Annotated in this window: 112 protein-coding genes (2 of these 112 cut by a window edge); 22 read left to right on the plus strand and 90 right to left on the minus strand. The window is 63.4% G+C overall.

The window, feature by feature from the left end:
• The 7 genes from K3F49_RS22650 to K3F49_RS22680 all read right to left on the minus strand — a co-directional run.
• Positions 1-352, minus strand: partial view of a DUF3095 domain-containing protein gene (locus K3F49_RS22650; RefSeq protein ID WP_234683163.1) — the start only. It extends 866 nt beyond the left edge of the window; the window shows 352 of its 1218 coding nt (coding positions 1-352); it begins with the start codon at positions 350-352; its stop codon lies beyond the left edge, outside the window.
• 175 nt (positions 353-527) lie between these two features.
• Positions 528-1043, minus strand: a complete 516-nt coding sequence (locus K3F49_RS22655) for a Dps family protein (RefSeq protein ID WP_234683164.1) — start codon at positions 1041-1043, stop codon at positions 528-530.
• A gap of 35 nt (positions 1044-1078) precedes the next feature.
• On the minus strand, positions 1079-2692 hold the full coding sequence (locus tag K3F49_RS22660; protein ID WP_234683165.1) for a GMC family oxidoreductase: 1614 nt from the start codon (positions 2690-2692) through the stop codon (positions 1079-1081).
• Between the two features lie 429 nt (positions 2693-3121).
• On the minus strand, positions 3122-3700 hold the full coding sequence (locus K3F49_RS22665; protein ID WP_234683166.1) for a hypothetical protein: 579 nt from the start codon (positions 3698-3700) through the stop codon (positions 3122-3124).
• Between the two features lie 38 nt (positions 3701-3738).
• Entirely contained in the window at positions 3739-4140 is a 402-nt protein-coding gene (locus K3F49_RS22670; protein WP_234683167.1) for a hypothetical protein, read from the minus strand.
• A gap of 308 nt (positions 4141-4448) precedes the next feature.
• Positions 4449-5339, minus strand: a complete 891-nt coding sequence (locus K3F49_RS22675; RefSeq protein ID WP_234683168.1) for a LysR family transcriptional regulator — start codon at positions 5337-5339, stop codon at positions 4449-4451.
• A 379-nt stretch (positions 5340-5718) separates the two neighbouring features.
• Positions 5719-6354: a response regulator transcription factor gene (locus tag K3F49_RS22680; RefSeq protein WP_234683169.1), complete on the minus strand. Its 636-nt coding sequence runs from the start codon at positions 6352-6354 to the stop codon at positions 5719-5721.
• 223 nt (positions 6355-6577) lie between these two features.
• On the opposite strand from K3F49_RS22680, the gene K3F49_RS22685 reads away from it, so the two are divergent.
• Complete coding sequence (locus K3F49_RS22685; protein WP_234683170.1) at positions 6578-6970, plus strand: response regulator transcription factor; 393 nt, start codon at positions 6578-6580, stop codon at positions 6968-6970.
• Here the strand turns inward: K3F49_RS22685 and K3F49_RS22690 are convergent.
• From K3F49_RS22690 to K3F49_RS22705, 4 genes are all read right to left on the minus strand, one after another.
• Positions 6965-12844, minus strand: a complete 5880-nt coding sequence (locus K3F49_RS22690; RefSeq protein ID WP_234683171.1) for an ATP-binding sensor histidine kinase — start codon at positions 12842-12844, stop codon at positions 6965-6967. The two genes, K3F49_RS22685 and K3F49_RS22690, sit on opposite strands and share 6 nt — an antisense overlap.
• A gap of 514 nt (positions 12845-13358) precedes the next feature.
• Positions 13359-16532, minus strand: a complete 3174-nt coding sequence (locus tag K3F49_RS22695) for an efflux RND transporter permease subunit (protein ID WP_234683172.1) — start codon at positions 16530-16532, stop codon at positions 13359-13361.
• Positions 16529-17797, minus strand: coding sequence for an efflux RND transporter periplasmic adaptor subunit (locus K3F49_RS22700; protein ID WP_234683173.1), 1269 nt, complete (start codon positions 17795-17797; stop codon positions 16529-16531). Before K3F49_RS22700 ends, K3F49_RS22695 begins: the two co-directional genes overlap by 4 nt.
• A 382-nt stretch (positions 17798-18179) precedes the next feature.
• Positions 18180-18719, minus strand: a complete 540-nt coding sequence (locus K3F49_RS22705) for a peroxiredoxin-like family protein (protein ID WP_234683174.1) — start codon at positions 18717-18719, stop codon at positions 18180-18182.
• Positions 18720-19256: 537 nt separating this feature from the next.
• Between K3F49_RS22705 and K3F49_RS22710 the strand changes: the two genes are divergently transcribed.
• The 4 genes from K3F49_RS22710 to K3F49_RS22725 all read left to right on the plus strand — a co-directional run bounded on the left by K3F49_RS22710 (position 19257) and on the right by K3F49_RS22725 (position 22310).
• Complete coding sequence (locus K3F49_RS22710; RefSeq protein WP_234683175.1) at positions 19257-19748, plus strand: OsmC family protein; 492 nt, start codon at positions 19257-19259, stop codon at positions 19746-19748.
• Positions 19749-20004: 256 nt separating this feature from the next.
• On the plus strand, positions 20005-20922 hold the full coding sequence (locus K3F49_RS22715) for an NADP-dependent oxidoreductase (protein ID WP_234683176.1): 918 nt from the start codon (positions 20005-20007) through the stop codon (positions 20920-20922).
• A 196-nt stretch (positions 20923-21118) separates the two neighbouring features.
• The gene (locus K3F49_RS22720) at positions 21119-21736 is read left to right on the plus strand and encodes a nitroreductase family protein (protein WP_234683177.1); all 618 of its coding nucleotides are present in this window, start codon (positions 21119-21121) and stop codon (positions 21734-21736) included.
• Between the two features lie 28 nt (positions 21737-21764).
• The gene (locus tag K3F49_RS22725) at positions 21765-22310 is read left to right on the plus strand and encodes a carboxymuconolactone decarboxylase family protein (protein ID WP_234683178.1); all 546 of its coding nucleotides are present in this window, start codon (positions 21765-21767) and stop codon (positions 22308-22310) included.
• A 42-nt stretch (positions 22311-22352) separates the two neighbouring features.
• Here K3F49_RS22725 and K3F49_RS22730 read toward each other — a convergent pair whose 3' ends face one another.
• The 8 genes from K3F49_RS22730 to K3F49_RS22765 all read right to left on the minus strand — a co-directional run bounded on the left by K3F49_RS22730 (position 22353) and on the right by K3F49_RS22765 (position 28154).
• Positions 22353-22583 carry a hypothetical protein gene (locus K3F49_RS22730; RefSeq protein WP_234683179.1) on the minus strand — a complete coding sequence of 77 codons (231 nt, stop codon included), beginning with the start codon at positions 22581-22583 and terminating at the stop codon, positions 22353-22355.
• 29 nt (positions 22584-22612) lie between these two features.
• Positions 22613-23566, minus strand: a complete 954-nt coding sequence (gene egtD / locus K3F49_RS22735; RefSeq protein WP_234683180.1) for an L-histidine N(alpha)-methyltransferase — start codon at positions 23564-23566, stop codon at positions 22613-22615.
• A gap of 93 nt (positions 23567-23659) precedes the next feature.
• Positions 23660-24079 (minus strand): cupin domain-containing protein, encoded by a 420-nt coding sequence (locus K3F49_RS22740; protein ID WP_234683181.1) that lies wholly within the window; start codon positions 24077-24079, stop codon positions 23660-23662.
• A gap of 55 nt (positions 24080-24134) precedes the next feature.
• Positions 24135-25571 carry an MFS transporter gene (locus K3F49_RS22745; protein WP_234683182.1) on the minus strand — a complete coding sequence of 479 codons (1437 nt, stop codon included), beginning with the start codon at positions 25569-25571 and terminating at the stop codon, positions 24135-24137.
• 12 nt (positions 25572-25583) lie between these two features.
• Positions 25584-25787 carry a hypothetical protein gene (locus K3F49_RS22750; protein ID WP_234683183.1) on the minus strand — a complete coding sequence of 68 codons (204 nt, stop codon included), beginning with the start codon at positions 25785-25787 and terminating at the stop codon, positions 25584-25586.
• A 36-nt stretch (positions 25788-25823) separates the two neighbouring features.
• Positions 25824-26741 (minus strand): NADP-dependent oxidoreductase, encoded by a 918-nt coding sequence (locus K3F49_RS22755; protein ID WP_234683184.1) that lies wholly within the window; start codon positions 26739-26741, stop codon positions 25824-25826.
• Positions 26738-27418 (minus strand): FMN-dependent NADH-azoreductase, encoded by a 681-nt coding sequence (locus K3F49_RS22760; protein WP_234683185.1) that lies wholly within the window; start codon positions 27416-27418, stop codon positions 26738-26740. The genes K3F49_RS22755 and K3F49_RS22760 overlap by 4 nt, the downstream gene beginning before the upstream one ends.
• A gap of 118 nt (positions 27419-27536) precedes the next feature.
• A complete protein-coding gene (locus K3F49_RS22765; protein WP_234683186.1) occupies positions 27537-28154 on the minus strand; it encodes a cytochrome P460 family protein in 618 nt (205 codons plus the stop codon).
• Between the two features lie 369 nt (positions 28155-28523).
• Here K3F49_RS22765 and K3F49_RS22770 point away from each other — a divergent pair, with 369 nt between their 5' ends.
• On the plus strand, positions 28524-29000 hold the full coding sequence (locus tag K3F49_RS22770) for a redoxin domain-containing protein (protein WP_232993626.1): 477 nt from the start codon (positions 28524-28526) through the stop codon (positions 28998-29000).
• A gap of 33 nt (positions 29001-29033) precedes the next feature.
• Positions 29034-30497 (plus strand): MFS transporter, encoded by a 1464-nt coding sequence (locus K3F49_RS22775; RefSeq protein ID WP_234683187.1) that lies wholly within the window; start codon positions 29034-29036, stop codon positions 30495-30497.
• Positions 30498-30573: 76 nt separating this feature from the next.
• Here K3F49_RS22775 and K3F49_RS22780 read toward each other — a convergent pair whose 3' ends face one another.
• The 10 genes from K3F49_RS22780 to K3F49_RS22825 all read right to left on the minus strand — a co-directional run bounded on the left by K3F49_RS22780 (position 30574) and on the right by K3F49_RS22825 (position 38657).
• Positions 30574-31914 carry an MFS transporter gene (locus K3F49_RS22780; protein ID WP_234683188.1) on the minus strand — a complete coding sequence of 447 codons (1341 nt, stop codon included), beginning with the start codon at positions 31912-31914 and terminating at the stop codon, positions 30574-30576.
• An 88-nt stretch (positions 31915-32002) separates the two neighbouring features.
• Entirely contained in the window at positions 32003-32548 is a 546-nt protein-coding gene (locus K3F49_RS22785; protein ID WP_234683189.1) for a DUF1993 domain-containing protein, read from the minus strand.
• A 164-nt stretch (positions 32549-32712) separates the two neighbouring features.
• The gene (locus tag K3F49_RS22790) at positions 32713-33288 is read right to left on the minus strand and encodes a cytochrome P460 family protein (protein WP_234683190.1); all 576 of its coding nucleotides are present in this window, start codon (positions 33286-33288) and stop codon (positions 32713-32715) included.
• Positions 33289-33344: 56 nt separating this feature from the next.
• Positions 33345-33764 carry a GNAT family N-acetyltransferase gene (locus K3F49_RS22795; RefSeq protein ID WP_234683191.1) on the minus strand — a complete coding sequence of 140 codons (420 nt, stop codon included), beginning with the start codon at positions 33762-33764 and terminating at the stop codon, positions 33345-33347.
• On the minus strand, positions 33751-34542 hold the full coding sequence (locus tag K3F49_RS22800) for a peroxiredoxin-like family protein (RefSeq protein ID WP_234683192.1): 792 nt from the start codon (positions 34540-34542) through the stop codon (positions 33751-33753). The genes K3F49_RS22795 and K3F49_RS22800 overlap by 14 nt, the downstream gene beginning before the upstream one ends.
• Positions 34539-35546 carry a LysR family transcriptional regulator gene (locus tag K3F49_RS22805; RefSeq protein WP_234683193.1) on the minus strand — a complete coding sequence of 336 codons (1008 nt, stop codon included), beginning with the start codon at positions 35544-35546 and terminating at the stop codon, positions 34539-34541. Before K3F49_RS22805 ends, K3F49_RS22800 begins: the two co-directional genes overlap by 4 nt.
• 237 nt (positions 35547-35783) lie before the next feature.
• Positions 35784-36470, minus strand: coding sequence for an antibiotic biosynthesis monooxygenase family protein (locus K3F49_RS22810; protein WP_234683194.1), 687 nt, complete (start codon positions 36468-36470; stop codon positions 35784-35786).
• Positions 36471-36695: 225 nt separating this feature from the next.
• Positions 36696-37439, minus strand: a complete 744-nt coding sequence (locus tag K3F49_RS22815) for a ferredoxin reductase (protein WP_234683195.1) — start codon at positions 37437-37439, stop codon at positions 36696-36698.
• Positions 37432-38037 carry a sulfite oxidase-like oxidoreductase gene (locus tag K3F49_RS22820; RefSeq protein WP_234683196.1) on the minus strand — a complete coding sequence of 202 codons (606 nt, stop codon included), beginning with the start codon at positions 38035-38037 and terminating at the stop codon, positions 37432-37434. Before K3F49_RS22820 ends, K3F49_RS22815 begins: the two co-directional genes overlap by 8 nt.
• A 206-nt stretch (positions 38038-38243) precedes the next feature.
• The gene (locus K3F49_RS22825) at positions 38244-38657 is read right to left on the minus strand and encodes a cupin domain-containing protein (RefSeq protein ID WP_234683197.1); all 414 of its coding nucleotides are present in this window, start codon (positions 38655-38657) and stop codon (positions 38244-38246) included.
• 1048 nt (positions 38658-39705) lie between these two features.
• Between K3F49_RS22825 and K3F49_RS22830 the strand changes: the two genes are divergently transcribed.
• On the plus strand, positions 39706-40062 hold the full coding sequence (locus K3F49_RS22830; RefSeq protein ID WP_232993638.1) for a baeRF12 domain-containing protein: 357 nt from the start codon (positions 39706-39708) through the stop codon (positions 40060-40062).
• Positions 40063-41284: 1222 nt separating this feature from the next.
• On the opposite strand, the gene K3F49_RS22835 is transcribed toward K3F49_RS22830, so the two are convergent.
• The 23 genes from K3F49_RS22835 to K3F49_RS22945 form a co-directional block, all read right to left on the minus strand.
• The gene (locus K3F49_RS22835) at positions 41285-42004 is read right to left on the minus strand and encodes an RraA family protein (RefSeq protein WP_234683198.1); all 720 of its coding nucleotides are present in this window, start codon (positions 42002-42004) and stop codon (positions 41285-41287) included.
• A 29-nt stretch (positions 42005-42033) separates the two neighbouring features.
• Positions 42034-42999 (minus strand): flavin reductase, encoded by a 966-nt coding sequence (locus K3F49_RS22840; protein WP_234683199.1) that lies wholly within the window; start codon positions 42997-42999, stop codon positions 42034-42036.
• 56 nt (positions 43000-43055) lie between these two features.
• Positions 43056-44012 (minus strand): LysR family transcriptional regulator, encoded by a 957-nt coding sequence (locus K3F49_RS22845; protein WP_234683200.1) that lies wholly within the window; start codon positions 44010-44012, stop codon positions 43056-43058.
• 191 nt (positions 44013-44203) lie between these two features.
• On the minus strand, positions 44204-45055 hold the full coding sequence (locus tag K3F49_RS22850) for an amidohydrolase family protein (protein WP_234683201.1): 852 nt from the start codon (positions 45053-45055) through the stop codon (positions 44204-44206).
• A gap of 36 nt (positions 45056-45091) precedes the next feature.
• Positions 45092-46399 (minus strand): NtaA/DmoA family FMN-dependent monooxygenase, encoded by a 1308-nt coding sequence (locus tag K3F49_RS22855; protein ID WP_234683202.1) that lies wholly within the window; start codon positions 46397-46399, stop codon positions 45092-45094.
• Positions 46400-46440: 41 nt separating this feature from the next.
• Entirely contained in the window at positions 46441-47616 is a 1176-nt protein-coding gene (locus tag K3F49_RS22860) for an alpha-hydroxy acid oxidase (protein WP_234683203.1), read from the minus strand.
• A 205-nt stretch (positions 47617-47821) separates the two neighbouring features.
• Positions 47822-49120 carry a TRAP transporter large permease gene (locus K3F49_RS22865; protein WP_234683204.1) on the minus strand — a complete coding sequence of 433 codons (1299 nt, stop codon included), beginning with the start codon at positions 49118-49120 and terminating at the stop codon, positions 47822-47824.
• A complete protein-coding gene (locus K3F49_RS22870) occupies positions 49117-49683 on the minus strand; it encodes a TRAP transporter small permease (protein WP_234683205.1) in 567 nt (188 codons plus the stop codon). Before K3F49_RS22870 ends, K3F49_RS22865 begins: the two co-directional genes overlap by 4 nt.
• 4 nt (positions 49684-49687) lie before the next feature.
• The gene (gene dctP, locus K3F49_RS22875; protein ID WP_234683206.1) at positions 49688-50623 is read right to left on the minus strand and encodes a TRAP transporter substrate-binding protein DctP; all 936 of its coding nucleotides are present in this window, start codon (positions 50621-50623) and stop codon (positions 49688-49690) included.
• A gap of 435 nt (positions 50624-51058) precedes the next feature.
• Positions 51059-51991 carry an acyl-CoA dehydrogenase family protein gene (locus K3F49_RS22880; protein ID WP_234683207.1) on the minus strand — a complete coding sequence of 311 codons (933 nt, stop codon included), beginning with the start codon at positions 51989-51991 and terminating at the stop codon, positions 51059-51061.
• The gene (locus tag K3F49_RS22885; RefSeq protein WP_234683208.1) at positions 51952-53139 is read right to left on the minus strand and encodes an acyl-CoA dehydrogenase family protein; all 1188 of its coding nucleotides are present in this window, start codon (positions 53137-53139) and stop codon (positions 51952-51954) included. The genes K3F49_RS22880 and K3F49_RS22885 overlap by 40 nt, the downstream gene beginning before the upstream one ends.
• Before the next feature lie 31 nt (positions 53140-53170).
• Positions 53171-53983 (minus strand): SDR family NAD(P)-dependent oxidoreductase, encoded by an 813-nt coding sequence (locus tag K3F49_RS22890; protein WP_234683209.1) that lies wholly within the window; start codon positions 53981-53983, stop codon positions 53171-53173.
• A gap of 30 nt (positions 53984-54013) precedes the next feature.
• Positions 54014-55222 carry an ABC transporter substrate-binding protein gene (locus K3F49_RS22895; protein WP_234683210.1) on the minus strand — a complete coding sequence of 403 codons (1209 nt, stop codon included), beginning with the start codon at positions 55220-55222 and terminating at the stop codon, positions 54014-54016.
• A 170-nt stretch (positions 55223-55392) separates the two neighbouring features.
• Positions 55393-56112, minus strand: a complete 720-nt coding sequence (locus K3F49_RS22900; protein WP_234683211.1) for a TetR/AcrR family transcriptional regulator — start codon at positions 56110-56112, stop codon at positions 55393-55395.
• An 81-nt stretch (positions 56113-56193) separates the two neighbouring features.
• Complete coding sequence (locus K3F49_RS22905; protein ID WP_234683212.1) at positions 56194-57132, minus strand: SMP-30/gluconolactonase/LRE family protein; 939 nt, start codon at positions 57130-57132, stop codon at positions 56194-56196.
• Positions 57133-57144: 12 nt separating this feature from the next.
• Positions 57145-57882, minus strand: a complete 738-nt coding sequence (locus tag K3F49_RS22910) for an ABC transporter ATP-binding protein (protein WP_234683213.1) — start codon at positions 57880-57882, stop codon at positions 57145-57147.
• On the minus strand, positions 57875-58660 hold the full coding sequence (locus tag K3F49_RS22915) for an ABC transporter ATP-binding protein (RefSeq protein ID WP_234683214.1): 786 nt from the start codon (positions 58658-58660) through the stop codon (positions 57875-57877). The genes K3F49_RS22910 and K3F49_RS22915 overlap by 8 nt, the downstream gene beginning before the upstream one ends.
• The gene (locus K3F49_RS22920) at positions 58657-59637 is read right to left on the minus strand and encodes a branched-chain amino acid ABC transporter permease (protein ID WP_234683215.1); all 981 of its coding nucleotides are present in this window, start codon (positions 59635-59637) and stop codon (positions 58657-58659) included. Before K3F49_RS22920 ends, K3F49_RS22915 begins: the two co-directional genes overlap by 4 nt.
• Positions 59624-60520 carry a branched-chain amino acid ABC transporter permease gene (locus K3F49_RS22925; RefSeq protein ID WP_234683216.1) on the minus strand — a complete coding sequence of 299 codons (897 nt, stop codon included), beginning with the start codon at positions 60518-60520 and terminating at the stop codon, positions 59624-59626. The genes K3F49_RS22920 and K3F49_RS22925 overlap by 14 nt, the downstream gene beginning before the upstream one ends.
• On the minus strand, positions 60517-61416 hold the full coding sequence (locus K3F49_RS22930; RefSeq protein WP_234683217.1) for an NAD(P)-dependent oxidoreductase: 900 nt from the start codon (positions 61414-61416) through the stop codon (positions 60517-60519). The genes K3F49_RS22925 and K3F49_RS22930 overlap by 4 nt, the downstream gene beginning before the upstream one ends.
• A gap of 4 nt (positions 61417-61420) precedes the next feature.
• Complete coding sequence (locus K3F49_RS22935) at positions 61421-62170, minus strand: SDR family NAD(P)-dependent oxidoreductase (RefSeq protein WP_234683218.1); 750 nt, start codon at positions 62168-62170, stop codon at positions 61421-61423.
• Positions 62171-62270: 100 nt separating this feature from the next.
• Entirely contained in the window at positions 62271-63476 is a 1206-nt protein-coding gene (locus K3F49_RS22940) for an ABC transporter substrate-binding protein (protein ID WP_234683219.1), read from the minus strand.
• 83 nt (positions 63477-63559) lie between these two features.
• A complete protein-coding gene (locus tag K3F49_RS22945) occupies positions 63560-64396 on the minus strand; it encodes an HpcH/HpaI aldolase/citrate lyase family protein (RefSeq protein ID WP_346657340.1) in 837 nt (278 codons plus the stop codon).
• Between the two features lie 87 nt (positions 64397-64483).
• On the opposite strand from K3F49_RS22945, the gene K3F49_RS22950 reads away from it, so the two are divergent.
• Positions 64484-65182: a GntR family transcriptional regulator gene (locus tag K3F49_RS22950; protein WP_234683220.1), complete on the plus strand. Its 699-nt coding sequence runs from the start codon at positions 64484-64486 to the stop codon at positions 65180-65182.
• Complete coding sequence (locus tag K3F49_RS22955; protein WP_234683221.1) at positions 65179-65754, plus strand: cysteine hydrolase family protein; 576 nt, start codon at positions 65179-65181, stop codon at positions 65752-65754. The genes K3F49_RS22950 and K3F49_RS22955 overlap by 4 nt, the downstream gene beginning before the upstream one ends.
• 42 nt (positions 65755-65796) lie before the next feature.
• On the opposite strand, the gene K3F49_RS22960 is transcribed toward K3F49_RS22955, so the two are convergent.
• The 21 genes from K3F49_RS22960 to K3F49_RS23060 all read right to left on the minus strand — a co-directional run bounded on the left by K3F49_RS22960 (position 65797) and on the right by K3F49_RS23060 (position 87859).
• On the minus strand, positions 65797-66813 hold the full coding sequence (locus tag K3F49_RS22960; protein ID WP_234683222.1) for an ABC transporter substrate-binding protein: 1017 nt from the start codon (positions 66811-66813) through the stop codon (positions 65797-65799).
• A gap of 37 nt (positions 66814-66850) precedes the next feature.
• Positions 66851-67642, minus strand: a complete 792-nt coding sequence (locus K3F49_RS22965; RefSeq protein WP_234683223.1) for an ABC transporter permease — start codon at positions 67640-67642, stop codon at positions 66851-66853.
• Positions 67639-68466: an ABC transporter ATP-binding protein gene (locus K3F49_RS22970; RefSeq protein ID WP_234683224.1), complete on the minus strand. Its 828-nt coding sequence runs from the start codon at positions 68464-68466 to the stop codon at positions 67639-67641. The genes K3F49_RS22965 and K3F49_RS22970 overlap by 4 nt, the downstream gene beginning before the upstream one ends.
• 46 nt (positions 68467-68512) lie before the next feature.
• On the minus strand, positions 68513-69364 hold the full coding sequence (locus K3F49_RS22975) for an FAS1-like dehydratase domain-containing protein (RefSeq protein ID WP_234683225.1): 852 nt from the start codon (positions 69362-69364) through the stop codon (positions 68513-68515).
• 23 nt (positions 69365-69387) lie between these two features.
• Entirely contained in the window at positions 69388-70578 is a 1191-nt protein-coding gene (locus K3F49_RS22980) for a CaiB/BaiF CoA transferase family protein (RefSeq protein WP_234683226.1), read from the minus strand.
• Entirely contained in the window at positions 70575-71774 is a 1200-nt protein-coding gene (locus tag K3F49_RS22985; protein WP_234683227.1) for a CaiB/BaiF CoA transferase family protein, read from the minus strand. The genes K3F49_RS22980 and K3F49_RS22985 overlap by 4 nt, the downstream gene beginning before the upstream one ends.
• An 83-nt stretch (positions 71775-71857) precedes the next feature.
• On the minus strand, positions 71858-73069 hold the full coding sequence (locus tag K3F49_RS22990) for an FAS1-like dehydratase domain-containing protein (protein WP_234683228.1): 1212 nt from the start codon (positions 73067-73069) through the stop codon (positions 71858-71860).
• A 34-nt stretch (positions 73070-73103) separates the two neighbouring features.
• Complete coding sequence (locus K3F49_RS22995; RefSeq protein WP_234683229.1) at positions 73104-73994, minus strand: succinate--CoA ligase subunit alpha; 891 nt, start codon at positions 73992-73994, stop codon at positions 73104-73106.
• Positions 73991-75118: an ATP-grasp domain-containing protein gene (locus tag K3F49_RS23000; RefSeq protein WP_234683230.1), complete on the minus strand. Its 1128-nt coding sequence runs from the start codon at positions 75116-75118 to the stop codon at positions 73991-73993. Before K3F49_RS23000 ends, K3F49_RS22995 begins: the two co-directional genes overlap by 4 nt.
• Before the next feature lie 427 nt (positions 75119-75545).
• Entirely contained in the window at positions 75546-77024 is a 1479-nt protein-coding gene (locus K3F49_RS23005) for an aldehyde dehydrogenase (RefSeq protein ID WP_234683231.1), read from the minus strand.
• A gap of 60 nt (positions 77025-77084) precedes the next feature.
• On the minus strand, positions 77085-77888 hold the full coding sequence (locus tag K3F49_RS23010; protein WP_234683232.1) for an N-acyl homoserine lactonase family protein: 804 nt from the start codon (positions 77886-77888) through the stop codon (positions 77085-77087).
• An 8-nt stretch (positions 77889-77896) separates the two neighbouring features.
• A complete protein-coding gene (locus K3F49_RS23015) occupies positions 77897-78853 on the minus strand; it encodes a Bug family tripartite tricarboxylate transporter substrate binding protein (protein ID WP_234683233.1) in 957 nt (318 codons plus the stop codon).
• 59 nt (positions 78854-78912) lie between these two features.
• Positions 78913-79800 carry an NAD(P)-dependent oxidoreductase gene (locus K3F49_RS23020; RefSeq protein WP_234683234.1) on the minus strand — a complete coding sequence of 296 codons (888 nt, stop codon included), beginning with the start codon at positions 79798-79800 and terminating at the stop codon, positions 78913-78915.
• Positions 79801-79835: 35 nt separating this feature from the next.
• On the minus strand, positions 79836-80543 hold the full coding sequence (locus tag K3F49_RS23025) for an ABC transporter ATP-binding protein (protein WP_234683235.1): 708 nt from the start codon (positions 80541-80543) through the stop codon (positions 79836-79838).
• Positions 80536-81297, minus strand: coding sequence for an ABC transporter ATP-binding protein (locus tag K3F49_RS23030; protein WP_234683236.1), 762 nt, complete (start codon positions 81295-81297; stop codon positions 80536-80538). Before K3F49_RS23030 ends, K3F49_RS23025 begins: the two co-directional genes overlap by 8 nt.
• A complete protein-coding gene (locus K3F49_RS23035; protein ID WP_234683237.1) occupies positions 81294-82280 on the minus strand; it encodes a branched-chain amino acid ABC transporter permease in 987 nt (328 codons plus the stop codon). Before K3F49_RS23035 ends, K3F49_RS23030 begins: the two co-directional genes overlap by 4 nt.
• Entirely contained in the window at positions 82277-83146 is an 870-nt protein-coding gene (locus K3F49_RS23040) for a branched-chain amino acid ABC transporter permease (protein ID WP_234683462.1), read from the minus strand. Before K3F49_RS23040 ends, K3F49_RS23035 begins: the two co-directional genes overlap by 4 nt.
• 69 nt (positions 83147-83215) lie before the next feature.
• Positions 83216-84376, minus strand: coding sequence for an ABC transporter substrate-binding protein (locus K3F49_RS23045; RefSeq protein WP_234683238.1), 1161 nt, complete (start codon positions 84374-84376; stop codon positions 83216-83218).
• A 124-nt stretch (positions 84377-84500) separates the two neighbouring features.
• On the minus strand, positions 84501-85448 hold the full coding sequence (locus tag K3F49_RS23050; protein ID WP_234683239.1) for an MmgE/PrpD family protein: 948 nt from the start codon (positions 85446-85448) through the stop codon (positions 84501-84503).
• Positions 85445-86965: an FAD-dependent tricarballylate dehydrogenase TcuA gene (tcuA, locus tag K3F49_RS23055; protein ID WP_234683240.1), complete on the minus strand. Its 1521-nt coding sequence runs from the start codon at positions 86963-86965 to the stop codon at positions 85445-85447. The genes K3F49_RS23050 and tcuA overlap by 4 nt, the downstream gene beginning before the upstream one ends.
• 189 nt (positions 86966-87154) lie before the next feature.
• Complete coding sequence (locus K3F49_RS23060) at positions 87155-87859, minus strand: GntR family transcriptional regulator (protein ID WP_234683241.1); 705 nt, start codon at positions 87857-87859, stop codon at positions 87155-87157.
• Positions 87860-88045: 186 nt separating this feature from the next.
• Between K3F49_RS23060 and K3F49_RS23065 the strand changes: the two genes are divergently transcribed.
• The 3 genes from K3F49_RS23065 to K3F49_RS23075 all read left to right on the plus strand — a co-directional run bounded on the left by K3F49_RS23065 (position 88046) and on the right by K3F49_RS23075 (position 91125).
• Positions 88046-89224 (plus strand): 2-methylaconitate cis-trans isomerase PrpF family protein, encoded by a 1179-nt coding sequence (locus K3F49_RS23065; protein ID WP_234683242.1) that lies wholly within the window; start codon positions 88046-88048, stop codon positions 89222-89224.
• 21 nt (positions 89225-89245) lie between these two features.
• Positions 89246-90169, plus strand: coding sequence for a methylisocitrate lyase (gene prpB / locus K3F49_RS23070; RefSeq protein WP_234683243.1), 924 nt, complete (start codon positions 89246-89248; stop codon positions 90167-90169).
• Between the two features lie 653 nt (positions 90170-90822).
• Positions 90823-91125 carry a hypothetical protein gene (locus tag K3F49_RS23075; protein ID WP_234683244.1) on the plus strand — a complete coding sequence of 101 codons (303 nt, stop codon included), beginning with the start codon at positions 90823-90825 and terminating at the stop codon, positions 91123-91125.
• Between the two features lie 21 nt (positions 91126-91146).
• Here the strand turns inward: K3F49_RS23075 and K3F49_RS23080 are convergent, their stop codons facing one another.
• Complete coding sequence (locus tag K3F49_RS23080) at positions 91147-91608, minus strand: DUF6314 family protein (protein ID WP_234683245.1); 462 nt, start codon at positions 91606-91608, stop codon at positions 91147-91149.
• A gap of 122 nt (positions 91609-91730) precedes the next feature.
• Here K3F49_RS23080 and K3F49_RS23085 point away from each other — a divergent pair, with 122 nt between their 5' ends.
• Positions 91731-91964 (plus strand): hypothetical protein, encoded by a 234-nt coding sequence (locus tag K3F49_RS23085; RefSeq protein ID WP_234683246.1) that lies wholly within the window; start codon positions 91731-91733, stop codon positions 91962-91964.
• An 8-nt stretch (positions 91965-91972) separates the two neighbouring features.
• On the opposite strand, the gene K3F49_RS23090 is transcribed toward K3F49_RS23085, so the two are convergent.
• The gene (locus K3F49_RS23090; RefSeq protein ID WP_234683247.1) at positions 91973-92932 is read right to left on the minus strand and encodes an AraC family transcriptional regulator; all 960 of its coding nucleotides are present in this window, start codon (positions 92930-92932) and stop codon (positions 91973-91975) included.
• 296 nt (positions 92933-93228) lie between these two features.
• Here K3F49_RS23090 and K3F49_RS23095 point away from each other — a divergent pair, with 296 nt between their 5' ends.
• The 5 genes from K3F49_RS23095 (at position 93229) to K3F49_RS23115 (ending at position 99346) form a co-directional block, all read left to right on the plus strand.
• Positions 93229-93471, plus strand: a complete 243-nt coding sequence (locus K3F49_RS23095) for a hypothetical protein (RefSeq protein WP_148755338.1) — start codon at positions 93229-93231, stop codon at positions 93469-93471.
• A 25-nt stretch (positions 93472-93496) separates the two neighbouring features.
• The gene (locus K3F49_RS23100) at positions 93497-93748 is read left to right on the plus strand and encodes a GCG_CRPN prefix-to-repeats domain-containing protein (protein WP_234683248.1); all 252 of its coding nucleotides are present in this window, start codon (positions 93497-93499) and stop codon (positions 93746-93748) included.
• A gap of 259 nt (positions 93749-94007) precedes the next feature.
• Complete coding sequence (locus K3F49_RS23105) at positions 94008-96683, plus strand: DUF2235 domain-containing protein (RefSeq protein WP_234683249.1); 2676 nt, start codon at positions 94008-94010, stop codon at positions 96681-96683.
• A gap of 78 nt (positions 96684-96761) precedes the next feature.
• Positions 96762-97433, plus strand: a complete 672-nt coding sequence (locus tag K3F49_RS23110; protein ID WP_234683250.1) for a response regulator — start codon at positions 96762-96764, stop codon at positions 97431-97433.
• Positions 97430-99346 (plus strand): sensor histidine kinase, encoded by a 1917-nt coding sequence (locus K3F49_RS23115; RefSeq protein WP_234683251.1) that lies wholly within the window; start codon positions 97430-97432, stop codon positions 99344-99346. Before K3F49_RS23110 ends, K3F49_RS23115 begins: the two co-directional genes overlap by 4 nt.
• Positions 99347-99493: 147 nt before the next feature.
• Here K3F49_RS23115 and K3F49_RS23120 read toward each other — a convergent pair whose 3' ends face one another.
• A complete protein-coding gene (locus K3F49_RS23120) occupies positions 99494-99784 on the minus strand; it encodes a hypothetical protein (protein WP_234683252.1) in 291 nt (96 codons plus the stop codon).
• A gap of 234 nt (positions 99785-100018) precedes the next feature.
• On the opposite strand from K3F49_RS23120, the gene K3F49_RS23125 reads away from it, so the two are divergent.
• Positions 100019-100243 carry a cysteine rich repeat-containing protein gene (locus K3F49_RS23125; RefSeq protein WP_234683253.1) on the plus strand — a complete coding sequence of 75 codons (225 nt, stop codon included), beginning with the start codon at positions 100019-100021 and terminating at the stop codon, positions 100241-100243.
• Positions 100244-100383: 140 nt separating this feature from the next.
• Here the strand turns inward: K3F49_RS23125 and K3F49_RS23130 are convergent, their stop codons facing one another.
• The 7 genes from K3F49_RS23130 to K3F49_RS23160 all read right to left on the minus strand — a co-directional run bounded on the left by K3F49_RS23130 (position 100384) and on the right by K3F49_RS23160 (position 106220).
• On the minus strand, positions 100384-102276 hold the full coding sequence (locus K3F49_RS23130; RefSeq protein ID WP_234683254.1) for a PQQ-like beta-propeller repeat protein: 1893 nt from the start codon (positions 102274-102276) through the stop codon (positions 100384-100386).
• A gap of 2 nt (positions 102277-102278) precedes the next feature.
• Positions 102279-102746, minus strand: a complete 468-nt coding sequence (locus tag K3F49_RS23135; protein ID WP_234683255.1) for a hypothetical protein — start codon at positions 102744-102746, stop codon at positions 102279-102281.
• Positions 102747-102755: 9 nt separating this feature from the next.
• On the minus strand, positions 102756-103085 hold the full coding sequence (locus K3F49_RS23140) for a hypothetical protein (protein WP_234683256.1): 330 nt from the start codon (positions 103083-103085) through the stop codon (positions 102756-102758).
• 182 nt (positions 103086-103267) lie between these two features.
• On the minus strand, positions 103268-103951 hold the full coding sequence (locus K3F49_RS23145) for a hypothetical protein (protein WP_234683257.1): 684 nt from the start codon (positions 103949-103951) through the stop codon (positions 103268-103270).
• Positions 103952-104039: 88 nt separating this feature from the next.
• Complete coding sequence (locus K3F49_RS23150) at positions 104040-104750, minus strand: hypothetical protein (RefSeq protein WP_234683258.1); 711 nt, start codon at positions 104748-104750, stop codon at positions 104040-104042.
• A gap of 133 nt (positions 104751-104883) precedes the next feature.
• A complete protein-coding gene (locus K3F49_RS23155; RefSeq protein ID WP_234683259.1) occupies positions 104884-105132 on the minus strand; it encodes a hypothetical protein in 249 nt (82 codons plus the stop codon).
• Between the two features lie 122 nt (positions 105133-105254).
• A complete protein-coding gene (locus K3F49_RS23160; protein ID WP_234683260.1) occupies positions 105255-106220 on the minus strand; it encodes an NAD(P)H-dependent flavin oxidoreductase in 966 nt (321 codons plus the stop codon).
• 108 nt (positions 106221-106328) lie between these two features.
• Between K3F49_RS23160 and K3F49_RS23165 the strand changes: the two genes are divergently transcribed.
• Positions 106329-107891 carry an AMP-binding protein gene (locus tag K3F49_RS23165; RefSeq protein ID WP_234683261.1) on the plus strand — a complete coding sequence of 521 codons (1563 nt, stop codon included), beginning with the start codon at positions 106329-106331 and terminating at the stop codon, positions 107889-107891.
• A 409-nt stretch (positions 107892-108300) separates the two neighbouring features.
• Here the strand turns inward: K3F49_RS23165 and K3F49_RS23170 are convergent, their stop codons facing one another.
• The 7 genes from K3F49_RS23170 to K3F49_RS23200 all read right to left on the minus strand — a co-directional run bounded on the left by K3F49_RS23170 (position 108301) and on the right by K3F49_RS23200 (position 113850).
• Positions 108301-109074 (minus strand): thioesterase family protein, encoded by a 774-nt coding sequence (locus K3F49_RS23170; protein ID WP_234683262.1) that lies wholly within the window; start codon positions 109072-109074, stop codon positions 108301-108303.
• Between the two features lie 11 nt (positions 109075-109085).
• Positions 109086-110054 carry an NAD(P)H-dependent flavin oxidoreductase gene (locus K3F49_RS23175; protein WP_234683263.1) on the minus strand — a complete coding sequence of 323 codons (969 nt, stop codon included), beginning with the start codon at positions 110052-110054 and terminating at the stop codon, positions 109086-109088.
• 271 nt (positions 110055-110325) lie between these two features.
• Entirely contained in the window at positions 110326-111726 is a 1401-nt protein-coding gene (locus tag K3F49_RS23180; RefSeq protein ID WP_234683264.1) for an aspartate ammonia-lyase, read from the minus strand.
• A 30-nt stretch (positions 111727-111756) separates the two neighbouring features.
• Positions 111757-112278 (minus strand): hypothetical protein, encoded by a 522-nt coding sequence (locus K3F49_RS23185; protein ID WP_234683265.1) that lies wholly within the window; start codon positions 112276-112278, stop codon positions 111757-111759.
• A gap of 44 nt (positions 112279-112322) precedes the next feature.
• Complete coding sequence (locus tag K3F49_RS23190) at positions 112323-112925, minus strand: YqaA family protein (protein ID WP_234683266.1); 603 nt, start codon at positions 112923-112925, stop codon at positions 112323-112325.
• Between the two features lie 35 nt (positions 112926-112960).
• Positions 112961-113365, minus strand: coding sequence for a phosphoribosyl-ATP diphosphatase (gene hisE / locus K3F49_RS23195; protein WP_234683267.1), 405 nt, complete (start codon positions 113363-113365; stop codon positions 112961-112963).
• Between the two features lie 107 nt (positions 113366-113472).
• Positions 113473-113850 carry a hypothetical protein gene (locus K3F49_RS23200; protein ID WP_234683268.1) on the minus strand — a complete coding sequence of 126 codons (378 nt, stop codon included), beginning with the start codon at positions 113848-113850 and terminating at the stop codon, positions 113473-113475.
• 227 nt (positions 113851-114077) lie between these two features.
• On the opposite strand from K3F49_RS23200, the gene K3F49_RS23205 reads away from it, so the two are divergent.
• A protein-coding gene (locus K3F49_RS23205; RefSeq protein WP_234683269.1) for an ABC transporter substrate-binding protein crosses the window boundary here: on the plus strand, positions 114078-115003 show its 5' portion. 115 nt of this gene lie beyond the right edge of the window; 926 of the gene's 1041 nt are visible here — the first part of the coding sequence; its start codon is at positions 114078-114080; its stop codon lies beyond the right edge, outside the window.

The raw sequence follows: 115003 nt of genomic DNA on the forward strand, positions 1-115003 counted from the left end.
TGATAATGGGCGAATAGGCGCCGGGCGCGGCGAAACTCGCGCCGTCTCCTCCGAACGTCGACGGAAACTGCAGGTCGGGCAGTGCATTGCTGACGGCAGCAAGAACCGCCGCACCGGCTGTATTCACCTCACGGTACCGTCCTTGTTCAATAGCTTCGGTCGAATGGCTGACGTCCGTAACGGCGATGATCCAATTACTAGGTAGAGGGCGATATCGATCTCGCTGCACGACCTCATCAAAACAGTCGAACGGCACAAGCGCCTGATAGAAGCGGTCGTCTTCGGCCTGTCGGTCAACCTTGATCTGGAAGCGACCCGCCTCGAAGGCTGGCTCTGATCTATACACCATCATTTGCGCACCCTTCGGTCGTCGTCGGGGTTTAGAGGGGCGCCGAGACCTCATAGAGGGTCAGCGATCGCCAAAATGGCCAAACCACGCGAACGAGCCTAACGTCAAAGCCCATGACGAGATTTTTTGCGGAAGTGTAGGCAGTCACCGCGCTTCGCGGATGGGCGTGCGCTCGGGGTTAAGCTGTCCTGGTTGCCTCGAACAGGAACCATGTGCGGCTTTCCGCCTCGTCGATCCAGTTTTCGATCAGGCTGGTCGTGGCGACATCGCCATGCTCGTCGCAGACATTGTGGGTCTGCCGCATACGCTGGCTAAGCGCCAGGTTATCCTCCTTCAGCTCGGCCAGCATGTCCTCGGGTGTGACGAAACCCGCATCATTGTCCTCGATATGCTTCAATCTGGCGATGTGGCCGATCGAGCGGATCGTTGTGCCCCCGATCTTGCGGGCTCTTTCCGCGATGTCGTCCGTCATCGCGAAAATCTGCGTGGCCTGCTCATCAAGGAGGAGGTGATAATCGCGAAAATGCGGGCCTGATATATGCCAATGGAAGTTCTTGGTCTTGACATAGAGCGCGAAGGCGTCCGCCAGAAGCACAGTGAGCGCCGCCGAAATATCCTTGGTGGCATCGGAGCCGAGATTGCTCGGCGTGTCGAGTGGTGCCTCGCGGCGCTTTCGCGCGTCTTCCACACTCATTTTGATCTCTCTGTCAGGATTCTACCTTAGGCCACCTAGGCTCGCGCAGGAGCTCCGGCCCGCTTCAGATCCTCGACCAGCATCGCCACAGCGTGACGTGCAAGCGCCTGAGTCGGGGCGTTGGTATTGCCGCTGGTGATATTCGGCATGATCGAGGCATCGATCACACGGAGGCTGTCGACCCCGCGGACCCTAAGCCTTGCGTCGACCACCGCTCGGCCATCCTGACCCATCCTGCACGTTCCGACCGGATGCCACATTGTCGTCACGACACGCTTCACCCATTCGCCGATCTCCGCGTCGGACCGGATATGCGGGCCGGGATCCATCTCTTCCTCGATCACAGACGCCAATGACTCCTGGGCCATAACCTCGCGGATCGCATTCACCGATTCCACGGCCGCCCTCAAGTCTTCCTCCTCGCCGATGAAGTTCGGGTTGATGAGGGGCATCGACGTCGGGTCGCTATCGGCCAGCCGCACCCAGCCACGGCTCTTGGGCTGAAGCACCACCAGTTCGAAGGTGACGCCCGATCGGTCACCCGTCGGGCCGAGTTGCTCGTTCAGGATGATAGGAGCGTGATAGCATTGGATCGTGGGTTCGGCGGCGAAGTCCGACGGATTCCAGTGGCTAACCGTCTCGATACCGTTGCCCGCCGCCGGGCCATCCTTGGTGACGAGATAACGCAGGCCCGCCTTCACGGTGCCGAGTCCCTGCGCGGCCGCCTGGTAACCGAGATCGCCCTTCACATAAGCACGGACCGGTACCATCGGGTGGTCGTGGAGATTTTCGCCCACTCCCGGAGAATCGACGAGCACGGCGATGCCGTGCTCGCGAAGGTGCTCGGCCGGTCCAATGCCCGAGTGCATGAGGATCTTCGGGCTATGGACGGCCCCGGCCGACAGCACGACCTCGCTGGCCATGATCCTCTCGAGGCTGTTGTCCTTGAGCTCAATGCCGACAGCCCGCTTGTTTTCGATGAGAATCCGAACGACGGTCCTGCCGGTAAGAAGAGTGACGCGGCCTGAGGCTAGGTGCGGGCGCAGATAAGCGTCGACCGCGCTGCACCGGCGCTGATTTCCGACCGTCGACTGCACCGGCGAGACGCCGATCTGGCTCTCGCCGTTATAGTCGGGATTATAGGGAATCCCATATTCCTGGAAGGCCTTGAGGCAATATTGGTTCAGCTCGTTGATGCCCTTGGGCAACTGGACCGCCAGTCCACCATTGATGCCGTGATATTCGTCGTGGAAGGTGTCATTGCGTTCCTGCGCCATGAAGACGGGAAGCAGGTCTTCATACGACCATTTGCCGGTGTCGCCGACCGCATTCTGCCAGGCGGCGAAGTCGCGTATCTGACCACGGACGTAGCACATCGCGTTGATCGAGGAACCGCCACCGAGCACCTTGCCTGAGCGATATGCTCGCTTGGTGCCGTGCTGGGGTATCGTCTCGTATTTCCAGACATGCCGGTCGTGGACCAGTATATTGGCGAAGCCGGCGGGAATGTGGATGAACGGATCGCGATCCATGTCGCCCGCTTCGATCAGCGCGATCGACGCATCGGCGTGTTCGGCGAGATAACTCGCAACGACGCAGCCGGCCGCGCCCGCTCCAACAATGACAATGTCGTACCTCTCCCGGGACATCAGCGCCTTTCTCTTTTACCATTCTTATCGTTCAATCAACGCCCGTAGCCGGCGCCTCGCGATCGAGGCGCCTGATCCAGAGACTGATTGGACCTTGCTGTTGGAGAGTGACCTTGCAACGCTGGCGAGGGAAATCACCTCTCGCCATAGAGTCGATAGACGATCGTTATTGTCGCTCGCCGCGCCGCACGATGCCGTAGCGAGGAACGCCACCAGCCGCATCGCACCGCGAAACCGAGTTTTATTCGCTTCAATTGTCTGACACGAGGTGGCGATCAGCGAACCTCCACGCGCCTCGATCCAGATTCGGCCGAGAAGCTGCAGGTCGGCGTGAACTGCGTCGCCACAACAAGATTACCGGAAGCGCGCCAACCTTTACGTCAAGTGAGGTCACGGGCCGCGTGCGCCCGCGCCGGCCGCCGCCGTCGCCTAGCTGATCCGAACCCCGCACATACCGGCGATGATCGCTGCCGAGATAACGGTGCTTATTGCGACGCCCGCGCCCCAAAGACGATTTGCGGCGAGTCGATCGACCCCATGCGCGATCAACACCACCCGCAATCCCGACGCGAGGTGGCTTAGGACCAAAAACGCGCCCAGCGCGTAGTGAGGCAACAGGCGGATATTCCATGCGTCATGAATGAGCCCGGTCGGGGCGCCGATCGCGAAATTCCAATCGGTCGGTATGCCGAGAAAGCTTCGAGCGTAGATGAAAACCGAGTTCATGTGCCCAAGGATGAACAGCGAGAGGTATGCCCCCGAGGCAACCTGAAATGTCCGATGGAAGCCCTGCGGGGCGGCACTCCAATGCCATGCGAGAAACAGGCCGGTGCCGATCTGGGAGAGCATGGCCGCGACCAACAGCGGTTCACCCACGCCAGAGCGGTAGACAACGCGGCCGATCTTCATGACGGCCGCATGTGCGTCGGGGCCGATCAACCCAAACACGTGATTGGCCAGATGGAGGCGCTCCGCGCGGGCTCGCGACGGACGGCTGCAGACGAACATCTGCAACGCCTCGACGCTAGACGACGGAGTCGCCGCCTTCAGGCCACTGTACGCCCGCCCAATCCCGAACGCGCCGCGACCGGATCCTCAGGCGCGTTGAAGACTGACGTCGTGAGCAGGACAGCGGCAGCGAGGACCCAATAGTACCATGCGTCGAGCCCGGTGAATTTGAAGGCAAACGGTGCGATGACAAACACCAGCCGGACGGCGCGATCGACCCAGAGGTGCAGCCAGTAGGGAATGACGCGTACGACCCCGGTGGGATGGTCGGTCAGGGCGGCCAAGAGCAGCGCGGCCACACCGACGACAACCGAAAGCTCCGTTGCGACCGGTCTACTCTGGCCGAGATTCAGCACGAACGGCTCTGCGATCAGAACGATTGCGACAGGATAATCGATCAAGCAGGCGTGGATAGACTTGGTGACGAAGCGGAACGACATCTGTGACTCCTCTGCTTGGCAGCTCGAGCGGGTCATTGCGACGCGGAGAGTGCAGTCACTCAAGCGGATGAGTACGCGGTCATATGCTGGCAAGCACTCCGTTGCGGATCGACCCGGTTAGACGAACAGTAAGGTACGCCGGCACGCCAACCATTAGAAATGCCCGGTCGTTATCGTTTCCATTCCACTCGCCCGGCGCCATGGAAGCACATTGATTTGGCGCGTCGACCGCCAGTCCAAGGGCAGTACGTCAGCGTCCGGCCGTATGCGCCGCATGCTCTCTTCGGACGCCGGACACATTCCACGATTCACGCCGTACGAACGGCGACCGACCAGTCGCGAAGCCGCGCGACCTTGACGAAAGCGTCCAGTGCCGGGGAGTAGCGGCGTCCCTGTACAGCCAGTAGCCGCACTTCGCGCGAAACAGGATCGCCTTCGAGCGGAATGGTCTTGAGCGTCGGAAGGCGCGGCATGTGCTCGGGCGCGAGTATCACGCCGAATCCAGCCGCGGCCATGTACTGCAGGTGTATGTCGTGACCGCTACGGTGGCCGAGTTGAGGCGGTTCGTCGGGGAAATACGACTGCTGGATCTTCACGGCGACGTCGCAGTCGGCGCGTTCTAGCAAAATGGTCTCACGGAGGTCGTCGATGCCGATCGAGGGACGGTTTGCGAGCCGATGTGTCGGCGCGAGTACTGCGACGTAGCGCTCCTCGAACAGCGACCAGTCGTCGATGCGCGCGGGCACGTCCTGCACGTCGCCGACCATTGCAGCGTTGATCTCGCCCTCAAGCAAGAGATCGACGAGCTTCTTCGCCGCGCCCTCGCGCAGCTCGACGTGAAGTCCAGGGACGAACTTTGCGATCTCCGCGATTGGATCGAGGACGAGCGACGCCGAGATGGATGGGGCGAGGCCAATCTTCAGAGGCGCGACGTCCTTGCGTTGGAACTCCTGGGCCCGGCGACGCACCGCCTCTGCCGAGGCCAGTGTGCGCTCCAGCATCGGGAGGACTTCCTTTCCAAGATCGGTGAGCTGCGTCAGCTGGCGTTCGCGGTAGATCAACTGCCCGCCGAGTTCCTGCTCGAGCTTCTGCACCCCCTTGGTCAGGGCGGGCTGCGTGACATTGCACTGCTCGGCCGCGCGGGTGAAGTTGAGCGTGGACGCGACGGCGAGAAAGTAGCGAACTTGATGAAGCTCCATGGTTGTTCTCCGTCAAGTTGCCGCGAGCCGGGGGATGTTGACGAACCGATGCCCGTTGCGACCGGGATGCGCCGAGCGACCGATTAATGAGCGCATTATAACCTCGCGTGCCTGGAAAGACGGTTTTCCGAGGAGAGCCTTGTTGGGTGCATTTTGATGGCTTGGAGGGCTGCGGTCGATTGCGCGGACGTACTCTAAAGTTCGCTTGTCGCTGCCTGTACTAAGCGATCGCTTAGAAATGAGGGGTAAACCTCGCGCCCCGAATCCGTTAGCCGGATCGGCACCTAGGAGAGGGAGTCAGCGGCGCAGCAAAGGTAGACCCAAATTTGCGAGTAGATCTCGCCCTCGCACGAAACGACTGAGGACATGCCTTTCGGGCTCAGCAGTTCTGCGGCAACTGTAGTCTTATGTTGAGGCGGTCCGCCATTCGGCTGAGTTCGGGAAGCGAACGTGCCTTCATCTTCCGCATCAGATTCACGCGATGCACCTTGACCGTGGATTCGGAGATGCCGATATCGTTGGCAACCTGTTTGTTTAGACGTCCGGCCACGACGCCGAGCATGACTTCACGCTCGCGAGAGCTGAGCGTGTCGAAACGCTCCTTGAGCGCAGCCAATGCACTATCACTCTCTCGATGGGCACGATCGCGAGCGAGGCCGGCCTCGATGGCGTCAAGCAGATCCTGATCACGGAATGGCTTTGTAAGAAACTCTATCGCGCCGCCCTTCATCGCTTGCACCGTCATCGGCACGTCGGCATGCGCTGTGATGAAGATGATCGGCACTTGCCTGTTTGCGGCAACAAGGTCGCGCTGAAGCTCAAGACCGCTTCTCCCCGGCATTCTCACGTCGAGCACCAGGCAAGTGGGACCCTCCGGCAGATCGGCCTTTAGAAAATCGGGAACAGACGAAAATTGTCGGGCGGGTAACCCGACTGTCCGCAACAGCCGCACGACCGAGTCGCGAAACTCGGGATCGTCATCGATAACCAAGACACTGGGACTTTCCTCACCCATTCTCGGCATCCTGGATTGCGGAAGCGCATTTTTCCTGTTTCGGCACCAGTCTACGCCCGATCCGTCGAGATGAACAATATCTGTTTCCTAAGCGGATAGTCGAACGCCTAAGCCATAGCTTAGGAACGGCGACCTTGCGCCATTGCGGAATGTCCGCGACATTAAGTTGCATTGCTGCGCGAGGCGTTGCCTTGCCGGTCGGCGGTCGAGCCTGGAACCCGCGATGTTGAACCGCACATTGATATGTATCGTCGATGATGATCAGCCCTATCGTGAGTCAATGCAAAAACTCATAATGTTTCTGGGCTACACTGTCGAAGCGTTTCCGTCAGCGGCCGATTTCCTGGCATCGCCTGTCTTGCCTGAAACCGCCTGTTTGATCAGCGACGTTAGCATGCCCGGAATGACCGGAGTCGAACTGCACAGGTATTTGGTCGGTGCCGGGCACGCGATTCCGACGATCCTCGTTACCGCCTACCCCGATGAGGTCGTCAGGGATCAGGCTCTAAATGACGGGGTTGTCTGCTACCTCAGCAAGCCAGTGGACGAGGACTATCTCGAGCTATGCCTGCGTTCGGCCCTGCAGCCGGGTACGCCCATTGGAGACACTTCATGAATCTTCGTTCGCAGGCAAGGTGAATTGAAATACGGCGCCGCGAGGTTGGTGCGCTTCTACCCACAACTTGCCCCCATGAGCGCGGACGATAGAGCGGCATATCGACAACCCCATCCCTGTTCCGCTGGACTTTGTGGTGTAAAAGGCGTCGAAGACTCGATCGAGATGCTGCGCACCAATGCCGGGCCCAGAATCGTGCACGGCTACGAGGGCGCCAGCCTGATCCTGCTCGATACTGATCAATAGCTCTCTTGCGCCTTCATCAACCGACTCCATTGCTTCAGCCGCGTTCAGAATCAAGTTCAGCATGACCTGTTGCAGCTGCACGCGATCCCCAATAACCGGAAGCAGTCCATCTGCAAGCCGAGTTTGGACCGAGATGCCATTCCTGCGAGTCACGCTTTGTGCCAACACAAGCACTTCGTTGATCGCCGTATTAAGATCAAAGCTTTCCTTTCGCAGAGGCGCCTTCTTGATGTGATCACGCATCCGTCCGACGATATCCTTGGCTCGGTCCGTGTCCCTGACAACGCAAGCGAGCGCTTCCCTGGTCTCATCCAAATTTGGCGGTTTCATCTCCAAAAAGCGCATCCCTGCACGGGCGTTGTTACGAGCAGTAGCGATCGGATGCAGAATTTCGTGAGACAGCGAGGCGGCCAATTCTCCCATCATGCTCACGCGGTTCATGTGGGCGAAATCCAACTCGAGCTGGCGCAGCTTTTCACGTTCGTCCTGTGCCCGCCTTCGTTCCGTCACATCGACGGTTGTGGTGATAACCTCAGCCAGCGCACCTTGGGGGGAAAACACATGATGGCTGGTTCCTTCGACCCATTTTAATGTTCCATCAGGTAGAAGGATTCTGAACTCGGCCATGAAATCTCTTTTCTGGTGCACGGCCTCCTGAATAGCTCCCCACACTCTGTCCCGGTCCTCTGGGTGAATGCGTTCCCACATACTTTGTCGACTTGGAAGGCCCTGCAGCGGATCAAACCCCCAGATCCTGTAACTCTCGTCCGACCAATAGAGGTAACGCATCGCTGTCGCGTTGTAGACCCAATTGCCGGTGCGGCTGAGTCTCTGTGCTTGGCTAAGCGCTTCCTCGACGCGCTTGCGCTCTGTCAAATCGAGCACGAAGGCAAGGCCCTCGTCGCCTCCTTCTTTGAACAGAGCGGCGCCAATAAGCACAGGAACGCGACTGCCGTCTTTCCGAATGTACTCCTTCTCGAACGGCCCAACGATCCCCGTTGAGTTCAGTTCTGCTTGAGTCAATATGTCACGCTCGCGCCATTCAGGCGGGGACAGCTCGGTCCAGCGCACGCGGCCTGAAACCAAGTCCTCACGGACATATCCCAAGATACGCAGAAACGCGTCATTAGCTTCGAGAATTCGACCTTCGCGGTCGGCAATGAGGATCCCAATGATGTTGGCGTCGACCAAACGCCTAATCTTCCCTTCCCGATCCGCGAGGTCGTCATAAAGCCGAGAATTTTCGAGCGAAATTGCCGCCTGCGACGCAAGCACATTCAACACCGTGACGCGGTCGGGTGTGAAAACGTGGGCCGCCAAGTTGTTTTCGAGGTAGAGTACACCGGCCAGTCTTCCGTGTTTGAGCAACGGCAGGCAGAGAATAGAACGGGCGTGATGCTGATGAATGTACTTGTCGGCAGAAAACGGGTTCGCGGCTGCGGCATCGTGGAGAAGAACGCTCTCTTTCGTCCGGATCACGTAATGCAGGATGGACTGCGGCAGATCTGCAGCGGTTACACTTGCTTGTCGCTGACAGACGGTCACCGTATTGTTGCTGGCCGTGACTTCCGCCTCAATCCGATACCCGTCACCTACCGCAAGTATCAACAGACCTCGTCCGGCACCGGCGTGCTCAATCGCCGTGCGCATCAGCGTGTCGATCAGATTCTCTAGAACGATCTCGCCCGACACAGCTTGCGAGACTTTGATAATAGTAGCTAGATCCAGCTGCTCGACCGGTGCCCCGATCGTGCTTGTGGGGCCGGCAACCGGCTTTTCCTCCCTGAGGTGCGGATACAACTCGTCGAGTTGACGCACCTTGCCGAAGGCTCCCCAACGGATGTATCCGTGCCGCGCATCCTGCAGATAGGCATGTGCGATTCTCTCGAACCCGCGTGCGGCATAAAAGCGTGCGGCGACTTCGTTGGCGAGCGCCTCGTTGTGGACCAAGCCATGCGTGTGTGCCGAGTGGATAGCGCGCTCGTAAAGATGTTCGGCATCGAGCGCACGGCCTTCGATCCGGGCGATCTCCGCCCCGACAAGTGCGGCGCGGTTCTCGAAGTTGTCCGGGCAAGCCGTCGCCCAGACCTCGAGTTGTCGGTGGTGCGCGGCGACTGCGTCGACATGCGGCTGACCGGCCGCTGCGAACTCGCAGGATGCCGCTTGGGAGAGTGCGCTGTAGAAGTGATACTCTGCCGTTTCGAACATTGACGGCGACGTCCACAGCAGCCCTTGCGCGCGCGACGAGGCCTCAATGGCCGACGCATAGTCGCCGGCGAAGAAGCGCGCCTGCAGCTTGCGGACCCAGTACCAGCCCTCGGCTAGCGCCAGATCAGGATTCGTGCAGAAACGGGACTCCAGTAGAAGTTCGTCAAACTGCCCATCGTCAAAGCGACCGAAAATCGGCGTCAAACCGCGGAGTGCCCGAATCAGCCCAAGCTGGCCGACGATGGAGTCAATCAAAAGACCGAAACGCATCTTCTCCGCAAACGCGAGACCACGCTCGGCTTCGTCTTGCACCTCATCGAGTGGATCGCCCGCCGCAAGAAGGTTCGTGTTCAGGTGGCTGCAGCAGTACGCCGCAAAAGTGAGGTCACCCCTCTGGTTCGCCGTCCCAAACGCACGCCGCAGCAGATCACGACCTTCCCGGACATGTCTCGTCCAGGGTGTGACTAAACTTCCGAAGTTCAGATAGATCCTGGCCTGGAAGCGCTTTAGCCCGCGCTGTTCGACCAGTTCGTAGCCGAGACGGCAGAATAGAAGTCCCGCCTGGTAGTCGCCGAATTTCGGTCCAGCAACCCTGCCAAGCACCGCATAGGCGTAGCATGAGCCGTCACAATTGCCCCCCTCCAGGCTGAGGTTGACTGCTCGACAGATGACCAGGGAAGCTAGGTTCGGATCCGTATGCCAGGCCGGTGGCCCGAGTTTCGTCAGGACATCGAGCGTCGCGAGCGATTCGGCATTGCTCATCAAAGGCAGATCAATGAGGCTTTCTACCGTGCGGGAACCGAGTTGAGACCAGATCCTCTCATACTCGCGCCGAACCTCGTCTTCCGTCGGGTGCGGCGACCAGTCAATGGCGAGTTGTCGGAGATAGTCAAGACCGACTGGGATCGCGCGACTGGCCTGATCCAGGGTCAAGTAAAGATCCACCTGCAGGCATGTAACGCGGGCTCGTTCGATCGTCGTTGCAGCACGGGCCGACAGTACCCGCAGACGCTGCTCGGCTTCCGCCAGTGCACCAGTGAGGAACTCACATTCGGCGCGGTGCAGTTCCAGCTCAAAAATCAGGTCGTGCTGGCGCTCCCACGAGTCCCCTGGCAGCAGTGCTACGCCGGAGACCAGATAATTCAGCGCCGAGGCATACGCTGTCGAGGTCTTGGCGCGTTTACCTGCAATCAAATTCAACTCTGCGCCCCGCTCAAGCTCCTCAATTGACGTGATGAGATGCGAGCCGCGGTTGAGCTGATTGACAATTTCGAAGATCATCTCCTCAAGGTTCTCTGGAGGGGTCTTCGCTGCGAGCAGCATCCCTATTCGGAGATGGGCTTCTGCACGCGATTCCTCCGGAATCAAGGAGTAGGCGGCTTCCTGGACACGGTCGTGGAGAAACGTGTAGGAATCTTCCGAACGAAAGATCAGCCCTGCTCGGACTGCTTCCCAAAGCTGACCATGCATCTCCTCCACGGAGTCCTGGTAGACGATCCGCAACGTGATGAACCCTGCATCGTTGCCCAGGCAGGCGAGCTTCTGCAATGCGTTCCGGGTTTCGGCGGGCAGGCGCTTCAGCTTCCCTACCATAAGGTCCACCACATTGTCGGTGTAACCTTTGGCGTGGATGCGATTCAGGTCCCAACACCATCGCGCCTCGCCATAGTCGAAAGTGAGCAATGCTTCGTCGGCGAGAGCAGAAATGAACTGAATGGCGAAAAGCGGATTACCGGTTGTCTTCTCGTGGATCAGCCGTGCTAGCGGCGCGATTCTCTCTGGTTCGCCCCGAACAGAATCGGCGATTAGTTGGCCCAAGTCTTCACAGGTTAGTGGTGCCAATACGATGGCTTGCAACATCGCTCCAGCTTGGCGCATCGCTTCGAGCTTGCGCATCAGCGGGTGGATGGGATCGACTTCGTTGTCGCGGTAAGCCCCTAACAACAACAGGCTCTGCACATTCGGCCGGGTCAACAGATCTTCGAGCAAATCCAGCGTTGCTGCATCGAGCCATTGGAGGTCGTCGAGGAATAGCGCGAGCGGATGTTCCGGCCGCGCGAATACGCTGATGAATCGTCGGAACACAAGTTGAAAGCGAGCCTTCGCATCCTGTGGCGGCAGTTCGGGGACCGGTGGCTGCTCGCCGATGATAAGCTTCAACTCCGGGACGAGATCAATAATGAGCCGACCGTTCGGTTCGAGCGCCTCCAGCAGTGCCTCCCGCCATTGTCTCAGCTCCGCTTCGGTCTTGCTCAAAAGCGAGCGGATCAGACTCTGAAAGGCCTGCGCAAGGGTGTCGTAGGGGATGTCGCGCTTGTATTGGTCGACTTTGCCCGATGCAAAAAGACCGCGGGGCGGAACAAGTGTCTTATGAAGCTCGTTGACGACCGCGGACTTGCCGATGCCGGAGTATCCGGAAACCAGCACCAACTCCGGCCTGCCGCCGGCGACGATACGGTCGAAGGAGGCAAGCAGGGTATCGATCTGGGCTGTCCGACCATACAATTTCTCAGGGATCAGCAGCCGGTCCGGAGTGTCGTGTTCCCCGAGCGGGAAGTCGTCGATATCGCCTCGGGCTTCCCATTCGGCTAGGCAACGCAGTAGATCGCTCTCGGCGCCTGCAGCCGTCTGGTAGCGCTCCTCGGCAGTCTTGGCGAGCAACTTCATAATGATTGCAGAGATGGAGCCTGGGAGGTTTTTTAACCGCTGGCTGGGCGGCGCCGGCCGCCTTGCAATGTGACAGTGAACCCATTCCATCGGGTCGGAAGCTGTAAAGGGCAAAGCGCCGGTGAGCATCTGGTAAAGCGTGACGCCGAGGGCGTAGAGATCGCTGCGGGCGTCGACCGAGCGGTTCATCCGCCCGGTTTGCTCGGGTGCCATGTAGGCAAGCGTACCGGCGATGGTCTCGGGCCGTTGGGGCGCCCGCCGCTCGCGGGACAGTCGCAATGCGATGCCAAATCCGGTGAGACGCACGCGTCCATCCGCACAGTCCACCAAGATATTTGCTGGCTTGATGTCTTTGTGGATGATCCCCCGCTGATGAAGCTTACCCAGAGCCGAGGTAACAGCGACAGCCTGACGCAAGAAACGGCCTATCTCCATGGGCCCAGCGAGCAAACAGTCGAGCGGCACGCCGCCCGGATCATCGAGCACCAGCACGATCCGACCGCCGTCGCGTATGAGGGCGAGTGGCCGCGCCGCCCACGCCTCGTCGAGTTCATCTTTCAGCTCGTATTCATGCGTGAGGCGATCGAGTCTCGTCCGGGACGGTTGGTCGTTGGCAGGGGCTACAAGCAGCACGGCGAGGCGGTTGCCATTGCCGTCCAGTCGCCAACCACGGCTGAACACGCTCTCGCCGTTCTCCCACAATACCTGAGAGCTATCGTCCGAGTACGCGACGTTCAGCGGCTGCTGCACCACCTGTCAGACTCCGGCGTCAGGCTTCGGCTTTGCTGATCAAACTCTTCGGCGACCACACGCGCGGCCTCTCTTCGCCTGAAGAGAACGTACTCCTTCGGCCGAGAAATGTCAGTCTCCTTGGTTTTGCCGGCTACTGCGGACGCGGACCATCCTTCCTTCAGCAGCGGTTCGGAGCGATTTGCCCGGCGTTTCTCGGAAGGGCGGCACACGCGGGTCAATAAGCGCCAAGCCCGCTGGTCCCAAAGGAAACTCGTGGGGGCGGCAGCACCTAGAAGGAAGGATGGGCGACGAATAGAGCTTTAAGTTCGCCGCTTTCTCGCCTTGGCGTCGACGCTCAACTTCACCCGTGCAACCGAGTAGTACAATGTCACGCTGGCCGCCCTGACCAAAGGGCTGCAGAAGCTCGACTAGGCGTTTCGGCTGCCCACGAACGTCGGTTGATGCAGCTTATAGGCCTTGGGCCAGCGTGACGGAGATCGCGTTCCGGCGCATCGCGCATCGTCGCGACAGCGGCTCATCCCGCCGCTGCCGCGATCGTCTGGGTCGGCTTGCCCTCGTTCTTTCCTTCCGCGAGGTTGCGCACCACCATGTAGAAGATCGGCGTGAACACCAGGCCGAACAGCGTGACGCCGAGCATGCCGAAGAACACGGCGACGCCGACCGCCTGGCGCATCTCCGAGCCCGAGCCGGTCGACACCACCAGCGGCAGCACGCCGAGGATGAAGGCGAACGAGGTCATCAGGATCGGCCGCAGCCGCAGCCGGCAGGCCTCGATCACGGCCTCGAGCCGCGATTTGCCCTCCAGTTCGATGTCGCGCGCGAACTCGACGATCAGAATCGCGTTCTTGGCGGCGAGCCCTACCAGCACCACGAAGCCGATCTGGGTCAGGATATTGACGTCCTGTCCCATAATGCGCACGCCGATGGTGGCCGCAAACAGGCACATCGGCACGATCAGGATCACCGCGAACGGCAGCGTCCAGCTGCCATATTGCGCGGCCAGCACCAGATAGACGAACAGCACGCAGATCGGAAACACGTAGAGGCCGGCATTGCCACCGGTCACCTGCTGATAGGACAGATCGGTCCATTCGAACGAGAAGCCGCTGGGCAAGGTTTCGTCGGCGAGCTTCTTGATGGTGTTCAGCGCCGTCGTCGAGCTGACGCCCGGTGCCGGTTCACCCTGCAACTCGGACGCCGAGTAGAGATTGTAGCGCGCGACGCGGTCGGGTCCCGAGACGTCCTTGAAGTCGACGATGCTGCCGAGCATCACCATGTCGCCGGCGACGTTCCGGGTGCGCAGCCGTGCGAGATCGGGGCTGTCTTTCCGGAATGGCTGATCGGCCTGCGCGGTGACGTGATAGGTGCGGCCGAACAGGTTGAAGTCGTTGACATAGGTCGAGCCGAAATAGGTCTCGATCGTGTCATTGATGTTGGCGATCGGCACGCCGAGCTTCTGCGCCTTGACCCGATCGACATCGACGAACAGCTGCGGCGTGTTCGCCGAGAACGGCGAGAACACCGAGGTCAGGTTTGGCGACTTCCGCGCGGCGGCGACCAGCTCGTCGGTCGCGGCTGCGAGCAGCTCGGGACCGCGCCCTTGCCGGTCCTGGATACGGATAGCGAAGCCGCCGCCGGTGCCGATGCCCGGCACCGCGGGCGGAGGGATGACGATGATGAAGGCGCCCTGGATCGCTGACAGCCGCTTGCGCAGATCGGCCGTGATCGCATTCGCCGTCAGCCCCTTTTTCTGCCGTGCTTCCGGCTCGTCGAACACCGGGAACAAGGCCGCGGCATTGCCCGCCTGCGTGCGCGTCGCGCCGGAGAAGCCGGCAAAGGCCCCGACACGGACGATACCCGGCGTATCTAGCGCAACCCGCTCGATCTCCCGCACCACCGCAGCGGTCCGCGCGAGCGACGCGGCGCCCGGCAATTGCACCGAGATGATGAGGTAACCGCGATCCTGAGCCGGGATGAAGCCCTGCGAGGTGGTGGCGAGCAGCCAGCCGGCGCTGCCGATCAACGCGACATAGAGCAACAGCATCGGCGTCGAATGCCGGATTACGAACGATGCCAAAGCCGCATAGCCATTAGACAGCCGGTCGAACACGCGGTTGAAGACACCAGTAAAGGCCGACCAGCCGCGTGCGATCAGGTTCCAACGCGCTGCCGACCGCTTCTCCTCATGCGGGACCAGGATCTGCGAGGCCAGCGCCGGCGACAGCGTCAGCGAGCAGAAGCAGGAGATCGCGGTCGCGACCGCAATCGTGACCGCGAATTGCTGGAAGAACTGTCCGGAGATGCCGCCGAGGAAAGCCGTCGGCACGAACACCGCGCACAGCACCAGCGCGATCGAGACCAGCGCGCCACCGACCTCCTCCATCGTCTTGAGCGCCGCCTCGCGCCGACTCATACCGTCCCGGAGATGCCGCTCGACATTCTCGACCACCACGATCGCGTCGTCGACCACGATGCCGACCGCGAGCACCAGACCGAACAGCGTCAAATTATTGATCGAGAATCCGAGCGCGGCCATCACCGCAAAGGTGCCGACCAGCGACACCGGAATCGCAATGATCGGGATGATCGCGGGCCGCCAGCCCTGCAGGAACGCCAGCACGACGATGACGACGAGCGACATCGCCTCATAGACCGTCTTGATCAGCTCGTGGACCGACTGCGCGATGAACTCGGTGGGGTTGTAGCCGATATTGTAGTCGAGCCCCTTTGGAAAATTCTCCTTCAGCTTGGCCATGGTGGTAGAGATTGCCTTCGCTGTAGCGAGCGCGTTCGATCCAGGCCGTTGGGTCACCACCATTGCGACCGCTGACTTGCGCAGTATGCGGCTGCTGGTAGCATAGGACAGCGCACCGAGCTCGACGCGAGCGACGTCGCGCAGCCGCACGGTGCGGCCGTCCGAGCCGGCCTTCACCAAGATATCCTCGAATTGCCTGATGTCCTTGAGGCGGCCGGTGAAGACGAGGTTCGGCTGGAATGCGCGATCGGCGATCGGCGGCTCCGCGATCTGGCCGCCCGCGATCTGCAGGTTCTGCGCGCGTATCGCCGCCAGCACCTCGGTCGAGGTCAGGCCGAGATTGGCGATCCGGTCGGGATCGAGCCACAGCCGCATCGAATAATCGCGCGCGCCGAACATCTGGATGTCGCCGACACCGTCGATCCGCAGCAGCTGATCGCGGACCTGCAGCAGCGTGTAGTTGGAGATGTAGAGCTGATCGAAACTGTCGTCGGGCGACAGCACGAACACAGCCATCAAGATATCAGGCGAATTCTTGCGGGTGACGACGCCGTTGCGCTGTACCTCCTCGGGCAAGCGCGGCTGCGCGATCGCGACGCGGTTCTGCACCAGCACCTGGGCCTTGTCGAGATCGGTGCCGAGCTTGAAGGTGACGGTGATGGTGAGCTGGCCGTTCGAGGTCGCCTGGCTGTAGAGGTACAGCATGTCCTCGACGCCGTTGATTTCCTGCTCGATCGGCGCTGCGACGGTGTCGGATACGGTCTGAGCCGAGGCGCCCGGATATTGCGTGGTGACGGTAACGGTCGGCGGCACCGCCTGCGGATATTCCGAGACCGGCAGCGTCTGATAGGCAATCGTGCCGACGATCAACAGCACGATCGACAGCACCATCGCGAGGATGGGCTGGTTGATGGAAAGCCTTCCGAGATTCATGGCTTCGCACCTGTCGCCGGCTTGGCGCCTGCCGGAGCTTTATCTCCCGCGGGAGCTTGTGCCATTTTCGGCGTCACCTTGGCGCCGACGCGGGCGCGCTGCAGCCCGTCGACGATCACGTGGTCCTCCGCCTTGAGGCCCTCGCGGATCACGCGCAGGCCGTCATCAAGCGGACCGAGCACGACCGCCCTCGCTTCCACCGTGTTGTCGTCCTTGACCACGAACACGATCTTGCGCGACTGGTCGGTCGCGATGGCGGTGTCGGGGATCAGCAGCGCCTCATAGGGCGAGGAGCCGATGATGCGGACCCGGCCGAATTGCCCGGGCAGGATCGAAAGATCTTTGTTTGGGATGATGGCGCGGCTGCGAAGCGTCGCGGTGGAGATGTCGAGCCGGTTGTCGAGGAAGTCCATCTTGCCTTCATGCGAGGGCTTGGTCTCGCCGGTCAGCGTCACCTGCACCGGGTTCGCGGTGTCGCGCGAGCTCGGCCGCCTGCCTTCGAACCACAGCTTGCTGTTGCGCTGATAGGTCGCCTCGTCGACGTCGAAATAGATGTAGATCGGATCGAGCGACACGATCGAGGTCAGCAACGTGGAGCCGCCCTCGCTGCCCTGCACCAGGTTGCCCGGAGTGACGAGATGCCGGCTGACGCGGCCGGTGATCGGCGCCAGCACATGCGTAAATTCGACGTTGAGCTGCGCGGCCTTCAGCGTACCCTCGGCCTGCGTCTCAGCCGCTTGAGCGGCCTGCAATGCCTGACGACGCTGGTCGACGACCTGTTCGGAAACTGCGCTAGTCCGAACCAAGGTCAGTCCACGTTCGAGCTCTCGCTTCGCAAGTTCTTCCTTGGCCCGCGCGTCGTCGAGCTGTCCCTCGGCTTGCAGCTTGACCGCCTCGAACGGGCGCGGATCGATGATGTAAAGCAGATCGCCGGCATGGACGATCGCACCGTCCTTGAACTCGACGCTGTTGACGAAGCCGCCGACGCGCGCGCGGACCTGAACCTCCTCGATCGCCTCGAAGCGGCCGATGAACTCATCCCAGTCAGTGACCGATCGTTTGACCGGTTGCGCGACCGTCACCGACGGCGGCGGAGACGGTGCCGCCCGAGATTGCGCCTTCTCGTCGCACCCAGCGAGCGCCAACGCGAACAGCAGACCGATCGGCGCGCCGGCGTATCGAAGGTGACGAAATACACCGCGCGCCTCAGCCGGAAGCTCCGCTGCCGCTAAAGTCCCGCCGGCTCGCAGTGTCAGCGTACCCATGGTACGACGATTTCGATGACATCGTTGCTTTGCATATCGACCCACTGCCTTGCCAATCTTCCATCGTGTTACGTCTCTCTCGCGCGAACCGCTTGTTTCGGCTCGACGATGCTTTGGAGCGTGACCTTGCACCGCTTGCGAGGGAAATCACCTATCGCCATGGAGTCGATAAACGGTCGTTATTGCGGCTCGCCGGGTGGCGTGAGGCCGGAGCGACTTGGTGCAGCGAGATTCGCGTGGCGAGCCCGAGAGGAGCTCGTAAGTGGCGCGCGAGAATGGCAAAAAGCGCGCGCGGGTACTGTGCGTCGTTTATGACCCGCGTGAATGTTTGCACACTGCGCGGCGTCACCGTTGGGCCGGGCGCCGCCACGTCGATGGACGCTCAGACAGGGCCGTCATACTCGCCACGCGCCGGATAGTCTTTCGCGACGGCGAAGTCGATCGCCTGAAGCAATTCCGAGAACAGCGGACGTGCAAACGGCATTGTTTGAACCGCGCCGTAGTACAAAGTACCGTCCGGTCGGACGAGGAATACGCCCGGCTCCGAAAAAAGTGGCGGCTCTTCGATGTTAATCGATGAATGTCCACGCGACGACGAAATATAGAGCCCCCATTCGCGAGCAACCGCGAGCGGCAGCGAATATCCGAATCGTAAGTTGGAACCGACCTTGCTTGCCATTGCCTGAGCACGCTCGCGAACGTCAGAGCTGATCGCGATAACCTCTGTACCGCGGCGCTCATATTCAGGGATCAGCGCTTCCAGGTCACGCAGATACTTGAGGCAGACAGGGCAATGGAGCCCGCGATAAAAGGATATCAATGTAAATTGCCTCGGCGCGGCGACCATTGCGGCAAGATCAAAGTCGCCATGAGCAAGTGTCGGCACGCGCAGTTCGGGAACCGGTCGACGGGGCAGCAGCATTCTCTTCTCCGCGATTATCGCCTAGGCGTATCAGCAATTCCAGCACCCGGTGGATGACACGCAGCACCGGTCGTCGATTTCGACCTCGGTTTACACCCGGTCACGACGCCCGACGTATGCAAGCGTCAACGCGCCATCCGCTCCGAAGCTGAGCACCTTCCGAGTGAGACTACGTCGGTGACTTTATTATTGGGAAATGCCAGACCGTTATGATTTCTATTCCCGCGCGTTGTCCCTCGGACTGGAGCTTCGGCTTGATAGAAGTCGATGCATGGTTCGTGAGCGGAAAGACCATCAAGCTCGGCGCGTGTCACGGATTTCCCGTCCACCGAGCTTCGACATGGACTTCTCTGAGCATTCCTGTCCGTTATGGACATGATAGCTTTACCTGAATGGTCGCCGGATTTACTTGGTGAACGCACCGGTTCGAGCGGGCGCAGCGCTGAGATCGCACGAACTCCAAGGTTCGTTCCGCGTAGCTGACGTGCACACTCGTTGAAGCCGGGGATCAATCACTCGGACGATCGGGACCTAATCATGACCAAGATCCGCGAAGTTGTCGTCGCAAGCGATCCCACCAATCATGGCGCGCTGGTTGGCCATGTCGGCGACTCTCGGTTTCCTGTCGGCGGCCCGGATGGCGTCGGCCACATGTCTTCTGGACCCAATCCTTACGACCTTCTCAGCGCGTCTCTTGCCGCATGCACTGCCATGAGCGTTCGTTTTCAAGCCCGGCGCGAGAAACTTCCGCTGGAGCGATTGGAAGTGGGTGTCAGCTTCCACCACGGCGCCCAGGGCGAAAGAGATTCGTTCGAGCGCACCCTCGTGCTCGGGGGAGAACTCGACGCACAGCAGCGCGCATTCCTGCTGGAAGCAGCAAACCTCTGTCCCGTTGGTAAAATTCTCGGCATTGGAGCGGATATCAGCACTCGCTTGGACGTTACTATTTCCGGCCGCAACGCAAGCACTCAGGCCAGCTACGAGGACGATCTGGCTCTGCTCCCGATCCCGAATATCACGCCGGATTGAGCATCTCTCGCGCGGTCGATCCTGCGCCGGGGCATCGCGGCCTATCATACCCGCAGCGTCTCCGGTTCGGCGAACCCGCCACGCCTCGCGGGCATTCGCTCCGCGGCTCACCGCAGGCGTGCTTTGATCTCTCGGGCCGATGGCATCGATTCCATAGCCACAGGTCATTGGACCATCGATTCTCACGATCGTAGTTTTGCTCGTCTGCAAAAGAAGCTCGAAAGATGACGACACACCACACACAGGGAGGTGGATGATGAAGGCAATCGTCGTAAGAGACCAGGCTGCGGGAACTGCCGGGATGAAGCTCGTGGAGCGGCCCGAGCCACAAGCGGCGATCAACGACGTCGTCGTTCAAATTCATGCGTCGGGATTCGTCCCTACCGAGCTGACATGGCCCTCGACATGGACCGACCGCCTCGATCATGACCGAACACCGTCGATTCCCGGCCATGAACTGGCCGGAGTGATCACCGCACTCGGCTATGGCACGACGGGGCTCTCAGTGGGACAGCGAGTGTTCGGCCTCGCCGACTGGCATCGCGACGGCACCCTGGCGGAGTTTGTAGCAATGGAGGCGCGAAACCTTGCGCCGCTCCCGGGCGACGTAGACTTCACGGTGGGCGCGAGTCTGCCAATCTCAGGCCTCACCGCGTGGCAAGGACTGTTCCAGCACGGCCGCCTTCAGACAGGGCAGAGCATCCTCGTGCACGGCGCGGCCGGCGCAGTCGGGTCGATGGTGACACAACTCGCACGATTGGCTGGCGCCTACGTCGTCGGCACCGGGCGCGCCGCCGATCGTCAGAAGGCGCTCGAGTTCGGCGCGCAGGAGTTCGTGGACCTCGAGAACGACGTCCTCGAAGACATCGGCGGAGTCGATCTGGTGTTCGATGTCATCGGCGGCGACATCGGGAAGCGGTCCGCGCGCCTGATTCGCGCTGGCGGAACTCTGGTGTCCATCGTCGGACCCAGCGAGGAGCGGCCCCGCGATGGCCTGGCGGTCGACTTCGTTGTCGAGTCCGATCGTGCCCAACTGAGCGAGATCGTCCAGCGCGTGCGGGACGGACGACTGCGGATGAACATCGGCAACATCGCGACTCTCGACGATGCCGTCGCCGCTTTCAATCCGACCAAGCGGATCAGCGGGAAGACGATCATCCGCGTCCGTCCGTGAACGACACGCATTCGATGCTCGCAGCCGGCCGCGTTCTTTTGGACACGCCGGGGGCACTGGGACACCACCCATGCCCCCGGGCATGAGATGTCGAACGAGTTCCATCCCCGCAGCATTTCCAGCAACGAGAGCGAAAGCACTCGCTGTCTCGACCTATCCCTTCACGCAAGGAAACACCATGACTAACGGAATCACCATGACCAACGCCGTCATCGAATGTATCGTGAGCCGCAGCGCCGCTAAGTACTACGACCCCACCGCCACTCTGAGCGACGAACAGATCCGCGAGCTGGTGCGAATCGGCACTACCGCGCCGACATCCTTCCACTTGCAGAACTGGCGCTTCATCGCCGTACGCACGCCGGAAGCCAAAGCTCGGCTCAGTCCGATCGCTTGGAGTCAGCCCGCAATCACCGAAGCGGCCGTTACCTTCATCGTCTGCGGCCAGCTGGCCGATTCCAGCGTCGTCCCGGAGCGTCTAGCACCGCTGGTGGAAGCGGGCATCATGCCGGCAAAGATGGTGCCGGAATGGGAAATCCCCGCACGCGATCTGTACATGGAGTACCCGCAGCGCCAGCGGGACGAGGCAGTGCGCACCGGCACCTTCGGCGCTGCGGCGATGATCTATGCGGCCCTGTCGCTAGGCTTGGGCTCGACGCCGATGATCGGTTTCGATGCCGAAGCGGTGCACCGCGAGTTCGGACTGACCAAGGACGAAGTACCCGTCATGCTGTTGTCCATAGGGGCTCTGCGTCCGGGAAACTGGGCGCAGAAGCCGCGCCGGCCGCTGACCGATGTGTTGAATCTCGTTTGATTGAAACCAGCAACCTACAGAGAATGTGATGCCAAGGATTGCAGCTCTAAAGCCGGAACAGGTGCCGGCCGATTCGAAACCGACTCTCGATATGTTCACCAAGAACATCGGGTTCACCCCGAACATGATGACGACCTTCGCAGCAAGCCCGATCGCGTTCAACTCATGGGCTGCCCTGCTCGGCTCCCTGAGCAAGGCACTCGACGTGAAGACGCGTGATAGCATCGGCCTCGCTGTCTCCGAAGTGAATGGCTGCGATTACTGCCTGACGGTTCACAGCTTTACGGCCGATCATATGGCCAGGCTGCCGGCCAATGAAATCATTCTCGCTCGGATGGGCCATGCCAGCGACCCGAAGCGCGACGCCGCGATCCAGTTTGCGCGCAAGGTCATCGAGACCCGCGGCAAGGTCAGCGACGCCGATCTGAAGGCCGTCCGCGATGCCGGCTACACGGATGCGAACGTCATCGAGATTGTTGCGCTGGTGGCCATGTACTCCCTGACGAACTTTTTCAATAACGTGTTCGATCCCGAGAAGGACTTTCCCGCCGTTGCGCCGGCCGGTTCGATCTGAACTCGATCCATCGCATCGAGCATCTCCGAGGTGCTCGAGCTTTCATGTGATGCGAGCGTAACGCCCGAGCCATCTATGCACTTTATTCGCCGGCGCAGCGACGAGCATGTGCAAGATGAGCTCGAACGCCGCTTCGCCGTCGATGATGGCCGTCGGCAGCTTGCCTCCATCGATGTGGAGGCTGGCTCCAACGGCGAACAGGCACTCGGACAACCAGGCCAACGTTGCTTCAATGGGCCCCATCAGTTTGTCGAGATATGATCGCGATGCCATGAATGGGCAGCCATTCGACGATCAGCCGCTCAGTAGCGAATGAGTCCGAACAGGCCGAATAGGCCGTCCGCATCCTGCCAAGCCTCGGCAACCCTCCATCCGCCGGAGCGGGCGAGCCGCGCGAAGCTCTCCGCCGTATATTTTCGGGAGCTCTCAGTGTGGATGGTTTCCGACGTTCTGAAATTGAACGTCCGCCCACAGATTGTAACGCGTTGATCGCATAAGCTGACCAGGTGCATCTCTACGGCCTTCTCGATCTCGTTCCAGCGCGCCGCGTGCTCGAACTGCTCCAAACAGAAGTCGCAACCCAGTTCGGTGTTGATCCGCTCAAGGAGGTTGAGATTAAAAGCGGCCGTCACGCCCGCGCTGTCGTCGTAAGCACGGAGAAGCACATCTACGTTTTTCTGGAGATCGACACCGATGATGGCGCGTCCGTCGTCGCCCAGGTGTCGCCCCATCTGCGTAAGCAGGGTCTTCGCCTCGACCGCGTCCAGATTCCCCATCGTCGAGCCCGGAAAAAATCCAGTCCTGCCGCCATGGGAGCTGTCAAACGGGACCTCGAATACATCCAGGAAATTGCGCTCGATGGGGCGGACCCAGAGCGATGGGAAGCGCGACGCGATCCTCTTCGACGTTTCTGCAAGGAAGGGGGCGGCGATATCGATGGGCACGTAGCCTCGCGGGTTACGCAACCCTGCCAGCACAAGCTCAGTCTTAACGCCGGCTCCCGCACCATATTCGATGAGGATCGCGCCAGACTCTACGAAATCGGCGATGTGACGCTGCCGCTCTCGCAAGATCGACGTTTCGGCTCGAGTCAAGTAATACTCATCCTGCCTCGTTATCTCTTCAAAAAGTGCAGATCCACGCTCGTCGTATAACCAACGGCTCGGCATTGTCTTCACATCAGCGGATAACCCGCCGATGACGTCTCGAGCGAATGCATTTTCAACAGGGTCGATGCTGTTAGTTGCTTGAAGCATATTTTCCGCTTTCGGTGGCACGGCAGATATCGGTCGCGATAAGTTCGCGGCCGATATCATCACCGTGGATTCTTGCCTGGCGCAGCGAGTGGGTTATTTAACGGGCGTCGTCAGCGGGTTGTCATTGGCATCGAGGACGAAGACAGCGAGCAGCTTTGCGGGGTCTGTCTTGCTCACGTTGCGGCTGATCGAATGGGTCGCTCCCGGTGGTTCCGACCAGCCCTCGCCTGCCCGATAAATGCGCGTCTCACCGTCGTTCACCTTCGATTCGATCGCACCCGAGATCACGTAGGCGTAGATGAAGGCCGACTTCGCGTGTGTGTGGGGCGGAGAGGCCGCGCCCGGCGCATAATCGACCTCCACGGCGAGCAGCGCCTTGCCAGAGATATTGGGAATGGCCGCCTCAAATTTCTTCGTGACGATTTGCGCTTCGCCACCATGGGCGCGGACGGGGCCGGCCATCGAGAAGGCGAAGGCGGCGCAGGTGGCGGCGATAATGGTTCGGATATTCATGGGCATTCTCCTTCTGCCTATAGGTGTCTGTTTCCTCTCGGACTCGCTGGCCAGCTCAATCTCGCGGAATGAAGTCAACGTGAGGTCCCGGCTCGATAACGAACACCGCGAGCGCGGCGAAAACGCTGGCGACCGCGGCGACAGCCATCGCCATGTGGAATCCTGAGAACAACTGAGGACCCCCCTGCTGCAGGACGCCGCCGAGCAGGGCGATGGCGAAGAGCGAGCCGGCGCGCGAGACCGCACTGTTGACGCCAGACGCGGTTCCGGCGCGATCAGGTTCGACGGAGGTGAGGACGAGGGTCGTCAACGGCGCGATCGCCAGGCTCATGCCCAGCGCCAGCAGGAGGACGCTGGGGAAGATGTCCGCCCAATAGGTCGCATTCGGACCGACTCGGAGCGCCATGGTGCATGCCAAGGCGACGACGGCACCGCCGGCGAACAATGGCAAGCGCCGGCCGAACCGGCGGCAGAGCATACCGGCGAGGGGCGAGACGACCGTAATTAGCACTTGCAAGGGAATGAAGGCCAAGCCTGCCACCAGCGTCGGCAGGTGCGCGCCCCGGATCATCACGAACGGGATCAAGGTTAGCATCACCGTGAATGGCCCGTAGAGGAGCGCGGTGAACAAGTTCGCGCCGACGACCGACCGCGAGGCGAAGAAAGACGGGGGCAGCATGCCGTTGTCGCCTAACCGCCGTTGGATCACGATGAGGCCGGTTAAGCCTCCCAGACCGACGATCAAGGTGACGAGCACCCAAAGGCTCGGACCGGAACCGTTGGTCAGGCTGGTCAGCCCCGCGCCCAGCCCGCCGATCCCGACTGTTGAAAGGACCGCACCACCGACGTCGACCCGGGCGCGGCTGGTCGGGGCATCCTTGGGTATCCACACGACGCCGACGGCGAGCGCGCTGGCGACGAAGGGCAGGAGCATCAGAAAGGTCGTCCGCCAGGACCCGTGATCGAGGATCGCGCCGGCGATCGCGGGCGCGACGCCGCTGGCGATCGCGGCGGCAGCGGACCAGATGCCGACCGCACGGGCTTTTTTGTCAGCGGAAAAGCCCCGCCCAAGCACCGAAAGGCCGTTGGGCAAGATCACGGCCTCGCCCACGCCCTGCATGAAGCGGCCGACGATGAGCGGCGCGAAACTCGGCGCGAAACCAACCGCGGCCGCGCCAAGACCGTAGAGACCGATCCCCGCGAGGAAGATCCGCTTCTGCCCGAACCGGTCACCTAGAGCGCCGGCGACTAAGGTCAAGGCTGCGAGCGGCAGGAACTCGGCATTCATCACCCACTGCAGGTCGAGCGGCGACAGGTGCATGTCCCGGCCGATCGCAGCAAGCGCGACCGTGACGACGGCGCTGCTGACGAACACGAGGCAGCCGCCCAGGCTTGACGCGGCGAGCACCTTGGTGCTGCCCTGCGCGCCGATGGCCTTAGGCTCGCAGAGCGCCAGGCCGCGGTCAGTCAGGATCAGGGATGCGCTGCTCACGAACCTAGTCCCTCAGGTTAGGTCGCGCGGCTCGCGGAGCGCGAACTCATTGGCCAGCAGCCCGAGGCCGAGCCATCGTTTCCGTTCACGGATCACTCCTCGCAACATCAATTCAACCTCAAGCAGACCGCTCGACACCGCCATCACTTCCAGCCCGCGCTGCACCGCCGGACACGCGAGGCCGAGGCGCTCGCCACGAAAGCGACGTCGATCCACGAAGGGAACAGAATCGCTCGCCCTGTCCCAAGTTCATTACGGACGAACGCGGATGATCGTCTTCCCGCTGATCCGCTTGGTTGGATTGAAAGCAGCGACGGCATCGTCGAGGGTCGCGATGTTGCCGATGTTCGTCCGCAGTCGTCCGTCCCGCACCCGCTGGACGATCTCACCCAGTTGGGCGCGATCGAACACGAGAACAAAGTCGATCGTCAGGCCGTCGGCGGGCCGCGCCTCGGTCGGCCCGGCGATGGTCACCAGTGTTCCTCCGGGCCGGATCACGCCAGCAGACCGCTTCGTGATGTCGCCGCCGATGACATCGAACACCAGATCGACTCCGCGGACGTCTTCGAAAACGTCGTTCTCGATGTCGACGAATTCCTGCGCACCGAAGTCGAGCGCCTTCTGACGATCGGCTACGCGTCCGGTGCCGATGACATAGGCGCCCGCCTCACGTGCGAACTGCGTCACCATCGACCCGACTGCACCGGCCGCGCCATGCACGAGTACACTCTGCCCCGCCTGAAGGCGGCCGTGCACGAACAGTCCCTGCCACGCGGTCAGACCCGGCATCGCCACGCTCGCACCCACTGTGAAGTCGACGTCGCCCGGCAGTGGTGCGAGGTTGCGTGCCTCGACGGCCGCATACTCCGCCAGCGTGCCGCCGCGATACGAGTCCGAGAGACCGAATACGCGCTGTCCCACCGATAGCCCGGTCGTGCCGTAGCCGAGAGCAGTGACCACTCCCGCCAACTCCTGCCCGGGAATCGACGGCGTTCGGTCACGGGCGAGGCGATCGGTCCACGTCGAGGGCCACGTCAGCTCACCCGAAGTGAAGCCCGACGCATGAACCTGAACGACGACGTCGTTGATCGCTGCCTGCGGCTCGGGCCGCTCCACGAGCCTCATTCCCGCGGTTCCCGCAGCCTGGTCCGTGACGACGATCGCCTTCATACGACTTGTCTCCTCGGTTCATTCGCCTCGGATGCGGCAACACCCGTTACGCGATCAGGCATGGGAACCTCTCGCATGACCGTCAGGTCGAGCGCCGCGAGCGCTTTCTCCCTTGCTAATGTGGCCCGGTCCCCAGCGAGAAATGCGGTGGCCTGCACGGGAAAGAATTGCAGGCTTTTCAGCCCGATGCCGCCCAGTACAGCCGACAGATACGGTGTGAGAAAATCAGGCTGGTTGGCTTTCTCGCCGGTAAAGACCCCACCAGAAGCGATGCCGACAAACACCGGACGATCCCGGAGCAATCCGACCTTCCCTGCCGGCGTCGACATGAAGGTGCGACCGGCGCGCAGGACTTGGTCGATCCACGCCTTGAGGACCGAGGGAACGGTTAAGTTGTGCATGGGCGTTCCGATGACAACCACATCGGCCGCGTCGACTTCCCGAATAAGCGCTTCGGAAAGATCTAGCGCGCCGCTCGGCGGAGCCGCCAACGTGGCCGGCGACGACAGGGCGGTCGCGTAGTCGGGCGCCGCGTGTGGCAGGGGGTCTGCGCCAAAATCTCGCCGGCTAATGATTGCGGGGGGCGCAGCCTCAAGGAGCTTTTTGACGATCGCCGCCGAAAGCTGGCGGCTGTGCGATTCTGGACGCGGGCTGCAATCAATATGGAGGATGTTCATGCGAACGATCCCCATGGCGTTACGAACCCAGCCGCGGCGCCAACCAGCCCGCTGAGTTCGTTCAAACGCCGCGCGCGCGAGTTCGTTGCCTCGGTGAACCGGTAGCGTGTTGACGATTTCATTTGTCCAGCAGCGGATAAAATTGGGTCCAGACGTCGTCTTTCTTGGCGCTCGCCATATGGCAGAACGCGCATTCGGACTTTGGCTGCAGCTTCGCTGTCGGCGCCTTCGGCTCGTGATGATTGAAGTTGTAGTAACCCCAGCCTCCGGTGTCGGCGTAGCGCTTGCTATCCTTGACCGTAGCGTCCGCACCGTTCAGCTTTCCGGGGAAGAAGCCTCGCCCGGAGGCCTCGGTGCGCGATCCATCCGGGTTCTCGGCTGGGAGTGTTAGCTGTAGTTCCTTGAAGAAGATCGTTCCCTCCGGAAACTCACCTGTCTTCTTGTAGATCTCGTACGAGCCCGGCTCGATATAGACGTTGTGAAATTCGGGAAAATTGGCCTTCCCGCCGTTGAGCGCATTCGGAGTGAGCGGTGAGCCGACGAACACCCACTCATTGAAGTTCTTCGGCAGGATCAAGTCGCCCGATGCGGTATATTCGGGGAAATAGCGCTTCCTCGTCGGTGCGCCGCCGTTATTGGATTCCGACTGCGCGAATACACCTGTTATAGCAACTGCGCTAAAAACCGCTCCGGCGATCGGCAGGGTAACGCGCCTACCTTTTTTCTCCATAACCATACTTTTTCCCACGCAATTGAGTAATGTTCGTTCCAGGTCGGCCTGGGTGTTACTCGATGGAACCTGCGGCATCGGTACCCGTTGATCGCAGCGTGGGACGAAATTTTCCAATAGCCGGCATGTATAGTTTCCATAGCAGCGGGGAATGCTGCTGCGGCCGTCCGCTCCACCATTCGTAATCAAGACCAGTTATGCAGGCCGCGCCGCGCAGCGAGCGGCAATAACGATCGTCTATCGACTCTATGGCAAGACGTGATTTCCCTCACCGGGGGGCGACCGCCATGGTGTAAGACGTTTTTCTGTCAGAAGCGGTGAGGGATCATTCGGCGCTTTGAGCGCCAGACATTTCAAACGAGGAGCGCAATTGTGATGCTGCAGAATAACGACGTCTTTCCCTCTCTTACCTTTGCTCGCGTCGGTGGCGGCGAACTCCATTTGCCTGCCGATCTCGCTGGTTGGTTCGGTGTGGTCCTATTCCACCGCGGTTCCTGGTGTCCGTACTGCAATGCCCAGCTTGCCGCTTTTGCGAGAGCGGCGGACAGATTCGCTGGGGAAGGCATCAAGGTCGTCTCTGTGTCGGTGGACGATCGGGAAAAGTCGGAGATGCTCGTCGAAAAGCACAAGCTCAATTTCCCGGTCGCTTACGGCGCCAACGCGCGAGCGGTTTCCGCAGTCACCGGCGCCTTCGTCAATGACGATCCCGTCTGTCTCCAGGCAACCGGCTTCGTCCTCAATCCCGAAGGCCGCGTGGTGACGGCCGTGTATTCGACCCGCGCGATCGGCCGTCTGATGCCCGACGATGTGCTCGGATTTGTCCGCCACCTCAAATCTTTGGCAAAGAACTGAAGACCAGCGACAGACTAGCGGGGAGGTCGATGAATGGCACAGCCGCTTGTTGAGCCGTGCAGCCGCGGCGTTATCGATGCAGCACCCTGCCCGCGAGAGTTCGGGCGGGAAGCGTCGCCTCAGTGCCGGCGCATGGTGCTCACGGCCTGTGTGCTCGCGTCCTCGATGGCGTTCATCGATGGGACAGCGCTGCCCGTTGCGTTACCGAGATTGCGCGCTGATTTCGGAGCGGACCTCGCCTCCGTTCAGTGGGTTCTCAACGGGTATATGCTGGCGCTCGCCTCGCTGACATTGATTGGCGGCGCACTCGCGGATGTTTATGGCAAGGCGCGCACGCTCGGGCTCGGTTGCGTCCTGTTCGGTCTGGCGTCCGCAGCTTGCGCGCTGGCGCCTTCGCCCGCCTGGCTGATCGCCGCCCGCGTCGCGCAGGGAGTGGCCGCAGCGATCGTCACCCCCGCCAGCCTCGCCCTGATCGGTGCCACCTATCCGCGCGCGGAGCGAAACCGGGCGATCGGCATATGGGCCGCGGCATCGGCTCTCACCACAGCCGGAGGTCCCGTCCTGGGCGGCTGGCTGACCGAGACGTTTGGCTGGCCATCCGTGTTCTGGATCAACCCGCCACTCGCGCTCGTCGCAGTGGGAGTCCTGCTGGCCTTCGCGCCGAAAGATGGCCGCATCCAGCGCAGGTTCGACGTGATTGGCGCCGCGATCCTCGCTTCGGCGATCGGGGCGCTCACCTGGGCGCTCAGCCAGATCGGCCCCAGTGAAGCTCACGCGGCTGCGGACACTCCAGCCCGGCCGGGCACGGTGCTCACAATCGTCGCCGGGCTCGGCATTGTCGGGCTCGCCATCTACGCGTTCTGGGAGCTCAGAAGCGAACACCCGATGACCCCACCTCGCCTAGTGGAGAACCGCGCCTTCCTCGGGCTGAACGTGGCTACCCTCCTGGTCTATGCGGGGGTTTCGATCATGTTCTTTCTGCTACCCTTTGACCTCATCGATCGCCGCGCCCTGTCGCCGACCGATGCCGGGCTGGCATTCCTGCCCTTCACGCTCGGCGTGGGGTTCTTGTCGAATTTCTTCGGCGGGTTGGCGGACAAGATTGGCGCGCGGGCCATGCTCATCGCGGGGCCGGCAGGTGCGGCACTCGCGTATATCTTGATGGCGCTCGGCCGGGAACAATCCCTGATGCTCGGCGTGATCGGACCCATGACCCTGCTGGGCCTGTCCTTCGCTGTGCTCGTGGCGCCGCTCACCGCGTCGGTCATGTCGAGTGTGGATCAGGCCGACGAAGGGCTCGCCTCCGGCATCAACAATGCGGCAAGCCGGATTGCACAGCTTGCCGGGGTGGCACTGGCCGCCGGCGTCGCGTCTTTCGCGTCCGGCTACGAAATCGGCCTCGCCTTAGCCGCTGCGACCTCGATCGGAGGCGCTCTTACGGCCGCGATGACCCTGACACCGATCGCGGCGAAAGGGAGCGGCTCGGCAGAGGCTTAGACTGCATCAGCGAGCGCATAGCGCCCAGTCTCGCCACGCAACATTCGACGAGGTGCCGGAATTCCGCATATGGACGCTATCTGAACTGACCAGCGCCGCTGGTAGCGGCTCCTATCAGTGCGAAGGTCATTCCGGCGACCAAACAAAAGTCCGCGCCATGATCTCCGCCCAGGCCGAAGATCAGTGAGACCAAGGCGGAACCAAGTGACCATCCGACGTAGCGAGCAGCAGCGTTCATCCCGCTTGCGGCCCCGCTACGCCCTATGGGTCCAGCCGTCATCATCGCGGTGTTGTTCGGGGTCTGGAAGAGACCAAAGCCGATACCGCAAAGGGCTAGCCGCCATACAACATCCCACTTCGTTGGAGTTGTCGGCAAGAAGACCATCAAAAGCAAACCGGCCGCCAACAACGCCAAACCAATGCTGCAAATCGCCGCAGCGGGGTAGCGGATTGTCAGGCGACCGGCGATTGGAGCTGTGACAGCAGTCATGAACGGCCAGGGCGTCAAGAGAAAACCTGTCGCCACAGCCGAAAGATGCATCCCCGTCTCAAACAAAAACGGCAAGGAGACGTAAGCCAGAATTTGTGCTGCATAGGAACAGACAGATGTCCACACCGATAGGGTAAACAGAGGTACACGGAAGAGATCGAATGGCAGCATCGGCATAGGGTGCTGGAGCTGTTGTCGAACGAAGAGGCCGAAACAGAAAAGACCCGCTACGATCTCTCCCATCGCAATGCGCCCATCGCCAATACCCAGCGTGCCGACGCCGACGACGAAAAGCCCGAACGCCAACGCATTGAGAGCGGTCCCGATCAGATCGAGAGGGCGAGCAACACGAACGTCTGGTGGTGCAGCGGCAATAAAAAGCGGTACCGCGACGCCGAATGGCACGTTCACGAGAAACAACCAGGGCCATTTTGCCACGGCAAGTATGGTCGCCGCGATGGTAGGCCCCACGGCTCCGGGTATCGCCACCGCTAATGCCACCAACGCGAGGCCCTTGCTGACCCTGCGGTGCGGATAGATCACGCGTACAAATGCGACGCCGGCCACAGAAACGCCGGCCGCCCCAGCTCCCTGAATCAAACGCGCACTCACCAGCATCGGCAATGTTGGAGCGAAAGCGCAACCCAGCGACGCGAGGACAAACGTGGCTAGGCCGACGGCATAAACACGCTTCAGACCGAGTGATTCGATCAGACTTGCAATAGGCAACAAGCAGACCGTTGCCGAAAGCTGATAGGCATTCACGACCCAAACGGTTGCTGCGTCACTACTTGCGAATGAACGCGAGATATTTGGCAAGGCGATATTCACGATCGCGCTTCCAAGGGAACTTAGACCAAGTCCAAGCAGGATGCAGAGCATCGCCCAGCGGCGCTTCGACGCCGTTAAGCATTCGACGGTACCCATCAGGATGCGATCTCCGGCGCGAACTTCGGGCGGCCGGCTTTGCGCATGCTTTCAGTAGACCGGTACTTGATGTTGAGCGAACAGTTTCTCACGAGTAGTCACCGCCGCTTTGCTGACTGAGATTGCCGAGGTAGTCGCGCTTCCCGATGTTCGCTCCGAGGTGCCGAAGGATCGCGTGCGCAATCGAAATGTGGAAGAAGAAGTCGGGTAACACCAGGTGCCGAATATAGTCGTCGCCGCCGAACCACCCGCGCACGATAAGCGGTGTTAGCTCGTATGTGTGGGACTGCGCTCCGGAAATCTTGTCCGGCTGCACGTTTTGCAGAAAGCCGCGCGTCTCGAGGAGCCGCCCCTTCAATGCCGGGTACATCATCGGGGTGTTGTGGGGTGCCGGCGGGTCGTGCTGCATCAGCTTCGCCATGTGCGCGTCGACCTTGTTGCAGCTTACGGAGAACTGTTCTCCGAAAGTCAGCATGTCGGACGCGAGCCGCTCGCGAAGGATCGTTCCAGGCTCAAATCCTCTGGTCCGCTCGAGCGCCTGGGCGTGGTCGAGATAGTCGTCCATCACGTTCAGTCCGTGCAGCATGACAGGGACCGTGATGTCATAGACCGAGAGGGACACGTCGAACTCCATGCACTCGTTTGTACTGTGAACGTCGGTCGGCCCCGAAGGGCCGACAACCGACACGAATGGTCACAATAGGCTCTTCAATCTTCCGGCTTGCCGCACCAGCTTGCGGGATTCGAGATGACCTCCGCGAAATTGCGGCAAGACGAGAGCCCCACGCATACGATCGCCTAGTGACGCAGAACGGGATATCCATTCACATAAATCCAGTCCGTGGCCTGGGCCGGCACGTGGCACCCTTGGCAATCGGAATGATAGTCCGTCGAGGTGGTCTTGAGCGGCTTGTCCGCGTCGAACCACGACCATCCCCATCCGTCGCCCCACAACGGGTTGCCAGGGTGCGTTCCCTTGCTGTCTCTCACCATGACGAACCAGCCCTTGAGCTTGTCGGCGTGGCTCACCGTGCCGGTAGTCATCTCGTTCGTCGAGGTCGCGAAGACCTCTTTCACCAGAACGGCACCGTCTGGGAAGTGGCCCGTTTTCCGGTAGGCGTCGATCGCCCCCGGGGATGCGTAGACGGCGTGCATTTCTTTCGAGCCTTGGCCGCTGTCGGCGGCAATCGCCCAGTTGCCGAGCGCTTGGTAGAGGGTTCGGTAGTCCGCGGGCACGCGCAGGTGCCCGGCGGCATCCACCACGTTCGCGGTCGGGCTGGCAGGAGTCGCTCCGCTGATCTGCGCGAGCGCTGCCACGGTGCCGGCGACCAGCGAGACGGCGACAGCCAGGCCGACAGTCCTCGATAATTTCATGGGGGTCTCCTTAGCTGCTCGCGCGCGGAATGGTCACTCGGCGCAACGGCTTCAAATCACTGTTTCAATCGCTGTGGAGCCGACCGCGTGTGCTCGGTCGGCCTAGCGACCCCAAGATCGGACGCAGCCGACGAGATTAGAAATTCCCTTTGGATATGCATTCGATAGGCGTGAGGTATCGTCGTCCAAAGGCGCTGTGCGCGCCGGCGTCCGGTCCGTCGGCGATCAGCCGTCGAGGAATGCGCCTTACTCGGGTGCCGGGCGGCGTAGCAGGACATGAAGGGGCACTTCGCGATTACTCTTTTCCGGTCGCGTCGCAACGCTTCGAGAACGCCATGCGCCAGCCTCGATCCGTACCCTAGGTCGGATAGCTCTTGTGGTACCTCCGTGTGGAGCAGGACGACGCGACCGTCTTCGACCTTGTAGTAGGCGACTGCGAGCGCGCTATCGCCGAGGGGAATTTCAAACCGGCTCATTGCCGGATTGTCCGGGTGTCGCTTTCCAGCTTCCGCCTCCCTCACTAGACGTGCAAGCGGCCTGGCGCAGCAAGGCCAAGATTTGCGCCGGCTCCTCGCGTATCGTGAAGTCGGGCTCGACGAACGCGCTGCGGATCCGGCCTTCTGCGTCGATCACATAGGTCGCGGGAATGGGCAGCATCCACACCGGTGACCCGTGCCGGGCGCCGAAGTCGAAGCCTCGCCCGGAATAGTGCGCTCTGGTCTCGTCAGGCACCCGGAACAGCACGCCATACGACATAGCAACGCCGTAGTCTACGTCGGAGAGCACCTTCAGGTCCAAGCCTAGGCCCCGCTTGAGCTGCCGCGGGAAGTCCCTCGTTTCGGGTGTCACGACTGCGAGGGTCGCGCCGACGCTCTCGAACTCATCCTTCGCGGCCTGGAGGGCGCGGAGTTCAGCGGTGCAGAACGGACACCAGCCGCCTCTGAAGAAGCTCAGGACGAGGGGGCCGTTGCGGCGCAGCTGTTCGGAGGAGTGGAGACGGCCTTCGGCGTCGGGCAGGAGGAAGTCAGGCGCGTCGTCTCCGACCTTTAACGCATGCGATGCCACGTCTGTATCGCGGAGCCAGCCCACGAGGTGGTTGTATGACTCCCAGTCCGCGGCGCTGAACATCGTCAGCAGCTCGGTGCGAATCCGGGCGAGTGTCTTATCGGTTTGGCTTAGCATCGGTGAGGAGTCATCAGGCTGATGGTCGATTGGCTGGAAGCGGTTGGCCGCCGATGTGCGTGTCGCGGTCATGTGGGCGCCCTCACCACCTCCGGAACCGCTGCGTGCGGCACGCCTCGATCGGGGACTTCGACCGACCAGTCGCGAAGCCGCGCGACCTTGACGAAAGCGTCCAGTGCCGGGGAGTAGCGGCGCCCCTGTACAGCCAGTAGCCGCACTTCGCGCGAAACCGGATCGCCTTCGAGCGGAATGGTCTTGAGCGTCGGAAGGCGCGGCATGTGCTCGGGCACGAGTATCACGCCGAAGCCGGCGGCGGCCATGTACTGCAGGTGTATGTCGTGACCGCTGCGGTGGCCGAGTTGAGGCGGTTCGTCGGGGAAATAGGACTGCTGGATCTTCACGGCGACGTCGCAGTCGGCGCGTTCTAGCAAAATGGTCTCACGGAGGTCGTCGATGCCGATCGAGGGACGGTTTGCGAGCCGATGTGTCGGCGCGAGTACTGCGACGTAGCGCTCCTCGAACAGCGACCAGTCGTCGATGCGCGCGGGCACGTCCTGCACGTCGCCGACCATTGCAGCGTTGATCTCGCCCTCAAGCAAGAGATCGACGAGCTTCTTCGCCGCGCCCTCGCGCAGCTCGACGTGAAGTCCAGGGACGAACTTTGCGATTTCCGCGATTGGATCGAGGACGAGCGACGCCGAGATGGATGGGGCGAGGCCAATCTTCAGAGGCGCGACGTCCTTGCGTTGGAACTCCTGGGCCCGGCGACGCACCGCCTCTGCCGAGGCCAGTGTGCGCTCCAGCATCGGGAGGACTTCCTTTCCAAGATCGGTGAGCTGCGTCAGCTGGCGTTCGCGGTAGATCAACTGCCCGCCGAGTTCCTGCTCGAGCTTCTGCACCCCCTTGGTCAGGGCGGGCTGCGTGACATTGCACTGCTCGGCCGCGCGGGTGAAGTTGAGCGTGGACGCGACGGCGAGGAAGTAGCGAACTTGATGAAGCTCCATGGGTAGTTGTTCTCCGTCAAGGTGCGGCTGTCGATACTGACGAGCCTTTGCACTCGACGACGTGACGGGCACGTCGCAATCATGGAGCGTAGATGCGACTTGCGTGCGCACGTTGTAACGGCTCGGCCTATTGATTTGGACCCACGGACACGCTTTCAGGAACTTCTGAGAGCCGGGCTGGTGCGCTGCGACGCGGGCGAGAACCGGACGGGACTGGCGAGCCATAGTCCGAAGTACCTACGCTCGGCGAGTTGGCGCCATCCGGTGCCAGCGACCACGATTTGGCTGGCCCTTCCCGACGGAACGGCGTCAGGCGTGAAGGGTCTCGCCGCCCTTCGCATCTGCGTAGTATTGAGGCGCCTCACGACGGTCGTACTTCCCGTAGTCGCGCACGATCCGCATTCTCCGGATCCTAGTCCTGTCATTCGGCGCGAAAGCGTCCTCGTAGGCCTGCGCCGCAGCGACGTCCTTCCAGGATATGAGCAGGATAAGGTCACCGGGCGTGAGCACTGCGTCGAAGATGTCCCAGGACGTGCAGTCGGCGGCCCAAGGGTTCAATCCGAGCCACTCGGCGCAGTCGTACGGGTTGTCAGTCTGCTTCCACTCCGCGGGGCGCGTCGCGTTGATCAACGTGACCGTCGTTCCCTCACCCACTTCGGTCTCGTCGAGCCGTTGCTCCGCAAGGGCGTACCCCGCAGGCACCTGATTGTCGGCAGTGATCTGGCCTACGCGGAGGTGGTAGTCTGCGAGGATTTCGTCGCGGCCCTTCCGCTGGACCTCGTGGTGGCGCATGCGAGTGCGCCAGCGGACGAGCGACTTCTCGTCCCGCCAGTTCGAAAGCGAAAGGATCCAGCTCTCGCGGGTCAGGCTCCTGTAGCGGATGTTATCGACGAAGCCTTCGACCTGTTCCAGATCGGGTCGCAACATTTTGGCGTTGTCGAGGTAGTCATCCCAGTTACCCTTATGGGGGAGGACTTCGAAAATCACTGAAAACATGGTTGCATCCCGCTTCTAGAATGCTGAGACGATTTCGATGTCGGAGTGCCCCCGCCATGGGCGGCACCTCCGCAGCAGAAGACCTTCGAGCCGTCGACATCGATCGTCTTGGATAGCATTCGGATGGCTCCCATTTCGTTACTGCTGCGTATCCTTGGATCCAGCGCGACCGCGATCGCCGCAGGCCGCGCGGAGAATCTGGCGTTTGCGAAAACTATCCGTCTCTCAAGCGCCGTAGCGTTCGGTCTTGATCGCCCCGACTTCCAGTCCCAAAGCGAGCGCGGCGTCCGCCGCGATGTCGACGAAGGCGTTCGACCCGCACACGAAGGCGCAGCCGGGGGACACAGGCAGCCGCCCCGCGACGTCAGCGACCATCCTGTAGTCGATCCGCCTGCTGAAGTCGGTGCGGCGCGTCGCCGGCTCGCGTGTCAGAGCCAAGGCGAATGCGAAATCGGGAAGCGACCTCTCGAGCTCGAGGAGTTCGTCCCTGAACGGCACGTCATCCCAGGTCCTGGAGGAGAGCAACAGCGCGACAGGCACTGGCTCTCCGCTGGCCTTCCGATACCGGATCATCGCCATGAGCGGCACGACGCCGGAGCCGGCGCCGATCAAGAGCACTGGTTTGTTGGAAGGCCCCGGCCAGAGAAAGTGTCCGCCAAGGGGCCCGCGAAGCTCGATCGTGTCCCCTACTTGGGCGACGTCGTGGAAGAACGGGGAGACCTCACCGTCCGGGAGGCGCTCGATCGCCAGCTCGATCACCTTGGAACTCGGGGCCGATGCGATCGAGTAGCTGCGCATGGCAGCGTAGCCGTTGGGCGCGGTCAGCCGCACGTCGACGTGCTGCCCGGCCGTATAGTCGAACGGTTCGGAGAGGCGGAGAAAAAAGCTCTTGATAGCCGACGTTCTCGTCCCGACCTCGACAATCGCACAGCTCTGCCATCGCGTGGTTGCGGCAATAGCGTCAGTCATTCGTGTATCGCTGCTCATTCCACGGATCGCCGTACATGTGGTACCCGCGCAGCTCCCAGAAGCCGGCCTCGTCGCGCTCCGTGAACTGAAGCCCGTTCACCCACTTCGCCGACTTCCAGAAGTAGAGATGCGGCACGAGCAGGCGCGCCGGCCCCCCATGGTCGCGCGGCAGCGGCTGGCCTTCATACTTGAGCGCGACCATCGCCTTCCCCATTGCAAGGTCGGCGAGTGGCACGTTGGTTGAGTATCCGTCGTAGCAATGTGCGAGTGCAAACGGAGTGGGTGCGCTAAGGCCAGCGTCGGCGAGGATGTCGTCGACGGCCACGCCCTCCCAGGCGGTGTTGAGCTTCGACCACGAGGTCACACAGTGGATGTCTCGCGTCATCTTGGTTCGTGGGAGCGCGTTGAACTCCGACCAGTTCCAAGCTTTGACCGGACGAGGCCCGACCTTGAGCGTGAAAGTCCAGTCCGCGGGCTCGATTCGCGGCGTGGGACCGGCTGTAAGCACCGGGAAATTGTCGACGAGGTGCTGTCCCGGGGGAATCCGTTCCGATGATTCTGATCCGGATTGGCGGCCTGTGAAACCGCGAGTGACCATAGCGGATTTCCTCCGTCGGCGGTGAAAGGAGCTTAGGTTGGCGCACCCACCACTACCGCAGCGGTGCGCTAGTTGGTCTGAAGCCGGGAGACGTTAAGAGCGCCCGGCCTGCGCATGGAATCAATCATCTGGCGCGGTCGCACGCGGCCGGCACCCGGGCCCGAGCGGGCGCACGTTCGCGAACGCCGCCCCTCCGGTCCCCGGCCCTAGGGGAACGTCAGGCCGAAAGCGGCCGGATCGGGCTTCTCGCCTTTCCGGGGCACCAAGAAGCGCTCCAGCCCACCCGGCACGAAGCTGAGCAGCAGGGTCGCCTGGTCGCCGACAACCTCGATCGTATGCGGCACCCCGCGGGGAAGAGCCGCGTAGGCGCCCGGCCCCACCTCGACGCGGGTATCGCCGACCCGCGCGATTAGCTGTCCCTGCACCACGTAGAGCAGTTCGTCCTCGCGCGAGTGGGTGTGCAGCGGCGGCTCCTCGCCGGCCCGCACCGTCCACAGGACAGTGCCATATTCGCCTCCGGTCTGGCTGCTCTCCACTTTCATCTCGACGTTCGAACCCCCGCTCGAGGTCACCGTCTCGCCGCCTTGAGGCGGCGTAAGAACCGGTTGCTTCACTGACATTAGTAGCCTCCTGATTGTGGACCCTTGTTCGGGTGTCGGAGTGGTGGCGCAAGGTTGCCGCTCACACTCGTCAGAATGGGATTGCGCGCGGCGAATGGGAAATGACGTCACGCCATGAAGTCGATAGCCGCGCGTTATGATGGGCCGTAGGCACCTGAACATCTCTTCTCGATCGCCGAGAGTTCCGCTCGGGCGAGTGCTTGCAGACCGAAGCACCGCACGGCTCCGCAGCGGTGCCAAGCCTCTCTCAGCCATTCCCGATAACGGTCGGCTATCGACTCCATGGCGAGAGGTGATTTTCCTTTCGACCGTCATGGACTCAATCTTCGACCTATGTCGCCCGCTCTCGTGCCCAGACCGAAGCCGGCGTTCCGTTGATCGCAGGTGAGGAGGCCCGATATGCAGATCAAAGAGACAATCGGCGTTTCATTACCCGGCTCTGTCGGAGGTCCGCCAGCCTCGGGCTCCCCCAGGTCCAGCGCTTTGCTGAAGGGCGAGGCGGCGCGGTCCTTATAGAGAGTGAGCGGGGTACCGGCACGCTAGTGCGCCTCTTCCTCCCGCGCGCGCACGCGGCTGGGCTCACCAGCAGTATCGTCGACACGGAGATCGCGTACACGCGGTCACACGACGGCGGCGTATTCCACATCGTAAGCCGGCGCCGATGTTGTAGCCGGCGCAAACAACTGGAGACCGGTTCAGCGATGGAGCTCATGATCCCGCCCGGCCGCCTCGACCGTCCGGTCGACCACGAGACAGACCACGTGCTCGGCCGATGCCGAGATCACGCTCGTCGAGTACGGGGGCTACGTTCCAAGCGCCGCCGACTTCTCAGCCGCCAAGATCGACGTGTTCGCGGCGTCGATTCTTTCGGCCGTCGTTGGGGCTGCTCTGCTCTGGGCAGCTTCGCGCCACGAACTGATCGAAGAGGCGCCGCAGAGCGCCGGCATGCAAGTATCATAGCCCGCCGGTGTTTATGCGGATCGAGAACGGAGGGCTTTCGATGATTCTACCTACTGGTACGACAGTAGCAGTCGCTGACGGCGAGACGATGCGCCTGTTCCACAATACAGGCGTGAAGCCTGGGGTGCACTTGGTCGAGATCACGGCGGCTCCGCCGGCGCCCGCCCACTCAGGCTCGGGTGCGCGCCATCACACCGGCTCTGCCAACCCCGATGGCAGGCGGCTCGTCGAGGACGACTTCGCGGCAGCGACGGCCGCGTTTCTGAACAAGCTCAGCCTGGACGGGACTATAGAACACCTGGTCGTTGTGTCCGATCCCAGAACCCTGGGTGAGATGCGCAAGCACTACCATCGCGACCTGAGAGGCAAGCTCATAGCCGAACTCGCGAAGGACTTCAGCCGGCGTCCGCTCGAGGACATCGCCTCACTGATCGCCGACGCCTGACGCTCCTCTGACGGCGGCCGGCGCAAGCCTGTTTAGTCATAACCTGCGCGAATAGCTGCTGCGACCGACTGAAGACGGCCCCTGAAAGAACCGACCGTTAGAGCCGCGTGGCCTTTCGCCAGGCATGGCCGCGTCCGCGGATAAGAAGGCGGCAACGTTGGGAGCTTCATGAGTTCATTCGGGTGCGCCGACTCAGACGACAGTGAGTGGCTTCGTCCTCCCATGGAGCACCGACAATCCCGACTTGGTCGAGAGTTGATCTGCTTTTTGGCGGGCATCGTTGCCTTCTTCGAAGGTTGCATCGAGACGTCCGAGCCGTTGTGACGGAATATGGAAGGCGAGCATTGCCAACGGTACGAGCTCCTGGCCCAAGCACGTCCCGCATCCGAGGCATCTCCCTCGCGCGAGAAGCGAACGAGCCGATCGTTGCTCATTCGCGACCCGCACGACAACGGCAACCAGCAAACGCACGAAATCGTAGAAAATCGTAGTTTGGCGCACAAAATCGCGCAAGTGGCGGAGAGAGTGGGAGTCAAACTCACAATCTTTAATCACTCTTCTTGAAGAAAACTGAAAGCTGCTGAGTAAGCGCTCGCCCGCCTCCCTAAAGATTTCGAGTCTGAGCCGGGTTCGACTCCGGCCGGCGGTTATGAAGACAAGAACCGCAAGACTGTGCGTGCTGCAGAGCGCTCGCAAATTTATTTTTTGCGAACGCCTCCCGTCCATCATCTTGTCGGTATTCCTGTCGGTATCTGAGGCAATCGACGACTAAAAGTATCGCAAATTCAATTTGTTATGCGACTAGTTGATTATCGGCCAGGGGCACCAAGATGAAAACATCAATAATAACAATAGCTTAGGACGATGGTTCGATTCCATATTTTCGGGAAAATTCTCAACGCACATTGAAAACACGCGCAAAAATTCGCTCCAGCCGTGCGTGTTGTCGGTATTTTTTGTCGGTAGTTGGGAGAATAACCGTTTGCGGAGAATTTCGTTATTCCGAACGAATTGAGCAGATGACTCGCAAGAACGATGGCGCGTGCGCTAACCCCCAAGCAGCGACGGCAAGTTCAATTTCGGAATCTCTGAACCGCGGTATTCGCGCTCGGTGTGACCTACCTAGGCGGCTTTCAGCTTATCGACGAGTAGCCTAACTTGCCTGGCTCCATCCTCATAGCCCGCCGAAAGCCACCGTTCCTGCACGCGATCTACGCCTCGTTCAGCTGGCGTCGGCCCGATCGTTCCAGACGGCATCGATCTCGACGATGCCGGCAGCCTCGAACAGGCCTTTCATGGCGCCGACATCGTACAGCGTCTCTCCGCCGTCGAGCCGCCGCTTGATCTCCGCTTCCTTGGCCATCCGCGCCTCGGCGTTGCGAACGGCGGTCTCGACGCGCGACGGCGGGATCGCCATGACGCCATCGGCGTCGCCGACAATGAGATCGCCGGGATTGACTGTCACCCCGGCCAGGACGACGGGGACGTTGACCGCGCCGGGTCCGCGCTTGCCGGGATAGGACACCGAGACATGGGAGGCGAACACCGGGAACCCCATTTCGGTGATCTGCACGGTATCGCGCGTCGCGCCATCGATCACGGCGCCGCCGAGCTTCCTGATCCGGCTGTAATGGCTCGCGATCTCTCCCCACAGCGCGCCTTGCGGCGAACCGCCATTGGTCAGGACCAGGACATCGCCGGGCTCCGCGACGCGGAAGGCGGCATGCAGCATGAGATTGTCGCCGGGAAAATTGAAGGACGTGATGGCCTGGCCGCAGACCCGTGCCGCCGGAAACAGCGCGCGCATTTGCGGCTGCATCAGGCACTGCCGGCCAACCACCGGCCCCAGGCCTTCGTGAAGATCGGCGACGTGGATGCTTCGCGCTCGTTCGACGAGGGCCGGATCGAGACGGGGAATTCGCGTGTAGACGACGGATTGCAAGGTGATGTCCTTTCCGAGCGACTGAGGCTTTAGGCGGTGCGAAGCTGCTTTGCGACCATGGTGTTGAGGACACGCCGGACCGTTGCGAGATCCGTGTCCGCGATACCTTTGAAGAGAATGTCCTCGCTGGCGCGCGCATGTGCCACGATCGCCTTGAGTCGTAACTCGCCGTCGGCGGTGAGCCGAACCTGTCCGCGATCGTCGACGGCGACGAGACCGAGCGACACCAACGATTCCAGGAGGTTGCGACTGGCCGCGAAATCAAGAAACAGCTCGGGCATCAGTTCGTCGAGCGTCCGGCCAGGCGAGGTCGCGGCGGCGCGTAACAGGCGCGCCTGCAACAATGTGAGCCCAAGCCCCTCGGTCTGCCGCGCGCGCTCCAGCCGCGATGCAATGGCGCTGTAGGCGCGGATCATCAGGTTGGACAGAACGCGCTCCTCGCTATCGTCCGGGCGTTGCGCAATTGCGCCGGTAGCGAACGTACGCATATCGGGATGTTCGGCCGCGACAGCATAACCTCCCTTCACGAACAGCAGCGGCCGACGTTCGTAACGGCTGTAGCGCAGGACCTCGCCGATCAGAATGACATGATCGCCGCCGTCATGGGTCTGGCGGCAGACGCACTCGAAGGACGCAGCCGCGCTCGCAAACAGCGGCGCATCGCCATGCCCCGTTTCGCTGGTGAGCTCCCGGAACTTGTCCGGCCCCGAGCGGGCAAAGTGTTGCGACAGCCCGATCTGATCGTCCGCAAGGATGTTCACGGCAAAATGGGAACAGGCCTCGAATGCAGCAAAGCTCTTGCTCTCGCGGCGGATCGACCACAGCACCAGCGGCGGATCGAGCGACACCGATGCGAAGGAGTTTGAGGTGAGCCCGAAGCGTTCGCCGCGCACCGTGGTGGTGATGACCGCGACGCCGGTCGCGAATTCGGCCAGGCTGCGGCGAAAGCCATCCGTTTCGATGCGGGGATTGCCGCATTCGACGGGCGATCCCATGGACGAACTCTTCTCGGCCTGACAATCCATCGTCACCTCCACTTCCTGTGTGCCGTTCAAACCGTGGTCACGCGGATCTGGATGCCGCGTTGAAGCGATCGATGATCGACGGTCGCCTCGATCCATTCCGAGAAACGGCGGCGCACCTCGCCAAGCAGCCATTGCGCGGCCGGTCCCGGCGGCTGCTCGATCTTGTGAACGGCATAGAGTGGAAACCGCAGCGGCTCGCCACGATGCGCGGCGAGCTTCAGCTCGACCAACTCACCGGAGTCAAGATACTCCCTGGCGAGATGGGTCGGCATCGCGCACCAGCCGAAGCCGTTCCGCACGAAATCCAGGCGGCTGAACTGGTCGATGAAGCTCCAGGTGCGCGTCCCCATCACGACGCCGCGATAGCGCTTGGTGCGATCGACCATAGTCAATTGAACATGCTCCTCCAGCGCGGATTGCGGGATCAGCCCCTCGATCTTCGCCAGCGGATGCCGGGAGGACGCGACCAGCGAGATCGGGATGTCGCCGAGAAACTCCATCTGGAATCCAGGCATGCCGTCGAGCGCGGTCGAGTAGATCGCCAGTCGCGCATTGCCTTCGAACAGCGACTGCTCGGGCGCACCGAGCCCCTCGGCCAGAAGGTTCACCGACACCAACGGGAAGCGTTCGCGAAAGGCACGCAGGCTTTCGATCAACACCGTGCTTGGAAACACCTGCTCGATGGAGAGGCTGATCTCGGGTTCAGCCACGGTCGCCATGTTCTTGGCCCGCGCGCGCAGAGCATCGGCGCTGCTGACGATGCGGCGGGCGTCCTGCACGATTGCATCGCCGGCCTCCGTCAGCCGCGGCAGCTTGCTGGAGCGATCGAACAGTTTCAGCTCGAGCGCGTCCTCGAGCGACTGGATCGACTGGCTGACGGCCGACTGGACCCGATTGACCTTGCGCGCCGCCGCCGAGAAATTGCCGGTATCCGCGACAGCGATCAGCATCTGGAGTTGATCCAGCGTCACCCTTGAGAGCATGTTCCACCTAGCCTGATGATTTTCATTGGGCCGTGCGGGCCCTTTCATCAGCTCAATGAAACGATCCGGCTGGCCTTCCATCAATCTATCTGATGGTGGAAGGATATTGCTACCCCTCCCGGGATGACCGCGGTCCGGGCTTGCGATGGGGGGCTTGGCGGCTGGCGACATGACGTTGTCCGGCGCTCCGGTCAGGATTCGAACCGGTAGAGGCGCGCCGGATTGTCCGAGAGGATCGCCTGGCGCGCGGCGGGATCCGGTGCCCAGGCCAGCAGAAGATCGAGGAGATCGGCATCGTCAGGCATGGTCTCGGCCGTCTCGGTCGGATGGGGCCAGTCCGATCCCCACAGCAGCCGCTCGTTCCCCTGCGCCACCAGGGCGCGGGCGATCGGCGCGACCTCCCTGTAGTCCGGGCCGTTGCCGTGAGCGATGTGGTAGGCGCCGGAGAGCTTCACATAGACATTGTCGCGCGCCGCGATCCGCAGCAGCGACTGGACGGCCTGATGCTCGACCGGAAGCGGGCGCGCGTATCGGCCCATATGATCGATCACCACGGTGCAAGGCAGCCGCGCGATCAGCGCCTCATGATCGGGAAATTCCAGCCCATCGAACTGGATCTGGAGGTGCCAGAAGGTGCCGCGAATGCGCTCGGCCATGACAGGCACATCGGCCCATTCGGTGACACTGCCCCGCATCTGGTGATAGCGCAGGCCGCGCGCGCCGCGTTGCCAGAGCCGCGCGAGCTCGTCATCCGTCACGTTCGTTGGCACGGTTACGACCGCCCGCGCGTTGTCGCCGATCGCCGCCACCGAATCCAGCGTGCAGCTGTTATCGAAGCCATAGGTGACCGGCTGCACGATGATCGTTCGTTGCAGGCCAAGACGCGCCTGCACCTTGCGATAATCGTCGACGCTGAAATCCGGCGGAAACAGCCAGGCCTTCGACGAGGCCGGATAGGCACGGCTGTAAATGTGCATATGCGTATCGCAGGCGCCCGCCGGCACCTGCAGGTCTGGATGTCGCGTGTGAAGCTTGTTCAACATCTCGAAAGGCTCATCGATCGGTGAGGCCAACGCGGCTCAGTCCATGAAATTGTCGCGCAGGGTTTCGCTCTCATAGTCGGTGCGGAAGATGCCTCTCGCCTGCAGCAGCGGCACGACTTCATCGACGAAAGTCTCGATGCTGCGGATGTTGGTCGTCGGCGTCACGTTGAAGCCGTGACAGCCGCTGCTGCGCCAGAGATGCTCGAGCTGGTCCGCGACCTGCTCGGCCGTGCCGACGAGCTGCGGCATGCCGGCCGTCGCGCCGAAGACGCGCGCGGCGTCGCGCGCCGTCGCATTGCCGTCGCCGGTCATGTTGGCCAGCGCCATCAGCATGCCGCGGGAGGCGTCCGTCGTGTTGACCGCCAGCGGCCGGTCGAGATCGATCTTGCTGAAATCGATGCCGAGCGTGCCCGACATCCGGCTGAGCGCGGCGTCGAGCGGAATCCGCTCGAAGATCTCGGCCTGGCGGCGCTTCGCCTCGGCTTCGGTGCCGCCGAGTACGCATTGAATGCCGAAGATCACCTTGGGCGGCTCGGTACGCCCTTGCGAGATCGAGGAATCCTTCAGCTTGTCGACGAAGGCCTTCATCGCCTCCACCCGCGCCTGGATGGAGAACACCACGTCGCTGTGCTTGAGCGCGAATTCCTGACCGCGTCCCGACGATCCCGCCTGGAACAACACGGGGCGTCCCTGCGCCGACGGCAGGGTCGGCGGAATGGTGTGGCAGCGATAATGCGCGCCGACGAAATCGACGACAGCGACTTTCGCCGGGTCCGCGAACTCACCGGTGGACCTGTCGGCGAGAATGGCGCCGGGCTGAATCCCGTTCCACAAGGCGTGGCAGATGTCCATGTACTCGTCGGCCTGGTCGTAGCGCTTGTCGTGCTCGATCTGGTCGAGGCCCAGCGCACGATGCTCGCCGCGCAGATGGCCCGAGACGATGTTCCAGCCGACGCGTCCGCCGCTGAGATAGTCCAGCGTCGAGAGCCGGCGCACGGTGTGATAGGGATGCGTTCCCGCCGTCGACAGCGTCACGGCAAGCCCGAGATGCTTCGTCTCCGCCAGCATCACGCCCAGCAGGGCCATCGGATCGTGGCAGGGCCAGGTCACGCCGTAGCGGACATAATCCTCGAAACTGTCCTTGTAGCGCTCCATTCCGCCCGGCGTATCGGCGAAGAAGGCTGCGTCGAACCGGCCGCGCTCCAGCGTTCGCGCCAAGCGCTTCCAGTGCTCGAACAGCCGCATGCCCTCGACGCGATCGTCGTCGGGGTCCGCCCAGCTCAGCGCCGTATGGTTGATCGGGCTGTTCATGTAGAAGCCGATCAGGTGCATGCGTTTGGTCACGTTCATCCTCGTCGATGTTTCACTTGGCTTGCCGCGAACGGCTAATTTCGTCCCATGCGTGGATCCAGCAGATCGAACAGGCTGTCGGGTCCCGCCTTTTCGACATCGATCCAGCCGACCTGCCCCATCAGAAGGCCGACCTCCTGGCGCATGATGTCGAGCACCTTGCACGCGCCAGCCTCGCCCGCCGCCGCAACGCCGAACATTGCCGGCCTGCCGAAGAAGGCGGCCTTGGCCCCGAGGCACAGCGCCTTGGCGACATCGCTGCCGCGGCGAAAGCCGCTGTCGATCAAAAGCTCCATCCGGCCGCCGACCGCATCGGCAATCGCAGGCAGCACGTCGATCGATCCGGGCGCGCTGTCGAGCTGCCGCCCGCCATGGTTAGACACCATGACGCCGTTCGCGCCGAGCTCGAGACATTTAAGCGCGTCGGCCGCATGCATCACGCCCTTGACGACAAGCGGGCCGTCCCAGGCCTTGCGCACCTGCTCCAGGATCGACCAGGTCTGCGCCGGCGCCGGCGTCTGCTCGCCATAGAGATCGGCCACCGCATTCGCGCCGGCGCCCTCGGCGGCATAGGGACGCCAGTTCTCCATCATCGGGATCCCGCCTTTGGTGAGATAGCGCCAGGTCCATCCCGGCCGGCTGATCCCCTGCAGGATCACCGACGGGGTCATCCTCATCGGCCGGCGGAAGCCGTTGCGGATGTTGCGCTCGCGCTTGCCCATGACAGGCGTGTCGATGGTCATCAACAGCACGCGGACGCCGAGCGCCTTGGCGCGGCGGACGAGATCGAGCGTGATGTGCGGGTCGCGTGTGCCGTAGATCTGGAACCACGTCGTCTTCGGCGCCTCGGCCATCGCCGCCTCGATGGAATCGCAGCTCGCGCTCGACATGATGTAGGGGATATCGAAACGCGCCGCGGCGCGCGCGATCATGAGATCGGAACCGGGGCGGAAGAATCCGGCGATGCCCATCGGCGAGATTCCGAACGGGCTCGCATAGTCGTAGCCGAACAGCTTCACCGTCTGACGACGCTTCTCGACGTCGACGAGATAGCGCGGCAGCAGCTTGTAGCGATCGAACGCGGCACGGTTGCGATCGAGCGCCGCCTCGCCGTCCACGCCGCCGTCGATGAAATCGAACGCGATGCGCGGCAGGCGCTTGCGCGCCAGAAGCCTGATGTCGTGGAAATTGATCGCCTGGTCTATCCGCATGATGATGTGCCGTTGAACTATCCGTGTCGTCACTCTTCGACGATCGGCGTGCGCATGAGAATTGGCCAAATTCTGATACTGACTATCAGTCGATGTGATGATCCGATGCGCAATCATCGCGACGGAGGAAGCGATGGGAGCGCCGCGCGTCATCGCTCGCGCCAGCTTGCGGCGCGTACGACTTCGGTCGCAGCTCCCCTCGCCGTCAGCCCATGCGTGCCGGCAAGAACAGCGCGAGCTCCGGCCAGAGCGCGAGCAAGAACAGCAGAACCAGCATGATCAGATGGAACGGAACCGTTCCCATCACGACTTCGCTGAGCTTGCCGTCCCAGATGCTCTGGATGACGAAGAGGTTGATTCCGATCGGCGGAGAGATCTGGCCGAGCTCGATGAACATCACGAGCATCACGCCGAACCAGATCGGGTCCACGCCGTACTGGGCGAGGATCGGATAGAGCAGCGGCACCGTGATCACGATCATGCCGAGGCTCTCGACCAGACAGCCGAGCACCGTGTAGAGCACGAAGACCGCGATGAAGAATTCGATCTTGCTCAGATGCAGGCCGACGACAAAGGCGGTGACGTCATCGCCAACGCCGGCATAGCTGATCGCGTAGGAGAACAGGAACGCCGCGTAGACGATGAAGAGGATATTGCCAACGACCTCGACGGTGCGATGCATGGCTTCGACGAATTTCGACCAAGTCAGTTCACCCCACACCACGGCTATCGCGATTCCGAACAGACATCCGATCGCCGCCGCCTCGGTCGGCGTCGCAAGCCCCGAATAGATGCTACCAAGGATGAATGCGATGAGGATCGCGAATGGCAGGACATCGGTGAGTGCACTGATGACTCCGGCAACGCTCCGCGTTAGCACCTCGACGGGCGCTGCACTTGGCTTGATGGTCGTGTAGACCGCGATGTAGATCATGAACATGGCGGTCAGGATCAGACCCGGGATCACCCCCGCCATGAACAGCTTGGCAACCGACGTCTCGCTGAAGGTCCCGTAGACGATCATCGCGATGCTCGGAGGAAACAGGATGCCAAGCGTGCCGCCAGCAGCCAGCGAACCGGCAGAGAGCCGGCGATCGTATTTCCGCTGGCCGAGCTGCGGCAGCGCGACACTGCCGATCGAAGCGGCCGTCGCGATGCTCGATCCGCTGATGGCGGCAAACACGGCGCATCCGGCGATATTCGTCTGCAACAGACCGCCGGGAATACGGGCAACAAGAACCGAGAGGCCTCGATAGATCCTGAAACTCAATCCGCTCTTCTGCAAAATCTCGGCCAGCAGGATGAACAACGGAATCGCAGTCAGCGTGAAGCTGTCCATGCTGCCCCAGCTCACCAGGCCAAGCCCGTTGAATGCGTCGATGCCATTCTGCATGAAGAGATAGACGGCAGCGGGAATCGCAATCGCAAACGGGACCTGCATGCCGAGGCCCAGGAGCGAAAGGAAGACGGAGAACGCGACGATGAGTTGAAGACCCGGGCTCATCTGCTTGAGCTCCGCCGACCAGCGGCACCGAGCCAACGGACGTCCGCCCAAAGCGCTTTGATCAAGGAGGTGCAGAGTGCCGCAATGCCGATCGGCATTGTCAGTTGCGGAATCCACAACGGCGTCCCGAGGATCGTCGCGGCGAAATCGCCGCCGTCCCAGCTGCGCAGAACCAGGCGCACCAGTTGCCACAGCAGGATCAGGCTGAACATGAGCGCCATGGCGTCGAAGATCAGCTTGCGAAGCGCGTGACCGAACTCCCCGAGGCGGCCATCGATGAATTCGACCTTGTGAAAGGCGCCGCTCACGAAGCAGGTCGACAGGCTCAGAAACGAGACGGCGACGAGGAGATAGCCGCCGAGTTCGTCCGCCGACTGCAGCGAGACTCCAAAGAGGTTCCTGAGGAACACCTCGCTTGCGACCATGATGATCGTGGAGATGATCGCGAGCCCGCAGAGCCAGCGGCACAGCCGCTCGACCCATCCTTCCGTCGGCTTCGCAAAATCGGGCGCGGTGACGTGACCCGCATGGTCGAGGGTCTCGGTCTTCGAAATCGACACCATGCCCTCAGCGCTCCAGCGCCTTGCGAACCTTGCCCAGCAGCTCGGCGGCATCAGGTCCCTGGCTTTTCGCCCAGTCGTCATAGTAGGAGCTGATGCGTTGTTGCGCGTCCTCGACATCCGCAGCAGAGGGCGTGGTGGCGGTCATCTGCGCAGCCAGCTTCTGCGTGAGCTCCTGGTCTTCTGCCGCCATGGCCTTCGTCGTCTTGTCGGTGACCTCGCGGATCGTTTCCTTCACGGTCGCCTGCACGGACGGCGACAGCCTGTCCCAGGCGCGCTTGTTCGCAAGCAGCAGCGAAGAGACATAGCCGAGGTTCAGCCGGTAATTGTATTTGAAGAGGTCGCGCCAGACATAGCCATAGCCCGAGCTCGCCGTGATCGCACCGTCGACAACACCGCGATCAAGCGCAGCAGGCACCTCGGCTGTTCCCAGCGTCACCGGAGATCCGCCCATTCTCTTGATGAACTCGGCCTGGTCGGGCGAGATCACCCTGATCTTCTGGCCTTGGATATCCCTGAGTGACTTCAGTTCCTTCCGCGACCAGATCACCTGCTCGGGAAATACGTATTCACCGACCACGACGATGCCGCGCTTGGCATAGGCTTCGCTCAGCGCAGGCGCTGCGATCGCTGCTACCTTTTCATACTCCGCCGGACTGTGGACCAGCATTGGCAGGCGCACGACAGCCCCGATGGGCACGCTGCCGAGAAAGAAGGCATCGTCGCCCAGTTGGACTATGTTGTCGGCGACAGCCTGCGTGATATCCGTCGCCTTGATCTGCAACGTACCGCCCAAGTGGAGCTTGACCGTCAGCTCGCCATTGGTCCGCCTACCGATCTCGTCGAACAGCTCGACCAGGCCCTTCGCCGCCGTGACCGTGCCGACCGAGTTATAGGTGTAGGCGTTCCAGGTCTGGCCGGCTGAAGCGGGGGAAGCCTGCATCCCGAGCACGCATAGCGCCAGGCCAGCTACGGCAAAATTCGCCAGGCAATTTCGCAGCGTTCGGCCCCCCGCAATCCGATCAACGCCGTGCAGCGCATTTGCGATCGCGGCAGACGGCAGACAGGATCTGGCGCCATCTCCCGGCAACAGGACATCTCGTTCCATTTCCATCCCTAAGGTCGATGTTGTGCTTTTGTAGTGCCGGGACGTATTCGCCCCTGGTTTCGCGCTGCGACAAGACTTCTGGCCACCGTCGAACCGCGATTGAATTTTGTTAGCACAAGGCCTTCCGGGCCGATTGGGCATTTTCCTGATGGCACCCATCGGTCCGTGTGATGCATCACAGGCACCGAGGGCCGTCCCTTCCGATGACAGGCCCAGTTTCCACGACCGGGACGCAAGGGTGGTCTCGGGATTCAACGCGGCACAGCGGCGTCACGCCTGGGCCGGTTCGCCCCAAGTGAGCTCTGCCAGCTCCCGATTGCTACGCGAGGCACCGCCGAATTCGGACTTCAGCAGCTTGGCACGATACGTCCAGCGATAGAGCGGATGCTCGAGCGTCAGTCCCATGGCGCCAAGGAATTGATGCAGATCGTAGACCACGGGATCGACGATGGTCTGCGCGCTGGCGAGAGCGGTCGCGACATCCGCATGCGTCGCGTTGGCACCGCCGGCCTTGAATGCCAGCCATTTGGCTGCGGCAATCCGCGAGCTACAGGCGGCGAGCCTGTGCTGCACGGTTTGAAACGTCCCAAGTGGCCGACCGAACTGGCGCCGGTCGGTCACGTGCGCCGCGACGCTGTCGAGACCGCCCTGAAGCACACCGGTGATCTCCGCCGCCACGGCGAGTTGGGTGAGACGGCGCGCCAGCTCCGGAGCGGCGACAGGGCGCGCGCGCGCGAGGCAACGCTCGGGATCGCGCAGGCGTCCGATCGGATAGGCAAAATAGGCGTCGACAGGCTCGACATCGTCCGCCGAAATCGCAAACCACGAGGCGCCTGCATGCGACAGCACCAGCACGCTGCGCGCGACCGGCAGGAAACGCACCGCCTGAGCGGGATCCCCCGTCAACACGGCGAGTGGCCGCGGCGCATCGGGACAGATCATTGGACGGATCACGGCCGATGCCGCGACTTCCGTGATGGACGCGCTGCGGCAGACCTCGTGCACGATGAGGGCTGCAGTCGACGCACTGTACTCCGGATAGGACGCGGCATCGAGCACGCCGGATTTTTCCAGATCCGCATCGAGTTCGAGATCGAAGGACGCCTTGCTGCCCCCAAGCACGAGACGATGTCTGGCGCGCGCGAGCACCGAGCTTACCGTCGTCAGCAGTGCATCCTGATCGTCGCTGATATCGAGAAACATGCGCCCTGGCTCCTCGGCAGGTTCATATAGTCCGTGGCGACGATCCCGAGCTGGATCTCGGTCGCGCCCGAGGCGATGCCGGCCGCGATCGCGCGCTCATGATGCGGCTTGAGCAATGGCAGGACGTCGTTCGAAAACGCCTCGGGGAGGAAATCGAGCGCGAAGTTGGCGACGGCATGGTCGGCCTCGACGATCGCGACACGGGCCAGCGACGATTCCGCATTCGGCGGCAGGCCGCGCGAGCGCTGGTCGACGACGCGATAGACCAGTGCGCGCGCAGCCTCGCAAGCCGCAAGCGCCTGCCCTGCCCTGAACCTGACGATATCGTCGCTCCACACGCCGTTGGCCTTGAGATGCTGCACCATCTCGCCGAGTACGCGAATGGACAGCTGATAGCGAGGAAGACCGATGCGCTCATTGGCGAGTGCGTAGGTGATCAGCGACCAAGCCTTGCCCTCCTCACCCAGCATGCTGGATACGGGAACGCGGGCATCCTGGAAGAACACCTCGTGCAGATCACCGTTGCCGACGAGCGCCGGTATCGGCCGCACCGTGATGCCCGGCGTCTGCATCGGGATCAGGAAGATGCAGATGCCTTCCTTGCGGCTGCCACCGGTGCGCGCCAACAGGAAGCAGTGCTGGGCAAGACCGGCATAGGAGGTCCAGACCTTGGAGCCGTTGATGACGAAGTGATCGCCATCGCGATCGGCGCGGCTTCGCAACGAGGCGAGATCGGAGCCAGCCGACGGCTCGGAGAAGCCCTGGCACCAAACGGCGTTGCCGGCCGCGATCTCCGGGATGTAACGCGCCTTCTGCTCGTCCGTGCCGAAGCGGAGGATGGTCGGGCCGATCCAATTGACGTTCATATATTGCGGGCCGCGCGGCTCGCCGACCGCCCACATTTCCTCGCCGAGGATGAAGTGCTCCCACACCGAGCTGCCGCGGCCGCCATGCTCCTTCGGCCAATGCGGTACCAGCAGCCCCGCTTCGGCGAGCCTCGCACAGAAAATGCGGGAGAATTCGGTCTGCTGCCTCGAGCCGGGTCCGTGACGCGCGATCTGCTCCCAGTCCGGCGGCAGTTCGCGCTCCAGGAACGACCTGATCTCGTCGCGGAACGCCTGATCGCGTGCACTCCATTCGAAGTTCATGTTCGCCTCTCAGGTCTGCGTTCCGATGACGTCATGTCGCCGACGCGCCCTGCTTCGTCTTCGCGATCTTGTGCAGATAGGCGAGATAGCCGAACGGAATCCGGCTGGCGCCATTGGCCTGGATGACGACGCCAGAGATCCAGGCGGCCTCGTCGGAGGCGAGATAGACACAGAGCGGACCGATATCGTCGGGGGTGCCGAGCCGGCCGAGCGGGACGACGTCGACCTGCTTCTGCGCCCGCGGTCCGGACATGAATTCTGCATTGTCCTCGGTCAGCACGAGGCCCGGCGCGATGGCATTGACGCGGATGCCGAGGTGGCCCCATTCCACCGCCATGGTTCCCGTGAGGTTGTCGACGCCGGCTTTCGCCGCGCCGTATTGCCCCGTCATCGGATTGGGCTGCGAGCCCGAGCGCGAGGTGATGTTGATGATCGCGCCGCCAGCCGTCATGGCCCGCGCCGCGGCCTGGGCCGCGAAAAACGTCCATTTGAAATTGAGATCGACAACCCTGTCCCACTGACCTTCATCGAGGTCGATCAGCGGACCAACGTCCTCGCGCGCGGCGCTTCCGGCGTTGTTGACCCAGACATCGAGCCTTCCGAACTCCGACAGCGCCCGGTCGACGATGGCCTGCGCTGCGCCGGGCTGCGCGATGTCGTTGACGAGAACCATCGCGTGACCGCCCTGCGCGCAGATCGTCGCCGCGGTCGTTTCCAGCGGCGCTGCGCTACGCCCCGTACAGATCACGGTCGCCCCCGCCTGCGCCAGCGCAAGGCTGATGCCCTTGCCGATGCCGCGTCCGCCGCCGGTCACGACCGCGACTTTGCTCGTCAACGAGAACATGGCTGCTTCCTTATCGCCCACCGACCGAGATCAATCACCGCCGACGAGACTGCCGAACAGCTGCCAGTTGCTGCCCTCGAAACGCATCAGCTGCCATTGCTTGATCGGCGCATAGTCGGTCGGCGACGTCGAGACCTTGATCCCCGGCAGCAGCGTTCCAACCTCGACATCTTTCAGGCTCGCAGCCTGCTTCATGACGTTCTCGCGCGTGAGATCGTCGCCGCACTGCTTCAGGACCTGCACCAGCAGCAGCGCCGGATTGTAGCCATTGATAATCAGCGTATCGGCGTGATTGGCCTCCGGCATGTATTTTTCGAGGAAGGCGTTGAGCGCCCTGAAGTCCGCATCGTCCTTCCATTTCGCGTCGTTCGGATCCTTGAAATAGGTCGCCGAGACGATGCCTTGCGTGTTCTCGAACCCGACCGGCTTGATCACACTGCCGATCGAGGCCGACGCGAAGCTCAGGAGCTGAAGCGGCTTCCAGTTCAACTCGTTGATCTTCTTGATCGCCTGCGCCGCGAATTTCGGCGTTGCCATGTTGAAGAACACATCGGCGCCGGTCGCCTTCAGCTTGACGATATGCGAGTCGATGCTCGGCTCGGTGACGTCGAAGGATTCCTCGGCGACGATCATCGCCGCGGCCTTGTCGCCAAGGCCGGCCTTGATGCCCTTGAGATAGTCCTTCCCGAAATCGTCGTTCTGATAGAAGATCGCGATCTTCGCGTTCGGCTTCTCGGTCAGGACGTATTTGGCGTAGGCCTTTCCCTCGGTTTCGAGCGAGGGCGCAAAGCCCATGCTCCAGGGAAAATTCTTCGGATCGTTCCACTTCTGGGCCGCGCTGGAGACGAACAGCTGCGGCACCTTCTTGGCATTCAGGTACTTCTGCACGGCGGAGTTGGTCGGCGTTCCGACCGCATTGAACATGAACAGCACCTCGTCGCCCTCGACGAGCTTGCGGGTCTGCTCGACCGTCTTCGGCGGCGAATAGGCATCGTCGTAGGACAGGAAGACGATCTTCCGGCCGTTGATGCCGCCCTCCTCGTTGATCTTTCGGAAATAGGCCTCGCCCGTCTTGGCGATCAGACCAAACCCTGAAGCCGGCCCGCTATAGGCCGCGGTATTGCCGATCTTGATCTCGCTGTCGGTCACCCCGGGACCGTATTTCTTGTCTGCAGCGGAGGCCTGGAAGCCCAATGCCAGCAATATCCCGGCTGCAAAAATGCCTGTCCTCGTCGCCACGCCTGCCTCCGAGCCGCATGTTTTCAGTTGTTGGCCGGTTAGCTATCACGTTAGTTGTTTGCTGACTAGCAACTAATCGAGCTGATTCATCCTTCCCGACGCGGCCCTGCGCCGCATCCTCCTCGAGGCACCCGGACCCGACACGTCTCTGAAACAGAGGAAGTTCAGCTCTAGCGCGCTGCTCGCCGCGGCATGGACCTGGCCTTGGCCTTGGCGCCCCGGCCCACTCTCGCCCCGGCTTTCGCAGAGCCGGGCTCCATTATGCGATCGATGAAGAGGGCGGCGACAAACTCGGCATCCTCGCCGAGCTTCCTGGTATCGCCGGACACCAGCGCCTGGATGCAGATGCCACTGATCGCACCGGAGATCGCACGCACGTTCTGCTCGATGTCGACGTCATTGCGCAGTTCGCCCAGCTTGCGCGCCTGCAGCAGATAGGCGCGCAGATTATCGCGGTAGACGGCGTGCAGCTCGGCGATGCGCGGCTTCAATTCCGGCACTGTGCCGGTGGAATCCACGATGAGATGGTAGAGCGCGATCGCCGAGTCCGGCATGTCGCGAACGGCCTCCATCTGGATCCGGATCCGCTCGGCAAGGGCCTCGCAACCGGTGCGGCCGTCGATCCGCCGCTCGACCTGGCGCATGAAGCGGTCCTGGATCGTGTCGATCACGGTCTCCAGCAGCCTCAGCTTGGTGCCGAAGCGCTGAACCGGAAGGCCCCGGCTGTAACCGGCTTCGATGCCGATATCAGCCAGGCTCGCGCCGGCCGTGCCATGCTTGCCGATCAGCGCCACCGCCGCCCGAAGCATGCGTCGGTCCGATTCCTTGCGCCGCCGCTCCTTGGAGCCGATGATCGGCGCCGCCTTGCCTGTTCCGCTGCCGGCTGTCACGAACCGCCAATCCCCCTCGTCCGCGATGAATCCTTTTGCCACGGTACACGGGGGTGGGAGGTTTGTCAGTGGGGTCGAACTCTACCGACGTGCGGTGCGAGGGTCGTTGAGGGCAAGACCGGACCTCGGCCAGTCGACCGCAACCAGCCGCCCGGTGCCGGAGAGCGTGATGAAGGCGGTGCGCATGTCCGCGCCGCCGAAGCAGATGTTGGTGCAATAGACCTCGTCGGCTTCGCGGAATTCCACGAGATGTCCATCCGGCGCAAACACGCTGATGCCGCCCCGCACGAGCGTCGCAACGCAGATGTTGCCGCCCGCCTCCACAGCCAGCGAGTCGAAACGCTGATAGCCCGGTAGGCCGTGCAGTAGCCGGCCACCATTCGGCGACGGCCAGGGCTCCTTCGCGACCTCGCCTTCGCCGATGATCGGATAGCTCCAGATCCGGCTGGTTTCGGTTTCTGTGACGTAGAGCGTACGCCCATCCGGCGACAGCCCGACACCGTTCGGCGTCATGATCGGGAAGATCGCTTCCCGGATCATCGAGCCGTCGGTGCGCGCGTAGTAGACCGCACCGCGGTCCATCAGGCGACCATAGGTCTTGCCGAGGTCGGTGAACCAGAAGCCGCCCTTTGTGTCGAACACGATGTCGTTCGGCCCCTTCAGATGAACGCCGCCGCAACTGTCATAGAGGGTTTTGACGGCACCGGTATCGAGGTCGACCTGCTCGATGCGGCCGGTGGTGTAGTCCTCGGCACGCCCGGTCGGACGGACGAAGTTGCTGCTGTCCTTGCGCCAGGAGAAGCCGCCATTGTTGCAAACATAGCATTTGCCGTCCGGCCCGATCGCCGCACCGTTCGGGCCGCCGCCGAGATGCGCGATCATTTCTTTCTTGCCTGACAGCAGCACGCGCGTGAGCCGGCCGCCCTCGATCTCGACGACGATCACGCTGCCGTCGGCGAGCGCAATCGGCCCTTCGGGAAAGGCCAGTCCGTTCGCGATCTCCCTGCCTTCGAGGCGCATGTCGTCACTCCCTCATGCCGGTTCCGGCTGGCCTGCGCCGAGATAGGCGTCCACGATTTCGGCCTGGCTGGCCGCAGTCGCAAGATCCGCCGCGCTACGATGGCCGACGATCCTGCCGTTGCGGACGAAATAGAGCTGGTCGGCCACCTTCATGGTCATGCGGAAATTCTGCTCGACCAGCATGATGGCAAGCCCGGTGTCCTGCTTGATGGTGACGAGGCGCTCGAACACGCGGCGGATCAAAAGCGGCGCGAGGCCAAGCGACGGCTCGTCCAGCAGCAACAGGCGCGGCGCGCTCATCAGGCCGCGCCCGATCGCCAACATCTGCTGCTCGCCGCCGCTCAGCATCCAGGCCGGCGATGTCAGGCGGTTGGCGATCTCCGGGAATAATTCCAGCATCAGGTCGCGCCGCTGTCGCTGCGTCCGCGCATCGAGGAAGAAGCCGCCGAGCAGGAGATTTTCGGCCACCGTGAGCGAGCCGACGATCTGGCGGCCCTCGGGGACATAGACGATGCCGCGCCGGACGCGCTGCCGCGCCGCGAGCGCGCCGATGTCCTCGCCGGCAAAGCGCAACTCGCCTTGCGCCGGCACCAGGCCGGCAATGGCCTTAAGCACCGACGATTTGCCCGCGCCGTTCGCGCCCAGCAAGGCGACGACGCCTCGCTCCGGCACGGAGAGGTCGACATTCTCGACTGCAGGCGCGGCACCATAGCTGACGCAGAGACCGCGCACGGACAACAACTCAGTCATCGGCATCGTCTCCGAGATAGACCCGGATCACGTCCGGATGCGCGCGGATCTCAGCGGGCGTGCCGCTCGCGATCATCTGGCCGAAATTGAGCACGTAGATCTGCTCACACAGCTCCATGATCAGGTCCATGTCGTGCTCGACGACGAGCAGCACGAGATCGGGCCGCATCAGCCGCTTCAAGGCGCGCATCAAGTCACGCGTCTCGACTGCGTTGAGACCGGCGGCCGGCTCGTCGAGCAGGATCGCGCGGGGCTCGCAGACAATCGCGCGCGCGATCTCGGCGAGACGTAACGTTCCCGGCGGCAGATCGGATGGCTTGTCGTGGGCGGCAGAGGCAATGCCGAGCTCGCTTAGCGCCGCCATGGCGCGGCGCTCTACCTCTTTCTGCTCGGCCCGCAGTGCAGGCGTCGGCACGAAGGCGCTGAACCAGCCGGAGCGCCGCTTCAAGGTGAGGCCGACGAGTACGTTTTCCAGGAGCGACAGATCCGGGCACATCGCCAGGTTCTGGAAGCTGCGGGTGATGCCGCATGCGGCGCGCTGGGCCGGGCCGAGGCCGTTCAATAGCGTGCCGGCAAAGCTGCTGCGGCCACGCTGGCCGTGGTAGAGCCCGGTCAGGCAATTGAAAAGGCTGGTCTTGCCTGCTCCGTTAGGCCCGATCAAGCCGGTGATGACGCCGGGGCGCAGCGTCAGCGAGACGTCATTGAGGACATGCAATCCGCCGAAGGCGAGCGAAATGCCTTCGGCGACGAGCCCTTCGCTGGTACCCGCTTCCATCATCGCCCTCTCCCGCGCGGCAGGAAGCGGCGGAGATCGCCGGCATTCGCGACCAGCGTCACCACGACGAGCGCGACGCCATAGAGGATCGGCACCCAGTCACCGGCCTGCGCAAGATAAGTCGGCACCAGCGTGATGAAGGCACCGCCGACGAGCGCGGCCGGCAAGGACAGGCGGTTGAGACTGACGACCGAACCGACCAGCAGGAAGACGCCGCTAAAGAACGTAAAACTGTTGGGGGAGACGGTCGAGGACGCAAAGCCGGTCAGCGCGCCGGCAAGCGAGGCAAGTGCAGCGCTCAGGGTGAAGATCGAGATGCGCGCCCAGCTTCGCGTGATCCCCATCGCCTCGGCGGCGCGCGGCTGCGCCTGCGCCATCAGCAGGGCCAGCCCCTGCGCCGATTTGCGGAAATGCGCGAGCGCGAGGCAGACGATGACGAGCACGCCGAGCGCGACGTAGTAGCGCTGCAAGGCCTTTGGAATGCCCGGGATCAGGTCCTGCGCGATATAGAGCCCTTCGAAACCGCCGGTGAATTTCTCGAAACCGATCAGGATTTCCGGCAGCGCCAGCGCGAGCGCCATGGTCGCGACCGCAAGATAGATCCCGGACAGCCGACGCGAGGGAAATGCAAAGACGAAGCCGGCGCCGGCGCCGAGCAGGATCGCCAGCGGCAGGCTCACCACGATCGACAGGCCGAGCCGGTGCTCGACGATCGCCACCGCATAGGCGCCGAGCGCGACGAAGAAGCTGTGCCCGATCGAGACCTCGCCGCCGTAACGCACGAGCATGCTGACCGAGAGCACGGCCAGCGCGTTCGCAAAGCACAGCGACAGACTGTAGAGCAGGAAGCCGCCGGCGAGCAGCGGCGCCAGCAGCAGGATCGCGACGAGGGCCAGCATGGACAGCCGCGCGGCATCGACGCGACCGCCACGGACGGACAATTCGGCCTTGGACGTCTGCGCGAGATCAGACACGGCCACCGATCGCCCTTTCCAAGAGCCCATTGGGGAAGAAGTTCAGCGTCAGCAGGATTACGCCGAGCAGGAACGTGTTCATGAACTCCGGCGCGACATAGAAGGAGAACAGGTTCATGGCGATGCCGACCAGGATGCCGCCGACGGCAGCGCCAGGCAGGCTCGAGAAGCCGCCGACCACAGCTGCCGTGAATGCCTGCAGCATGAAGGACGGCACCGTCGTCGAGCTCAGGAATGTCGTTGGCACGATGAGCAGGGCGGCAACGAGGCCGAGGACGGCACCAGCGAGCCAGGAGAACAGGTGCACCGAGCGCAGGTTCAGTCCGCAGACTTCGCAGGCGAACGGATTGGTCGAGACCGCGCGGAACGCAACGCCGAGCTTGGTCCGCTCGATGATCACAAACAGGCCGCCGACAATCGCGAGCGTGACGACGAGGACGGCCAAATCGTAGGAGGAAATGCGGATCGCGTCGAGGCTGAAGCTGAGGCGCGGCACCGGCAGGTCGAGATTGACGATGTCGGCGCCGAACACGAGCTGCACGGCGCCTTGCAGGATCAACCCGACGCCGAGTGTCGCGATGGTGGAGGCGAGATCGGACTTGAAGACGATCGGCGCGATCAGGACATAGCTCACCACCGCGACCGCGCAGGCAATGCCGAGCGCCAACGCCACCGCGCTGCCCCAGGACAGGCTGAGCAGGCTGCCGCTGGAGAAGCCGTAGACCACGAAGGCGCCGAGACAGGCGAGATTGCCGTGCGAAAAATTCACGACGCGCGAGCTCTTGAACACCATGACGAGACCGAGCGCGCCGACGCCATAGAGGCAGCCGGAGATGAGACCGGACCACAGCAGCGGCAGGACGTCCCTGATGAAACCGGCCACGCTCACCCTTGCCCTTCACCGGGCGTGCCGCCCTTCTCAATGAACTCGATCACGCCGGGGAAGTAGCGGCCCGACAGACCGTGCTTGCATGCGGCGTCGTAATAGCGGCGCGCGAGCTCGGCGACACCGGGGCGGATGCCGGTGTCGGCGGCGAGCTGAAGCACGTAATCGAGATCCTTCAGCACATATTCCGGCGGGAACGCCTTCTCCGGAAAATTGCGCGGCAGCATCGCCTTGGTGCCGTGATTGCGCAGCACGAAGCTGTCGCCGGAGCCCTTCGACACCGCGCCGAGTAGCGTCTCGGGCTTCACGCCGGCGCGCTCGCCCACCACCATCATCTCGGCGAGCGCGAGCGTGTTCTCGAACACCAGCGCATTGTTGATCAGCTTGACGACCTGGCCGCAGCCGACCTCGCCGCAATGGGTGACGTCGGATCCCATATAATCGAGCAGAGGCTCGATCCGCGCGAACACCGGAGCTTCAGCGCCGACCATGATGCTGAGCTCGCCGCGCTGCGCGGCCTCGCGCGTGCGCGCCACCGGTGCGTCAGCAAAGTGGAAGCCGTCCACCTTCAGCCGCTCGGCTACACTGCGCGCGAGCGCGACCGGCGTGGTGCTGAGATCGACGATCGTCGTCCCCGGCCGCGCCGCCCTTGCGATGCCTGCGGAAACCGCCTCGACCTGCGGACCGCCCGGCAGCGACAGGAAGATCACGTCGGCCGCGGCAGCCAGCGTTTCGAGCGAGCTCGCCGCTTCCGCCTTGGTATCGGACAGGGCGGCAGTCGCCGCCGGATCGCGATCAAGCATCAGCACACGGCCGGCATGCTTCTTGGCGACATTGCGGCACATCGGCCCGCCCATGACGCCGAGGCCGATGAATCCCAGGGTCTCTGCTGTGTTCATCGCATCAATCCATCAGCATGCCGCCGTTGACGTCGAGCACCGTCCCGGTGATCCAGTTCGACGCCGGCGAGCAGAGGAAGAGAATGCTCTGCGCGATATCCTCGGGCTGGCCGAACCGCCCCAGTGGCACGTTGCCGTTCGGAGACGGCGCAGCGCGATCGGTGACCGTCGCCCACATCGGCGTCTCGACTGGACCCGGCGCGATGATGTTGGCATAGACGCCTTTGGCCGCGCCGTTCTTGGCGACCCATTTCATCAGGCCATGCACGGCCGATTTCGCCGCGACATAGGCCGGCCCCGACGCGACGCCGCCAATCTTGGCGGCGATCGAGCCGAGCGCCACGATCTTGCCGAAGCCGCGCTCGGCCATGACAGGGTAGAGCTTGCGGACGGGATTGACCGTGCCCATCAGATTGACGGCGAGGATCTTCTCCCACTCTTCGTCCGTCGACTGCTGGAGCGGCGTGTTGGCGATGGTGCCGGCGCAGAGCACGAGGACGTCGATCTTGCCGCGCGCCTTCAGTTCGGCATCGATCAGCTTCTCGACCGCGGCCCGATCGGTCACGTCGCAGCGGCGATAGCTCGCCTTGGCCGGAAACTTGCCGCCGTCCTCGACGATATCAGTGGCGATGACTTCGGCGCCGGCTTCACAGAATGCGGCAACCACGGCGCGGCCGATGCCGCCGGCTGCTCCCGTGACGAGGGCGATTTGTCCGTCGAGACGCGAGGGCCCACTCAGGGGTGATCCAGCCATGTCGTAGATTCCTTGTTCTTCTTCAGTTTTCTTGTTGGCGTTGGCGATTAACATGAGCAGCGGGCGACCGCGTCTTGCGATCACCCGCTGAAGGATCGGCTCAGGCCGGCTTGGCGTCGAAGGCCACGGCCGGATAGGGCTTGAAGTCGCGCACCATGACGAAGGAGCCCTGCGCCTGCAAAATTGCCTCCTGGCGCGTGCCGCGATGATCGACGCCTGTGAACGTCACCTTGCGCGCACCACCGACCGAGGCGTTGCTCAGGCTGTTGCCAGCCTCGATCAGATTGGCGCGCGTGATCGGCTTGCCGCTGTCGATCAGCGCAGCGAAGATGCTGCCGAATAGCGCGGCGTTGCTCCAGCCGTTGAGGCCGAACACGCCGACGGGATCATTCGGATAGTATTTGCTGATGGCTTCGCGATAGGCCTTGATCTCGGGCTCGGCGCTGTCGACCGGCAGCAGCCAGGACGAGAAGTAGACACCGTTGAGGAGGTCACCGGTCAGCTTGTAGGTGGCGGGATCGGCGGTGAAGAAGGGCGCGAACCAAGTCATCTTGACGCCCTGGCGATCGGCCGCCTTCAGCGCCGCCGCAAGATTGGCGTTGGAGCCGAACAGGATCGCGGCGTCGGCCTGCGCGTTGGCGACGCGGCGGATGTGCGGCGTGAAGTCGGTGGTCTTGACCTCGAACGGCACCGATTCAGCCGGCGTCAGCTTGTTCGCCTCCATGAAGAGATCGAAGCCGCGCTTGGCGGAGCGGCCAAGCTCGTCGTTCTCCCACAATAGCGCGATCTTCTTGAGCTTGAGATCGTTGACGGCGAACTCGGCATTTGATGCCGCCGACCAGCCATAGTCGGGCAACAGCGGAAAGATGTTCGGCTCGGCGAAGAAGGCGCTGGCGCCGCCGATCGGCCCGATCATCGCAAGGCCGTTTTCCTTGGCGTAGGGAATGACGGCGACATTGGTCGCCGTGCCTACCGCGGCGACGAGGGCGAAGATGTGGTTGTCCTCGACCAGACGCCGGACCGCCGCGACGCTGCGGGCGGGATCGTAGCCATCATCGAGCGTCACATAGTTGATCTTCCAGCCCTTGATGCCGCCGGCCTCGTTGACACTCTTGAAGTACGCGTCGGCTGCGTGGGTCAGGATCGCATAGAAAGGGACAGGTCCCGTGATCGGAGTGAACCCGCCGATGGTGATGGTCTTCGCCGCAGCATCGACGCCGAGTTCGTCGGCGAGAAGCGGGCTGCCGGGATAGGCCGACGCGAGCGCGGCGGCACCAGATAGCTTGAGAAAGTCACGCCTCTTCATAGGCCCTCCCCGAGATCTGTTTTTATTGTCTGACGATCTTTAGCGGGAGGAACCAGGCGGGTCAAGAAAAAATGCATTATGCATTATGTAGCGTTTTCCACAGTGGCGGCCAAGATCAGCTCGGCGCGGCGGATCACAGGCGCGTCGATCATCTTGCCATCGAGCGCCACCGCAGCGCCCTGCCGATCCTTGGCAACCTGCATCACCCGGCGCGCCCAATCGAGCTCGTCTGCGGTCGGCAGGAAGGCCTCGTTGACCAGCTTGACCTGGGCGGGATGGATGCAGAGCTTGGCGCCGAAACCGAGCGCTTTCGTCCGGCCGACGGCTGCGCCGAAGGCGGCAGGATCCGTCCAGGACGTCGTCACCCCATCGATCGGCGGTGCCAATCCGGCCAGCCGCGACTCGAGGACGATTTGCAGGCGCACCGGATCGAGTTCCTGCGCGGTCTCGGTGACGCCGGCATCGATGCCGAAGTCTAGATTTCCAAAGGCAAACTGCGAAATCAGGCCACTTTTGCCGATGCTGCGCAGTTCGACATATCCCCGCACAGTTTCGATGAGCGCGATGATGTCACACTGGCTCTCCAACAGACCGGCCACACGATTGAGAGCACCGGGCTCCGCCTTCGGCAGCATCAGCCTGGTCACGCCGGCGCGTCGGATCATCTCCATATCAGCGACAAAGAACGGAGTGTCCGCGCCGTTCACGCGGACGATCGCATCCGTCCGCCCGGTCCATTGGGCGACGGCGCTACGCGCAGCGGCCTTATCGCTGGGAGCCACTGCATCCTCGAGATCGAGGATAACCCGGTGGGCTCCCGACATCCGCGCCTTGTCGAAGCGCTCGGGCCGGTCGGCGGGGACAAACAGGAACGAGCGGGACAAAGAGCTGGACATTGGACGGCGACCTCGATTATGCATTATGCATTATCGGTTGTACTTCTATCCCCCTAGGTGACCCCCGTCTATGGTGGCCGTGGGCAAATCGGTCGGGGGCAGCGGCATCCAATGGAATATCGGACGAAAGAGGAGCAGGTCGCCGACTACCTCCGCGAGGGCATCATCTCGGGGCGGCTGCCGCGCGGCGCCCGGCTGAAGCAGACCGAGATCGCGCAGGAGCTGAAGATCAGCATCACGCCGGTCCGCGAGGCTCTGAAGCTGCTCGTAGCCGAAGGTTATCTGTCCAGCGACTCCTATCGCGGTGCGACCGTCGCGCCGTTCGATGTCGAGGCCTCGAGCGAGATACTCCGGCTGCGGATCACGCTCGAGACCCAGCTCGTCGAGAGCGCCGTACGCAACATCACCGCCGAGGAGATTGCCGAGCTGCGCGAGCTGGCGCGCCAGTTCGAGGAAGCCGCCCTCGCCAATGACAGCACAGCGGCACGCGGTATCAACTACCGCTTCCACCGCCGCATGTACGATTTCGCCCGACTGCCGAAGACATTGCATTTCGTACAGGTGCTTTGGGCGCAATATCCATTCGACGTCATCAACCGCATCGGCGGCCGGGCGGTCCGAGCCGCCAAGGAGCACAACGAGCTGCTCAAAAATGTGATCGAGGGCGATACAGCCGGTGCAATGCTGATAATGCGCCAGCACATTGAAACGGGCTGGACCGAACTGCGCAGTGGAATGCCCGCGCCCGCGGACACTGCTCCCAAGTCCAAAGGCTCCGAGAACAGGAACTCTGCGAAGGAGACGTTATGAAGCCGATGCTGCTCGTCATGGACATGCTGAACGATCTCGTCCACGAGAATGGCGGCGGAGCCAAGACCTACGTGCCTCTGATGAAGGAGCGTGACGTACTTGGACGCACCAAGGCTGTCATCGCCAGGGCGCGCGCAGCTGGCGTGCTGATCGGCTATGTCCGCGTCGGCTTTTCACCCGATTATCGCGAATGCCCGCCCAATTCGCCGATCTTCTCCCGCGCCAAGGGCGCCGGCATGTTCAAGCTCGGCACCTGGGGCACCGAAGTCCACCCCGAGCTCACGCCCGAAGCAGGCGAATTCGACATCGTCAAGCATCGGGTGAGCCCGTTCTACGGCACCTCGCTGGAGCCGATCCTGCGCGCCCATGGCGTGACCGACCTGTTCCTGAGCGGCGTCTCGACCAACGGCGTGGTGCATACCGGCGCGCGCGAGGCGCATGACCGCGACTATGCCTGCACGGTGCTGGAAGATTGCTGCGCCGGCGGCACCACCGACGAGCACGACAGCGCGCTGCGCTGCCTCAGCCGCTTCGCCGCGATCAAGAACAGTGCGGATGTGAGCTTCGCGTGAGTTCCACCCTCTCCCCGTTCTACACGGGGAGAGGTGAAAAGACTACGCCCCTAGCCAGCGCGGGTCGATCGCCTGCCGGTAAGTCACACCGCGCACGGCATCGCTGAATTTCAGTTCGAACTCCATGTTGTGCGCGAATTGCTGCTCGGACAGGGTCGGCGGCACCGAGACGGTCGTGCGCTGATCCGAGACCGTGTGCTTGATGAGCGCAGTATCGGTCTGCTGGAAGTAGCGATCGTGCAGGATCTGCCCGGCTGCGTCGGGATCGTTGCGGATCAATTCTGATGCCTTGGTCATGCCGCGGACGAGCGAGGCCGCCGTCTCCGGATTCTTCTCGAGGAAGTCGGGACGCCCGCACAGCACGGTATAGAGAAAATTCTCGATGCCGGGCACCTCGCCGTGCGACGGGCGTGCGGCCCATACCGCGAGCCCCTCCTCGACCGCCTGGTTGTTCGCCGGCGCCGTGGTGTTGAACCCGTCGATCTGGCCGGAGCGCAGCGCCAGATACATCTTGTCGAGCTTGACCACCGTAAGGCTCACGTCCTTCTCAGGATCGAGCCCGCCGAGCGACAGCAGATAGCGCCAGATCTTGTCGGTGCCGCTGCCGCGACCCGAGATCGCAAGCGTCAGGCCCTTCATGCGAGCCATGCGCTCCTTCAGCGGCATGTCCGGCGCGAGACCAATCTTCTCGGACGTCTTCTTGGCGATCACGACATCGCTCGCATATTGCGACATCAGCGGCGCGAAGGCGTTGATCTTCTGCCCCTTGGCGACCGCAAGGATCACGTCGCTCATCACGAGCCCGGCGACGTCGACGCTGCCGCCGAGGATCGCAGCCATGCTGTTGGTACCGCTGCCAGTGTCGATCAGGGAGACGTCGAGACCCGCGTCCTTCATGAAGCCGGCCGCTGTCGCGACCAGCAGCGGCAGATAGGCGAAGGTGTAGCCGCCGATCGCGATCGTCACCGGCTTGCCGGCGCCCTGCGACATGACTGGCGTGACCGAGCCAGTCAGCGCTCCCGCAGCGATACCACCCAACATTGTCCGACGCGTGATCATGATGTTCTCTCTTTATTCTTGTTTTGACAAGACCATCTCAGCGCCAGCGAAAGATCCAGCTCTCCAGCCGACCGAGCGCTTCGTTGAGGAGCGTGGTGACGACCATCAGCGCGAACAGCGCGGCGAACACGCCGGCGGTGTCGAGCTGGCCCGCGGAATTCTGAGTGAGGTAGCCAATGCCGGCATTGGAGGCCATCATCTCGGCCGCGACCGCGCCGACGAAGCCGTAGGGCAGCCCGAGCTTCAACCCCGTGAACAGCCATGGCAGCGCGGACGGAAAAATCACCATGCGCTGGACCGCAAAGCGACCGGCGCCCATGGTCCGCAGCGCATCGACCATTTTCAGATCGACTTCGCGCACGCCACGCAAGGTCGAGAAGAACACCAGGAAGAACACGCTGATCGCCGCGAGCACGATCTTCGGTGCGAGGCCGATGCCGAACCACATAATGAAGAGCGGCGCCAGCGCGACTTTGGGTACGCCGTACACCGCCGTGACAAAGGGATCGACGGTGCGATGCAGGATGTCGCTTGCACCGACCAGCAGGGCGAACAGAACGCCAGCGGTCGCGCCCAGCACAAAGCCGACGGCCGTCTCCTTGAAGGTGATGAGCAGGTGATAAGCGAGCTGCCCGCTCGCGGTCCACTCCACCAGCGTCTTGAGCACCGCCGCAGGGCTGCTCACCCAGAACGGATCGAGCAGCGTGCCGGATGCGCCCTGCCACGCCGTGAGCATCGCGACCACGAAGATTGTGCGGTAGAGCCAAACGCGGCCGGATTGGCCGAGCATCGGTTCAGCCCGCGTGTCGGACAGTGCCTGTGTGCTCATGATGATCGCCTCACCGGCGGTTCGAGGGCGGCCCAGAGCCGCCGATAATGTTCTTCGAAGGCGGGATGGAAGCGTACCTCGTGCACCTCGCGCGGCCGCGGAATAGCGATGGGCTCGTCGAGCCTGATCTGGCAGGGACGCGACGAGAACACCAGGACGCGATCGGCGAGCGTGATCGCCTCGACGATGTCGTGGGTCACGAACACCACCGTCTTGCGCCGTGCTGACCACAATTTGAGAAGCTCGGCCTGGAGTACCAGCTTGAGCTGGGCGTCGAGCGGCCCAAACGGTTCGTCCATCAACAGCACGGGTGGATCGTAGATCAACGTGCGAGCGAGCATGGCGCGCTTGCGCATGCCGCCAGAGAGCTGGCTCGGATAATGCCGCTCGAAACCATCAAGACCGACTTGCACGATTAGCTCACGCACCCGGGCGGCGGTCTCCACGCGATCGATCTTGCGCAGCTCGAGCGGCACGGCGACGTTCTGCTCGACCGTCCGCCACGGCAGCAGGCTGTCATGCTGGGTGAGATAGCCGATCCCGGTATTGATGGCCGTAACAGGCGCGCCCTGGCACGTCACCGCACCCGCGCTCGGCCGATCAAGGCCGGCAAGCAGATTCAGCACGGTCGACTTGCCCGAACCGCTGGGGCCGACGATTGCGAGAAACTCGCCGCTTTGAAGCGAGATATTCAGCCCGCTCAGCACCTCAACGCGACCGCTGCGCGAAGAGAAGGCCTTGCCGACACCGCGGAGCTCGACCGCGGGGGCGCGCTGCGCCTCGCCATCTTGCGCAGGAACAACAGACAGGTGCGCCGATCTCATCGCCTTCGCCTCCGCTGTGATTTTCTTGTTTATCGTCCCGATATTCTCAGACTTCTGCTGCGGCCCGCATCGCGAGTGCGCCGCTCGCCCCGCTGGCCCAAAGGTCGAGCGCGCGCCCGTCCCCCTTTCCTTCCAGGCGGAACGGCGAGCTCACGAACAGCGGCGAGACACCCCTGAATTCGAAGAATCTGAGCGGCTTACCGGCGTGCCGCTCCGCAAAGCCTTGTAGCAACGTCGCCGTCAGCGGTCCGTGCACGACGAGATCGGGGTAATTCTCTTCCGACTGTGCGTAGGCCTGGTCGTAGTGGATGCGATGGCCGTTCGACGTCAGCGACGAATAGCGGAACAGCAGCACGGTATCGGGGCGAAACTCTTCGGACCACGCGCCATCCTGCGGAGAGGGCGCCGCCGCAGGCCCAGGAGATCCCGGCGCGGCCGCCTCGCGATAGACGATGTCCTGCTCCTCGGTGATGCATGGCGCACTATCGCAGGCAATGCTGTGGCTGACGGTGACGAACACCAGCCTGCCGGCACGGCCGGATTTGGCTTCGACCTTCAGGATCGTGCTCTCGCGCACGCCTTCGCCACCGACGGTCAGCGGCTTGTGGTAAGTGAGCCGCCCACCGGCCCACATCCGACGCGGCAGCGAGACCGGCGGCAGGAATCCGCCGCGCTTGGGATGTCCATCCGTTCCCAACTCCTGCCGCGGCACGAAGCGGTTGAAGAAAATCCAGTGCCAGCCCGGCGGCAAGGCGGCACCCAGCGCGTGATGCCCTTCCACGCCGAGCGTGGCGGCCAGCGCAGCGACGCGATCCGGCGCAATGCGCTCGCGGATCGTTTCCTTGCGACCGACCCAGGCCTGCCAGTCCTCGTCAGCCAATGTCGCGCTCTCGCTCATGACGGCAACTCCACTTCAAGCGTTCAGTAAATCACCTGCTGGTCGATCAGCACGTCGCGGTCCTCGCGGCTGAGGCCGAGCAGCTCGCCGAACACGTAGTCCTCGTCCTCGCCGAGGCGCGGCGTCCCGCGCGTCATGCCGACCTCCGATTTCGAGAAGCGGATCGGCGCCTTCAGCGCAGCGCGCTCCCGTCCGGTCGTATCCTCGACGTCGACGACGGTCCCGCGCTCGCGCAGATGCCGATCATGCGCGATGTCCTTCATGTTGCAGGAGATATGCGCGGCAATTCCGGCGGCCTGGAGCTTCCGCTCGGCTTCACCGGCCTCGTGCGTCATCGTCCAATGCTCGATCTCGCCATACAGCACCCGCCGGTGCGTGTGCCTGTTAGCCTCGGTCTCGAACCGGGGATCGGACAGCAGATGCGGCGCATCGATCAGCTTCGCCAGGCGCCGCCATTCGTCGTCGGTCCTGACGGCAATGGTCAGCCAGCGATCCTCTTCGCGGGTTCGGAACACGCCATGCGGCGCCATGCGCAGATGGTCATTGCCGATACGCGCGGGCTCGCCTCCCGCGGCGGCAAACAGCAAGGCTTCGCCGACCAGCGAACAGGCCACCTCGCGCGCGCTTATATCGACATGTCCACCGCGCCCGGTCTGGCGCAACCGATAGACCGCGGCGACCGCGGCCATGGCGGCGTTCATGCCGACGCTGTGATCCATTGCGTGGCGCATCTCGATCGGCGGCCCGTCCTCATAGCCGGTGAGATAGCCGAGCGCGCCCCAGGCACCGAACAGTGGCGCGTATCCGGCGAAATGCGAATCCGGCCCGCTCTGCCCCGAGGACGACACCGACACCATCACCACGGACGGCTTCAGCGCGGCGATCTCATCATAACCGAGGCCGAGCCGCTCCATTACGCCGGGCCGAAAGCTCTCGCAGACAAGGTCACTGACGCCGACGAGCTTCTTGGCCAGTGCGATGCCCTTGGCATCCTTCAGATTGATACGCACCGACAGCTTGTTGGACGCAACCTGATCGAAACTCGCAGGCCCCATCCGGCCATAGACCGGGTGCGGCTTGCGGAAGATATCCGGCCGTGCGGCACTTTCGATCTTGATGCATTCCGCGCCGAGCTGCGACAGCATGTGGGTACAGAACGGCCCTGCGGCGTGCAGGGTGAAATCGGCGATGCGGACTCCGGCAAGCGGCTTCATGAGGCCTCCGCGACAATTGCCGGCCGTTCGCGATGGCGCCTGGCCATTAGCAAGTTCTGATGTTCACCCAGCCGGGGCGGCCCCGCGCGCAAGGGCAGCGCTGTGCCGTCGAGATGAAAAGGCGTCGACAACACCGGCAGACGACCTGCGCCCGGAATCTCGACCGGCTGAAACAAATGCCGCGCCGCCTCATGCGGGTCGGACAGCACCTCGGCGGGTCTGGCATATTTCGCCATGGGAACACCCAGCGCCTGGGCCCGCGCGACGACATCCGCGGTCCGTTGTTCAAGTGCCCAGGCCCGAACCTCGCGGTTGATCTCTGTGCCGCGCCGGCTGCGCTCCAGCGAGTCCGACAGCGCGGGATCGAGCATCCAGTCGGGACGTCCCATCAATTCGATCAGACCGCCCCACTGCCGCTCCTCGAGCGTCAGCAGCTCGACATAGCCGTCGGCGCATTCCAGCACGCCACCGTATTTGAAAGAGCGCGTGCTGCGATGCTCCAGCGAGCCATCGCCGAAGCGCTGCAGCGCGAATGCGCCGACCGCGAGCGCGGCATCCTGGATCGAGACGTCGACGCTTTCCGCGCCGCCTTGCGCGCGGCCGACCAGCGCGGACAACGCGCCCAATGCGGCGACCACGCCACCCTGATATTCGGCGAAATGACCGTAGACCTTCAGCGGCGGACGTTCGGGAAAGAGTTCGGCCGCAAGACCGTTGGGCAACAGAAAGCCCTCGCCGGAGGCATGGATCAGATTGATCTCTTCGGCCTGCCAGTCCGCTTTCGGTCCCACGGCACCGAACGGCAACACTGACACATCGATCAGCCTAGGATAGCGCGCCCGGAGGGTCTGTTCGTCCAGATCGAGCTTTACACGCTCATCAGGGCGAAGATCATGGATAAGGACGTCAGCCTCGTCCAGCAGCGCGGACAATTCCACCCGGCCGGCCGGATTCGTCAGATCGCAGGTGATACTTTTCTTGCCTGCGGCCAGAAACGCGAACAGCGTACTCGCTTCATAGGCCGGTGGAAGCAACGGTGGCTCACGGCGAAGCGGATGGCCTTGCGGCGGCTCGACGAGAACCGTCTCGGCACCGAGCGTGCAGAGCAGCCGGCCGGCATGGGTCGCCGCAACACCGCGCGAGATCTCGACGGCAATGGCGCCTGCGAGCGGAGGCGCAGCAGCCTCGTCCGTCATGGCAACGCTTCCTCTTGTTGTTCTTGGTTGGGTCCGAAGCGTGGCGCACCACGCTTCGGTTCTTGTCCGGGCTCGAACAGGCTTCAGCGGACGGCCGGCAGTTCCAGCTCGAGCCCCGCTCCGTCGAAGAACACGCGGTTCTTTACGTCGCGCGAGGGCAGCATCACGGTGGCAAGGCCCGGCGTGGTCAGTTCGCCGCGCTGGTTCTCACCCCAGATCTCGAGATCGACCAATGCAAAGCCATCCTTGACGTACTTCTTACTCACCTTGCCCTTGCACCAGGTGGAGTCGCCCATGGTGTTGAAGCGCCGCATCTCGGTGCGCACGCGCTTGAGGAAGGCGGCATCGCCCATCCAGTTGCTGACGAGGCTGGCGAGCCATGACGAACGCTGCGGACCGTAATCATAGGTGCCGGGCACGCCGACTTCCTTGGCCACGGATTCGCGGTGATGCCCGATACCGGTATATTCGATCCCGCCGCCGGCCTCCGGATTGCGGAAGAAATGACCCGGGTGCTTGACGGCGGACTTCAGCACGATGCCGTGGGTGTGACCGCGACCACAGCCCACCAGGAAGCCCATCGTGTCCATCAGCGAGAGCGGTCCACGCACGATCGGCGGCAACTCATCGCCTTCGTTGACGTCTTCGAAGTAGCGCATCGTCGTGCCGCGAATCCGCTCGTCCTCCTTCAGGATGGCCTCATCGAGCGCCGCGAATTCTTCGGCTGTGTATTCGTACGGCTTGACGTCCTTGTACTTACCGGCGTCGCGCGCCGCTTTGCGCTCGTGGCGGGTGCAGGTGCCGAGCGCACGGGCGACCATTTCGCCGCGCTGGTTGGAGTAGGTGGCCTCGACATATTGCAACACGAGGCGGCCGGAGAATTTGCTCTCCTTGACCTCGATGCCAACCACGCGCTCGATCGCGGTGATGCGGTCGCCCGAGCGGATATGGCGGAACAGCTCCCAATCATTGCCCGCGTAGAAGCCGTGGACGCCGGGAAGACCCCAGCGGGTACGACCGATCCAACCGAACGCCATCGGGAACATCGGATGGGCGACGTTGGTGCCATAGCGGCTCTGGCGGCCGTGCTCGGAGTCACGATAGAGCGGATTGAGATCACCGATGCCGTTGCAGAAATTGCGGATGGTATCTTCAGTCGCGTCCTGGAGATACGGTCCCTCCGGGCGGAGCTGAAGGCCAATCATGCCCCGCGCCTGCGCGATCGCTTCGTCGGTGATCTTGCCTTCCGCCGGGGCGTGGCCGACCTCTTTTTCCTTTTCCATCACGTCTGACATGTTCGTCTCCAATTCCTGTACGAGTTGAGTTTTGCTAGGCTGCTGGTTTCATGGCGCGGGCCAACGCTGAAGCGGCGGCAGAGGCGAGGCCGTCGAGATCACGCGCGATCACGACACCGGCGCGATCGAGCGCCTCGACCTTGGCCATCCAGGTTTCGGCGTAAGAGCCGATCATCGCGGCGGCGTGTCCCATCTTCTTGCCGGCGGGCGCAGTGCGGCCGACCAGCAGAGCTGCCGACGGTTTTGCATCGGACCGCTTGGCGTATTCGGCGACAGCATATTCCTCTGAGCCGCCGATCTCGCCGAGATAGATGATGGCGCGCGTCTCCGGATCATCGTGGAATAGCGCGATTGCTTCCGCCGCGTTGACGCCGCGTACGGGGTCACCGCCGATGCCGATGACACTGGTCTGGCCGAGACCGGCCGAGGACAGGCGGAAGCAGGCTTCGTAGGACAGAGAGCCGCTGCGCGATATCACACCGATCGGACCGGGCGCGTAGCAGAACGAGGGCATGAAGCCGAGCTTGGCCTTGCCAGGCGAGATCAGGCCGGGCGAGTTCGGCCCGACCAGATGTGCACCATGATCGAGCGCGGCTGCGCGCATTTCCATCGCGTCCAGAACCGGTAGACCGTCGCCGGGATAGGCGACCAGCGGGCAGCCGGCTTCGATCGTCTCCAGCACCGCATCGAGCGCAACGACGGCCGGCACATAGACCAGCGCCGCATTGGCGCGGGTTTCCTCAATCGCGGCCGCAACGCTGGAGAACACGGGAACGCCTTCGATGGTCTGGCCGCTACGCCCCGTAGCCACGCCGGCAACGACCTTCGTATGGCTTTGCGCGAGATCCTTTACGGAGAACGTGCCGAACTTGCCGGTGATGCCGACGATCAGGACGCGGGCATCGGCATCGAGGAGAATGCTCATGACTGCGCTCCCGCCACTCTCTTGACGATATCCGCGACCGCCGTCTCCAGCGTCGCGTGGTTCTGACGGCCGGCCTCACGGAGGATGGTGGTGGCAAGATCGCTGCGTGTGCCGTTCAACCGCAGCGTCACCGGCTTCGCCGAGGTCCGCCTCGCCAGAAGCTCGACGAGCGTTTTCGCGACACGATCGGTGTGCAGACCGCCGCCGAACATGCTCACCAGAATGCCCTTTACGTTCGGCGCGCGATCGAGGAGATCGAAGGCGAGGCCAAAGCCCGCCGGCGTTGGTTTGCCGCTGACATCGAGAAAGCAGGCCGGCTGCGCGCCGGCGCCATCGATCGCGTCCATCGCGGCCATCGTCATGCCTGCGCCGCCCGAGATCAGCCCGATCTCGCCGTCGAGCCAGACCAGCATCAGATTGGCTTCTTCGCAGAGGCGGATGTCGCGCTCTGCCTTGTCACGCGACGCTGCGATGGCGGATGCCGTGGCGCCCTTGCGGAAGGCCGCCGCTTCATCGAGGACGATCTTGGCGTCCGCGGCGATCAACGCGCCATCCTTGGCAACGACCAGCGGATTGATCTCGACCGTCGTGCATTCGTTCGCCTGCGCAATTTCGAGCAACCGGCGCGCCGTGGAGATGACGCGTTCGCGCACCTTCGGATCGCTCTCGACCGGCTCCAGCAGTGCGCGGAAGGCATGAGCGCGAAAATTGCGGGCGAGCCCGACCGGGTAGCTCAGCGGCGGCGGCCCGTCCTCGATGTTGACGCCGCCGCGCGGCGAATAGAGCACATTGAAGCCGCCGACCCGGCTGTCGATCGCGACGGCGAGATAGAGTTCGCGCTCGATGTCGAGCCAGCTCTCGACCAGAACGGACGATGGCGCCTCGCCGGCGAACCGCATTCCCACGATCGCATCGAAGGCCGTTTCGAGCTCGGCAGCCGAGTTCGCCTTGCGAATGCCGCCGGCCTTACCTCGGCCGCCGGCAGAAACCTGCGCCTTCACGGCCACGGGGAGCGCGAGACGACAGGCCCTCGCTTCGTCGAGGGAGCGCAATTCCTGACTGGGAGGGGTGGCGATGGCGGCGCTGCGGAGCAGAGCCTTGCCTTGGGCTTCTGTGACTAACATAGAATGCATAATGCATTCTATTTGATGACGGTCAACACCTCGTTTGAGCGATCTTCGCATGCGCGGGCGAGGAAATAGGCGAAAATCAGCAAAATCCGAGCGGTGCAGCAAGTCACCACCACTTCATCGCCTTCAGATAATGCATTTTTTATCGTATGCGGATGGCCTCGTCAGGCCTGAGGCCGCCTCGATCGCGCAATCGCCTCTGTCTGAAGGGGTCCTCAGCCGGGCTAACCAAGAAAAAGGGCTCCGAGGCCAGATCGGCCGCGGAGCCCAAGTCGAGGGAGGACGCCCTGAGGGCGCCGGCGATCTCATCGACCGCCGCTAGTCTCCAGAAGACCGGTTGCGGCTCTGGAGATTGGAGACGGCGCATTCGCGCCGCTCTATTCGCGAGATGAGTCGTGGCGCCGACCAGCGGCTGCGCACCTCACAGCTTGAGGGCGAACGGATCACGCTCTTCGTTTGAAAAGTCGATCATCACGTTCTTAGTCTGCAGGAATTCATCCAGCGCCGCGACGCCGCGCTCCTTGCCGAATCCGGAGTCCTTGAAGCCGCCGAACGGCGCCATCGCGCTGGAGGCCCGGTAGGTGTTCACCCAGACCGTTCCGGCGTGGACCGCCCGCGACACGCGTAAGGCGCGCGACAAGTTCGTCGTCCAGATTCCGGACGCGAGGCCATACTTGCTGTCGTTGGCGACCGCGACCGCCTCATCTTCCGTGTCGAAGGGAATGATCGAGAGCACGGGCCCGAACACCTCTTCCTGGGCAATCGCCATCTTGTTCTCGACGCCGGTGAAGATGGTCGGCTCGATGAACAGGCCATTGCCGAGGCCATCGCCCGTCGCGGGCTTGCCGCCACAGGCGAGAACTGCGCCTTCCTTTTGCGCGTCGCCGATGCATTTGAGGATGCGTGCGAACTGCGGCTCATTCGCCACCGTCCCCATATCCGTGGTCTTGTCGAGGGGATTGCCGAGCCTGATCTTGTGCGCACGAGCGACGAGACGCTTCACGATCTCATCGTGGACCGATCGCTGCACGAGCAGCCGCGAGCCGGCGATACATGTCTGCCCGGTCGCGCCGAAAATCCCGGCGAGTGCGCCGACGGTCGCCTTGTCGAGATCGGCATCCTCGAAGATGATGTTGGGAGATTTGCCGCCCAACTCCAGCGTCACAGGGACAAGCGACCGGCCCGCTTCCGCCGCGATCTGGCGGCCGACATTCGGGCTCCCCGTGAAGCTGACACGGTCAATCCGGCCGCTCGCGAGCAGCGCCTGCCCGGTCCTGTAATCGCCGGTGACGACGTTGACGACGCCGGCGGGGAAGCCCGCCTCGCGAACCAGCTCGGCGAATTCCAGCGTCGTCACCGAGGCATGCTCCGACGGCTTGATGACGACGCAATTGCCGGCGGCAAGCGCCGGCGCGAGCTTGTTGGCAAGCAGGCCCATCGGCGAATTCCAGGCAGTAATGAGCACGGCGACGCCGATCGGCTCGCGGCGCGTGAAGTCGAACACGTCGCGCTGGTCGAGCGGGATGGTGTCGCCGAAGATCTTGTCGGCACAGCCCGCGAAAAACCGATAGGCGCGCGCAGCAAAGTGCATCTGTCCGTGCGTCTCGCGGATGATCTTGCCGTTGTCGGTGCTCTCCATGATGGCGATGCGCTCGGCCTGCGCATCGAGCAGATCGGCGAGCTTGTTCAGCAAGTTCGCGCGGGCAAGACCCGTGGTCTTATTCCAGACGGAATCATAGGCTCGTCTCGCCGCCGCAATGGCGTCAGCGACCTGCGCGGGGGTCGCCTGCGCGACCTGCGCCCATTCCTCGCGGCTGTAGGGGTTGATGGCGGCGAACCATTCCTGGTTCGCTGCGCTGACCGTCTCGTTGGCGATGGCAATTCCGTACTTCTTCGACATGGTCGGCTGTCTCCGCAACTGGCGAATGATGTGGATGGTGTGTCTGACGTCGGCTGGTGCTTAGGCAGGGTTTCCGAGGGGATCGGCGTCCAATCGCGCGATTCCATCGACCCCATCGCGGGCGGCGGGAAACAGCGAGAGCACCTGCCGGTCGTGACCGGGAATGATGTGCGACGGGCTATCGGCCAGCTTCTCGATGACCGCAAAACCGTTCAGCATCTGGTTGGTGTCGAACAACACCGGGAATGGCCGGCGTCGCAGGATGTTGGCGTAATAGTGCGAGGCGTCCGAGGCCAGCACGACATAGCCGCGGCGCGTCTTCACCCTCACGACCTGAAGTCCCGCGGTATGGCCGCCAAGCCAGTGCAAGGATATCCCGTCGTCGAAATCTGAATTGGGATCGTGAAGGGTCACGCGCCCCTCAAAATTCCGCCGGACGATATGGCTGACGTCCTCGGCGTTGTAGGCCTTGTTCTGCGCGGCATCGCACATGCAGCGTCCGGTGCAGAAATGCATCTCGCGCTCCTGCACGTGATAGCGCGCTTGCGGAAACAAATCGTGGTTGCCGGCGTGATCCCAATGCACGTGGGTCAGGATGACATCCTTGACACTGTCCGGGTTGATATCGATCTGCTTCAGGCCTTCGGCGACCGGGCGCGTCACGGCGTAGTTGCGCGGCTTGCCTGCCGTCTCGTCGAAGCCGGTATCGACGATTACGGTGCCGTTCGGGCCGACCAGCGCCCAGACAAAGAAATCCAGCGGCATCGGCGCATCAGGTACGCCGCTGCTGTCGATGAAGTTCTCCGACGCGCGACGCTCGTCTTTCCTGGCGTATCGGATCGCATAGATTTCATACTCGGACATGTCGGTCTCTACTGGCGCTCGATGCCAGCTTCCTTCGTTGTCGTGGCCCACAATTCGATGTCGTCCTTGACGTGCTTAGCGAAGTCGGCTGGCCCGATCCACTGAACCTCGAAGCCGATATCGGCGAGACGGCTCTGGATCTCAGGCTCCGCCAACACCTCGCGCACGCCCTCCGAGAGCTTTGCGACGACGTCCGGCGGCGTGTCCTTGGGAGCGAACAGGCCGGTCCATGCGGAGATATTGATGAACGGGACGCCGCCCTCCTTCATGGTCGGGATCTCAGGAAACTGCGAGGCGCGAGCGAGATTCGTCGTTGCGAGCGCGCGGGCAGACCCGGCTTCCACCTGCGAAACAGCGGGCGCCATGTCCATGAACGTCATCGAGACACGCTGTGCGATGATGTCGGTCACGACCTGCGGACTATTCCGGTAGGGCACCGCGCCGATATCAATGCCCGCCCTTCGCTTGAATGCTTCGCCGGAGAGCTGCCCGAGCGCGTTGGCGTATCCGAACGTCAACGAGCCGGGCTTGCTCTTCGCGAGCGCGACGAGATCGCCAACACTCTTCACGGGCAGGCTGGGATCGATGATCAGAAAATAAGGAAACAGGCCGAACTGCGAAATCGGCACGAAATCGGCGACGGGATCATACTGGATCGACTTCAGCATGCTGGGATTGGCGGCATGCGTAGACGTTCCGCCAACCAGCAGGGTATATCCGTCCGGCGCCGAACGTGCGGCCGCCATCGCGCCGAGCGCGCCGTTGGCGCCGACGCGATTGTCGATCACGATCGTCGTCTTCAGCAATTCCGACAGCCGCTGGAACACGATGCGCGCAACGCCATCGGTCCCGCTGCCGGGAGCAAACGGAGCGATGACGGTAATTCTCTGAGAGAGGTAGTTTTCCGCTGCCGCCAGACTCCAGTTCGACAGAAGCAGCGCGATCGTCAACACCAACACCCGCACGAATCCCTCCCTTTGATTATTCGTCTTTTTGGTTCAAGCCGATCGCCGGCGCCTGACCGCTACTTCGAAGAGCGCTCGATGATCTTGACGATGACCGGCCAGTAGTTCGCGCCGAAACCGGCCTGGGACGCTTCGGTCAGAAGGCTTGCGCCAAGCGCAGCTTCTCTCGCCTCGATCCCGGCGTCCTTCGCCATGTCGAGCGCATAGGAGACGTCCTTGTGCATGTAGTCGGTCGAGAACACGCGCTCGGGGAACTCCCGCGCGGCAACGGCCTTGTAGCCATGATTGCGCAGCGCAAAGCTGTCCGCTGAGCCCTTGGAAAAGGCATCAAACAAGGTCTCGGTCGACACGCCCGCGGAGTTTGCGATCGCGACGGCTTCGCACAGCGCAGTCACGGTCCCGACCACGACCATGTTGTTGAGGATCTTCACCACCTGGCCCGATCCGACATCACCGCAATGCGTGACCTCACTGGCAAAGCAGCGCAGCAGCGGTTCGATGCGCGCGAAAACGCCAGCGGTCGCGCCGACGAAAATCGCAAGCGTCCCCGCCTCGGCCGCCGCCCGCGTCCGGGCAACCGGCGCATCGGCATAGTCGGCTCCCTTTGCGCCGAAGGCAGCGGCCAGCTCGCGGGTCGGCTTCAGCGGGCTGGTCGAGAGATCGACGATGGTTTGGCCGGCGCGCGCCGACTCCAGCAACCCACCCGGCATCTCGCATATCTTCTTGAGGTGCTCGCCGCTCGGCATCGAAATAAAAACGATGTCGGCCTTCGCGACGGCGGATACCGACCCGACATCGGTTGCGCCAACCTGTACCAGGCGGGCCACCGGTTCGGCGTTAATGTCGTGGATCAGCACCTTTTGCTTCGTCTTCTGCACGAGATGCCGGCACATGGGTTCACCCATGACGCCTAAACCGATGAAGCCGAAGGTCGAAGATCCAGTCATGTCAAAACTCCGGAATTTCCAGACAGTGAGAACGTTCAGATACCGAGATAGGCCCGGCGCACATAGTCGCTTGCGAGCAGCTCCTGGCCCTTCCCGCTCAGCGCGACCGCGCCGGTTTCCAGCACGAAGGCCTCGTGGCAGAGGTTGAGGGCAAGCTTTGCATTCTGCTCCACCAGGATGATCGACATCCCGATATCGCGGTTGATCTCGCCGATGATGCGCGCGATCTCGTCGACGATGATCGGAGCAAGCCCGAGCGATGGCTCATCGAGGAGCAATAGGCGTGGCCGCGCCATCAGAGCGCGGCCGATGGCAACCATCTGTTGCTCGCCGCCCGACAGCGAGCCCGCCATCTGGCTGCGCCGCTCCACCAGACGGGGGAAATATCCGTAGATCTGGTCCAGCGTCTTCTTCTGCTGCGCCTTGTCGCGCTGCGAGTAGCCACCCACCAGCAGATTATCGAGCACGCTCATCTGCGGGAAGACGCGCCGCCCTTCCGGCGACAGCGCGATCCCGCGCCCAACACGCTGGGAGGCAGAAACGCCATCGATGCGTTCGCCGTCGAAATGGATCTCCCCGCCGCTCACCGGTTTGAGGCCGATAATCGCCTTCATCGTGGTGGTCTTGCCCGCGCCGTTCGAACCGATGAGCGACACGATCGCCCCGTCGGCGACGGACAGGCTCAAATTGCGGACCGCTGTGAGCGGACCGTAGCAGACGCTGATCCCGCGCACATCAAGCATGGACCGCCTCCTTGCCGAGATAAGCCTCAATCACGACCGGGTTCGAGACGACTTCCGCAGGCGTTCCTTGCGCGATCAGCGTACCGTGGTCCAGCACCACGACGCGATTGCACAGGCCCATGACGGTGCGCATGTGATGCTCGACCATCACCATCGTCACGCCGCGCTCCGCCTTCACCCGACGCAGAACCGAGGCGAGCTCGGCCGCCTCCTCCGGATTGAGGCCGGCGACGGGCTCATCCAGCATCAGCAGCCTGGGTTCGCTGGCCAACGCGATCGCGACGCCGAGACGTCGCTGCTCACCATAGGATAGCTCGCGCGCCTTCAAGCCTACGCGGCGCGTCAGCCCGAGCAAATCGAGCACATGGAGCGCTCTATTTTCCGCCTCTGCTCGCCACTTACCCGAGAAAAACCCTCCCCACAGCCCGGTCAGGTTCGAGCCCAGCGTCCCGCGCGCCGCGTTTTCGATGACCGTCGCCTCAGGGTAGATGGTCGCGGCCTGGAAGGTGCGCGACAGCCCCTGGCGAACCGTGCGGTTGGCCGGCTGCCCCGAGATGTCGCGGCCCAGAAACCGGACCGTTCCCGCCGAAGGTCGCAACACGCCGGAGATCACGTTGAACAACGTGGTCTTGCCCGCGCCATTCGGGCCGATCAAGCCGAGAAAGTCACCCTCATTGACATCGAAGGAGACGGTCCGGACCGCAACGAGGCCACCGAAGGACCGCTTCAAACTATCGACTTGGAGCATGCTCATGGCACTTCCTCGACCACGCGCGTTGCGTTGGCCGGTGCAACGTGTTGGCGCGCGCGCCAGGTGTGGACGAGGCTCGCCAGGCCGTTCGGCACGAACATCAGGCAGAGGACCAGCATCGTTCCGTAAATGATGTGCTGCAATCCTTCGGTGGATCGCAGCAATTCCGGCAAGGGCGTGAGGACAAGCACGCCGACCACGGGACCCAACACGCCGTCGCGGCCGCCGACCACCAGCATGGTCAGGTAAGAGACCGACTCCCAGAACGTGTAGGAATCCGGCGAGATGAAACGGAGATAGTGCGTCGACAACGCACCGGCAAAGCCCGCGATGCCGGAGCCGATGGTAAAGGCGATCACCTGGACGCGATGCGTATCGATGCCGCTGGACTCGGTGAGGCGCTGGTTCTCGGCGGTGGCCGCCATCATCGTTCCCAGGGGCGACCGATACAGCAGCCAGGTCAGAAGCAGCGTCACCAACGCGCAGCCGAGCGCAAAGGGATAGAATTGCGGCTTGGCGCGAAGCACATATCCGACGATCGAGATCGGAGGCACGCCCACCAGCCCGTTGGCGCCGCCGGTGATCGAGCTCATGTCCAGCGCGAGCAACACCGCGATCTGGCTAAACGCAAAGGCCACCAGCACGAAATAGACGCCGCGCAGACGAAGGATGATCCAGCCAAGGGCAGCCGCGATGACGGCCGCAACCAGTCCTGCGACGAACAGGGTCAGCAGCGGCGGCCAGCCCTTCATCGACAGCAGCGCCGAAACGTAGCCGCCGACCAGCGCAAAGCCGCCATGGCCCATCGAGAGCTGCCCCGCCCGAGCAATGATGGCGAGGCCGAGCACCAGCATGAGATTGATGCAGCCGACTGTCGCCAAATGAATATAGAACTGGTTCGGCGCGAACCAGGGCAGCAGCACGGCAACGGCGACTGCCACGCCGACCCCGACAAGGTGCACAGGCTTGGTGGTTGGAAGGGTCACGCCTCACGCTCCTTTCGGCCGAGCAAGCCTTGCGGGCGCAGCAGCACGACGGCGATCACGACCAGGAACTGGAGAATCTCTGCCAACGAGGCGCTGACGAACGTTCCGGCGAAGCTCTCGATCAAGCCGATCAGCAATCCGCCCACAACCGCGCCGGGGACGCTGCCGAGTCCCCCGATGACGACGATGACGAAGGCCTTCAACGTCGGTGCCAGACCGATAAAGGGCGACACCGAAAGCACCGGCGCCATCAGGACGCCGGCAAATGCTGCGAGGCTGACGCCCAGCACGAACGCGGCGGGAAAGATGACGTCGACGCGAATGCCCTGCACCTGGGCAATCTCCGCGTCCTGGGCCACAGCCCGCATGGCGCGGCCGATCCTTGTGTGGACGACCAGCAGATTGAGCGACACCACGGCGAGGATCGCACCGATAATGACGACCAGCCGCGACCATGGAAATACGATCCCGCCGATGGACAGAACGCCCGAGACGACGGGCGGCACAGTGCGTGCCGACGATCCCCACATCAGCAGCGCGCTGTTCTGGATGATGAGGGCGACGCCGACGGAGGCAATCATGCCGTTGATCTCGTTGCCGCGAAACCGGCGAAACACGACCCGTTCCATCGCGAGCCCAAGCAAAGCCGTTGCGCCCACGGCGAGCAGGACACTGACCGCGAACGGCATCTCGTTGCTGCCATAGAGGATGGCGAACAGGAAGGCGCCGACCATGTAGAACTCACCATGCGCGAAATTGACGATGCGCATGATACCGAACACCATGGTGAAGCCGATGGCCATCAGCACATAGATCATGCCTACCATGAGCCCGTTGACGACGGTCTGGGCCAATATGATGTCCATGCTCACGGGACGACGCCTCCAATCGTAGCGGCGAGGCGCGGAAAGCGCCCCGCCTGTTTCAGCGACCGCTCACTTGCACGCGTTGACGTCGCAGGTCGCAACCTTCGTGACGACGCCGTCCTTGATCTGCCCGACATAGAACGGAAGATCGATCTGGTGCTTGATTCCGTATTTCTGCTCGCCGGTCCAGCCCGCCTCGCCCATCGCGGTCGGGACATCGGACAATCCATCCAGCGTCGTTGCGATCTTGGTCGTGTCGTCCACGGACCCCGCCTTCTTCATGGCCGTGAACAACATCTGCAGGCCGACGTAGAAGAATGGGCTGAAGCCGTTCATGTTCTGCCCGTACTTGGCCTTGAACCGGGCGACGTAAGCCGCCGTATCCGGCAAGCCCGTGTCAATCGGCAGGTGAACATAGGTCCCTTCGGCCGCTTCCTTGCCAGCGACCTTCAGCATTTCGGCCGAGACATCGCCGCCGGTGACAAACACCGGACCGCGATAACCCAATTCACGGGCCTGCTTGAGGATGAGACCGGCGGTGGTCGGCGAATTGCCGCCGAGCTCGAGGCCATCGGCTTTCATCAAGAGGCGGGTAAGGATGGGGACGAAGTCGACGCGTTCGCGCTCGAAATACTCGACCTGCAGCTTCGCGCCGGCTTTGGCGTAGGAGTTAAAATTCGCCACGCCGATCTGCTGCCCGGTCTCATCATTGGGAAGCAGCGAAACCACCTGCTTCGCCGACGTGCTCTTCATCAGCCACGCCACCTGCGGGTCGGAGAATTCGCCGGTCGTGATCACCGGACGGTAGGCAAACGGCGCGTCAGCGCCGAGGGCCCGCGGCGTGAAGGCGAGCGTCATGGTGATGACTTTGCCTGATGTAGTCTGGTCCTTGGTCGCCACCGCCGCAGCCGAGCCCATCGGGCCGACCACGAAATGAATGCCGTCCTGAATCATCAGGCGATCCATCGCCGTGACCGCGTCAGCGGCGCGGTAGCGGTCGTCATATTGCTTGATCAGGATCTTGTAGCGCTTGCCGCCGACATCGAGGCCGCCGTCCTTGTTGACGTCTTCAGCGGCAAAATCGGTGGCGGCGAGCATGCCTTCGGCGAACGCGGCACCGGCACCGGAAAAGCTGGCGTGCACGCCAATCGTGACACTGTCTTCGGCCCAGGCGGCGCCGGAACAGGTGACCAGTGCAGCCAGGACGGCAATCAACTCAAAACGCTTCATTCCAATCTCTCCCCAGATGTTGCTCTTGTCTGCCTTGCTCGTTTGTTTTCAGGCTCGGCTTTGGTCAGGTGATGCTTGTTGCTTGCGATGGCGGCCAAGCCGCCATCGCCCTCATTCGCGGGTCTTAGGGAACCCAGTTGGTCTCCTCCGGCTCATGCGTTCCGCGCGGCGCGAAGACGACCTTCTTCGGAGCCGCTCGCGTGCCGCGGCCCTGCAACAGACGCGAAACGGTCGCGAGGTCCTTCACCTTCTCGATCGTCTCGAGCCGCTCAAACAGCGGAGCGACGTCATCGCGCGGCAGGACGGCGCCAACGTCCTGATCGAACTGATCCCAGAGATCGGCGCCCGGCGGCGATTGGACCGCGAGGAGATCGAGCGCTTCCGGTCCCGATGAGTCATCGCCAGAAGCGAGCCGTTCGCCGCTCAGCATCTCTTGGCAGGACGCCTCGTCCATCGCTTCGGCCAGCAACGCGGCGAGCAGCGCATTGCTCAGGCTTTGACCGACCAGGAATGCTTCAACTCCGCCTTGCCCTGCCGCAGGATTGCCGGCATTTGCCACGCTCGCCATGACCAGCGCAGCTGCAGTCTTCGCACGATTCAGTCCGAGCAATCGGGCCGCCGCTGCGACACTGCCCAGCACGGCAGCTCCAAGCTGGCCGGCCGACGGCTGTGACCGCGAGATCTCGGCGCCTGCAATCAACGCGTCGATGAACTCCTGACCGGCTTTTCCACGCTCCTCGCAGAGGGCGAACAGCGCGACGACAAAGGCCGCATTCGCAGCGTCGGGCACCGACTTGGATGCGGCGGCGACCGCTGTGGCGTTGATGAGCGCGGCAGCGACCGCGCTGGTGCGCCGTTCGGTGCCGAACACGAGCGAGGAGCCGCCGCTCGCCGCGACACCTGATGTCGCAAGCAAGGCCGTCGTGATAGCGGCCGACGCACCTGACAAAGTCTTGCCGAACGTCATGATGATCGCGGCCTTGACGCGTCCGGCAGCCTTCGCGTCGCGCGGCTGCGGATCATAGCTAATGATCCGCTCCGCCAGGCCCGACATCGTGGCGCTGACGCTCATTGCGCCGCCACCGCTTTGGCCGGCGCCACGCTCTGCTGGCCAGCTGCGTTGCGACCTGCAATTCTTCCGAAGGTCGCGCCCGAGACGAGGCCGGTGCCGGCGGGATAATTGTCGTAGAACAGGCCGCCGACGAGCTCGCCGCAGCAGTACAGGCCCTTGATCGGACGCCAGTCAGTGCCGATCACCTCGGCATTCTCGTTGATCTTCAGGCCGCCGAAGGTGAAGGTGATGCCGCCGGTCGCGCTGTAGGCGTAGTAAGGCGGCTTGTCGAGCCGCAGCGCCCAGTTGGTCTTTTCGAGATCGAGGCCCTTGGTCGAGAGGCCGTCCTTCTTGGTGGGATCGAAGCCTTCGTCCGCCGCGCGCGCGTGATCGTTGAAGTTCAGGACGGTCTTGAGCGCCTGCGTCTTGTCGTCGATGTCGAGCTGGGCGATCAGCTCCTCCAGCGTATTGGCCTTGATCGGATCGCTGGTCGAATAGCGCGGCTCGAGCAGGTGAACCACCTTGCTGTCGAACAGCTGGTAGGCCTTGGCGCCGGGTTCGGCAAGAATCGCGCGGCCGAATTTTGCGTAGGTGAAGAGCGCGCCGTCCTCGCCTTCGTCGACGAAGCGCTTGCCCTTGCGATTGATCATCACCGAATAGACGTAGGACAGGCGATTGCTGCGGTCGGTCATCTCGCGCGGCGCGAAATCGCCCCAGTCCGCGCTGATCGGCGTCGCATGGCAGCCGCTCCACTGCCCCCAAGGCATGGCGCCGATGGCAAGCGCCATGCGCAGGCCGTCGCCCTGATTGTGCGGCGTGCCGCGCACCTTCGCTGCGCCGACCAGCGGGCCGATATGCTGCGTGCGCATCTGCACGTTGGCTTCGAAGCCGCCGCAGCCGAGCACGATGGCCTTTGCGCCAATCGAGCGCACGCCGTCATCATCCTTGGTCTTGACGCCGACGACGCGGCCGTTGTCATCGACCAGCAACTCCGAGACGGCGTTGCCGTAGCGAACCTCGATGCCGATGCGCTCGCAGGTCGAAAACCAGCTGCGCGACAGGCCGACGCCCTCGTGCGCAGCGCGCACGACGAGGCCGCGCGCCCAGACCATGACGTTGTCTTTCTTGACGGCGGACAGGCTGATCGCCGGCTCCATCTTGATGCCGCCGGTGTCCTTCATCCAGCGCACCGTCGCCTGCGAATTCGACACCAGCAGGCGCGACAGCGTCGGATCGGTGCGTCCGTTGGTGACGCGCATCAGATCGCCGTGGAAATCTTCCTGGGTGTAGGGCGAGATGCCGTCGTAAAAATTGTCGAACTCGTCCTCGACGCCGGGCAGCAGGGCGCCGATCTCGCGCGGCTCGTCATAGGCGAAGCGCAGCACGCCGCCGCTCCAATGCGTGTTGCCGCCGCGCATTTCGCGGGGAGCTTTCTCGAGAACGAGGACGCGATCTGCGCCGTTTTCCTTCGCCGAGACCGCCGCAGCCAATGCGGCGTTGCCAGCGCCAACGACGATCACATCGAACTCTTCGTGCATTTCCGTTCCCTTCTGAGCTTCTGTATTCTTATGGATACTAATGTATACACTGGAATGCAAGATAATTCAGAGGGCTCTGTTTTCGAGGAAAATCTCCATGAAAACAGTCGGATACGGAAATCGATGCAAAAGATTGGCTCGACGAGCTCGGTTGCGAGCGGCTGAGACAGCCCCGCTCGCAACGTCCGATCAGGCGCCGTCGTGCTCGTGGCGCGTTTCCAGATCGCGCTCCTTTGCGAGGATCGCACGGCGGGTTTCGAGCGCGCTCAGGACATGCGCGCGCGCCAGCCGCTCGGCCAACACGCCTTCTCTTTGTGTAATGGCCTGCACGATCGCCGCATGCTCGGCCTGGGCGACCGCGAAGCGGCCCTTCTCGGCCAACGTCGTCGGCCCCAGCAGCGCGATCGCATCCTGCAGCGCAGACAGGCTCTTTTCGAGATAGCGATTATGCGCGGCGACCTGAATCGCGTCGTGCAATTCTCTATTATGCCGATAGAGCTTGAATGGCTCGTGATCGAGCTTTTCGCCCTCCGCGATGAGCCTTGCGAGCGTCGCGAGATCTTTCGGGCTGGCGTGTTTTGCGGCGAGCGAAGCGGCCGTGCCTTCGAGCGCCGCGCGCATCTCGTAGAGTTCCTCGACCGCATCCATGTCGAGAATGGACACGACAAGACCGGTGCGCGGGCGCAGATCGAGCAGGCCCTCGAGCTCGAGCCGCGTCAGCGCCTGGCGCGTGGGCGTCCGGCTGATGCCGAGATGCTCCGCCAATTCGACTTCGCGCATGCGCCGTCCCGGGGCGAATCGCCCTTCGACGATCTCACGCCGCAGGGCCGCATAGGCATAGTCGGCAGCCGATGCGAACTTCGTGCGGTCCGGCAACACCATCTCGTCGTTCATGAAGTCATCCCGATCTCGTTCGGCAGGCCGCGCGTCATCCACGAACGACGCAAGATATTCGGCGCCGCGGCGCCTGTCTGGCCCGCGGCCATCCGCGTCCACCGAATAGAATTAAGAGTAGCAGTCCATCCCACGAATGTATACACTGGTATCCAAAGTATACAACGGTATGCAATGGATTAGCCGATGCCACAGAACAAGCTCAGGGCGACTTTCATGCGCGGCGGCACGTCGAAGGCCGTCGTGTTCAACAGGAAGGACCTGCCGGCGGATCCTGCGCTGTGGGATCCGATCTTCCTGTCGGTGATGGGCTCGCCAGACCCCAACGGCCGGCAGCTCGACGGCATGGGCGGCGGGCTGTCGTCGCTGTCGAAGGTCTGCGTGGTCGGCGCGCCGACGCGCCCCGATGCCGACATTGATTATACGTTCGCTCAGATCGAGGTGAAGAGCGCCGCGGTCGATTACAGCGCCAATTGCGGCAACATGTCTTCGGCGATGGGCCCGTTCGCCGTCAGCGAAGGCCTGGTGAAGGCGCCTGCGAACGGCGAAGCCGTCGTGCGCATTCACAACACCAACACCGGCAAGATCATCGTCGCACGCTTCCCGATGATCGATGGCGAAGTCGAGATCGACGGCGACATGACGATCGATGGCGTCGGCGGACACGGCGCGCCGGTGCGGCTCGAATTCGTCAATCCCGGCGGTACAAGGACCGGACGCCTGCTGCCGACCGGACACGCCTGCGATCATTTCGAGATCGCGGGTCTCGGCACGATCGAGGCCTCGATGGTCGACGCCGCCAATCCTTGCGTCTTCGTCGCCGCCGATTCGCTCGGCAAGGCGGGCGATGAGATGCCGGACGCGCTCGAGAGCGATCCGGTGTTCCTCGCACGGATGGAGGCGATACGTTGTGCGGCCTCGGTGGCGATGGGCCTCGCGCCTGACGCTGCGGCGGCCACAAAAATCCCGAGCGTGCCCAAGGTCGCGATGATCGTGCCGCCGCGCCAGATGACGACGCTGTCGGGCCGGCATCTGGAGCCCTCCGAAATGTCGCTGGGCATCCGGATGATCTCGATCGGCCAGCCGCATCGCGCGGTGCCGATCACCGGCGCCACCTGCCTTGCGATCGCGGTGCGCATCAAGGGCACGCTGGCGAACCGGATGGCCCGCGCTGGCGATGGCCCGATCACCATCGCCCATCCCTCCGGCACGACCGTGGTCGATGCCGCCGTCGAACATGCCGACGAGCCAGCGAAGGCGCGCGCCATTCACGGCGCGGTCTATCGCACCGCGCGACGCCTGTTCGAGGGCAACGTGTTCTACCGAACCGCCAAGCCGGCCGCGCAGACGCGGCGCAGCGCCTGATAATTCCTGGAGTCCTGAACGATGACGTATCTCGTTGCCGCCGACCTTCCGCGCGAATCTGCTGGTCAGCGCTTTCGCGCGCTGTTGAAGCAGCCCGGCATCCTGCAATTGCCGGGCGCGCACAACGGCATGGCGGCGCTGCAAGCCAAGGCGGCCGGCTTCGACGCACTTTATCTCTCGGGCGCGGCGATGACGGCCTCGATGGGCCTGCCTGATCTCGGCATCATCACCGTGGACGAGGTTTCCTTCTTCGTCCGCCAGATCACCCGCGCATCGGGCCTGCCGCTGCTCGTCGACGCCGACACCGGCTATGGCGAGGCATTGAACGTGATGCATGCGACGCGCGTCTTCGAGGATGCCGGCGCGGGCGCGCTGCATCTCGAGGATCAGATCCTGCCGAAGAAGTGCGGCCATCTCAACGACAAGAAGATTGCCGACGCGCATGACATGGCGGCGAAGGTCTCGGCCGCGGCGAAAGCGCGGCGCGATCTCGTGATCATCGCCAGGACCGACGCCGCCGCCAGCGAAGGCCTCGACGGCGCGGTCGCCCGCGCAAAGCTCTATATGGACGCCGGTGCGGACGCGATCTTCCCGGAAGCGCTCAACACCGCCGAGATGTTCCGCGCCTTCGCGCAGCGCATGCAAGGCGTTCCCCTGCTCGCTAACATGACCGAGTTCGGCAAGACACCGTTCTTCACGGCCGCGGAGTTCGAGGCCATGGGCTACGCTATGGTGATCTGGCCAGTCTCGTCGCTGCGCGTGGCCAACAAGGCCCAGGCCGAGCTCTACGCGGCGATTGCGCGCGACGGCGGCACGCATCAACTCGTCGAGCGGATGCAGACGCGGGCCGAGCTCTACGCGACGATCGGACTGCACGATTACGAAGCGCTGGACACCTCGATCGTTCAAACCATCGTTCCGGCTGGCATGCCGCAACGCAAGTGAACGTCGCGACTTTGCTTGGTCCGAGATGCAACGAGCGTATGGGATCGCAGGAAATCGTAGGCTGGCGCGCAAAATCGTACGATTTGGTAGCGGGGGAGCGCTACCAACCCACACAAAAACTGAGGCCCCGACATCTCTTCCAATCTTCCGCGCCAAGTTCACGGCAACCGCGAGCCGAGAGATTCGCAGACGCACTTCAACTCTCTGCGTTCGCCGACCGCAGTGGTAAGCGCTCGCCTGCCTCCCTAAAGATTTTCGAGTCTGAGCCGGGTTCGACTCCGGCCGGCGGTTATGAAGGCAAGAACTGCAAGACTGTGCGTGCTGCAGAGCGTTCGCAAATTAATTTTTGCGAACGCCTCCCGTCCATCATCTTGTCGGTATTCCTGTCGGTATCTGAGGCAGCCGACGACTAAAAGTATCGCAAATTCAATTTGTTATGCGACTAGTCGATTATCGGCCAGGGGCACCACGCTTCGCCCTATGGGCTTCGCGTGGCGCGGCCATGCGATGCCCCGAAAGGGCGATGCGTGTCCGCCGAAGCCTTGGCGAAGGCCGACTGTCGCAGCATAGCTGCGTCTCTCTCCTCTCCCTCGCAAACGTCACATTCCCACTGTATAAACCCATAGCTTCTTCTCTCAGTCGAAGGAGCTCATATGAACGACCTGCACGCGTGGCTTTCCGAACAGCACCACGGTTTGCGGACCTTCCAAAACCTTCAGCAGAAGCTGGACACGCTCGGCCAGGACGATCCCGCCCAGCGCGGTCTATGCCGTCTCCTCAGCAATCTTGCCGGCAGCTATGTCGAGGCGTTTGACGAATCCCCGCTGCCGGTCGAGGTCGCGGAAAGCACCTATCAACGCCTGCTGACGCTGCTGGCAAGCCTCGACCTCCGCGGCGATGCCGAACGGCGGCTCGCCGATATCAATCGGGTCGCGACCGCCGAACTCTGGCAGTGACGTCGCGGTCCGCCGCACGCCTCACGGCGTTCGCGTGTAGGTCGTGACCATCGTATAGTCCTTGCGCGGACCCGACACGACGTGGCGAACGACAAAGCCACCATCGGAGCGGAAGGTGAAGGTCGACTGATAATGATCGAGATTGCACAGATGGCCGGCGCTTCCGCTCAGGACGCCGCCATCGGATGCAGTGAGTTCGATCACGTGGAATAGCCGTGGCGGGGTCTCCTTGAAGAAGACCTCGAATCCCCGGTCATGCCTGCGGAAGACGTATTCTCGCTCCGCCTCGAGCTCGGTGCCGTTCTGGAGTGTCAGCCGTCCGTGCTCGCGATAGGCCAGGCGCTCCGCATCCAATGGCGTGAAGGTCGCAAGGCCCGTCATGCTCCCTTGACCTTCGATGACCCGGTCGAACGACCAGGCGCCAACGAGCCGCGTCATCACCTGCGACGCATCATCCCAAGCATCGATCACAGTTTCATTCATGTGCTCTGGACCCAAGCGCCCGGTCGCTCCGTGGTTTCGCAATATCTGCGGGGCCCACGTTCGACTTTGCCGCGCCGCTACCTATATCCTGCGGCAACGCGTGTCGAGGCAGCGAGCAAGTGATGGCCAGGGGACCCACGACGGAGACCGACGGCGACGACCTGCCCCGCTATTTCGTCTGGGTCCGCGGCCTCGACGGGCCCGAGCCGCAGAAATGGGTCGACATGGACTTCGGCGTCGGTGACTGGAAGCGGCCGCTGGTACTGGCCTGGCTGGAGTTGCCGGCGGACGAGCGGCGCCTGCCGCTGTCGATGCTGGCGCGGCGATATCCGCCGCCAAAGGTGGAGACGGTTTAGGCTCGCCCTCACTTGCCCCGCGCCGCGGTCGGCGTCAGGCCGAACCTGCGGCGAAAGCAGCGGTTGAAATAAGAGAGATCGTTGAAGCCGCAGGCGAAGGCGATGTCGCTGATGCGGCCTTCGCGATGGGCGAGCAGGTCGGCGGCCTTGCGCAGGCGAAGTTCGGTCAGGCGGGTGGTGAAGCTCGCGCCGGCCTCGAACAGCAGCTCGTTGACATAGCGCTCGGAGAGACCGGCAGCAGTGGCGAGCCTTTGCGCGGAAAAATCCGGCTCGTGGAAGCGCGTCTCGAGGATCGACAGCACGGCTTTCAGCCGCACCGCGCGCAGGCCACCGCGCCGTGCCGCGGCCGCAACGTCGCTGCGGGCCCCCAAGCCGATCGCGGCGAGATCAAGCAAATGGGATGCGATCGCCATGCCGGCCTCGTCGGCGGCCACGGGATGACGAAGCAGCAGGTCGCTGTAATCCATCGCCAGCGACAGCGCGCCGCCGGGCTCGAGCTCGCAGCCGACGAGGTCGTCGAGGTCGGCGACCATCGCGCGCAGTGACTCGACCGGCAGATGCACATTGGTGAAGCGCTTCTGGCTGGCGCCATCGGCAGCGAAGAACGGCTCGTCGAGCTTGAGCAGCACCATCGAGCCAGGCCGCATGGTGAATTCGCGGCCGCGATGAACCACCTGCGAAGAACGATCGCCGGTGTTGCGCACGAGACAAAAACGGTCATCGCCAGTCTCGATGACCTGGCGCTTTTCCCGCCGCACCGTGACGAAGCTGCCGTCGCAGCGGCCGAGCATGGTGGTGCCGATATGGATCGAGTTCATCGTGGCGCGAAACGGCACGTCGGAGGCCGGGTCGAGCTCGCCGGTGTTGGAAAAATGCTCGAACAGCTCGGCGAAGCGGATGAAGCGCTGCCGGTCGGACAGATCCTGCGGCAGCATCTCGGTCGAGAGCGACTTCCTGATGACGGACATCGACAAGGACTTCCGGGAAAGGCTTTTTCGGAAAAAATCGCGCAGACAACAATCGAGCCTTGCAAGCCGGGGATGAACCCGCGCTGAAGGCCAGCGGTCACAGGCTACCAGTACGACCACCTGAAGCAAGCTGCGCCGGTCAGTCCAAGCGGCAAGGCCCTCGGGCGCCGGACAGTCCAAGACGGCCCGCACACCCCCATCCTATTCAGGCTCTGGATGCGACATCCCGCCACACGCGAATCGCGTCCGGGCAACCGGGCGGCCCCAGCCTGACGCCCGCTGGAGGAGACAACGACATGCGAACCTCTCTACCCCGCAGCCTCGTGCTCGGCGGCGCCATCGCAACCAGCCTCTGCATCGGCTACGCGCTCGGCGCGCAACCGCACATGGACGAGGCGGTGGCGATCCTGCAATCGGCCCGCGCCGAGCTCGTCAAGGCCGAGCCCAACAAGGGCGGCCATCGCGAACGGGCACTGGGGCTGATCGACCAGGCGATCACCGAAGTGCGCGCCGGCATCGCTTTCGCAGCCACCCACTGACCCCCGAACGTCAGGAGCAAGACGCATGATACGAAGCGTGTTTGCCGCGGCGCTCGCGCTCGGCGCGATCGTCAGTTCGGCCCAGGCCCTGCCGCTGGCGCCGTTTGGCGCACAAGGTAATGGCGATGTCATCGCGGTCGCCGGCGGCTGCGGCGCCGGCTGGCACCGTGGCCCCTATGGCGGTTGCCTGCGCAACTTCGCCAACCCCGCCGCGCATGCCTGCCCGCGCGGCTACCATATCGGACCCGGCGGAGCCTGCCGCGGCAACAGCAGATAAGAGCCGGCCATGCGGCCGCTTCGCAATAGCGGTCGCTTCGCAAACGAGGAGTCATGCCCGGGCTTGCCCGGGCATTTCTTTTGCCGAGTGTGGCGGAGTTCATAGACAGCCGTAGCAGGACGGCGCAATCCTGCTTGCTACCTCAGCGCGATTATGGGCGAAATACATCCATCAATTCACGATGAAATCACTGATTGAATTTGAAGGATGCCGCCCGAGCGGAGCCTAAGCATCCCAAAATGAATTTTCGGAGGAGTCCATGACGCACCGGGATGGGACGGGGCCGGACCACGCGCACAACAATCCGGGTGCCGGCGAGGCCACGGCCGACGTACGTCCGTCGCGCAAGCTGGTGCTGTTCGCCGATGGCACCGGCAACGCCTTCAGCACCCAGGAGTCCAGCGTCTGGCGTCTCTACGAGGCGCTGGACCATACCAAACCCGACCAGATTGCCTACTACATCAAGGGCGTCGGCACCGCCGGCTGGGCGCCGCTCGCAGCCCTCGACGGCGCCACCGGCATCGGCGTGCCCGCCAACGTCCGCAAACTCTATCGCTTCCTGTGCTGGAACTGGCGCGAAGGCGACGAGATCTACATCTTCGGCTTCAGCCGCGGCGCATTCACCGCGCGCACGCTGGCAGCCCTGATCGCAAGCCAGGGGCTGGTGCCGGCGGTGATCGACAAGGTCGCCGTGTCGCATGCGGAGATGCAGCGCAACACGATGGCGGCGTGGCGCGCGTATCGCAAGCAATCAGTCGGCTATCGCAGCCTGCCGACGATCTGGGTCGCGCGCTGGATCCGCGACGTGCTGATCTATCTCTATGATCTCGTTTTCCGGCATCGCTCCTATGCCAGCGTCCGCGACGCCATGGACGGCCGCAAGGACGTCAAGATCGAATTCCTCGGACTGTTCGACACGGTCGAGGCGTTCGGCGTGCCGATCGAGGAGCTCCGCGTCGCCATCGACTGGGCGATCTGGCCGATCTCGTTCCGAAACTACCGCCTCTCCGACAAGGTGAAGCACGCCTGCCATGCGCTCGCGCTCGACGACGAACGCACCACCTTCCATCCGCTGCGCATCGACCAGGCCGGGCTTGCCGAGGGGCAGATCGTCAAGGAGGTGTGGTTCGCAGGCGTCCATTCCGACATCGGCGGCGGCTATCCGGAATCCACGTTGTCCTTTGTGCCGTTGGTGTGGATGGCCGAGCAGCTCGGCAACCAGCTCCGCTTCCAGGACGGCACGATCGCGCATTTCCGCGAGTACCAATCGGCGATCGGGCCGATGCACGATTCGCGCAGCGGCGCCGGCGTGCTGTACCGCTACGGTCCGCGGCCGATCCACGACCGCGTGGAAGATGGCGGACCGCCGGTGGTGCACTTCGGCGTGGTCGAGCGCATGCTGCACGGATGCGACAATTACGCGCCGCTGATGCTTCCGGCCAACGCGAGGGTGCTGCTGCCGGATGGACAGGTGCTGCCGCTGACGCGGGACGAAACGCGCAAGGCCATGCGGTCCGCCTACGCGAAGCGGGAAGGTGACGGCCACAGGGCGGCGGAAGCCGACGCCTTCATGGCGATGAGCCCGCCGAATCCCGAGATGGCGCGGCAGGTTCTCGACACCGTGTGGTGGCGCCGCTTCGCCTATTTCTCGCTGCTGATCGCGCTCGGTATCCTGGTCGCATGGCCCTGGATCGCGCGCTCCGTCGTGGGCTCGACCAAGGAGCATGGGCTTGAGCATACCACCCTGCTCAAATGGATCACGGCGATCGACAACGGCGCGAGCACGGTCGTCAAGCCGTTCGCCGATCTGCTCGCGAGCGTGCTGCCGTCCTACGCGGCACCATGGCTTGCGATCGCGCTGTATTATCCGTTCGTCACCACGGTCCTCGTCATCATCATATTGATCGCGTGGAACAGGAATGCTGCGCTTCGCGATAGCATCCAGGAACGCGCCCGACTGGCCTGGTACCGGCCCGACCGGATGGCATCGCGAAAGCGCGTCAGCAAGTCCGGCTGGTTGCTCGCGATCGGACGCTGGATGCGGCTGCACGCCTGGCCGGTGCGCATGGCCTTCACCAACGTCGTGATGCCGGCGGTTTTCCTCATCGCCATTTTCGGCTCGGCAGTGCTGTTGCTGTCGCGCGGCTATCTCGACTGGCGCGCGGGCGTCGGCGACTTCTGCAAGAGCAGCGCATCGACGCTTGCCGTCGGCGACACGCCGGTCGCGGCCCGCGACGGCGAATTGTTCGACGTCAGCGATTTCTGCTGGCCAAGCCGCCTCGCGGTCGAGAAGGGCCGCAAATACCGTGTCTGGATTGAGATGGCCGACCCGTGGTTCGACCGCACCATCATGACCGGCCTCAACGGATTCAAGACGCCGCCGGATCCGACCCACCGCCTCGCCGTCCCGATCCTGCGGCTGCAGGGCGCCGACTGGTTCCAGCCGGTCGTGCGGGTGGGAGCGCGCGGATCGTACGATCTGCCGCTGCAGGCGATCAACGGACGGCCGGCGAACGAGCTGCCGCGGCGGGTCAATTCGACGGTGCCGGCCTATGAAGACGAGAGCAAGGACAACTACCCGATCCATGTCGAGGACTCCGCCGAGTTCAAGACACCGGGCAGCGAATTGAATCGCGTCTGGAAGCCGTTCGGGGATTTCGAGCAAATCCCGGCCGCGGCGCTTCCGGCAGCGCGCGCGCTGTGGCGCAAGCAGGGACTGTCCGAGCTGTTCGTCGCGGAATTCGAGGCGCCCGAGGCCGGCGAGCTGTTCTTCTACGTCAACGACGCCGTCCAGCTCTTCCCCCGGTTCATCTCCACGCGACACGCGCCGCGCTGGCTCCTGCCGGTCCAGGGCCGGCGCGTCCAGTTCTACAAAAACAACAGCGGAACGGCGACGATCCGCCTTCAGCGGTTGCCAGCGCCCCCGCCCCCATGATTATGGGTGTCGCGCCCGCAGCGCCGCGGCTAAGCTTGCCGCGCGCGCCGCGGGGGACACGCGGCCGGGACCACGATCATGACGGACCAGGGCGAGACCGGCGAAACCATCACCATCCTCCTCGTCGAAGACGACGCACCTACCTGCTGGCGTCTTCAGGACGCGCTGGTGAAGGCTGCTTACGAGGTGCGCACCGCCGGCTCGCTCGGTGAGGCCCGCAGTGCGCTCACCAGTGGCGCGCCGCGCGTGCTGCTGACCGATTTGCGGCTGCCCGACGGCCATGGCGTCGAGCTGATACGCGAGACGAGGCGGCGCTTTCCGGACACCGAGATCATGGTGATCTCGGCGCTGGGCGACGAGGAAAGCGTGATCTCCGCGATCACCGTCGGCGCCACCGGCTATCTGCTGAAGGACGCCTTCCCGACCGACATCGCCACCACCGTGCGCGATCTCGTCGCTGGGCATTCGCCGATCTCGGCCTCGATAGCGCGCTTCATCGTGCGGCGAACGCAAAGCTCCGCCGAGCCGCCGCCGGGGCCGGTGCTCAACACCGCAAAGCTGACGCCGCGCGAGATCGACATTCTCTGGGGCATCGCCAAGGGCTTCAGCTACGCCGAGATCGCGAGCCATCTCGGCCTGTCCAGGCAGACCGTGCCCGGCCACATCAAGAACATCTATCGCAAGCTCGAGGTGCACACCCGGAGCGAAGCCGTGTTCGAGGCGGTGCAGCAGGGCCTGATCAAGCTGTGAGCGAGATCGCCGCGAAGGCACCCACGCGCACCCGGCGCCGGCTGATCGTGTCACGCCTCGTGCCGTACCTGCTGCTTCAGGCGTTGATCGTGATCGCGACCATCCTCGGGCTACGGTTGCTCCAGCCCAACGATCCCGAAGATTTCGCGCTGAGCGGATTTTCGCTCAGGGAAGACGGCGCAACACGCCCGGTGACGCTGCCGCATTTCACGTCGTCGCGCTATTCGCTCGCAGATCCTCCGCTATACACCGGCGCCTTCACCTTCGAGAACGGCAATGCCGGATGGTCCGTATTTCTGCCGCGGTTCAGCAACGCCGTGGAGGTCGCCGTCAACGGCGTGGTCGTGCTCGACTCCCGTCGCGATGCCAACGCCAACCGGTCGGACCGCAACACACCGCAGATCGCTGCCATCCCCTCCTCGCTGCTGCACGACGGCCGCAACGAGATCACGGTGCGGTTGTTCGTATGGGGGCCGCTGAAGGGCTTTCTCGACACCGTCTATGTCGGGCCGGACGTCGCCTTGCGGCCGGCGTTCGAGACGCGCACGCTGCTGTTCGTTACATTGCCGGTGGCGTTCTCCGCCTGGCAGTCGATCCTCGCCGTCATCCTCGCGATCATGTGGCTGATGCGGCGGCACGAGCCGGTTTATGGCGTGCTCGCGGCCGCGATGGTGCTGGGCGTGGTCCAGGCCTTCATGCCGCCGCCGGTGCCGCCGACCACCGCGTCGCGGCTCGCCGGAGTGCTGCTGGCGTCGGCGCCGATCGAGAGTGCGCTGATTGTCGTCTTCGGCATGCTGTTCTTCGGCTGGCGTTGGCCGCGCTACGGCATGCTGCTGTTCGTGCCGGGGCTGATCGTGTTCGTGGTCGGCCTGATCGCCGGGCCGCCGCTGCCGCGCATCCTGTTCCTCATGCTCGGCATTCCCACGGTCGGGCTCAGCCTGGTCCTGATGGCCTGCGTCACCGCCGCTGCAGTGGTGCGGCGGCAGGATGCGGCGAGCTTCACGATCGGCTGCGCCGTGACGATCGTGCTGACCTGCTGGGTCCACGACATGCTGTCGGTGTTCGAGATCGTGACCAACGAGCGCACCTTCGTCTCCCGCCTGTCCTATTCGGCGATGCTGGTCGCGATCGGCGCCGGGCTGACCTGGCGCTTCGCCCGCGCGCTCAACCAGGTCGACAGCTTTGCCGGCCAGCTCGTCTCGCGCGTGCGCGAGGCCGAGGAGCGGCTGAAGGCGAGTTTTGCCCGCGAGGAGGCCCGCGCGCGGGCCGCAGCGCTGGCCAACGAGCGCACGCGGCTGATGCGCGATTTGCATGACGGCCTCGGCGGCCAGCTGATCAGTATCGTCGCGCTCTCCGAGCGCGGCCAGGAGGGCGCGACCATCACCGATGCGGCGCGCGCCGCACTGAAGGATTTGCGTCTCGTCATCGATTCCATGGACGACATCGGCGGCGACCTCATGCTCGCGCTCGGCTCCTGGCGCGAGCGCGCCGCGATGCAGTTGCGGCCGCATGACATCGCGCTCGACTGGCGCGTGGCAACGCCACAGGGCCTGCCGCTGCACCCCGAGCTCAGGCCCTGGCACGTCATCCAGATCGTGCGCGTCCTGGACGAGGCCGTGACCAATGCGGTCAAGCACGCGGCCGCGCGCCACATCGCTGTTGCCATCGAGACGCGCGATGACGGGCAGGGTCCGTACGGCGTGATCAGCGTCGCTGACGACGGTCGCGGCTTTGCGCTTGGTGATGATGGCGAAGCCGCAGGCACCAGCCAGACCACGCGCGGCCTGCGCAACATGCGAAACCGCGCCACGCGCTGCGGCGCAGTGCTCGATCTGAGCTCGGATATCTCCGGCACGCGCGTGCGGCTGCAATTGCCGCAGGTCTTTCCCGACAGCGACGCGGCCGGGGGCTGAAATGCCTCTCCCCGAACGCATGGGACGTGCGGGGAGAGGGGTCGGGCCGGGATGTTGGCCTGCGAACGACGGGGGGTTCGTTCGCAGGCTCGCTTGCGCAGCTCCCCTGGCCCGAAAGAATGCAATCAACTCAATCCAACAAGATCGTCAGCGCACGCCGACGCGATTGACCGGGCCGCCGCGATTCATCGGCGTACCGGCGCGAACGCCGACGCCGGGCGCACCGACGCCAGGCGTTGCCACCGCCGCTGCGGCAACCGGCGCGCCCGGTGCGACCACCACCGCTCCGACCGGCCGCACCACGCAGCCCTGGGGCACGCCGACCGTCTTGCAATAGACCACTGCCTGCGCCGGGCTCGTGCCCAGCGACACCATCGCCGCCCCCGCCAGCATCATCATCGTCAGCCCGGCGCTCAGCGCTCCCGTTGTTTTCGACATTTTGCTCTCCTGCTTCCCGTTCGGCGCCCGATGCAATCACCGGGTCTCGCAGCCGACGTGCAGCCTCAATGGCAAAAGACGATGCGCCAAGACATGCCATGAAGATGGGGGTGCGGCGCGCCAGCGGCCGAGCCGATGCCATGAACATGGCATGGACCGGGTATGGATCTCCGCGAGATGGTCCGGCGCGCCCGATCCCGAGCGGGACCCGTCACAATTGCAAAGAGGTGCTTTATGAAGATTTCAGTCCTTGCCGCGCTGCTGCTCACCGCCGCTGCCCTGCCCGCCACCGCGCAATCAGGTCCCACGCCGCAGGAGCAGATGGCCTGCCGCGGCGACGCCAGCAAATTCTGCGCCGAGCACATCGGCAAGCCGCCGCAGATGAATGCCTGCCTGCGCGAGAACAAGGCCAAGCTTTCGGACAGCTGCCGCAAGGTGGTGGAATCACACGGCGGGTGAGGCGTGATCTTTCCACACCAGCAGGTTCGCAGGGTAGGCAAAGCGACAGCGTGCCCACCACTCCTGTTGATGGGCACGGCACTTTGCGCCTCTGCCTACCCTGCGATTTCGGACCCGCGGATGGGAGCCAGCCTCTCCCGCTAATTCGTCAGCCCATAAACGTCGAGCTGTCCGTCATAAGTCGGGCGATAGATGCGGCCTTTCCAGACGATCGGACGGTTGAACTTGGGATGCGTGAAGGCGTGCTCGGGGCCCCAGTTCTCGCTGTCCCAGATCACCTGAAGCCGCTTCGAGCCATCCGGGTTGGTCGCGAAATTCTGCGCGTCATAGACCAGGAAACGGCCGGGGCTGAGCATCATGTTGCTGTCCTTGTAGGGAACCATCGCCACGATGATGGCGTCAGTGCCGTTGTTGGCGGCGAGCGTGATGCTCCAGCCGGGCATGCCGCCTGATGGACGCGGCGATTGCGGTGAGGCGATTTCATTGGATCCGGCGAGATAGGTCGAGGTGCCGTCGGCAGCGATCGACCACGCCCGCAGCGCGCTGTTCTCGCCGCCGACGATGTGCATCACGCCATGTGTTGTGGACGAGAACAGCAGCGGCGTGCCGTGCAGATGCCGCGTCGCGCCGCCCGGATACAGATTCAGCTCCGTCGGCGCGGCCGGCGCTGGCGGCACGGCAGGATCGAAGAACGTATAGAGGATCGGCGGCATCTTGAGCCTGGCATAGTTGGCGGCGAAGTGACCGGCCTGAAGATCGCCCGGCTGCGTGTCACCAAGCGCCACGGCATTGCCGGTGTAGAGAATGCCGTCCTTGCCCGCCGCGAGCACGGCATGGGCCGACGCGACATAGACCGGTCCGCCTGAGCCAAAGTCCTGGTCGCTCCATGCCGATTCCTTCATCGCCGCCAAATGATGCGCCACGACCGGCGCGATCTGCGCATCCATGGCGTCGGGCCCGGACGTTACCGCGACATGCGCCATCTCGCGCGCATGAAGCGGCGTGAGCGCCATTCCCATCCGCTTGGCATGGCCGATCACCGCGGTCAGCGAAACGTTCGACGGCAGCGCGTGCGCATCGTCATCGTCATCGTCGAGCAGCGCCGCAGCCGCGGCGCCGACACGGTTGGCGTCTGTCCAGGGCGTCCACCACGACAATACCTCGAAATGCGCGAGAGGTCCGGTGTGCAGGGCAAGCCGCACCACGCTCTCGCCGAAATCGCCCTGCTGCGGCGAGAACGCGCCGTTGCCGGTGATGACGTAGATCGAACCGTCGGGGGCAATGGCGGGACCGGCCCCACTCTGCCACAGCCCGCCGCCGGAGCGGGTCACGGTGGAGCACCATGCAGCCGCAATATGCCAGGCGTGGATGTCGACCGCGATCAGCCAGCCCCGCGCCGCCGCCGAAGTCTCCCTGACCGTGCCGAAGGGGATCAGCACGTGGTTCTGCGTCAGCGTCAGCGCGCTGCGTTGTTTGCGCTGGATCGAGACGAATTTCTGCACGGGCAGGCCACCCGGCGGGGTGTAGACCGCGCCCTCCAGATTCAACAGCTTGTCATGCACCTTGGAGCCGTCGCTGATCCGCAAGCCTGCGAGAAAATGCTGGGCCCTCGCAACGCTGCCATCATCGCTGATCCAGGCGCATGCGTAGAGAATGCCGGTGCCCTCGTCGATCACGGGGGTCGAGAGAATTCCCCAATCGACGTTGGTCATGTGACCGTCGATCGCCGGCGTTCCGACGATGGGACGGCCAAGATTCGTCGCCCAGATTTTTTCACCGGTCACCGCATCGAAGGCGTAGACCCAGTTGCCCATGGTGGCCTGAAAGATCAGGTCGCGGGTCTTGCCATCAGGTGTGTGCACGCCACCGACCGCAAGCGGCTGCGCCTCGAGCCGGGGGTCGTCGGGAATGTGAATGCTGAAGAGTTTTGCGATGCCTCTGGTCCGGACGGCGGTGGCCGTCAGCACCGTCTCGGCATTGGTCGCGCCGGTTCTGGCGAGATCATAGCTGCGGGTGGTGACGGAGCCGGCCATGGTCAGGCTCCCAAGGCGAGCAGGCCTCCGGCCGCGATCAGGCAAGCGGCCGCCAACGGTCGTGCATCGCGCAAGCCGGCGCGCCGCCAGCTCAGCACGACAGTCCCGCAGGCAAAGCCGAGCCCGGCCATGATCGCGCTCGACAGCGCAGCAAGAGCCGGCGCATCGGACAGGTGCGACACGACATCGTCGATCGCCAGCAGCGGCGGCAAGACATAGAGCCAGCCCGGTGCCGTCAGCAGACGTCGCGCGATGGGCAGTCCGACGAGAAGCGCCGCACCGCTCGCCATCAGCAGCATCGCGGCAAGCCCACCCGCGAGCGGCAGGCTGACGCCGAGCGCCGAGCCGAGCCCGTCGCAGAGGCCGAATATCAGCACCAGCGACAGCGCATGCCGCCCCGGCACTACGAAGGACAGCGCGAAGGCGGCAATGAGGCTGTCGGCGGACGTCCACAACAGCTGCAATGACATGAGACCCTCTCAAATGATTTGTGGGGCGAGGTACGTAATGTCGATCGAGAACGCCGCGCCATGCTCCGGCAACTGCCGGCCGGCGACGCGAACATGATGCTCGCCGGTCGCACCGGCGGTTCCTTCCGCGCTGATATGGTCGCCGCTGCACACGGCCTCGACCACGCTGTGCCCGTGCGCATCGGTGACCGTGACGTTGAGCGAGCCATCTGCCGGCACGCCGTGGCGATCGAGGCTGACCCGGAGGGCGCCGACATTGCGCAGCGCGCGGACATGGGTGGCGAGGAAATCGAGCAGCCAGGGCGCGCCGCGCCCGTCGACCGGCGCCGGCACGGTCACGCGCTCGCCGTGGACCGAAGAAGCGTCCCCAAGCTAGCAGCGCTACTCCCATGACGCGGCCTCTGGCTGGCTGCGTCAATCATGCCTTGGACCGGTATCATCCGGAAGTTGAAATTAGCGGCAAGCGCTGCCACAGAACGAACCGCCGCTCACGATCGCGTGCGCGGCGGATGCGTCAGATGTCAGTCGTCATCCGGACCGAACAACGAGAAGCCACCGCGTGGACGGCGGACCACAACATGACGGGTATCGGAATCCGCGCGAACGTTGCGCGCGACATCATCCCAGTCGGTCTGATCGCGGCCGCCGCGTGCATCACGCGTGTCATAGCGGCGCCGCTCGGTCCATCGCTCACGGCGCTCAGTACGTCGCCGCTCGGCCGCGGCACGCTTCACGTCAGAATCCCTGGCCTTGGCATAGGCGTTGTCAGGTGAGGATGCCGGTTCGATCGAAGCCTGTTGCTCGACGGGCTTTGTCGCTTGCGGTGCCGGCGCTGGCACCGGCTTGGGCGGCTCGACCGCGGCGGCTGTCTGCGGAGGTGGCGGTGCCGCGGGGTCAGCGCTTGCCTGGGTGGTCTGCGTATCAGGCTTGGTTTCAGGCTTGGCTTCGCTCTCGGCCTGTGCGGGGGCTGCGATCATCGCGCCAAAACTTTGCGAGCCGGAGAGATATTGCACGCGCTCGGACGGCGCGCTCGTCGTGGCCGGCGCGGCAGCTTCCGCCGGCTGCGCCATCTTGCTGGTATCGGGCCCCTGCTTCGGCGCGATCGGATGCATGATGTTGCCGGCGACGATGCCGCCGCCGAGACCAATGGCGATGGCGGCGACGATCGATCCGGCACCGACGAAATAGGCTGTCGAAGCGCGCATTGGTCCACTCCCTGTTCGGAGCAGGCAACGCCTTGGGATTGCCGGATGTTCCCTGATGCGAGCGCGGTTCCTCAGAGGAACCCAAGCATCAGATCTGCTGCGCGACCTTCTCGAGCCCGATGATGCGGGCGAGCTTGCGCACTTCTTCCTTCTGGTCGTCACGCAGCTGGAACAGCAGCGGCATCGCGGCCGACTTCAATTGCTGGACCTCGTCGCAGTTCGGATCGATCTGCACGTTCGGGCCGTTGGGATTGGAGAGCTTGTTCGCCGAGATCTTGCGGACGACGTTGCGCAGTGCCGACTCGACCGAGGGCCAATAATATTCCTGCGACGACGACAGCTTCAGGCGGTCCCTGATGCCGGCGATCTGCACCTCGGAGAGCAGCGAATAGGTCTTTTGCGGCTGCGGCTTCGCGACCGCCTTCGGCTTCGGTGCAACCTCGATGGCGGCGGTGGTTTCCGCAGGCGCGGGCGCCTCGTTCACATTCGCCTTCGGCATCGGGAAATCGGACGGGGTGGCCGCAGCAAAGGCCTGGCGCAGCGGCTCGGTCAGCACGGGGGCCTGGGACAGCCTGTCGGCAGGAACCTGCACCGGATCGATCGCGGCCGAGGCCAGTGCCAGCGTCGGAACCAGCCGGTCGGCCTTGGCGGCGCGGTTGGCGGCGAGCGGCTTGGGCGGGGCCGGCGTGATCATCTCGGCGCTGACGCTGGGCACGCTGTCGCGGCCGAGAATGGCAGTGGTGGCGGCGCCGAGGACGAGGAAACAGGTCAGCACAATGAGGGTGATGGCTCTGGACAAACGTCTCTCCGGAAGGACCGCTTCACGATGTTGTCAACGGTGCCCGGGAAAAGGGCACGAATTAAGGCTCGAGTGTGCCTTTGAGGCGACAATCACCACGCCTGCGGCGACGACCCAAAAAAGCTTAATAAAATCAGACGGCTGCGCCCAGATCGTAAGCGTCCTGGATGTCGGCGACGATCTCCGAGGCCTCCCAGACGGCGCGCGGCTCGACCGATTGCAGCGTCACCGTCCAATTGCCGCCCCGGCGGGTGCGGGGGACGCTGACGATGTCGAAGCGGACGGTGCGGCAGAGCGGGTGGCGGGCCAGCGCATGCGCGACGCGGACGCGGATCTCGTCCAGCGTTGCGGCTGTCTTGCTGTTGAGAAAATCGAAATCCATCGCCTGTCCCTCTCGTCCTGATTGGCGGCCGTGAGGGGATTCTTGGCTGGCGATGGTTAATCTGCCGTTAAGTGCAGGCTTGCGGACCCATGCGGGATTAACCGTGCTGGCGGCGCGGAATGCTATCGCCGCGTCGCGCCGCGATACTCGGCGGCCGTCCGGGCCACGAGATCGTCGACCGCCATCACGTCCGTGACGCCCGACGTCGAATGGCCGCCGCTCCAGATGTCGCGCCAGCGTTTGGGACGATTCTCGCGCGCGGTGACGTCGATGTCCTTGCCGATGTCGATGGCGCCGCGTGCCGGAAGGTCATCAGGATCGAGCCCGGCGGCGACGATCGAGCGCTTCAGCATGCTGGTCTGCAATCCGGTGAACGCGGTGGTGAGCAGAATGTCATCGGCGCTGCTCTCGACCAGCATCTGCTTGTAGCGTTCGTCAGCCATGCTCTCGCGCGTCGCGATGAATTTGGTGCCCATGTAACCGAGATCGCAGCCGAGCACTTCGGCCGCATGCAGCGCATGACCGTCGCTGATACCGCCGGCGAGCACGATGATGCCCTCGTAGAATGCGCGCACCGCACGGACGAAGGCGAACGGATTGAGCCAGCCGGTCTGTCCGCCTGCGCCTGCGGTGAGCAGCACCAGGCCATCGGCGCCTGCCGCTGCCGCGCGCTCGGCGTGGCGGATCGAGGCGACATCCGCCAACACGAGCGCGCCCGCGTCGTGCAGCGGCTTCAACACAGGCGCGGGCGAGCCGACCGAGGTGATGACGATCTCAGGCTTGTGCCGCAGCAGCACGGCGAGATCCTGCTCCAGTCGTGCATTGGAACGATGCACGATCAAATTCGGACAGAGCGGCGCGGTGTTGCGGCCGGTTCGATTCTCGTGCTGACGCAACCGCGTTGCGATCTCGGTGAGCCATTCGTCGAGCTGTTCCGTGCTGCGGCAATTCACGGTGGGGAAGCTGCCGATCACGCCGTTGCGGCAAGCCGCGACCATCAGCTCGACGCCCGACACCAGAAACATCGGCGCCGCGATCAAAGGCAGGCTGAGACGATCGCGAAAAATTCGCAGTCGATCGGATGTCACGCAAATCTCCCGGCGCGGGCTTTGTCGTTCCATCCCGCGTTCCCTGTGCTAGCCTTGCGCGCAAACATTGGCACGACACAAGCCGATGGCAAAGCAACGAGGAAACATATGGCCGATCCGCTCCACGCATCGTCGCCGACTTGCGCGCAGACGCTACGGGCGCTGGCGCGCTATCCCGGCCGCACCGCTTTCGCCTGGCCCGGCGGATCGCTGAGCTATCAGGGCACCATCGATCTGATCGGACGCATCCAGGGCGTGTTCGTGCGGCTCGGCTTGCAGCCCGGCGCGCGCGTCGCCTTCCTCACCGCGAACCGCGCCGATACCTGGTGTGCCGGCGTCGCCGCGCAATTGTCGCGATACTGCATCACCTGGCTGCATCCGCTGGGATCGGAGACGGACCAGCTGTTCCAGCTCGAGGATTCCGAAGCCGAAGTACTGGTGGTCGATGTGGCTACCTTCCGCGATCGCGGCGGCGAGCTCGCCGCAAAAGCAACGCGGCTCAAGGCGGTCTTCACCATGGGGCCGGCCGACTACGGCATCGACCTCTTGCAGGCGATTGAGGGCGCGGGACATGCCAGCGCACGGTGCCTCGCCGGTCTCGACGATCTCTCGACGCTGAACTACACCGGCGGCACGACAGGGAAGTCCAAGGGCGCGTTGCGCTATCATCGCGAAAACGCCGGCGCGGCCGGCGCGATCCTCGCCGATTTCGAGATCCCGGACGCCGCGCGCTATCTCACCGTCGCCCCGATCAGCCATGTCGCCGGCACAAAAGTGCTGCCGACGCTGATGCGCGGCGGCACCGTGCACATGTTGAAGGGTTTCGATCCCGAGGCCGTGCTTGCGACGATCGCGCGCGAGCGCATCAACTTCACGCTGTTCGTGCCGACCATGATCTACATGCTGCTCGATCATCCCGCGCTGAGCACGACCGATCTCTCCTCGCTCGAGCTCGTGCTCTACGGGGCGTCGGCGATGTCGCCGAGCCGGCTGCTGGAAGGTATCGAGCGCATCGGCCCGGTGTTCTCGCAGCTCTACGGCCAGACCGAATGCTATCCCGTCTCGGTGTTGCGCAAAAAGGATCACGATCCCAGGACGCCGGAGCTGTTCTTGTCCTGCGGCTTTCCGATTGCGGCCTGCGAGGTCAAAATTCTCGACGACAACGACCAGGAAGTGAAGACGGGCGACGCCGGCGAAATCTGCGTACGCGCGCCGCATGTCATGGCGGAATACTGGAAGCGGCCCGACATCACCGCGGAGACGTTGAAGAACGGCTGGGTCCACACCGGCGACATCGCGCGCCAGGACGAGCGCGGCTACATGTTCATCCTCGATCGCAAGAAGGACATGATCGTCACCGGCGGCTTCAACATTTTTCCGCGCGAGGTCGAGGACGTGCTGTCGCAACATGCCGACGTCGCGATGGTCGCCGTCGTCGGCATCCCCGACGAGAAATGGGGTGAGGCCGTCACGGCCATCGTCGTGCCGCGCGAGGGCGCAAAGCCGGATGCCGACGAGCTGATCAATCTGGTGCGGACGCGAAAGGGTTCCGCGCATGCGCCGAAACAGATCCAGTTCGTCAAGCAGCTGCCGATGACCGGCGTCGGCAAGGTCGACAAGAAGGTGCTGCGCGCGAGCTTCTGGAGCGGACGAGACCGGATGGTGGGATAATCTCCCTGATTGCAGCGACAGGTTCGGACTACACGTCTCGCGCGAAACGCCGGGAATGATCGGCGTTCTCACCCGGGATTTTACGGTGTCGTGTGGCCTCGGCACCACAATGCGCGACGGAGTGCGGGCCTGCCGTGCCTGCGCGATTGCCGGCGAATCAGGGAATCAATTAGACCGCTGATGGGGCTGGGAAGCGGAGTAGGACATGCGAGTCGCTTCCCTGGAAAGTGCAGTCGCTGCGGTCACGTTGATCACGGCTATCATCGTGGTGCTGTGGGAGATCAAGATCTTCTACGGAGCATGAACAGGCAGGATGCCCTGGTCGGGCACGACCAAGCATCCCTTCCGCGGCGGCGGAAGCCTGCCGTTCATTCGGCCTACGCAGCAACCGCGGCGCGTGCCGCAACGCTCAGCGCTTCTCGATCACCAAACTCTGCACCGCGCGGCCGAAATAGCCCTGGCGGTCGGCCAGCCGCGACATCGCAAGCCCGGCGCCGTCCGGGCCGATCCAGGATTCGCCATCGAGCAAGATCCAGTCGCCGACCGGCTGCCGCGCCAGGCTCACCGAGAGGTCGGCGTTGATGAAGGTCCAGGTGCGGAAGTCGAGCGTCGAGGCGGTGCCGTTGGAAAAATCGGCGGCGACCACGGCGCGCATCGCCTGCGAGACCGCCTCGCCCTCGACCAGCGGATGGTCGAGGCGAAACCAGATCGCGCCCGCACCGGCCTGGCCGAAGCGGCCGCGTGCGGCGCGCATCGAGACCATGCCCGCGAACGGACTGGTCGCGCCGTGACCGTCCTCGACCAGCGAATCCTCGGGCGATGGCAGCGTGACCGGCAACTCCCTGACGTCGTCGGGCAGCGGCTGTGACTGCTGCTTGATCTTGAGTACGGTGGCGCCGACAACCTGTACGCCGTCGGCGAGCAGCTTGACCTCGCAGAGCTGAATCTTGCGGCCCTCCCGCAGCACGTTGCTCTCGATCGTGAGCGGCGCGACAGGCACCGGACGCATCAGATCGATGGTGACGCGCGCGATGTGCATCGGCACAGGCGTCGGAATCCGCTCCGCCGCCCACGTCACCAGCGCCGATGGCGCCGAACCGTGCTGCATGCGCCGGTCCCACGGCCCCGCCGCATTCGGGCTGGTGACGACGCTGTTACCGTCAACGCGGTAGATGGCGGTCATTGCGAGCGCCATCACAACGGCGGGTCGATCGCTTCCTCGTATTCCTTCTTGAAACGCGCGATCATCTCGGCCGCGGGCACGATACCCTCGACGCTGCCAATGCCCTGGCCCGAGCCCCAGATCTCCTTCCAGGCCTTCGGCTTGGCGCGTTCGCCGGAGGCGTCGGTGCCGAAGTTCATCTTCGACGGATCCGACGTCGGCAGATTTTCCGGATCCATGCCGGCGGCGAGGATCGAGGGCTTCAGATAATTGCCGTGCACGCCGGTAAAGAGATTGGAATAGACGATGTCGTCGGCCGTCGAGCCCGCGATCATCTCCTTGTACTTCTCGACCGCGTTGGCTTCTTTCGTCGCGATGAAGGCCGAGCCGATATAGGCGAAATCCGCACCGAGGATGCGCGCGGCACGGATCGCCTTGCCGTTGCCGATGGCGCCCGACAGCGCGATCGGGCCGTCGAACCACTTGCGGGTCTCGGCAACGAAAGCGAGTGGCGAGATCGTGCCGGCATGGCCGCCTGCACCAGCCGAAACCAGGATCAGGCCGTCGGCGCCCTTCTCGATCGCCTTGTGCGCGAATTTCTGGTTGATCACGTCGTGGAAGACGATGCCGCCCCAGCCGTGCACCGCCTGATTGAGCTCCTCGCGTGCGCCGAGCGAGGAGATGACCATGGGCACTTTGTATTTGGCGCAGAGCTGCATGTCGTGGTCGAGCCGGTTGTTCGACTTGTGCACGATCTGGTTGACCGCGAACGGCGCCGACGGCTTGTCGGGATGCGCGCGGTCGTAGGCCGCGAGCTCCTCGGTGATCCGCGCCAGCCATTCGTCGAGCAACTCCGGCGGCCGCGCGTTCAGCGACGGGAACGAGCCGACCACGCCGGCCTTGCACTGCGCGATCACGAGGTCGGGCACCGAGATGATGAAGAGCGGCGAACCGATCACGGGGATCGACAGGCGTCCCTTGAACAGAGCAGGCATGGACATTGCGGAACGATCCCTTGTTGACGGACGCATTGAAGGTTGGGGGCCATACCAACAAGGCAATCTTTCCACTGTCAAGTATTGCGTTTTGGCGCCGGGGCGGACGCCGTTACCGCAATTCCAACGCGCGGAATTCCAACGGCGCACGGCCTATCCATCTTCTCCGTCATTGCGAGCGAAGCGAAGCAATCCAGACTGTCTCCGCAGAAAGACGCTGGATTGCTTCGTCGCAAGAGCTCCTCGCAATGACGAGGAGAGAACTGCGGACGTTCCACTATCCAAGCAAATCCGGATTGATCAACCGCTCGAACGAGAACATCTCGTCCCATTTTTCCTGCGTCAGCAGCTTGCGTTCGATCACCACGATCTGGTGCAGGGACTTGCCGCTCTTGTAGCCCTCGCGCGCGATCTCGGCGCATTGCTTGTAGCCCAGCAGCGGTTTCAGCACGGTGACGATGCCGAGCGAGTTCAGCACCATGTTGCGGGTGTGCTCCTCGTTGGCGGTGATGCCGACGACGCAGTTCTCGCGCAGGCTGTTGACCGCGCGCTCCATGGTGCGGATCGAGAAGAACAGCGCAAACGAGATCACCGGCTCCATCACGTTGAGCTGGAGCTGTCCGGCAGAAGCCGCGAGCGTCACCGTGGTGTCGAGGCCGATGACGAGGAAGCTCGTCTGGTTGACGACCTCGGGGATCACGGGATTGACCTTGCCCGGCATGATCGAGGAGCCCGGCTGCAATTGCGGCAGGTTGATCTCGTTGAAGCCGGCGCGCGGGCCGGAGGCGAGCAGGCGGATGTCGTTGCAGATCTTCGTCAGCTTGCTTGCGGTGCGCTTGAGCACGCCCGAGAGCTGCACATAGGCGCCGGTGTCCGAGGTCGCCTCCACGAGATCGCCGGCGAGAATGAAGTCGACGCCGGTCAACGCGCTGAGATGCCGGACCGCGAGCTTGGGATACCCGATCGCCGCGGTGACGGAGGTACCGATCGCGGTGGCGCCGAGATTGATCTCGCGCAGCAGCGCGCGCGCCTCGGAGATGCGGTCGACCTCCTCGCCGATCGTGGTGCCCCAGCCGCGGAATTCGGCGCCGAGCGACATCGGCACGGCGTCCTGAAGATGCGTGCGCCCCATCTTCAGCACGCGTTCGAACTCGCGGCCCTTGGCGAAGAAGGCCTCCTGAAGCTGGCGTAGCGCCGTCATGTAGCTCTCGAGCCGCAGGATCAGCGCCAGCCGAAACGCGGTCGGATAGGTATCGTTGGTGGACTGGCCGTAATTGACGTGGTCGTTCGGGCTGACGTGCTGGTAATCGCCCTTGCTGAAGCCGAGCGATTCCAGCGCGAGGTTGGCGATCACCTCGTTGGCGTTCATGTTGGTCGAGGTGCCGGCACCGCCCTGGATGAAGTCGGTGACGAACTGGTCCATCATGTCGCCGGCGATGACGCGGTCGCAGCCGAGGATGATCGCATCGGCCACCTTCGTGTCGATCGCGCCGAGATCGCGGTTGGCCATCGCGGCGGCCTTCTTCACGTAACCCAGCGCCTTCACGAAGTAAGGCTCCTGGTTCATCGGAATGCCGGTGATGTGGAAGTTTTCCTTACCCCGGATGGTCTGGACGCCGTAGTAGATGTCGTCGGCGATCTCACGCTGTCCGAGGAAGTCCTGTTCCGTGCGGCTCATGGGGCGCTCCTTGCTGCTCGCGCGACGTCCTCAGTTCTGGCACAGCGCGCTGGTAACGACGGTATCGGTGCGGCAATCATCCGGTTTGCGTTGCCTGCCCGGAATGAGAACCCTGGCCGAGCACTTCTCGGCGGAATCGGTGTTCAGGCTCCTGCCTTCCTTGTAGCCCTTGCCCTGGCAGAGTTGATCGGCCGCGAGCTTGCAGTCCGGGCCGCCGCTTGGCGAGACCGGACAGGCCACGCGCCCCGACACCATGCTGGACGGCCGCGCCAGGCGCGACAGATCGTTCATGGTCTCGCTCGGGCTTTTGATCGGCGGCAGAATCGAGGGCAGCTTGTCGAACAGCTTGCCCATTTCATTGATCAGCCCGGGGTTTTCCGAAGGTGCGGCCGTCGAGGGCGGCGGCCCGGCCTGCGGCCCCTGCTCCTGCAAGCCGAGTGACGGCGGCGCCGATTGGGCCCACCCGGTCCCACCGGCACCGGGCAGGAGCAGCAGCACCGCTGAGATCAGCGTCCCGAGCTGCACCGCCGGATTTCCGGATCGAGCCATCATAGGGACAACCGTAGCCGAAGCCGGCGCGGGGGCAAAGCGCGAGCTTAAATCAGCTTGATCGCCACCACGAAGCCGAGCACCAGTACGGCGGCGCCGAGCGCCACCCATAGGCCGAGATGCTCCTCGAGCTTGTGCCGGATCCAGTCGCCGTAGCGGTTGAGCAGGATCGCCACGATGAAGAAGCGCCCGCCGCGCGCGACGATCGAGCACAGGATGAAAAGAACGAGGTTGTAGCCGGCAAAGCCCGAAGTGATCGTGACGAGCTTGTAGGGGATCGGCGTCAGGCCCTTGAGCAGGATGATCACGGCGCCCCACTCCGCGTAGGAGGCGCGGAAAGCATCGACCTTGTCGCCGAGGCCGTAGGCCTGGATCAGCCAATGACCGACCGAGTCGAACAGCAGCGCGCCGATGGCGTAGCCGAGCAGACCGCCGACCACCGAGGTGACCGTGCAGATCGCGGCGTAGAGCCAGGCGCGCTGCGGGCGTGCCAGCGACATCGGGATCAGCATCACGTCCGGGGGAACGGGAAAGAAGGAGCTTTCGGCGAAAGCCACGGCCCCCATGATCCAGAGCGCGTAAGGCTTGTGGGCGGCGTCGATGCACCAGTCGTAGATACGTTTCAGCATGGCGCCGCGATGAAGCACCATGGGACGGATTTGTCCACCGTGAGTTTTGTGAACGTTTAGTGCCGTTTGCGCGCCGCGCGGCCCTCGATCGCGACAATTGGACGCCGGGCAGAGATGCGCGGTGACGCGACTTTGGGCAGTTTCATCGGCGACTTCGGCAGCTTTTCGGCAATGCCCAGCATATCCTCACGCCGCGACATCTCACGCCAGACGTCTTCGGGGCGCACGCCGGCGGAAGCCCAGAGCACGGTGAGATTATAGAGCAGATCGGCGCTTTCCCGGACCACCGCCTCGGTGTCGCCGTTGACCGCATCGATCACGACCTCGATCGCCTCTTCGGCCAGCTTCTTCGCCATTTTGGAGGGCCCACGCTGAAACAGCCGGGCAGTACGCGATGTTGCCGGATCGAGGTCCCTGGCCGCGAGCACAGCCAGATATAGCCGTTCAAGCGAATCACTCATCGTCCTGAAAAAATACTCTAAACCAATGCAAGAGGCGTTAACGCCTGATCATAAGAGCAAAAGAAAGGCCGGCGCGGCAAGCGCGCCGGCCTGTCGTGGTCAACGAATTACCAGCAACCCGCGCCGCCTCGGCTGCAACTGGCAAAGGGGTCGCGACCGACACTGCCATTGCCCGGGTATTCGCGACTGTTGCTGTAGCGATAGCTCGGGCCACCGTAATAGACCGGACCTTCATCGTAGTAGACCGGACCGCCGCCGTAATAGGCCGGGGCATCATAGGCGTACGCATCGCGGGTCGCGGCGATCGCAAGACCGGTGCCGATGGCGCCGGCAATGGCCGCGCCGGCAAAGGCCGCGCCGCCGCCACCATGCCAGTGGCGGCCGCCCGCGAACGATGCGGTGGGGGCGACGGTGGTCAGCGCCAGCACCGCGGCGGTGGCGAGAACGGCCTTGCGGCCGGCAAATTTCGAAAATCGGTCAAACATCGCTTGGACCCTCCTTGGGACCGTCATTGGTGCCTCGAGACAGGCTCATGTCTTTCAAACACCCGCAGCCCATGTTGGGTTCCCCAACCCCAACGGAAGATGAATGGGGCTGCGTGATCGTGACGCAACCACCGCTCATCTGTCGTTCAGGTTGACGCGATCAGACTTGCCCGCAGCCGGCGCTGCGAGCGTCACGAAACCACAACAATGCGGAACCGGCGCGACCGATGGTTGGATTCAAGGCGATCGTCTCTCACTGCCTGCTGGTCTTCTCGATCGTGCTTGCCGCACGGGACGTCCATGCGGCCGAGACCGCCGCGCCGTCTGTGGCGATCCATTTCAGCTTCGACCGCCCGGTCGATGCGAGCATGGCGCCGTTCTTCATGGCCGCAAAGGACGGCAGGTTCGGCGCCGAGCACCTCAACGTCTCCTTCAACAGCGCAGCCGGCTCGCCGGAGGCACTTGCGCGCGTTGCCAAAGGCGATAGCGAGCTCGCGCTCGTCGACATCAACGAGCTCATTCGTTTTCGCGACAAGGCCGATGCGCCACCTATCAAGGCGGTGTTCGTGCTGTTCAACCGCGCGCCCTACGCGATCGTCGCCCGCAAGAGCCGCGGCATCCATCTGCTCTCTGATCTCGACGGCAAGACTGTCGGTGTCGCCGACAGCGATCTGTCGATTCGGCTGTGGCCGGCGTTGGCGCGGCAGAACCGCATCGACGTCGCGCATTTGAAATTCTTCAAGATGAGCGCGGCGGTGCGCGAGCCGGTATTGTCGGCAGGGCAGGTCGACGCCGTCGCCGGCTTCTCCTATCTCTCGGCCGTGAATTTGCGCGACCGCGGCGTGCCGGCCGACGATCTCGCCGTGCTGCGTTATGCCGACTATGGCTGCGAGGCCTACGGTTTTGCGGTCGTCGCCAATCCCGCCTTCGCCACGGCAAAGCCGGATGCGCTGAAGGGTTTTGTCCGCGCGCTGATTGCGGGCATCAACGCCACTGCGAAGGAGCCGGCGCGCGCGGCGGACGAGGCCGCCGGCCGCATCGAGGACGGCGACCGCGACCTCGAGCTCGCGCGCCTGCGCTCGGTGCTCGCCGACAACATCCTCACCGACGAGGTCCGCCGCAACGGCCTCGGCGGCGTCGACCCGGCGCGCCT

The sequence above is a fragment of the Bradyrhizobium monzae genome (assembly GCF_021458635.1).
Taxonomy (GTDB): domain Bacteria; phylum Pseudomonadota; class Alphaproteobacteria; order Rhizobiales; family Xanthobacteraceae; genus Bradyrhizobium.

Bases quoted from the DNA above. Each gene is read 5' to 3' on its own strand.
- K3F49_RS22940 (WP_234683219.1), bottom strand. From the start codon at position 63,476: ATGAAGAGGCGTGACTTTCTCAAGCTATCTGGTGCCGCCGCGCTCGCG.
- K3F49_RS22755 (WP_234683184.1), bottom strand. From the start codon at position 26,741: ATGAAGGCGATCGTCGTCACGGACCAGGCTGCGGGAACCGCGGGAATG.
- K3F49_RS23155 (WP_234683259.1), bottom strand. From the start codon at position 105,132: ATGGATTTCGATTTTCTCAACAGCAAGACAGCCGCAACGCTGGACGAG.
- K3F49_RS22665 (WP_234683166.1), bottom strand. From the start codon at position 3,700: ATGTTCGTCTGCAGCCGTCCGTCGCGAGCCCGCGCGGAGCGCCTCCAT.
- K3F49_RS22820 (WP_234683196.1), bottom strand. From the start codon at position 38,037: ATGGTCACTCGCGGTTTCACAGGCCGCCAATCCGGATCAGAATCATCG.
- K3F49_RS22685 (WP_234683170.1), top strand. From the start codon at position 6,578: ATGTTGAACCGCACATTGATATGTATCGTCGATGATGATCAGCCCTAT.
- K3F49_RS23135 (WP_234683255.1), bottom strand. From the start codon at position 102,746: ATGTCATTGCAGCTGTTGTGGACGTCCGCCGACAGCCTCATTGCCGCC.
- K3F49_RS22870 (WP_234683205.1), bottom strand. From the start codon at position 49,683: ATGGTGTCGATTTCGAAGACCGAGACCCTCGACCATGCGGGTCACGTC.
- K3F49_RS22975 (WP_234683225.1), bottom strand. From the start codon at position 69,364: ATGAGCGAGAGCGCGACATTGGCTGACGAGGACTGGCAGGCCTGGGTC.
- K3F49_RS23085 (WP_234683246.1), top strand. From the start codon at position 91,731: ATGGCCAGGGGACCCACGACGGAGACCGACGGCGACGACCTGCCCCGC.
- K3F49_RS22680 (WP_234683169.1), bottom strand. From the start codon at position 6,354: ATGGGTGAGGAAAGTCCCAGTGTCTTGGTTATCGATGACGATCCCGAG.
- K3F49_RS22790 (WP_234683190.1), bottom strand. From the start codon at position 33,288: ATGAAATTATCGAGGACTGTCGGCCTGGCTGTCGCCGTCTCGCTGGTC.
- K3F49_RS23110 (WP_234683250.1), top strand. From the start codon at position 96,762: ATGACGGACCAGGGCGAGACCGGCGAAACCATCACCATCCTCCTCGTC.
- K3F49_RS22945 (WP_346657340.1), bottom strand. From the start codon at position 64,396: ATGCATAATCGAGGTCGCCGTCCAATGTCCAGCTCTTTGTCCCGCTCG.
- K3F49_RS22775 (WP_234683187.1), top strand. From the start codon at position 29,034: ATGGCACAGCCGCTTGTTGAGCCGTGCAGCCGCGGCGTTATCGATGCA.
- K3F49_RS23095 (WP_148755338.1), top strand. From the start codon at position 93,229: ATGCGAACCTCTCTACCCCGCAGCCTCGTGCTCGGCGGCGCCATCGCA.
- K3F49_RS22850 (WP_234683201.1), bottom strand. From the start codon at position 45,055: ATGTTGAACAAGCTTCACACGCGACATCCAGACCTGCAGGTGCCGGCG.
- K3F49_RS22765 (WP_234683186.1), bottom strand. From the start codon at position 28,154: ATGGTTATGGAGAAAAAAGGTAGGCGCGTTACCCTGCCGATCGCCGGA.
- K3F49_RS23125 (WP_234683253.1), top strand. From the start codon at position 100,019: ATGAAGATTTCAGTCCTTGCCGCGCTGCTGCTCACCGCCGCTGCCCTG.
- K3F49_RS23050 (WP_234683239.1), bottom strand. From the start codon at position 85,448: ATGAGCGTCAGCGCCACGATGTCGGGCCTGGCGGAGCGGATCATTAGC.
- K3F49_RS23000 (WP_234683230.1), bottom strand. From the start codon at position 75,118: ATGTTAGTCACAGAAGCCCAAGGCAAGGCTCTGCTCCGCAGCGCCGCC.
- tcuA (WP_234683240.1), bottom strand. From the start codon at position 86,965: ATGCACGAAGAGTTCGATGTGATCGTCGTTGGCGCTGGCAACGCCGCA.
- K3F49_RS22730 (WP_234683179.1), bottom strand. From the start codon at position 22,583: ATGGCATCGCGATCATATCTCGACAAACTGATGGGGCCCATTGAAGCA.
- K3F49_RS23170 (WP_234683262.1), bottom strand. From the start codon at position 109,074: ATGACCGCCATCTACCGCGTTGACGGTAACAGCGTCGTCACCAGCCCG.
- dctP (WP_234683206.1), bottom strand. From the start codon at position 50,623: ATGCAGGCTTCCCCCGCTTCAGCCGGCCAGACCTGGAACGCCTACACC.
- K3F49_RS22840 (WP_234683199.1), bottom strand. From the start codon at position 42,999: ATGGGATCGCCCGTCGAATGCGGCAATCCCCGCATCGAAACGGATGGC.
- K3F49_RS22825 (WP_234683197.1), bottom strand. From the start codon at position 38,657: ATGTCAGTGAAGCAACCGGTTCTTACGCCGCCTCAAGGCGGCGAGACG.
- K3F49_RS22720 (WP_234683177.1), top strand. From the start codon at position 21,119: ATGACCAACGCCGTCATCGAATGTATCGTGAGCCGCAGCGCCGCTAAG.
- K3F49_RS23100 (WP_234683248.1), top strand. From the start codon at position 93,497: ATGATACGAAGCGTGTTTGCCGCGGCGCTCGCGCTCGGCGCGATCGTC.
- K3F49_RS23190 (WP_234683266.1), bottom strand. From the start codon at position 112,925: ATGGTGCTTCATCGCGGCGCCATGCTGAAACGTATCTACGACTGGTGC.
- K3F49_RS22815 (WP_234683195.1), bottom strand. From the start codon at position 37,439: ATGACTGACGCTATTGCCGCAACCACGCGATGGCAGAGCTGTGCGATT.
- K3F49_RS23175 (WP_234683263.1), bottom strand. From the start codon at position 110,054: ATGTCCATGCCTGCTCTGTTCAAGGGACGCCTGTCGATCCCCGTGATC.
- K3F49_RS22725 (WP_234683178.1), top strand. From the start codon at position 21,765: ATGCCAAGGATTGCAGCTCTAAAGCCGGAACAGGTGCCGGCCGATTCG.
- K3F49_RS23165 (WP_234683261.1), top strand. From the start codon at position 106,329: ATGGCCGATCCGCTCCACGCATCGTCGCCGACTTGCGCGCAGACGCTA.
- K3F49_RS22770 (WP_232993626.1), top strand. From the start codon at position 28,524: ATGCTGCAGAATAACGACGTCTTTCCCTCTCTTACCTTTGCTCGCGTC.
- K3F49_RS23130 (WP_234683254.1), bottom strand. From the start codon at position 102,276: ATGGCCGGCTCCGTCACCACCCGCAGCTATGATCTCGCCAGAACCGGC.
- K3F49_RS23180 (WP_234683264.1), bottom strand. From the start codon at position 111,726: ATGAGCCGCACGGAACAGGACTTCCTCGGACAGCGTGAGATCGCCGAC.
- K3F49_RS23105 (WP_234683249.1), top strand. From the start codon at position 94,008: ATGACGCACCGGGATGGGACGGGGCCGGACCACGCGCACAACAATCCG.
- K3F49_RS22860 (WP_234683203.1), bottom strand. From the start codon at position 47,616: ATGCGGATAGACCAGGCGATCAATTTCCACGACATCAGGCTTCTGGCG.
- K3F49_RS22905 (WP_234683212.1), bottom strand. From the start codon at position 57,132: ATGCGCCTCGAAGGCAGGGAGATCGCGAACGGACTGGCCTTTCCCGAA.
- K3F49_RS23060 (WP_234683241.1), bottom strand. From the start codon at position 87,859: ATGAACGACGAGATGGTGTTGCCGGACCGCACGAAGTTCGCATCGGCT.
- K3F49_RS22785 (WP_234683189.1), bottom strand. From the start codon at position 32,548: ATGGAGTTCGACGTGTCCCTCTCGGTCTATGACATCACGGTCCCTGTC.
- K3F49_RS23045 (WP_234683238.1), bottom strand. From the start codon at position 84,376: ATGAAGCGTTTTGAGTTGATTGCCGTCCTGGCTGCACTGGTCACCTGT.
- K3F49_RS23075 (WP_234683244.1), top strand. From the start codon at position 90,823: ATGAACGACCTGCACGCGTGGCTTTCCGAACAGCACCACGGTTTGCGG.
- K3F49_RS22935 (WP_234683218.1), bottom strand. From the start codon at position 62,170: ATGGCTGGATCACCCCTGAGTGGGCCCTCGCGTCTCGACGGACAAATC.
- K3F49_RS22910 (WP_234683213.1), bottom strand. From the start codon at position 57,882: ATGACTGAGTTGTTGTCCGTGCGCGGTCTCTGCGTCAGCTATGGTGCC.
- K3F49_RS23065 (WP_234683242.1), top strand. From the start codon at position 88,046: ATGCCACAGAACAAGCTCAGGGCGACTTTCATGCGCGGCGGCACGTCG.
- K3F49_RS22715 (WP_234683176.1), top strand. From the start codon at position 20,005: ATGAAGGCAATCGTCGTAAGAGACCAGGCTGCGGGAACTGCCGGGATG.
- K3F49_RS22990 (WP_234683228.1), bottom strand. From the start codon at position 73,069: ATGTCAGACGTGATGGAAAAGGAAAAAGAGGTCGGCCACGCCCCGGCG.
- prpB (WP_234683243.1), top strand. From the start codon at position 89,246: ATGACGTATCTCGTTGCCGCCGACCTTCCGCGCGAATCTGCTGGTCAG.
- K3F49_RS23090 (WP_234683247.1), bottom strand. From the start codon at position 92,932: ATGTCCGTCATCAGGAAGTCGCTCTCGACCGAGATGCTGCCGCAGGAT.
- hisE (WP_234683267.1), bottom strand. From the start codon at position 113,365: ATGAGTGATTCGCTTGAACGGCTATATCTGGCTGTGCTCGCGGCCAGG.
- K3F49_RS22780 (WP_234683188.1), bottom strand. From the start codon at position 31,914: ATGGGTACCGTCGAATGCTTAACGGCGTCGAAGCGCCGCTGGGCGATG.
- K3F49_RS22915 (WP_234683214.1), bottom strand. From the start codon at position 58,660: ATGATGGAAGCGGGTACCAGCGAAGGGCTCGTCGCCGAAGGCATTTCG.
- K3F49_RS22660 (WP_234683165.1), bottom strand. From the start codon at position 2,692: ATGTCCCGGGAGAGGTACGACATTGTCATTGTTGGAGCGGGCGCGGCC.
- K3F49_RS22800 (WP_234683192.1), bottom strand. From the start codon at position 34,542: ATGACCGCGACACGCACATCGGCGGCCAACCGCTTCCAGCCAATCGAC.
- K3F49_RS22705 (WP_234683174.1), bottom strand. From the start codon at position 18,719: ATGCTGCTGCCCCGTCGACCGGTTCCCGAACTGCGCGTGCCGACACTT.
- K3F49_RS23185 (WP_234683265.1), bottom strand. From the start codon at position 112,278: ATGATGGCTCGATCCGGAAATCCGGCGGTGCAGCTCGGGACGCTGATC.
- K3F49_RS22885 (WP_234683208.1), bottom strand. From the start codon at position 53,139: ATGAACTTCGAATGGAGTGCACGCGATCAGGCGTTCCGCGACGAGATC.
- K3F49_RS22930 (WP_234683217.1), bottom strand. From the start codon at position 61,416: ATGAACACAGCAGAGACCCTGGGATTCATCGGCCTCGGCGTCATGGGC.
- K3F49_RS23025 (WP_234683235.1), bottom strand. From the start codon at position 80,543: ATGCTTGATGTGCGCGGGATCAGCGTCTGCTACGGTCCGCTCACAGCG.
- K3F49_RS22970 (WP_234683224.1), bottom strand. From the start codon at position 68,466: ATGAGATCGGCGCACCTGTCTGTTGTTCCTGCGCAAGATGGCGAGGCG.
- K3F49_RS23040 (WP_234683462.1), bottom strand. From the start codon at position 83,146: ATGGACATCATATTGGCCCAGACCGTCGTCAACGGGCTCATGGTAGGC.
- K3F49_RS22955 (WP_234683221.1), top strand. From the start codon at position 65,179: ATGAAGCCGATGCTGCTCGTCATGGACATGCTGAACGATCTCGTCCAC.
- K3F49_RS23030 (WP_234683236.1), bottom strand. From the start codon at position 81,297: ATGAGCATGCTCCAAGTCGATAGTTTGAAGCGGTCCTTCGGTGGCCTC.
- K3F49_RS22845 (WP_234683200.1), bottom strand. From the start codon at position 44,012: ATGCTCTCAAGGGTGACGCTGGATCAACTCCAGATGCTGATCGCTGTC.
- K3F49_RS22995 (WP_234683229.1), bottom strand. From the start codon at position 73,994: ATGAGCATTCTCCTCGATGCCGATGCCCGCGTCCTGATCGTCGGCATC.
- K3F49_RS22695 (WP_234683172.1), bottom strand. From the start codon at position 16,532: ATGAATCTCGGAAGGCTTTCCATCAACCAGCCCATCCTCGCGATGGTG.
- K3F49_RS22700 (WP_234683173.1), bottom strand. From the start codon at position 17,797: ATGGGTACGCTGACACTGCGAGCCGGCGGGACTTTAGCGGCAGCGGAG.
- K3F49_RS22795 (WP_234683191.1), bottom strand. From the start codon at position 33,764: ATGAGCCGGTTTGAAATTCCCCTCGGCGATAGCGCGCTCGCAGTCGCC.
- K3F49_RS23120 (WP_234683252.1), bottom strand. From the start codon at position 99,784: ATGTCGAAAACAACGGGAGCGCTGAGCGCCGGGCTGACGATGATGATG.
- K3F49_RS22710 (WP_234683175.1), top strand. From the start codon at position 19,257: ATGACCAAGATCCGCGAAGTTGTCGTCGCAAGCGATCCCACCAATCAT.
- egtD (WP_234683180.1), bottom strand. From the start codon at position 23,566: ATGCTTCAAGCAACTAACAGCATCGACCCTGTTGAAAATGCATTCGCT.
- K3F49_RS22880 (WP_234683207.1), bottom strand. From the start codon at position 51,991: ATGTTTCTCGATATCAGCGACGATCAGGATGCACTGCTGACGACGGTA.
- K3F49_RS22655 (WP_234683164.1), bottom strand. From the start codon at position 1,043: ATGAGTGTGGAAGACGCGCGAAAGCGCCGCGAGGCACCACTCGACACG.
- K3F49_RS22965 (WP_234683223.1), bottom strand. From the start codon at position 67,642: ATGAGCACACAGGCACTGTCCGACACGCGGGCTGAACCGATGCTCGGC.
- K3F49_RS22810 (WP_234683194.1), bottom strand. From the start codon at position 36,470: ATGTTTTCAGTGATTTTCGAAGTCCTCCCCCATAAGGGTAACTGGGAT.
- K3F49_RS22740 (WP_234683181.1), bottom strand. From the start codon at position 24,079: ATGAATATCCGAACCATTATCGCCGCCACCTGCGCCGCCTTCGCCTTC.
- K3F49_RS22985 (WP_234683227.1), bottom strand. From the start codon at position 71,774: ATGACGGACGAGGCTGCTGCGCCTCCGCTCGCAGGCGCCATTGCCGTC.
- K3F49_RS22890 (WP_234683209.1), bottom strand. From the start codon at position 53,983: ATGTTCTCGTTGACGAGCAAAGTCGCGGTCGTGACCGGCGGCGGACGC.
- K3F49_RS22760 (WP_234683185.1), bottom strand. From the start codon at position 27,418: ATGAACATCCTCCATATTGATTGCAGCCCGCGTCCAGAATCGCACAGC.
- K3F49_RS23020 (WP_234683234.1), bottom strand. From the start codon at position 79,800: ATGACTGGATCTTCGACCTTCGGCTTCATCGGTTTAGGCGTCATGGGT.
- K3F49_RS22980 (WP_234683226.1), bottom strand. From the start codon at position 70,578: ATGAAGCCGCTTGCCGGAGTCCGCATCGCCGATTTCACCCTGCACGCC.
- K3F49_RS22960 (WP_234683222.1), bottom strand. From the start codon at position 66,813: ATGATCACGCGTCGGACAATGTTGGGTGGTATCGCTGCGGGAGCGCTG.
- K3F49_RS22830 (WP_232993638.1), top strand. From the start codon at position 39,706: ATGCGCCTGTTCCACAATACAGGCGTGAAGCCTGGGGTGCACTTGGTC.
- K3F49_RS23145 (WP_234683257.1), bottom strand. From the start codon at position 103,951: ATGCGCGCTTCGACAGCCTATTTCGTCGGTGCCGGATCGATCGTCGCC.
- K3F49_RS23080 (WP_234683245.1), bottom strand. From the start codon at position 91,608: ATGAATGAAACTGTGATCGATGCTTGGGATGATGCGTCGCAGGTGATG.
- K3F49_RS23200 (WP_234683268.1), bottom strand. From the start codon at position 113,850: ATGTTTGACCGATTTTCGAAATTTGCCGGCCGCAAGGCCGTTCTCGCC.
- K3F49_RS22950 (WP_234683220.1), top strand. From the start codon at position 64,484: ATGGAATATCGGACGAAAGAGGAGCAGGTCGCCGACTACCTCCGCGAG.
- K3F49_RS22670 (WP_234683167.1), bottom strand. From the start codon at position 4,140: ATGTCGTTCCGCTTCGTCACCAAGTCTATCCACGCCTGCTTGATCGAT.
- K3F49_RS23005 (WP_234683231.1), bottom strand. From the start codon at position 77,024: ATGTCGAAGAAGTACGGAATTGCCATCGCCAACGAGACGGTCAGCGCA.
- K3F49_RS23010 (WP_234683232.1), bottom strand. From the start codon at position 77,888: ATGTCCGAGTATGAAATCTATGCGATCCGATACGCCAGGAAAGACGAG.
- K3F49_RS22865 (WP_234683204.1), bottom strand. From the start codon at position 49,120: ATGAGCCCGGGTCTTCAACTCATCGTCGCGTTCTCCGTCTTCCTTTCG.
- K3F49_RS22675 (WP_234683168.1), bottom strand. From the start codon at position 5,339: ATGGAGCTTCATCAAGTTCGCTACTTTCTCGCCGTCGCGTCCACGCTC.